Below are 113,029 nucleotides of genomic sequence, written 5' to 3'. Positions count from 1 at the left end.
GGGCCGGTCTCCGCACCGTCGATCCGTACGGGCTGCTGCTGGCCGGCTCGGCCTGGTATCTGCTGGCCGGGCACCGCGGCCGGCCGCGCGCCTACAGGGTGTCCCGGATGACCAGGGCGGTGATCATCAACGCCCCGGCCCAGCGCCCGGATGATCTTGATCTGCGCAGGCTCTGGGCCGACCTGCGGGCCCGGTACGCCGGGATCGAAGGGATCCCGGTCCGGCTCCGGGTCCGCTCCACGTTCCGCGAGCTGCTGCTGCGCAACCTGTCCGCCCAGCTCACCCGACCCGCCGTTTCGCTGCCGGCTGAGGACGACTGGTCGGGTCTCGAACTCTCGATTCAGAGCCTGCGCGGGGCCGCCGGTGTGATCGCCGGGTTCGGGGCCATGATCGAGATCGCCGACCCGCCGGAGCTGCGCCGGCTGCTGGCCGAGCTCGGCCGGGAACTGATCGCCCTCGACACCTCGCCCTGAGTCCGTACGAACGTACTGTACGATCGTATGTCATGAGCACCGAGTCCGACCTCAGGGCGACGACCGGGCGGCCGAGTTGGCGGCTGACCCTCGGCCGCGCCCTCGGCGCCATGATCATCTTCAGCGTCGCGCTCGGCGTCGCCAGCGGGATCGGCCTCGGGGTCGCGCGGACGATGGGCTGGCCGTGGCCGGCCGGCTCGCTGCTCCAGGCGGCGCTCTGCACCGTGATCACGCTGGCCGGCATCGGCTGGCTGGCCCGGCGGACGAACTCCGCCACCGCCTGGTTCGGGTTCCGCGGGAGCAAGATCATCCGCGACCTCGGGATCGGCTTCGGGGTGATCGCCGCGGCCGCAGTGGTGGTGATCGGGCCGGCGGCCGTGCTCGGCGGGATCCGCTTCCAGGGCGTCGATCCGGCCCCGTTGCTGACCTGGCTCGGCGTCACCGTGCTCGTGGCGACCGGGCTCGAGGCCTTCCCCGAGGAACTGGCGTTCCGCGGGCTGGCGTACAGCTCGTTGCGGGGCCGGCTCCGCCCGTTCCTCGCCGCGACCGTCGCGACGGTGATCTTCGTGCTGGCGCCCGGCCTGTCGACGACGGTCAGCGCGCTGATCACCCGGGCGCTCGGCGCCGGCGAGCCACCCTGGTACGCGATCGCGCCGCCCGGCCAGGACCCGGTCAGCTACCTGATGCTGCTGGTGCTCTGGAGCTGCTGCCTGATCCAGGCCCGGCAGGTGACCGGCAGCATCTGGGTCGGCGTCGGCGCGCACCTGCTGCTGTTGATCATCAACCGGACGCTGCTCGGCTCGGCCACCGGCTCCGGCGTGCAGCTGGCCGGACCGGACCTGATCCTGGTCATCCCCGGGTACGTGATCCTGGCGACGGTCGGCTTCGCCCTGGTGCGCGGGCGCTGGTCATGATCGACACCCGGCAGCGCGGCGCGCACATCCTGGACGCCGCGGTCCGGCTGATCGCCGCCGACGGCCTGGCCGGACTGTCGATCCGCACCGTGGCCGCCGAGGCCGGCGTGTCGCTGGCCCAGGTGCAGTACTACTTCGGCACCAAGGACGCCCTGATCGAGGCCGCGTTCGACCATGCCGGCGCCGAGTTCCTGAGCCGCCTGGAACCGGTGCTCGCGGGCCCGTCGTCGCCGCACCGGCTGCGTGAGTTGATCATGCTCTGGCTGCCGCTGGACCAGGACCGGGAGCGCCGGGTCAAGGTGTGGCTCGCCTTCGCCGGCGCGGCCGCCTCCCGTCCGGCCCTGGCCGAGTCCTCCCGGCGGACCGATCGTGAGCTGCTCCGCTGGTTCGAGGACGAACTGGCCGGCCTCGGCGTCACCGACCCCGCGGTCCAGTCGGCCCATCTGCTCGCCCTGATCGACGGCCTCGCCCTCCGCTGCCTCGTCCTGACCCCGCGGGCCCGGTCGGCGCTGATCAAGCAGGTCCTCGATTCCCATCTCGAAGGCCTCGGAGCCGGCTGAACCGACGGCCCCGGTCTGGGATGATCGGGACACCATGACCGGCCGTGATCTCCGACGCCTGCCCAAGGCCAATCTGCACCTGCACCTGACCGGCTCGATGCGGCCGGCGACCGCCGACGAGCTGGCCGCCCGGCACGGGCTGCCGCCGTTGCCGCCGGTCGATCCGGCCGGTCCGGTGCCGCACGGCTGGGAGGTCTTCCAAGATCGTTACGACGCTGCCCGCGGCGCGGTGCGGACCGCCGCCGACATCCACCGGATCGTCACCGAGGCGATCGACGACGATCTGGCCGACGGCGCGGGCTGGGTCGAGCTGCAGGTCGACCCGACCTCGTACGCGGCGCACCTGGGCAGCCTGGAGGCCGTGATCGAGGCCGTGCTGTCGGCCACCCGTGACCGCCCGGCCGGCGTGATCGTCGCGGCCAGCTGGGGCGCCGCACCTGATCATGCGGAACGCCTGGCGGAGCTGGCCGTGCGCTACCGGACGCATGGCGTGGTCGGGTTCGGCCTGTCGAACGACGAGCGGCGCGGCCGTACCCAGGACTTCGTGCCGGCCTTCCGGGTGATCACCGAGGCCGGGCTGATCGCCGTACCGCACGCCGGCTTCTATCACGGCGCCTGGCACGTCCGGGAGGCGATCGAGCTGCTCGGGGCGGGCCGGGTCGGGCACGGGCTCACCTCCGTCGATGATCCCGAGGTGCTCGAACTGCTGGCCGCCGGCGGGATCGCGCTGGAGGTCTGCCCGACCTCGTACCCGCCGTTCGGAGTGGTCGCCGACCTGGCCTCGATCCCTCTTGATCAACTCGCCGCGGCCGGGGTGCCGGTGGCGCTGGCGACCGACGACCCGTTGATCTTCGGCGTCGGGCTGGCCGGCCAGTACGCCCTGGTCCGGGAGCACCTGGACCATGCCGACGCCGCGCTCGCCGCGCTGGCCGAACAGTCGGTCGCCGCCTCCGCCGCGCCGGCCGGACTGAAGGAGGAACTCCGGGCCGGGATCAGGAACTGGCTCGACTCGGCGCCCGGTTCGCGCTGACCGGAGCTGACGTGCCCGACCCGGGACGGATCCGGCCGGACAGCAGGGATCCGGCCAGCGCCGCCGCTGCGGCAACCCCGAAGATCATCCCGAACACGATGGCCGGCGGCTCCGGCGCCGTCGCGGCGATCGCGTACCCGACCGCGACGCCACCCGCGCTGATCATGGCCGAGCCGAGCAGGCCGTTGCCCGCGGCCACCCGGCCCTGCTCGGCGTCGGCGGCCAGCTCGAGCCGGTGCACCGACAGGCTGGACGAGGCGATCCCGATGCCGACGCCGGCGACCGCCCAGCCGGCCAGTCCGACCGGAGCCGGGATGACGCCGAGGGCGGTGGCGCCGGCCGCGACCAGGCCGAACCCGATGGCGGTGAAGCCCCAACGAACCCGGAGCACCGCCGTGCTACGCCGGCGCACGGCCGGGCTGCCCTGGAGCCAGGAGCCGAAGGCCCAGAACAGACCGGTGACGGTCAGGCTCAGGCCGGCCGCCGCCGGACTGAACCCGGCGCGCTTGATCAACATCAACGGCAGGTAGCTCGACCCGACCGCGAATGACGCCGAGAGCACCGCGCCCAGTCCGACCGTGGCACCCAGACCCCGGTGCAGCGCCAGAGTGCCGGACGGCAGCAGCGGCCGGGCGCACCAGATCCCGATCGCCACCAGCACGACGAGGGCCGCGGCGCCGATGATCATCGGCGTTCCACCGGTGTCCGCCAGCGGTGCCAGCGCGGCGGCGCCGCCCATGGTGCCGGCCACCGCGATCGCGTACGGCAGCGTGTTCGGCCCGGCAGGTCGCTCGGCCTGCTCGCGCGGTGCCCCGCCGGCCGAACGGATCGGCCCGAGCAGCGCCAGCACCACGGGCAGCACCAGCGCGCCGCCGATCAGGAAGACGGCCCGCCAGCCGACCCATTCGGCCACCCAGCCGGCCAGCTGCGGGCCGACCACCGACGGCAGGATCCAGGCCATCGCGATCAGGCTCATCATCCGCGGCCGCTGCGACTCCGGGATCATGATCACGATCAGCACGGTGATCCCGATGTCGAACAACCCCTCGGCGATCCCGGACAGCAGCCGTCCCGCCACGACCATGATCATCGACGGTGCCGCGGCGATCACCAGTTGCGCCACCGCGAACAGCCCGACGCCGGTCAGGATCGCCGGGCCCGGACCGCGCCGGTCGGACCAGGTGCCGGCCAGCACCACCGCGACGACATAGGCCAGGCCCGGTCCCGTGGTCGCGGCGCCGAACCAGGTCAGCCCGCCGAGCTCGTTCGCCAGCACCGGCAACACGGTGCTGGTGGCCCGGTTCTCCAGGGCACCCAGCGTCACCAGGGCCAGCATCGCCAGCACGGCCGTTGCCCGCGGCCCACGGAACAGGCTCGGCTCGCTCGTCGTACGTTTCACGCGACCGATCCTGCAACTTCACGTGAACTTGAGGTCAACCACCGGTCCGGCGTTCGTAGCGCCCCTTCGCCAACGCGTACGCCTTCGTCAGCAGGACCCGCACCGTGGCGGCGGTCCGCGGCCCGGGATTCACGACGGCGAGCCAGCCCAGCGACCCGTACACGGGATGGGCGATCACGACGTCGTCCCGGCCGGGATCATCGCTCCCCGGGTCCGATTCCCGCGGCAGGTGCCCGACCTGCTCGACGAAGGCGTCCCGGCCGGCCGCCAGGTTGACCCGGAAGGCGCCCGGCCGGTCCAGCCGGGACAGCTCGTCCTCGGGATAGTTCTTGGTCACGACGGTGGCGAACGGCTGGGTGGCCGTCGGCATCACGCCGTCCGGCGCGTAGTAACAGAACACGTCGCCCCAGGCGAGCTCCGGCGTTCCGTCGCCCGGTCCCGGCCGGACGACCAGCGTGCCGGGCAGCGCGGCGACCTGATCGACGATCTCCTGGATTTCCATGCTTCGAGCGTTTCATTAAAGTGCTTGTAGAGCCTTACGGCTCGGAATCGAGGCAGTACGAGTGCAAACCCTCAACTCGCCCGGTCTGCGGACCGGAGCGCTGGCCCGTCGCACCGGCTATTCGGCCCAGCAGATCCGCAACCTCGAACGGGACGGCGTGCTGCCACCGGCGGACCGTACCGACGCGGGTTATCGCGGTTATCGCGAGGTACACCTGAGGTCCGTGCTCGCCTACCGCGAGCTGGCCGCCGGGATCGGCCCGGTCGCGGCCAAGGACCTGCTCCGCGCCGTGCACACCCGGCCGGTCGGCGAGGTGCTGGCCCGGCTCGACGCCGCCCACGCCGGCCTGGACCGGGAACGGACGGAGGTTGGACGGGCCCGGGCTGCGGTGACGGCGATCAAGGAGGAGCCGATCGACGACGTGCGGCCGGGCGACGCGATGAGCGTCTCCGAGCTCGCGACGGCCCTCGGGCTGCGCGCCTCGACCCTGCGGCACTGGGACTCCGAGGGTCTGGTGGTGCCGGACCGGGTGCCGCCGGGCGGGACGCGCCGCTATGCGCCGAACCAGGTCCGGGACGCCCGGATCGTGCAGCAGTTGCGCCTGACCGGCTACCGGATCGAGACCCTCCGGGCCGTCCTGCCCGAGCTCACCGGCACCGGCAAGGCCGAGGTCACCGCCGCCCTGGCCGCCCGCGGCCTGAGCATCGAGAATCGCTCCCGGGCCCTGCTCGCCGCGGCCGCAACACTCAGCAGCCTGCTCACCGACCGGGACGACAGACAACGACTGTAACCATCTCTGTTACGGTTACCCCGAGGAGGTGGCGATGACCCTGAGCAGCCGTACCGCGGTGGCCATCCACACGCTGACCAAGCTGGCCCAGCACGGCCAAGATCAACTCATGACATCGGCGGAGATCGCGGACAGCCTGAACAGCAATCCGGTCGCGGTTCGCCGGGTGCTCGGCCAACTCCGCAACGCCGGTCTGGTCGAGTCCACCGAGGGGTACGGCGGCGGCTGGCGGCTGAGCCGGCCGGCCCGGAAGATCAGCCTGTACGACGCGTACGCCGCGGTCGAGGTCGGCCCGGTGCTCGCCGGCCACGTCCATCCCCCGAATCCCGGCTGCGTGATCGGCCGGCACATCGCCACCCTGCTGCACACCGAGTTCACCGCGGCCGAGTCCGCGATGCAACAGCGGCTGAGCCGGACCAGCATCGCCGACATCCACGGCAGCATCCTCGACCTGGAACGCGAAGCGGCGTCGCCGTAAACCCTGCCCACCCGAATCATCAGTTGATCATGCCCAAACTGTAACCGTCATTGTTACAGTCGAGAAAGGACTTCGCCTCATGTCGGTCAAGCAAGAACCGGCCGTGCGCACGCGGTCGACAGCGGGAGTGCTCGCGCTGGTCGGACCGGCCATGCTGCTGGTGGTGATCAGCAGCGACATGGTCACCCTGGTGCTGCCGATGATCGGCACCGCCTACGGCACGTCGAAGGCCGAGCTGGCCTGGATGGTGACCGGCTTCCTGTTGACGTTCTCGATCGGAATTCCCTTCTACGGAAGGGTTGCCGACCGGTTCAGCCTGCGCAACCTGTACGTCGGCACACTGCTGGTCTTCGCCGCCGGCAGCGTCGTCGCCGCCCTGGCGCCGGGATTCGTCGCGATCGTCGGCGGCCGGGTGATCATGGGCGCCGGGGCGGCCGCGATCCCGGTGCTGTCGGTGGTTGCCGTCATGCGACTGCTGCCGCCGGACCGCCGGGCGCTGGGCTTCGGCCTGCTCGGCGCCGTCGGCGGCACGGGGGCGGCGCTCGGCCCGGCCTTCGGTGGCGTGCTCGGCCAGCTGGTCGGCTGGCGAGGCCTGTTCTGGTGCACCGCCGTGCTGGCGCTGGTGCTGCTGCCCGGCCTCCTGCGCGGGCTGCCGACCACGCCGGGCGAGGACCGCCGGCCGGTCGACGTCGCCGGCGGCGTCCTGCTCGGCGCCAGCACCGGTGCCCTGCTGCTGGGCATCACCCAGGGGCAGACCAACGGGTTCGACTCGCCGACCAGTTGGCCGTTGATCATCGGCGCCCCGGTGCTGGCCGGGCTGTTCGTCTGGCGGGTCCGGACCGCCGCTCACCCGTTCGTGGCGCCGGCCCTGTTCGCGGATCGCGCCTTCACCGCGGCCACCCTGGTCATCCTGCTGGCGATGGCGGTCAACCTGTCCACTCTCGTCTTCGTACCGACCATGATCATCGAGGAGAACGGGCTGACCCCCGGCCTGGCCAGTTTGATCATGATCCCGGGCGGCATCGCCCTGGGCGTGCTCTCGCCGGTCGCCGGCCGGTTGATGGGCCGGTTCGGGCCGCGCCCGCTGGTGCTCGGCGGGCTGATCATGATCGGCGCGGCGATGCTGACTCTGACCTTCGGCGCCGGGTCGTCACCGATCCTGATCGCCGCCGCCGTGACCGGGCTCGGCGCCGGCTTCGCCTTCGTGATCACCAACGTCACCACGGTCGCGGCCGAGGCACAGCCACCCCAGCTGGCGGGCGCCGGACTCGGCATCTTCCAGGGCGCCCAGTTCCTCGGGGCCGGGGCGGGGCCGGCACTCGCCGGCGTCCTCCTCGACGCCCGGCACGGTGCCGGCCCCTTGCTCCCCTGGTACGACCTCGAAGCGCCGGCCTACTCCGACCTGTTCCTCGGACTGACCGCGATCACCCTGATCGCGCTCCTGGTCGCCGGCCGGATGCTCAGACCACGGCCTTGACGCAGACCAGGCGGATCGCCCGGCCGTCCTTGCTCTTCGTCCCCGGGTAGACCGCGGCCCGCTTCAGCCAGGCCTCGACGTCGGCCGGTTTCGCGGTCGGGCGCCGGGACAGGTACAGGGCGGCCGCCCCGGTCACGTGTGGCGCGGCCATCGAGGTGCCCGACATCGGGCCGATGCCGCCACTGTTGCCGGTCGACTTGATGTCGACCCCCGGTGCCCAGAGATCGACGCACGGGCCGTAGTTCGAGAACGACGCCTCCCGGTCGCCGGAACCGATCGCTGCGACGGTCACGATCCCGTTGTTGGTGCCGGCGCCGGCCCGGGCCGGCGACTGGTTGCACGCCGAGGTCTGCTTGTTGCCCGCGGACACGCCGTAGAACACCCCCGAGGCGACCGATCGCCGGATCGCATCCTCGAGAGACTTGCTCAGCGAACCGCCGAAGCTGAGGTTGGCCACGGCGGGCTTCTTCGCATTCGCGGTGATCCAGTTGATCGCCGCGATGATGTCCGAATACCAGCCGTGGGTCTCACAGTCGAGCACCTTCAGCGAGGTGATCGGAATTCCGGGCGCGACACCGACGACGCCGGCGCTGTTGTCCCGGGCGGCGATCGTGCCCGAGATATGGGTGCCGTGACCGTGGCAGTCGGTGTCGGCTTCCTCGGTGAAATTGAGCCGTTTCACGACATTGAGGTCGACGTGCGGCGCGACCCCGGAATCGATCACGTACGCATTCACCCCGGTCACCGTCCCGGACCCGTTGCCGGCCTTGGTGTAGCTGAGGTCGGCCTGCACCCGGTTGATCCCCCACGGGAAGAGCTGCCCGTTGCCGACGACCTCCTGGTCCGGCTCGACGTACTTCACCTGCGGGTCGGCCAACAGCTTCTTGACCAGCCGGTTCGGCATGGTCGCGCTGTAGCCGCGGAGACCCTTCTCGAACACGTGGCCGATCTTCAACCCGGTGAACGACTGCAACCGGTGCAGCGTCGACCCGAGCAGATCGGCCTCGTCGTCGAGCACGACGATGTAGCGCCCAAGTCGGTTGTCCTCCGGTTCCCTCGCCGCGGCCGGCGCCGCCGCCGCGTACGAGAGCAGAATGACCGCCGCTAAGGCAGCGAAACCTTTCAAGAACCTGCGCATGGAAAACTTGCCCCTCCCCCAAGACCCCCGCATCCGGCGGATACCGCCGGGTCTGTCTCGAATTCCGACCGTTCTTATCGGCCCGAACTCACCATTTCGCAGGCCATAACTCGGGAGCAATGAACTTCAAGAACTCCTGAGGGAGTCCCTGCGGAATACCTGGGCAGCACAGATTCTTTGGGTAAGGGAAAGTGTTTACATCTGCAGGCGCTTTCCGTGGAGTTCGTCAACTCCGCGGCTGGGACGCCCGTTTCGGGCCCGGAGCCGGGCTCAGAGCGGCGTCGCGGTGGCCGCGTTGGCCACCATGAAGCCGAAGTCGCCCGGCGCGACGACGGTCATCGGCTCGCGGGCCAGCACCAGGATGTTCGCCGGGTACGGGGCTCGCAGCTCCTCCAGCAACTCGAAGGTGTACGGGTCGTAGACCCGGCCGAGCAGCGTGCCCTCGGGAACCTCCTCGCCGAGCCGGTCCGCCCCGTACTCGCTGATCAGGAACCCGCCCTGGAGCGGTCCGATCCGGCTGATCTCGTGCACCACCCGCTGCGGCGCCAACGGCGGCTCGGGCTCGCCGGGAAGCATTCCGATCCGGCGCATCACGTTGCTGATCCCGGTGACCCCGCGGGACACGAAGTGGTCGATCCGCTGGCCGCCGCCGCCGAGCTCGGAGACCATCACCTTCATCCCGGCGGACTTCGCGACGTCGGTCGTGGTGCCCTGGTACGGGTTGTGGTCGTAGAGCAGCGGAGAGCCGTACGCGGTGGCGACCTCGGGACCGTCGGTGTCGAGGTAGACGTAGTCGACCGTGGCCTGATTCCCGCCGGAGTGCAGGTCGATCAGGTGGGTGCCGCCGCTGGTGCGCAGGAAGTCGGCCAGCACGGCACCGATCCGGTCGGTGATCGTGCCCTGTTGATCACCGGGCATGACCCGGTTCAGGTTGCCGCCGTCCAGCGGCGAGTTCCGGTTCAGCGCATGCAGAGCCAGCGGGTTGCAGACCGGAATCGCCAGCACCTCGCCCTCGAAGTCCAAGCCTGACAGGGTTTCCACGGCCCGGCGGACGATCTCGACGCCGATCGGCTCGTCGCCGTGGACGCCGCCGAGCAAGATCAACCGGGGCCCGTCGGCACTGCCGGTGAGCCGGTGCACGACCAGCTCCAGTTCTCGCCCGTCGGTCAGCCGGGACACCGGAAGTCGGTCCAGGGTGCGGGTGGCGGTCATCGGGATTCTCCTTCGGTCGTGATCATGAACGGGTCGGGTCGGTCGCGAACGCCTCGTCGGCCGCCGCGAGCAGCGCGTCCACCTCGGCCTCGGTGTGCGCAGCGCCGAGCGCGCCGTGCAGCAGCGCCTTCGGCGGCAGCAGCAGGTGGTGCCGCTCGGCGGTGCGGACCAGGTGCAGGTAGCGCTCGGTGTGGGTGGCCATCGCCTGCCGGTAGTCACGGGGTGCCGCCGGCAGGAAGTACGGCTGGAAGTGGCCGCCCAGGCCGGCGACGAGCACCGGGATCCGGTGCCGCCGGGCCAGGTCGACGAAGCCGTCCCGGAGCCGGTTCGTCAGCCGGTGCAGGTGCCGCTGCGGCTCGCCGGTGGCGAGGATCGGCAGGGCCGCGGCCGCGGCGGCCACCGCGCTGCCGTGCCCGTTGAAGGTGCCGACCCACTGCACCGGCCCGCCGGCCAGCGTGTCGGTCACCGCCATCAGGTCGGCGCGGCCCTCCACGGCCGCGATCGGGTAGCCGTTGCCGAGGGCCTTGCCGTAGGTGGTCAGGTCCGGCGTGACGCCGTAATGGGCCCGCGCCCCGCCGGGCTCGAGCCGGAACCCGGTCAGCAGCTCGTCGAAGATCAACACGATGCCGAGCTCGGCGGTGAGCTCCCGGAGCCCTTGCAGATAAGCCGGTTCGGCCGGGATGAACCCGATGTCGATCAGGACCGGTTCGAGCACCACGGCGGCCAGATCGGCCGCATGCTCACGCAGGATCGCCGCGGTCGCCGGCAGATCGTTGAACGGGAACACCACGGTGTCGGCCGCGGCCCGGGACAGGCCGGCCGAGCCGGGCGGCGAGGCCGGACGTTCCGGCGGCCCGATCGTGTCCGGGGTGCCCCAGGTGGAGACCCAGAGGCTGTCGGCCCAACCGTGGTAGGCGCCCTCGGCCTTGGCCACCCGCTCCCGGCCGGTCACCTGCCGAGCGATCGTCAACGCGTGCATCAGGGCCTCGGTGCCGGTGACGGCGAACCGGGCCAGGCCGAAGTCCGGGATCATCGTCCGCAGGGTCTCGACCGCCTCGACCGCGGTCGCCGTCTCGGTGCCGCAGGTCAGCCCGTCGGTGACGCTGCGGACCACCGCCTCGGTGACCGCCGGGTGGGCGTGACCGAGCATCACCGCCGCGTTGCCCATCCCGAAGTCGGTCCACCGGGTGCCCTCGACATCCCACAGCCAAGGCCCTTCGGCCCGTTGCGCATAACAGGGGTACGGATCCCGGGCGCGAGTGCTCGAATGGGTCCCGCCGGGCACCAGGGCACGGGCCCGGGCGTGCAGGTCGGCGGGACTGATCGACGTCACGCTCATACTGATCTCCTTGATCTTCGTCGGCGTTTCGGTCAGTGGGCCTCGACGATCGAGGAGAGCTCGGCGGCCCGGGCCTTCAGCTCGTCGACGCCGGCATCGGCCAGCTCACGGCTGTAGCGGGCGGCCGGGCCTGCGATCGAGATGCCGCCGGCGGGCCGACCGCCCGGCCCGAGGATCGCGGCGGCCCGGCAGCGCAGGCCGGGACTGTAGGTCTCCTCGTCGACGGCATAGCCGGCCCGGCGCACCTCGGCGAGTTCGCCGGTCAGCTCGTCCAGCACCGTCGCCGGCACGTCGCCCTCGGCCGCCTCGACCATCCGGCGTTGATGATCATCGGTGCAGGCCGCCAGGATCGCCTTGCCCATCGCCGAGGTGTGCGGCTGGATCAGGTCGCCGACTCGGGCCACCGCGCGCAGCGACGCGTCCGGCTCGCAGCGCGACACCAGAACGATCTTGTCCGAGACGATCAGCCCGATGCTGACGCTCTCCCCGGTGAGCTTGGACAGGTCCCTGGTCACCCGATCCAGCTGCTCCGACTCGTGAAGTTGATCAAGCGTGCGCATCGCCAGCCGGAACATCCGCGGGCCCGGGCCGTACCCTCCGGTGCCGCGGATCGACAGCATCCCCTGGGCGACCAGGAAGTTGACCAGCCGCGAGGTGGTGGACAGCGGCAGGCCGAGCCGTTCGGTCAGTTCGCTGGCCGGCCGGCTCGACTCCGACACCTCCAGTGCCGCCTCCAGCACGGCGAAGACCCGGGCCTGATAGCTCACCTTGTCCGACGTCGCCTTGTCCGTCACAGGGACACCCCCAGTTCGCGTGCGATCAGCCCGACCGGAGGCGAGCCGTGGGCCAGCAACTCCCGATGGAACCGCGGCAGGGTGAAGTCGCTCCCCCACTGTTCGCGGAGCCGGTCCCGGAGGCGGCGCAGCAGCACCTTGCCCCAGGTGTAGCGGATGTAGCTCGGCTCCCAGAGCCCGCGGACCGCCTCGGACCTGGCCATCGGCCCGTCGACGAAGCCGTCCCGGACCAGCAGGGCCACCGCGTCCTCGAGCGTCAGCGCGCCGGTGTGCAGGCCGACCGCGCAGCGGACCCGGGCGATCCGGAGCAGCGCGTCCATCGCCATCCCGGCCTGGTAGCGCGGGTCCGCCGCGGCGAAGCCCTCCTCCCAGCACATCTCCTCGGCGTAGTGCGCCCAGCCCTCGAAGAAGAGCTCGGACCAGAGCGTGCGCTGCACCGCGGTCGGCGCAGCCGCCATCGCCCGAGCGTGGCTGCAGTGGCCGGGGGTCACCTCGTGGACGGCCACCACCGGCACCACCGACCGGTTGAACCGGCGCAGCCAGGCATCGGCGTCGGCCGCGCTCCAGCCGGGATCCGGTGGAGTGACGTGGAAGTACGAGTGCCCGCAGTCCTCCCACGGCGCCCGCCAGCTGACCCGGGCCACGCCCCACCGCCGGGAGGCCGGCGCAGGCGCCACCTCGCAGTCGGGGTCGACCACGTCGATCAGGCCGCGCTCGGTGACGAACGTGGTGGCCGCGTCCACACCGGTCTGCATTTCAGCCAGCACCGCACCGAAGTCGCCATGATCATCTTTCAGCCGCCGTACGGCCTCGTCGGCCGAGCCGGATCCGGAGCCGAGCTTGATCAACGCGTCGTCCAGCACCGCCCGCATCCGGTCCTGCTCGGCGTCCGCCATCGCCAGCAGCTCGTCCAGGTCGGCGGTGATCAGATCCTCGCAGCCGAGCAGGGAGCGCAGCACGTCGCCGCCGAGCAGGTGATGATCTTCCGCCGGCCGGCCGGCGATCCCGGCCAGATGCCCGGCGAATCGCTCGGCCGCTGCCGTCGCGGCCGTCCGGGCGGCCTCCCCGGCTCCGACCGGGATGCTGCCGGCCACGCCCCGTACCGCCGGCAGGAACATCGCGGCGACCGCCGGATGGACCAGGTCCAGCGACGCGACGGCATGATCGACGACATCCGGCCAGAGGGCGAGGTGGCGATCCCGGGCCGCAGCCCGGTCCGGCTCCGGCGCGTACGGCCGGTCGTACTGGGACAGGTCCAGCGCCTCCAGGTGCACCCACGGATCGCGGCGGTGCTGCTCGACGACCCCGAACCGGACCCGCATCGCGTTCTCGGTCGCGGCCACCTGGGCCTCGTCGAACGGGTCCGGGAACCGGTCGCCGCCGAGCCGGTCCCGCCGGTCCCGGACGCCGGCCGGGGACAGGTCGATCACCGTGCCGTCGTACTCCTCGTGCAGGCCGGAATACTCGCGCAGGAAGGCGGCGTCCAGGTCGCAGAGCGCCCGCAGCCGCCGGTTCAGTCGTGGCTCGGTCATCATCGTCCTCCCGGCAGTCCCAGCGCCTGGCCGGCCGGGGCCGTGCCCCGTCCCCGGCGGACCACGAACGGCACCGCGACCAGGGCGACGACGACGGAGGTCAGGCCCATGATCGTCGACAGGGCGGCGGGCGTCGGATCCTGATAGTTGTTGAGGTAGTTGAACATCCACACCGGCAGCGTCTTGGTGTCGGCGTTGAGCAGGAACAGCGACAGGTCGAGCTCGTTGAAACTGACCAGGAAGGCGAACAGCGCGCCGACCGCGACCGACGGCCGGATCTGCGGCAGCGTCGTGGACAGGAACGCCCGGACCCGGTGCGCACCAAGATCAACAGCGGCGTCCTCGACCGTCCGGTCGGCACGCAACAGGCCGGCCGACACGATCACCACGACGAACGGGATGCAGGCGACCAGATGGGTCAGCACCAGGGCCACCCGGCCCGGTTCCAGGCCGAGCCGGTAGACCAGCATGAAGACGGCGAAGCCGAACGCGACCTTCGGCACCACCGTCGGCGAGAGGATCGCGGCGTTGATCAACGGGCCGGCCGGCAGCCGATGCCGGGTCAGGCCGACCGCGGCCATGATCCCGATCACCACCGCGAGGACGGTCACGGCGGCCGCGACGATCAGGCTGGAGGCGGTGGCGGCGAGCACGCCGTCCTGTTCCGCCAGATTCGTGTACCAGCGCAACGAGAAGCCGGGCGGCGGCCACTGGCCGTACGAGACGGAGGAGAACGAGCTGACGATCACGATGAACGCCGTGATCAACTGGAACACGTAGACCAGGCCGAGCCAGCCGCCGAGAAGGCGCACGCCGGCCGGCTTCGGTGGTGTCGCGGTGACACCGCCGGAGTCGGACCTGGGCAGCCGGCGCTGGATCAGCCCGAAGACGCCGACCGACAGCAGCGCGACGATCAGCAACACCAGGGACGCCACCGAGGCCACCGGGAAGTTCGAAACGTTGACCAGGCTGTAGACCGTGGTCGACAGCACCTGGACCCGGCCGCCGCCGAGCAGGGCCGGTGCCGCGAACGCCGAGATCGAGATCGCGAAGACCAGCTGGCAGCCGGCCAGCAGGCCCGGGGCGCTGAGCGGCAGCGTCACCCGGGAGAACGTACGCCAGCGTGACGCGCCAAGATCATCGGCGACCTCGGTCAGCGCACCGTCGATCTGGCCGAGCGTGTTGAAGATCGGGAACACCATGATCGGCAGCAGGGTGTGCACCAGGGCGATGACGACCGCGATCCGGCTGTAGAGCAGGTCGAACGGCCCGAGGCCGAGTACGCCGAGCGCGGAGTTGATCATCCCGGCCCGGCCGAGCAGCAGCTGCCAGGCGTACACCGAGGCGATGCCGGAGAACATCAGCGAGGAGAACACGATGAACAGGCCGAGGTTGCGGCCGACCGTTCGCCTGATCGAGAACAGGGCGTACGCGGTCAGGTAGCCGACGACGGCCAGCACGAGGGTGACGGTGGTGGCCACGGCCAGCGTCTCCCCGACCACCCGCCAGGTCGCCGGGTCGGTCAGGAAGTTCCGCCAGCTGTGCAGACTGCCGACGATGTTGTCGCCGTTCGGGACGAACTCGTGGAAGGAGAACTCGCCGATGGTTTCCATCGAGGCAAGGAACACGACCACCAGCAAGATCAGACTCGGCAGCGTCAGGGACAGCCCGCGGCCGCGCAGCCGGTCAGATTTTCGCGACGACATCCGACTCCCAGCGCTTCGTCCACGCGGCCGTGTTCTTGCCGAGCACGCCCCAGTCGACCAGCTGGAACTTCTGGTCCATGCCCTTGGCGATCGCCGGATGGGCCTTGAGCTTGTCGGTCAGCTCGACCTCGCTGTTCGCCGGCATCTCCAGGGAAAGATCGGCCCAGCGCTGGTTCCACTTGGGCGACAGCATCTCGTTGATCATGTCGTACATGACTTCGATCTGATCTTCGCTGGAGCCCGCGTTGATGTTGACCCCGACCGGGACCAGCACGGTGCCCTCCTCCGGCGACGCGAACTCGAGCGGTGCGCCGCCGGCCTTCCAGACCTGGCTGGTCCCGTGATAGTGCGAGGTGAGCACGGCCTCGCCGGTGGACAGCACGTTGAGGTACTGCGGGTTGGCGCTGACGATCGTCCGGATGTTCTTGGCCCGCGACGCCCAGATCTCGAAGCCGGGGTCGAAGTCGGTCCAGCCGCCACCGCTGAGCACCGAGGCCATCCCGATCGCTTCCCACGGCATGGTGAAGAAGCAGAGCTTGCCTGTCATGTCCTCGGCCCAGAGCCGGCTCCAGCTGGTCGGCGCCGGCGTCAGCCCCTCGGTGTTGTAGAGCAGGCCGAGCTGGTCCGCGCCGAGCGGCATGCCGACCCAGTCCGGATCGGTCAGATCCTCGGAAACCTTGCCGGCGTTGGGAATCTGGTCCGGGTCCAGCTTCATGTACATGCCGGTGGCCTTGCCGGCCGCGGTCGAGCCGGCGTTGCTGAAGGCCAGGTTGCAGAGTGGCTTGGTCTTGTCGGCCGCCCACTGGGCCGTCTGCTTGGTGAACAGCAGCGTGTCGTCGAGCTTGATGTCCACCGTCGGGTGGCTGTCCATGTAGTCCTTGGCGAACTCCTTGGGCATCACGCCCAGGTCCGCGCCGGCGAACGGCGTCACCGTGATGGTCAGCTTCTTGCCGGTGCCGCCGGCGTCCGGCTTCTTGCCCGACGCGCACGCGCCCAGCGTCGACGCCGCGGCCAGTCCGGCCGCGCCGGCCAGCAGGCCGCGGCGGGTGACGGTTGAGTTGATCATGGAGCTTTCCTCTCGAACGGGACTGTCCGCAGGAGCTATTTCGGCAGCGTCACCACTGCGTCGTCCGGCCAGCTGACGAACACCGGGCGGTCGGGAACAAGATCACCGGCCGCGTGCGCCGGTACGTCGACCAGCAGCTCGCGGCCGTGATCGGTGGTGGCCACGACCCGTACGGTTGCGCCCTGGAAGGTCAGCTGGCTGACCCGGGCCGCGACGCCGGGACCATCGCCGGGCCGGGTCGCGGAGATGATCAACCGCTCCGGCCGGATCGACACCAGCTGGTCGGCATGGCCGCCGCGCAGCGCGTCGGCCCGGAACGCCCGGTCCGGCGCGGTGTCGCCGATCAGGTTGGTGTCGCCGAGGAAGCTGGCGCAGAAGGTGGTCGCGGGCTTGGCGTAGAGCTGTTCCGGCGGTCCGACCTGGTCCACCCGGCCGTTGTGCATGACGGCCATCCGGTCCGACATCGTCATCGCCTCGATCTGATCATGGGTGACGAAGATGAACGTGGTGCCGGAGTTGCGCTGGATCCGCTTCAGCGCCAGCTGCATCTGCACCCGGAGCTTCAGGTCGAGGGCGCCGAGCGGCTCGTCGAGCAACAGCACCGCCGGATCGTTGGCCAGTGCTCGGGCGATCGCGACCCGCTGCTGCTGACCGCCGGAGATCTCCGACGGCAGCCGGGCCTCGAAGCCGCGCAGCTCCACCAGCTCGAGCATCTCGGCGACCTTCGCGTCCACCTCGCGCCGGGACTTGCGCTGCAGCCTCGGTCCGAACGCGATGTTCTCGGCGACCGACAGGTGCGGGAACAGGGCCAGCTTCTGGAAGATCAGGTTGGTCGGCCGCCGGTTCGGCGGCAGCCGGGTCACGTCGGTGCCGTCGATCAGCACCCGTCCCTCGGTCGGCACCTCAAGCCCGGCGAGGATCCGCAGGCTCGTCGTCTTGCCACAGCCGGACGGCCCGAGCAGCGAGAAGAACTCGCCCTTGGCCACCTCCAGGCTGACCCGATCGACGGCCTGGACGCCGCCCGGATAGCTCTTCGACACCTGGTCCAGCGCGGCGGCCGGCTCGACCTCCGTAGCCATCGCGGTCCCCCTCCGATCGCAACTCCCACTCAGTGAGAGTTAACTCTCATTGGTTGGCAACGCTACGGGTGCCTCGGGGCATGGGTCAAGGGCCGCCGGAGACGATCGTGTTCCGGGTCCGTTACGGGCGGGCGGCCGTCAGGAGCGGCGTTCGGCCATGATCAACTGGCCGAGCGACACCAGATTCCGCTCCAGTTCGTCCCGCCAGCGATCCCCCGTGGCGCTGGGATCCGGGGCGGCGACGGGCACGGATTCGACGGCGAGGGTGTCCGGGTCGGCGGCCCAGAACGCCTGGTTGGCCACGGAGACGCAGTAGCCGAGCAGGTGCGTGCTGATCAAACGTTCGACCCGGTAGAGCTCGGCCTCGGCGACGCCGGCGTCCTCGAGGATGCCGTACATCACGCGGACCACCCGGACGGCCTCCGGCGCCACGTACGGACGCGTCAGCAGCAGCGGCATCACCGTCGGATAGCGGCGACCGAGGGCGAGGAGTTCGAGGGCGATCTTGCGGAGCCGGCCCGGCCAGGGATCGGTCGCGTCGGGCAGGTCGAGTTCGCCGAGGAGGGCGCCGACCATGCCGTCGAGCAGGGCCTCCTTGCTCGGCAGGTGCCGGTACAGGGCCATCGTGGTGAAGCCGACCTCCGCGGCGACGGCGCGCATCGAAACGGCGCTCAGCCCGTCCCGCCCGGCGACCGTGAGGCCGGCCCGGACGATCTCGAAAAAACGGCTACCCACCCGAGAAGTGTACTTAGTACACTCCCGGGCATGGACCGGCGGGATCGACGGGGACCCCTGCGCCGGGTGCTGCCCTGGGTCAGGCCGTACCGGCGCGACGTGGTGATCATGATCGTCACCGACGTGCTGGCTCTCGGCGCGCAGATGTCACAGCCGTTGCTGATCGCCGCGATGATCGACGGGCCGATCCTGCACCGCGACCCGGCGGGCCTGTGGTGGTACGGGGCCGCGATGCTCGGGCTGGGCCTGATCCAGACCCTGATGTACGTCCTCCGCCGCCGGGCCATGCTGGCCTCGGTGCGGCTGGAACATGATCTTCGCGTGGCCTGCTACGGCCAAGCGCTGCGCTGGGATCCGGGGCAGCAGGCCCGGTCCGGGTCGGGGCACGTGGTGGCCCGGACGACCGGGGACCTGCGCACGGTCGGCTCGTATTTCAGCTTCGTGCTGCCGTACCTGATCTCGACGATGTTCACCCTGGTGTTCGTCACCGCCATGCTGCTGACGCTGAACCCGGCGATGGGGGCGCTGGTGCTGGTCGCCATGATCCCGATGGTGGCGCTGAGCCGGACCTTCGCCCACCGCTACGAGGCCCTCGCCGTCGACGCGGGCAGCCGGACCGACCAGCTGACGACCGCGGCGTCCGAGTCGGTCCGCGGGATCCGGGCGATCAAGCTGTACGGGCGGCGGCAGCTGATGCTGGACCGGTTCCTGGCCGGCGCGCACGGGTTGCGGGACGCCGAACTGAGGCTGATGCGGCTGTTCGCCGGGTTCGACTCGGTGCTGGTCGCGTACCCGATCCTGGTGCTGGCGGGCGTCGTGGCCGGCGGCATCGCCGCCGTCACGGCCGGGGCGCTCAGCGTCGGCGGCTTCGTCGCGTTCACGGCGTTCTACTTCCGGCTGACCAGGCCGGTGATGGTGGCCGGCGGGCTGCTCGCCCAGACCCAGCTGGCCTCGGCGGCGACCCGGCGGGTGCTGGAGCTCCTGGACACCGAGCCCGGGCTGCGCGAGCCGCGGGATCCGCAGCCGCTGCCCGCCGGAAGCCTCGGGGTACGTTTCGACGGCGTCGTCCTGGACGACGGACAGGACTCGCCGATCGACCTGGAGATCGGTCCGGGCGAGACGGTCGCACTGGTCGGCGCCACCGGTTCGGGCAAGTCCCGGCTCGCGGCGCTGGTGCCACGGCTGGCCGACCCCGCGTCCGGTCGGGTGTCGGTCGGCGGGATCGACGTGACCCGGCTCCGGCTCGCCGAGCTGCGTGGCCGGATCGGGGTGGCCTTCGAGGACGCGGTGCTCTTCTCGGGCTCCGTACGGGAGAACCTCACGGCCGGCCGGGCCGCCGTCGGCGACGCCGAACTGCACCGGATCCTGGAATTGACCCGGGCCGACTTCGTGCACCGGTTGCCGAACGGGCTGGACAGCGCGGTCGAGGAGCAGGGGTTGTCCCTGTCCGGCGGTCAGCGGCAACGGCTGGCGCTCGCCCGCGCGCTGGTCGGCCGGCCGTCGGTCCTGGTGCTGGACGATCCGATCTCCGCCCTCGACGTCCGGACCGAGGCGGCGATCGAGCAGGAACTGCGCGCGGTGCTGGACCCGTTGACCGTGATCATCGTGGCCCGCCGGCTGTCGACTGCCAGGCTGGCCGACCGGATCGCGCTGCTCGACGGCGCCCGGATCGTCGACGTCGGGAGCCATGCCGAGCTGGTCGAGCGGAGCGCGGCGTACCGGACCCTGATGCTGGGCGAGCCCGGTCCGGAGGCTGCCCGCGATGACTGAACCCGCCTTCGATTCCGTACGGCAGCGCCGCGGCTCCGCACCGGCGGTCGCCCTGCTCGGCGAACTGCTCCGCCCCCACCGCGCGGCGCTGTCGGTGTTGCTGGTGCTGGCGGTGCTGCAGACCGCCGTGTCCGTCACCGGCCCCTGGCTGGTCGGTGTCGCCATCGACGTGGGTCTCAGCGAGGGACTGGCCGGCCGGATCGCCCCGGTGGCCGGAGTGGTCGCCGCCCTGGCCGGGTCCGCGGTGCTGTCCGGCCTGCTGAACCGGCTCTGGATCAATCGGGCGGGCGTGCTCGGCCAGGACGTGCTGCTCACGCTGCGGACCCGGGTCTTCGACCGGCTGCAGCGGCACTCGGTCGGTTTTCATGATCGACTCGGTGTCGGCCAGGTGACGGCCCGGATCACCTCGGACATCGCGACGGTCGACGCGCTCTTCGGGACCGCGCTGACCGGCCTGCTGCAGGCCGTGCTGACCGTCGTCGTGATCATGGTCGTGATGATCGTGCTGGACCCGATGCTGGCCCTGGTCACGGTGCTGGCGCTGGTTCCGCTTGCCTTCCTGACGGCCTGGTACTCGCTCCGGTCGGCTGCCGCCTATCGCGACCAGCAGGCCGCCAACGCGGCGCTGACCGGACACCTGGTGGAGACCCTGGACGGGATCCACGCGGTGCAGGCCTACACCCGCGAGCCGCACGAGGCGGCGAGCTACACCGCGTTGTCCGAACAGAGCCGCACCGTCGGTGAGCGACGGGTCCGGCTGGGCACGGTCTACTTCCCGGCGATGGAGTTGATCTTCGGCCTGACCACCGCCGTGCTGCTGGTCGCCGGCGGCTTCCGGGTGGCCGACGGAAGCCTGCAGATCGGGGTGCTCGCCGCCTTCATCCTGTACGTCGCGCAGCTCTTCGGCCCGGTGCTCAGCCTGACCGGCTTCGTCGACGCACTGCAGTCCGCGGTCGCCGGGCTGGAACGGGTCGCGGCGGTGATCAACGCCCCCGACGACGTACCGGAGCCGGCGCAGCCGACGCCGCTGCCGCAGCCGGTCCGCGGCCGGGTCGGCCTGCGGGCGGTTCGGTTCGCCTATCCCGGGTCCGGGCGCGAGGTGCCGGTCCTGAACGACCTCGAGCTCGACCTGCCGGCCGGCAGCACCACCGCGATGCTCGGCGCCACCGGTGCCGGCAAGTCGACGATCGCCAAGCTGATCGCGCGGCTGCACGATCCGGACGCCGGAGCGGTCACCCTGGACGGAGTTGATCTTCGACGGGTAGCCGACCCGGACCTGCGCCGGGCCGTGAACCTGATCACCCAGGAGACCCAGCTGTTCGCCGGGACGATCGCCGACAACCTCCGGTTCGGCCGCCCCGACGCCGACCACGACGACCTCGTCGCCGCAGCCAGGTCAGTCGGCGCCGACGGATTCATCGAACGCCTGCCCGACGGCTACGCGACCGAGGTGCACGCGCGCGGCACCGGACTCTCCGCCGGCCAGCGCCAACTGCTGGCCTTCACCCGGGCCCTGCTCGCCGACCCGGCCGTGTTGATCTTGGACGAGGCGACCTCGGCGCTCGACGCCCCCACCGAGCGGGCGATCCAGACCGGCCTGCGCAACCTGCTCCACGGCCGGACCGCGATCGTCATCGCCCACCGGCTCGCGACGGTCGAGATCGCCGACCGGGTGGTGGTGATCGCCGACCAGCGGGTCACCGCTGACGGCAGCCCGGCCGAACTGCTGCGGCGCGGCGTACCGGAACTGGTGGCCCTGCACCGCGACGCCGGGGAGTGATCATTGGACAGCAGGCACGGCGATCATGATCACGGCCCGAGCAGGCCCAGCGGAATGGCCGCAATGCCATCGGCCCGACGATAGGCGCGCTCGCCAGCGTAGAGAACGAGGCCGTCGATCATGTCACTTCCGATCCGGTCCCGGAGCCAGCGCAAATGCTTGACATCATCGTCGGTGACGCGATCGGCGAGCTTGACCTCGATCGCAAGGATCCGACCATCGGGGCGCTGAACGATCAGATCCGCCTCGTGGTCGCCGTTGCGGGTTCGTAGGTGTGCGACGCGCGCATCGGAAGCATCAGCGTAAGTGTGGACACATAGTGCCGCGAGGTGTTCGAAGAGCGCGCCGAGGATGGTCCCCTCAGACAGTTGGGTGCGACCCTGCTCGGCACGGAGCAGTGCCGGTCCGTCGAGCCCGAGTAGCCGGGCCGCGAGTGCTGGGTCCGCGAGTTGGTGCTTGGGTGTCTGAGCAAGGCGATCAAGATGATTGCGGCCCGGTATCCAGGGAGGAATCGGATCGAGCAGCCAGAGAGACGACAAGGCGTCCCGGTAGGCGAGGGTCGTTTCCTTGGCCGGCTTGTTCGGCAGTCCGGGAGTGGCTGCGTCCAGAATCTTCGTGTAAGTCGTCGTCGTCGAAGTCGCCGCCGCATATGCCCCTAGCCAGGACCGCAGCACCTCCGGCTTGCGGACGGGATAACCCTGTTCAGGAAACTCACGATGCACGACGTTCTCGAGGTACGCATCCAGTTCGGCACGCCGCGCACGTGGCGCGAGAGGTCGAATCGCAGGGAATCCCGAGGCGACGATCTCCTCGACGTAGTCCGTCAGGCGAAGCCGCGTGGTTCCGCCTACGTCGGGTTTACCCTCAAGCAGTTCTGCCAGGCCGACTGTCGGGCTCTCCAACTCCCGTTCTGCCAGGCTCAGCGGGCGCATGCGCATCGGCACGATCCGCCCAGCACCCGAATGGATCACGGCGCCCCGGGGCGCTGAACTGCCCGCGATGATGAAATGACCGGCGGCTGACCCCTCGTCGACGGCCCGCCGTACGTGATCCCAGACCTCTGGCAGTCGCTGCCACTCGTCGACGAGTACCGGCCCGGCCATGCTGGTCAGAACTGAGGGATCGGCGGCGACGATCTGGCGCTGACTTTCCAGGCTCAGGTCGATCACGGACACAGCCCTCTGTGATGCGGTCGCGGTCTTGCCGACGCCCTTGGGTCCGTGGATTGACAGCGCGCGGAGCTGCGGCTGAAGTTCATCCAGGGTCCGGTCGATGATCCGTCGTCGATATCTGGGCACGCCCACTAGTCTACCGATAGCAGACTTTTAGTCTTCCATTAGCAGCACGCAGAGTCTTCCGGTCACAGGTCGAGGCGCAGTCGACCGACTCGCTCATCCCGTCAGGGAAGCTGGTGCAGGGCCAGCGGCATCACGGTCGTCGCGCCCACGTCGGCGAGCAGCGCCCCGGCCACGGTCACGGTCCAGCGGGTCCGGATCGTGTCGTCGACGAGCAGCACCGGGCCGTCGAAGGCGACGCCGGGGAGCAGCGTGGTCCGGGCCAGCAGGTCGGTGGCCCGGGCCGAGGACGAGGCGTCCTCGACCGGTCGCGGACCGGACACCGCGAGTGCCTCGACGTACGGCAGCCGGCCGACCTCGGCCAGGTGCCGGGCCACCGATTCGATCATGGTCGGGAACCGGCGGGACGGCATCGGCACCACGGCGGTCGGCCGCTCCCAGTCCCGCGACCAGCGCTTCAGGACCGCGACGACCGCCTCCAGGATCTCCCCGTCCACCGGTTCGTCCCGGATCCAGAGCCGGCGCAGGGCGTCGGTCCAGGCGGGGTCGTCGGCGAAGGCCACGGCGCGGCCCGGCGCCAGGAAGTTGATCTTGCCCTTCCGGTCGCCGAGTCGGGCCGCCCACTGCTTCCGCGGCTCCACGACCGTGTCCTGGCCACGGAAGAACCGGCGCGCAGCGGTGATCAACTCCTGGTCGGGAGCCGCACCGGGCGGCGGCAGCTCGCCGGTGCAGACCGAGCACCGCCCGCACGCCTGCGGATCCGGGTCGTCGAGGGCCTGTTGCAGGAAGCGCATCAGGCAGCCCTCGCCGTGGGCGTAGGACCGCATCAGCCCGGCCTCGGCGGACCTGACCTGGCGCAACGCGTCCCACTTCTCCTGGTCGTAGTACCAGCGCCTCCCGGTCGCGACCCAGTCGCTGCGGTCCCGTTCGACGATGCCGTCGACGGCCAGGATCTTCAGCGTCGACTCGAGCCGGCCGCGGCGGATCCCGGTCGCGGCCTCGATCGCGCCGAGCCCGGCCGGTGCCTCGGCCAGCACGTCGAGGATCTGTTCCACCTGGGCCTCGACCGGGATCCCGGCGGTCGCGAAGTAGTCCCAGATCCGTTCGTCCGACTCGGCCGGCACCAGCACCGCGACCGCGTCGTCGAGCGCCCGGCCGGCCCGGCCGACCTGCTGGTAGTAGGCGACCGGCGAGGCCGGCGAGCCGAGGTGGATGCAGAAGGCGAGGTCCGGCTTGTCGTAGCCCATGCCGAGCGCCGAGGTCGCGACCAGCGCCTTGACCTGGTTGGCCCGAAGCCGGTCCTCCAGCTGTTCCCGGTTCTCGGTCTGCCCCGTGTAGGACTCGACGTCGAGGCCCTGGCTCTGCAGGAAGCCGGCCACCCGGCCGGCCTCGGCCACCGTCAGCACGTACACGATCCCGGAGCCGGGCAGCGAGCGCAGCGCCTCGGCCACCCAGGCGTAGCGTTCCAGCGGCGACAGTTCCGGCACCACGGACAGCCGCAGCGACGCCCTGGCCAGCGAGCCGCGAAGCGTGACGGTGTCCTCGCCCAGCTGGCCGGCCACGTCGGCGGTGACCCGCTCGTTCGCCGTCGCCGTGGTGGCCAGCACCGGCGTGCCGGGCGCCAGCTCCAGCAGGGTCCGGGTCAACCGCTGGTAGTCCGGCCGGAAGTCGAAGCCCCAGTCCGAGACACAGTGCGCCTCGTCGATCACCAGCAGCCCGCAGCGCGCCAGCAGCTCCGGCAGCCGGGCCGCGAAGCGCGGATTGACCAGGCGTTCCGGGGAGATCAGCAGCACGTCGAGCTCGTCGGCCGCGAGCGCTTCGAAGATCGGATCCCAGGCGTCGAAGTTGGTCGAGTTGATCGTCGCGGCCCGCAGCCCGGCCCGTTCGGCGGCGGCGATCTGGTCCCGCATCAACGCCAGCAGCGGTGACACCACGAGGGTCGGGCCGGCCGGCTGCTCGCGGTGCCGGAGCGCGGCGGTCGCGCCCCAGTAGACGACGGACTTGCCCCACCCGGTCGCCTGGACCACCAGCACCCGCCGTCGGTGATCGACCAGTTCCTCGACCGCCCGGAGCTGGTCCTCCCGCGGCACGGCGTCCGGCCCGGCCACGGCCCGGATGGTCGTCGCCAACTGCTCGGCGGTACGGCTGCTGATCCTCACGCTTTCCGACATGCCCGCCATCATGCCCCTCCCCACCGACGCCCTCCCCCCAATCCGCCGACCCGGCACAACAGCAGCCGTTCTGGCGGCGTGTCGCTGCAGAGGTGCCGACTCGATCCGGACGGGAGGAGGCCACGGATGGCCGGGAATAACGGTGTTATCGAAATCGTGCCAAGTTCGCACCGAACCCTTGCACCGCCCGCGGCATCCTCATTACGATTCACAATATCGCAGTTATCTTCGATATTTGGAATATAGGTGATCTCATGCGGCGACGGCGCAGGTCCTGGTCGATCCTTCTGATCTTGGTGGCCCTGATCGCCGCCCTCGCTCCACCGACAGCAGCCGCGGCACCCGACGAACGGCCGGGCCGGCTTCCCGACGGCGCGTTCCTCACCGCCAAGAACGGCGGCAACACGGTGGCGGCCACGATCCGCGAGGACGAGGCGCGGGCCGACGGCTACCGGCACATCGACACCCCGGCCATGATCGACCGGCTCAAGCAGCTGAACGTCACGATGTTCACCTACGACATCTGGGAGAGCCCGACGGACTGGGACGACCTGGTCGAGGAGTTCGTGCCAGCCGCCGAGGCCGCGGGGATCGACGTGATGATCTACCTGGTGCCCCCGTCGGAGTGCTTCCTCAACGACAGACCGCATGTCGCCGGTCGGTGCTCGCGCCCGTTCGAGCTGGACTTCGTCCGGTGGGCCGAGGAGATCGCGAAGCTGTCGCTGAAGCACCAGAACGTGAAGTCCTGGGCGATCGACGACTTCCTCAGCGGCCCGGTCAACCAGGCGCTGTTCACCAACGAGTACCTGACCAAGATCGAAAACGCCCAGCGGGCGATCAACCCCGACCTGAAGTGGTACGTCACGCTGTATCCGGGCGAGATCACCGATCACTCGATGGAACGGATCGCCGGCACGGTCGACGGCGTCATCTACGTCTACTTCGTGTACGGGTCGACGATCGACCCGAGCCAGGTCGAGACCGGTCTTGATCACGTTCTCGCGATCACCGGCAAGGCCGGCAAGGAACTGGTGCTGCTCGGCTACTTCGGCCGGTTCCTCGATGGCCTGGTCCATCCGGACGAGCGCTATGTCGCCGAGGTGCTGACCCGAGCGAAGCCGTACCTGCTGGACGGGCGGATCCGGGGCATCATGGCGTACGGCGCCCCGCTGGACGCCCTGACCCAGCAGCCCGGCACCGACTACCGGGCGCATTCCGGGATGGGCAGCCTCAGCTTCTCGATCAGCAACAACGTGCCGACCTCGCCCGGTCACTTCGCCGCCGCCTCCCAACGGGTCGCGGTCGACCCGAAGGCGAAGCAGAAGACGGTCAGCTTCAAGCACACCGACTACCAGGAGGGCGGCGACGCCGGCTACCAGCTGAAGCAGTTGCTGGTCGACGGGAAGGTCGTCTGGAGCCAGGACTTCACCAGCGACACCGAGGAGGTCTGGCACGACGAGACGGTCGACGTGACCGAGCTGCTCGCGGGCAAGTCGTCGGCCGAGATCTCCTTCCGGCTCTTTCACCAGCAGGGCGTCACGTTCTCGCCGAACGACACCCGGTTCGACGTCGTGACCGCCCAGGGGATCAAGATCACCAACGGCGGCTTCGAACGGCCGGGCGGCTGGCGGATGAGCCGCAACGCCACCCAGCTGCACCCCTACGTCGACCTCTATTCGCCGGCCCGGCCGGCGAAGATCTTCAACGCCATCAGCAAGGGGTACGCGGAGGTCCGCGGCACCAGTCATACGCCGCTGACCGAGCCGACCTTCGACGGGCTCGAGATCAGCCCGGCGAACCGGGCGATGACCGGGAACGGCCGGCTGAGCTTCAGCATCCCGCGCGAGGTGGACGTCGCACCGGACACCTGTGCCGCGGCCGCGCAGACGATGCAGGTCGATCCGGACTCGCCGCGCTACGAGATCGACTTCTGGCACACGGACCCGATCGGCGGCCTGCACGGCCGCTACTTCAAGCAGCTGCTGATCGACGGGGTGAACATCTGGAACCGCGACGTGGGCGACGGCTGGCCCTGGTTCTACCTGCAGGGTTCCGATCACCAGGGCCCGATCGACATCACCGAGTTCGTGCGGGGCAAGGGCTCGGTCAAGATCGAGTTCCGGCTGTGTTCCGGTTCCGGCGCCGTGTCCGGGCTGGACGTCCTGGACTACAAGATCGACAACGTCCGGACCATCGGCCTCGGCCTGCGGAACGGCGGCTTCGAGGACGACAGCGGCTGGACCCTGACCGGCTCGGGCCCGATCTCCGTCGCGTACGCCAACTGACCGGAAGGAGATCTCGATCATGACCAGACCACTGCGGACCGCCATCGCCGCCATGATCATCGCCGTGCTCGCCGGAGCGCCCGCCGTACCGGCCGCAGCGGATGATCATGGAACCGATCGGGCCAGGGCCGGGACGTTCACCAACCCGATCCGGGACGGCGCCGACCCCTGGCTCGCCTACCACCAGGGGCGGTACTTCCTGGCCAGCACCACCGCGTCCAGCGTCGTGACCGTCTCGGCCTCGCCGTCGCTGGCCACGCTCGGCGCGGCCACGCCGACGGTGGTCTACGACGCCGCCACCGCGCCCACCGAGTACCGGGACAACATCTGGGCACCGGAGCTGCACCGGTTCGGCGGCCGCTGGTACCTCTACTACACGGCACAGATCGGCGGCGACATCTCGACCCACCGCAACTTCGTCGCGGAGAGCCGGGGCGACAGCCCGCTCGGCCCGTACACCTTCAAGGGACAGCTCCAGGGCCCGGACATCTTCAGCATCGACGGCACCGTGCTCGAGGTTCATGATCAGCTCTATTACGTGTACGCGGGCATCCCGGCTCCGGGCGCGCAGAAGCTCTACATTGCGCCGATGAGCAATCCGTGGACGCTGGCCGCCGAGCCACGGATCCTCTCCGAGCCGACGTACGAGTGGGAGAAGATCGGCGACGGCGAGACCCAGGAGGGCCCGTACCCGATCTACCGGAACGGGAAGATCTTCCTCACCTACTCGGCCGCCCAGTGCGGCACTCCGGACTACGCCGTCGGGCTGCTCAGCTACACCGGCGGCGATCCGGCCGACCGCGCCTCCTGGACGAAGACGCCGGAACCGATCTTCAGCAAGAGCCCGGAGAACGGCGTCTACGGCCCCGGCCACCACAGCTTCTTCACCTCCCCGGACGGCAGCGAGGACTGGATCGTCTACCACGCAAGGGATTACCCGAACAGCACCGATTGCGGTGAACCTCGCACGATCCGGGCCCAGAAGATCAACTGGACCGCCGACGGCCGGCCCGATCTCGGCGTCCCGGTGCCGCTCGGCGTTCCGGTGCCGCTGCCGGCCGGCGATCCGGGGGCCCGGAAGTGATCGCCCGGATCTGGTCCGGTTGGGCCCCGGCCGCGTCCGCGGACGACTACCAGCGGCACTACACCTCGGCGGTACGGGAGCACCTGGCGGAGGTTCCCGGCTTCCGCGGCGCCCGGCTGCTGCGGCGGCAGGTCGGGGACGAGGTGCAGTTCACGTCGATCACGTACTTCGATGATCTTGACGCGGTCCGCGGCTTCGCCGGCGCGGGCTACCAGCAGGCGGTCGTCGAGCCGGCGGCGCGCAGGGCCCTCAGCCGGTGGGACGAGACGGTGAGCCACCACGAGGTCGCGGCGACGATCGAGCTGCCGGACGCTTGATCAGCGTGCGGGCAGGCTGACGTTCACGCACAATCCCCCGCCCGGCCTCGGCGTCAGGTCGAGCCGGCCGCCGTGGGCGGAGGTGATCGCGGCGACCACGGCCAGGCCCAGACCGTGCCCGGCGACCGGCGCTCCGTCCTGGCCGCGGCGGCGCTGCCCGGGCCCGCGGCGGAACGGTTCCAGCAGGCCGGGCAGGTCGGCCGGGTCGATCACCGGGCCGGTGTTCTCCACCCGGACCACCGCATGATCATCGTCGGAGCCGACGGTGATCATGATCGTGCCGCCCGCCACGTTGTAGCGCAGGGCGTTCTCGACCAGGTTGCGGATCAGCTGTTCGAGCAGCAGCGGATCGCCGTACGACGGGGCCGGGCGCAGCTCGGTGTTGATCTTGATCCCGGACCGGTCGGCGTCCTGCAGCGAGGCCAGCGCGGTCCGGGCCGTGTCGGCCAGGTCTACCGGCTCGGCCTGCTCGATCCGGTTCTCGCTCTCGGCGAGGACCAGCAGCCCGTCGATCAGCCGCGCGTTGGTCTCGATCTGGTCCAGCAGCCGGTTGCCGAGGGCGACCGTCGCCGGTGCCGCGCCGGGCCTCGTGATCTCGACCTCGATGGTCGCCCGCTGCACCGCCAGCGGGGTGCGCAGCTGGTGCGAGGCGTTGGCGACGAAGTGCCGCTGGCCGTCGAAGGCGCGGTCGAGCGAGTCGAGCATCGCGTCGAACGCCGTCGCGAGCCGCCGTACCTCGTCGTTCGGCGCCGTCCCGGCCCCGGTCAGCCCGATCCGCTCGTGCAGGTTGCGTTCCGGTCCGGTGGAGCGGGCGATCCGTTCCGCCGTCGCCGTCATCAGGTCGAGCGGACGCAGCCCCCGCCCGGCGATGATCCAGCCGCCCGCGCCGGCCGCGACCGCGACCGCCAGCACCACGACGGCGCCCTGGGAGAGCAGCGCGGCCAGGGCGGCGTCCCGCAGCGCGGCGCGATCCTGCTCGAGCTGGGTGATCAGGACGTCCAGCTGGACCGTCGAGCCGTCCGGCAGGACGATCGTGGAATCGCCGCTGGCGGCGGCCCGTTCCCGCAGGGCGGCGATCCGGGCCTCGGTAGCGTCGCTGCCGAGCTCCTGGTCCAGCCGCTGGCCGACGACGACGTAGATGCCGACCAGGATCAAGGCACCGGCGGCCAGGATCAGGCCGCCGTACAAGAGGGTCAATCGGCCGCGCAGGCCGAGTCGTGGTCGCTTGGTGATCATGGAATCCGGTAGCCCACACCGGGTACGGTCTCGACCACGGCCGGCTCGCCCAGCTTGCGGCGCAGCTTCATCACGGTGACCCGGACCGTGTTGGTGAACGGGTCGATGTGCTCGTCCCACACCTTGTCCAGCAGGGATTCCGCGGACACCACCGTGCCGCCAGCGCGAAGCAGTTCGCCGAGCACCGCGAACTCCTTGTTGGTCAGGCTGAGCGCGACTCCGTCCCGGAAGGCCTCCCGGCGGCCCGCGTCCCAGCGGATCCCGGACCGTTCGATGGTCGGGGCCACCGGCGCCGACGTCCGGCGGCACAGGGCATGCACCCGGGCGGACAGTTCGAGGAACGCGAACGGCTTGATCAGATAGTCGTCGGCGCCGATCGCCAGGCCCTCGATCCGGGACCGTACCGCCGACGCCGCGGTGACCATCAGCACCCGGGTGATCACGCCCGCGTCGACGATCCGACGGCACACCTCGTCGCCGGAGATGCCCGGCAGATCCCGGTCCAGCACGACGACGTCGTAGGAGTAGACCCCGATCCGTTCCAGGGCTCCCTCGCCGTCGTAGGAGATGTCGACCGCGAACGACTCCCGCCGCAGCCACTCCGCCATCGTGTCCGCCAGGACCGGCTCGTCCTCGACCACGAGGATGCGCATCCGCTTCACCCCTCTCCGTCCGGAGGCCGATTCTGCTGCACCCCAGGTAACCAGGGGATAACCAGCACCGGCTGTGAGTCCGCCCTGCGCCGGCTGTGAGCCCGCGGCCCGGATAACCACCGGATAACCGCGGCGTCCTCGCTTACGGCCCGGTTATCCGGATCCGGCTCGACTTGATCACGAGCGGTGATCGTCACCGCGATCAGGAGGACTCACGATGAAGATCATCACCAGCGGCGCGCGGGCCACCTCCGGCGCACTGCTCGCCCTCACCCTCGGTGTCGCGGCGCTGGTCGGCGGCTGTACGGCCGGCACCGGAGACGCAGGTGGGATCCCCAGCGCCGGGCCCGTCTCCAGCGCCCCCGGACCCTCGAGTCCCGGCGCCCCGGAGAGCAGCGCACCGGGATCGAAGGAGCCCGGTTCCGGTACGTCAGCGCCGCCGACCCCGGATGCCTACGCCTACGCGGCCTGCATGCGCGAACACGGCATCGACATGGCCGACCCCGACCCGAAGACGGGACTGCCGACGGTCGGCGACTCGGTCGATCCGGAGAGCGCCGCGTTCAAGGAGGCCCACGAGGCGTGCGGCGACCTGCTGCCGGGCGGGATCCGCGGCCAGGGCGACGACACCGAACTCGACGCCTACCTCGAGTTCGCCCAGTGCATGCGGAAGAACGGCATGCCGGACTTCCCGGACCCGCAGCCGGGCAGCGGCGAAGGGATGTTCCCCGGCATCGACCGCAACGATCCCGCGTTCGGCAAGGCGTCCGAGGCCTGCCAGCACCTCCTGGCCGGGAGCGACCAATGAAACGGGTGACCCGCCGGGTGATCATCGCGGGCGCGGTGCTCGCGGCCGGCGCCGTCGTCACGGCGGCGGCGCTCGGCTTCGGCGGCGCGGCACCGCAGGTGGAGGCGTCCAGCACCGGCCTGCCGCCGGCCACGGCCAAGATCACGAAGGGCACGCTGACCCAGACCCAGTCGGTCGCCGGCACGCTGTCGTACGGACCCGTGACGGGCCTGAGCGGCAAGGCCGACGGCACGGTCACCTGGCTCCCCGAGCCCGGTGCGGTGATCAAGGCCGGCGACCCGCTCTACAAGATCGACAACGACTCGGTGCAGCTGTTCACCGGCAAGCTGCCGCCGTACCGGGCCCTGAGCGAGGGGGACTCGGGTCCGGACGTGAAGCAGCTGGAGAAGAACCTCAAAGCCCTTGGCTACCAGGGCATCGAGGTCGATTCCTACTTCGGCTCGACGACCACCGAGGCCGTCTACGCCTGGCAGGATGATCATGGCCTGCCGGAGAACGGTGAGGTCGATCCGGGCCAGTACGCCGTCACGGCCGGCCCGGTCCGGGTCACCGAGGTCAAGACCGCGGTCGGCGCCGCGCTCGGCCCGGGTGCCGAGGTGCTCGGCTATACCGGGACGAAGCGGCTGGTCGAGATCGACCTGCCGGTGGACAAGCAGCAGTTCGTCGAGGTCGGCAACCCGGCCACCGTCGTGCTGCCGGACGGCTCGAAGGTGAAGGGTACGGTCAGCGAGATCGGCGCCGTGGCCAGCACCGACGACGAGGGCGACACGACGATCCCGGTCACGGTGACGATCAAGGACCAGAAGGCGCTCGGCACCCTGGAGGCCGCGCCGGTCACGGTCCAGTTGATCACCGGCAAGGCGACGGGCGTGCTGATCGTTCCGGTCACCGCCCTGGTCGCCCTGTCCGGCGGCGGCTACGGCGTCCAGATCGTCAACGGCGGCCAGGTCGGCCATGTGGCGGTGCAGACCGGCATGTTCGCCGGCGGCATGGTGGAGATCAGTGGCTCCGGCATCAGCGCCGGGACGGTCGTGGGGGTGGCGTCATGATCACGCCGCCGTCGCCCGTCGTGGTCCGACTGGACCAGGTGTCGAAGACGTACGAGGGCGGGGTGGTCGCCCTGGACCGGGTGTCCCTGGAGATCCGGCCCGGCGAGCTGATCGGCATCGTCGGCCCCTCCGGCTCGGGCAAGTCGACCATGCTCAACATCCTCGGCACGCTGGACCGGCCCAGCTCGGGCGAGGTCGACCTGGCCGGCTACCGGGTCCGCCGGCTCTCCGACCGGCAGCTGTCGGTGCTGCGGGCCCTGACGATCGGCTTCATCTTCCAGCAGTTCCATCTGGCCGCCGGGGTGCCGGCGCTCGACAACGTCGCCGACGGGATGCTGTACGCCGGCGTACCGCGGCGGATCCGGCTGGACCGGGCCGAGCGGGCCCTGCACCGGGTCGGCCTGGGCCATCGGATCGATCACCGGCCGCACGAACTGTCCGGCGGGGAACGGCAGCGGGTCGCCATCGCGCGGGCCGTGATCGGCGATCCGCCGCTGCTGCTCGCCGACGAGCCGACCGGGAACCTGGACACCGCGGCCGGCACCGGCGTGATGACCCTGCTGCGGGAGCTCCACGAGGGCGGCACCACGGTCGTGATCATCACCCACGACCGGGACATCGCGGCCTCGCTGCCGCGCCGGGTCGAGATGCGCGACGGCCACCTGATCACCGACACCGCCGACACGGCCGGCACCGAAGGAGCACGATCATGATCACCGGGAGCCAACCAACGCCACGGCTTTCCCCGGCTGGGTTGGGATTCGGCGACCTGGTCCGGGTCGGCGGAGCCGGCCTGCGGGCCCGGCCGACCCGGATCCTGCTCTCCGCGCTCGGCATCGCGATCGGCATCGCCGCGATGATCTCGGTGATCGGGATCTCCAGTTCCAGCCGGGAGGACTTCAACCGCCAGATCGCCGAGCTGGGCACCAATCTGCTCACGGTGAGCCCGGGCCAGAACCTGTTCGGCGAGCAGTCGCACCTGCCGGTCGAGTCGACGATCATGATCGACAACATCGGACCGGTCGAGTCGGTCAGCGCGACCGGCGTGATCAGCGGGGCGAAGGTCTATCGCAACGATCATGTGCCCGAGGCCCAGTCCGGCGGCATCAGCGTCGTCGCCGCCAAGCCCGGCCTGCTCGACACCCTGGGCGGCGAGCTGGCCGCGGGGACGTTCCTCGACGACGCCACCGAGGGCTACCCGGTGGTCGTACTCGGCGCGACCGCGGCCGAGCGGCTCGGGGTCGGCTCGGTCGGTCCCGACCAGCAGGTGTTCCTCGGCGGCCAGTGGTTCACCGTGATCGGGATCCTGGCCCCGGTCACCCTGTCCCCCGAGTTCGACACGGCCGCGATCGTCGGCTGGACCGGTGCGATTGACCTGCTCGGCTTCGACGGCTACCCGACCACGATCTACACCCGGGCCGCGCAGCCGTACGTCGAGGAGGTCCAGGCCGTGCTCGGCACCACGGCCAACCCGGCCGCGCCGAACGAGGTCGACGTGTCCCGGCCCTCCGATGCCCTGGCCGCCCAGCAGGCCGCCGACACGACCCTGAACAGCCTGCTCCTCGGCCTCGGCGGGGTCGCCCTGCTGGTCGGCGGCATCGGGGTGGCGAACACCATGGTGATCTCCGTGCTGGAGCGGCGCGGGGAGATCGGGCTGCGGCGGGCGCTCGGGGCGACCCGGGGCAGCATCCGGGCCCAGTTCCTCGTCGAGGCGCTGCTGCTCTCCGCGATCGGTGGCGCGGCCGGGCTGCTGCTCGGCATCGGGGTGACCGCGACGTACGCCAACCTGCAGAGCTGGCCGACCGTGGTCCCGCCGTGGGCGACGGCCCTCGGCCTCGGGGCGACCCTGGTGATCGGCTGCCTGGCCGGGCTCTACCCCGCCGTCCGGGCCTCCCGGCTGTCGCCCACCGAAGCGCTCACCGCGCCATGATCACGAACGTGACTGCGGGCCGGGGCCGGAGCCGGCCCGTTGCCGAACCACCTCGTGGATCAGCCCGACCGCGCGGTCGACCCCGTTCTCGGCACGGATGATCCGGCCCAGCTCGTCGGCTCGGGCCGCCAGGCTCGCGTCACCAACGGCCTGCCGCAGCGCCCCGGCCAGGCTTTCGGCGGTGAGCCGCCGCTGCGGCACCGGAGCCGGAGCGACTCCGCTGATCGTCATCCGCTGTCCCCAGTACGGCTGGTCGGCAATGAACGGGCAGATCACCTGCGGCCGGCCCGCGGCGAGCGCGGCCGCGGTCGTACCACCGCCACCGTGGTGCACGTTGGCGGCGGTCCGGGCGAACAGCCAGTCATGCGGGGCCTGGTCGATGATCATGATCCGGTCCCCGGCCGGGCTGGTGTCGATGCCGCCCCAGCCGGTGATCACCACGGCCCGCACGCCGGCGAGCCGTACCGCCTCGACGATGGTCCGGCCGACCCGGCCCGGATCGGTGCCGGACATGCTGCCGAAGCCGATCGACACGGTCGGTTCGCCGGTGTCGAGGAAGGCCCGGAGGGGCTCCGGCGGTGTCCAGCCGCTCGACGCCGGCAGGTACCAGTAGCCGGTGGTGTGGGTCCAGGAGGGGAAGGCGAGCGGACCCGGGAGTACCTGCTCACTGAAGGCCTGCAGCATCGTCACCGGCGCTCCGGTCGGCGTCCGCAACGGATCGCCCTGGTTCGGCCGCCGCGGCAGGCCGAGGGTCTCGGACCGCCACTGCTTCGCCACCCCGGCCAGGCCCATCAGGGCCGGGTTCGGCAGCCGGTAGCTCGCCCGGTTCAGCGCGCGCGGGACCGGGAACGGGAGCAGCGGGTTCGGGAACGAGCTGGTCGGCACCCAGCCGGGCTGCAGTCCGACCCCGACGGCCGGCCGGCCGAGCTTCTCGGCCAGGTGCTGCATCGGCAGGTTGACCGGGTGGACGACGACGTCGGCGTCGGCCGCCGGCACCGCCGCGAACTCGTCCAGCATCCGGCGCAGCATCGGGCCGGTCCGCCGGATCAGCTGCAGCGCCATCCGTTTGCCCCGCAGGCCACGGAAGTTGGTCTCCATCGCCGCCCGTACCTCGGGATCGTCCATGATCTCGTTCATCCCGTCGTACACGGGCACGAAGGAGAAGTCGTACGGAGCGGCCAGGGAGGCGGAGCCCTCGGGAGCCGCCAGCACCGCGACACGGCCTTCCGGCTGTTCGCCGAGCAGGGCTACCAGCAGACAACGGTCGCCCAGATCGCCGCCGAGGCGGACGTGGCCAAGAAGACGTTCTTCAACCACTTCCCGACCAAGGAGGACGTCCTGTTCGCCGACGCCGGGCGGTTCGTGGAGGCGGCGCACGAGGTGATCGCCGCGCGCGAGCCGGGCGAGCCGATCGGCGACGTGCTGCTGAAGGTGTACGACCACGTGCTGGCCCAGCCGCCGACCGACGAACTGCGGGTGCCGGACACGGCCGTGCTCGACATCGCAGCCCTGGCCCGGAACGTGCCGGCCGTTCAGGCCAAGGCACTCCAGGTCATGTCGGAACTACAGCAGCAGGTGGCGACCGCGTTCGCCGAAGCCTTTCCCGACGAGCTGGATCCGGTCACGGCCGGAGCCGCAGTCGGCGCGCTGATCGGCGCCGGGCAGGGAGCCAGCATGGCCAGTCTGCGACTCGGCCACTCCCTGCCGGAGCACCTCGCCGGCACCCGGCGCGCGCTCGACCTCGTCCGGGACGGACTGCGAACGCTCTGATCCGAGGATCAGCCGCCGGCGACCGCGGGGATGATCGAGATCTTGGCGTCGTCCTCGACCTTGGCGTCCAGGCCGCCGACGAACCGGACGTCCTCGTCACCGACGTACACGTTGACGAAGCGGCGCAGCTCACCGGCCTCATCGACGATGCGCTCCTTGATCCCGGGGTGGGCCGACTCGAGCGAGTCGAGCACCTCGGCCAGGGTCGCGCCGTCGGCGGTGACCTCCTTGGCCCCGCCGGTGTAGGTCCGGAGGATGGTCGGGATGCGTACCGATGCCGTCATGGACGCTCATCCTTCCAGAAAGCCTCGAACGCCTCATAACGAGGCGGGATGGTGGTCTTCGGGCCGACCTTGTCGGCGACGGCGTCGAGCGTCTTCAGCCCGTCGCCGGAGTTGATCACGACCGTCTCGGCCGCCGGGTCCAGGACACCGTCGGCGATCAGCTTCGCGGTCACGCCGACGGTCACGCCGCCCGCGGTCTCGGCGAAGATCCCCTCGGTCCTGGCCAGCCGCTGGATGTTCGCGACCACGGTCTCGTCGTCGACGTCGGTGATCACGCCACCGGTGCGGCGCACCGTGTCCAGCACGTACGGACCGTCGGCCGGGTTACCGATCGCCAGCGACTTCGCGATCGTGTCCGGCTTCACCGGGCGGACCACGTCATGGCCGGCGCGGTAGGCCTGCGCGATCGGCGAGCAGCCGGTGGCCTGCGCACCGAAGATCTTGTACGGCTTCTCGTCGACCAGCCCGAGCTTGATCAACTCCTGCAGGCCCTTGTCGATCTTGGTCAGCTGCGACCCGGACGCGACCGGGATGACGATCTGGTCCGGGATCCGCCAGCCGAGCTGCTCGGCGATCTCGTACGCCAGCGTCTTCGATCCCTCGGCGTAGTAGGGCCGCACGTTGACGTTCACGAACGCCCAGCCCTCTTCCTCGCCGGCGATCTCGCTGGCCAGCTTGTTCACGTCGTCGTAGGTGCCCTCGATCGCGATCAAGGTCGTGTCGTAGACGGCGGAGGCCAGGATCTTCTGCCGCTCCAGGTTCTCCGGCACCAGCACGACGGACCGGATGCCGGCCCGGGCGGCGGCCGCGGCGACCGCGTTGGCCAGGTTGCCGGTGGACGGGCAGGCCAGCACCTTCAGGCCCAGCTCGCGTGCCGCGGAGAGTGCGACGGCGACTACCCGGTCCTTGAACGAGTGGGTCGGGTTGCCCGAGTCGTCCTTCACCCAGAGCTGCCGCAGACCAAGATCATCGGCGAGGTTGCGCGCATCGACCAGCCGGGTGAACCCGGGGTCGGTGGACCGGAAGGTGGCGATGTCGGCGGGCACCGGCAGCAGCGGCGCGTACCGCCAGATGCTCTTCGGGCCGGCCTCGAGCTGGGCCCGGGTCACGGCCGGGAACTCGTACCCGACCTCGAGCGGGCCGAAGCATTCCACGCAGGCATAGAAGGGGCCCAGCGGCCCGGTGGCGCCGCAGGCCCGGCAGATCAGATGGGTGGCGTTGCCGAAGGCTCCGGGTCGACAGCCGGCGGGAGCTTCGGCGGAAATAGCCGTGGTCACGCGATCACGTCCTTCATCATCTTTCTCGGTCGACTGTCGCCGAGTCGGAAGTGGCACCGTGTCCGTCGGTCGGCCGGTTGCCGGGGAGTCATCGGGCCGAATCCCTCATCCCCATCTAGATGGCTGATTCAGCGTAAGGTCCGGATCGGGCGTTTCCCGAATCCTTTCTCGGATTGCAAGATCAATGCCCATATGCTGGACTCCTCGAGGGAGCGGAGGCCCGGATGGAGCTGCGATTTCACCTGCGCAGGGTCGGCAACGCGATCAACCTGGCCACGCCGTTCGGGCTGCTGGTGGCGCGGATCGGCGGCGCGCGATGGTCCGGCGGGCCGCGCGGGCTGCTCCAGGCCGAGGGCTACCGGCTCGGCTTTCCGTACGCGGAGGCCTTCACGATCGGCAACGTCGTGATCGCGAGGGAGAGCTGGGACGAGCAGCTACGCCGCAATCCGCGACTGCTGGAGCACGAGGAGGCGCACACCTGGCAGTGGTTCTACTGCCTCGGGCTGCCGTTCCTGCTGGCGTACTCGGCCTGTCTGGCCTGGTCGATGCTGCGCACCGGGGATCGCGCGCTCGGCAACTTCTTCGAGCGGCAGGCGGGTCTGGAGAGCGGCGGGTACATCACGCCGCCGGCGACCGACTGACCTTCAGGGAGCGGTCAGGCGTCGATGTTGAGGTCGATGCCGAGCCGGCGGGCCGAGCGCTCGCGCTGGCGGTTGGCCCGGAGCCGGCGCAGCCGCTTCACCAACAGCGGGTCGTGGGCCAGGGCCTCCGGGCGGTCGATCAGGGCGTTCAGCACCTGGTAGTAGCGGGTCGCGGACAGGCCGAAGCGCTCCCGGATCGCCTGCTCCTTGGCGCCGGCAAATTTCCACCACTGGCGCTCGAAGGCCAGGATGTCGGAATCGCGTTCGCTCAACGTCTCCGTGGGGTCGACGGGGTGTTGCTGGGGATTCGTCGCGGCGACCATGTTCCTCATAGTAGGGGAGGAATCACAGCCATGTCATTCACCGCGCCGAGGCCTCCGCGAGCCCCGGAATCCCGGGGAAACCGGGCCGGGACGTCCACGACGGCCGTGGCCGAGCGTAGCAAGCGGTTCCCACGACGGCCTCACCCGAGCACCACGGACGGCTCGGATGCGGTTTGATGGTGGCCATGAAGGATCGCATCGGGTGGGGGATTCTCGGGGCCGGCCACATCGCCGGAGTGTTTGCGTCCGATCTTGCGCTGCTCCCGGACGAGGCTGAACTGGTGGCCGTCGGCTCCCGGTCCAAGGCCAAGGCCGAAGAGTTCGCCCACCAACACGGTTTCGCCCGCTCCTACGGCTCGTACGCCGAACTGGCCGCCGACCCGGACGTCGACGTGGTCTACATCGCCTCGGTCCACAGCGACCACTTCGAGTCGGCCCGGATCTGCCTCGAGGCCGGCAAGTCGCTGCTGATCGAGAAGCCGATCACCGTCTCCGAGCCGCGCGCCAAGGTGCTCATCGCCTGGGCCCGCCAGCGTGGGCTGTTCCTGATGGAGGCCCTGTGGACCCGGACCAACCCGCTGATCCGGCAGGCCGTCGACCTGGTCGCCGCCGGTGAGATCGGCCAGATCAAGCACATCTCGGCCTCGTTCGGGTTCGCCTTCGACGGTCCGGAGACGCACCGGCTGCTGGATCCCGAGCAGGCCGGCGGCGGCGTGCTCGACCTCGGCGTCTATCCGGTCCACCTGACCGAGTTGTTCCTCGGCGAGCCGGACCGCGTGGTCGGGTACGGCAACGTCACCGCCGCCGACGTCGACACCCACGCCTCGGCCCTGCTCGGCTACTTCCCGCGGGACGGCCGGCCGGCCGCGACGGCGTCGGTGACCTGCAGCCTGGAGGCGAACCTGCCGACCCGGCTGGAGATCTTCGGCACCAACGGCCAGCTGACCATCGACGAGTTCATCCGGCCGCCGGAGCTCGCGCTCCGCCGCGGCACCGACCGGGACGCCAAGCCGGAGATCCTGATCGGCCAGTGGCCCGGCGGCGGCTACACCTTCCAGGCGCAGGAGGTCATGCGTTGTCTGCGGGCCGGCGAGCAGTTCTCGCCGATGGTGCCCTGGGAGTCGACCCTGGCCAGCATGCGCACCCTTGACCGTTGGATCGCGGGCGTCGAGGTCGCCCAGCCCTGATGACGACAGAGCAGCCCTTCATGATCAAGAGACTGACCGGAACCATCCAGCCGTACCCGTGGGGATCGACCACCCAGATCCCCGAGTTCCTGGGGACGACGCCGACCGGGGAGCCGCAGGCCGAGCTCTGGCTGGGGGCGCACCCGCAGGGTCCGAGCCGGATCGGCGACCCCGAGTCGGGCGACCAGGAGATCCTGGCCGACCATCTCGCGGCGGCGCCGGCGGAACGGATCGGGGCCGGCTCGGTGGAACGGTTCGGGCCGCGGCTGCCGTACCTGATGAAGGTGCTGGCGGCCGCCCGGCCGCTGTCCCTGCAGGCGCACCCGTCCCGGGAGCAGGCCGAGATCGGCTTCGCCCGCGAGGAGGCGACCGGGATCGGCCGGGACGCCGCGGACCGCACCTACCGGGACGACTGGCCGAAGCCGGAGGCGTTCTGCGCGCTCGGTCCAGTGCAGGCCCTGTGCGGCTTCCGGGACCCGCAGCAGACGTACGCGCTCTTCGAACGGCTCGGCGTGCCGACGGCGCTGGAACTGGTGGCGCCGCTCGCCGACGGCGGGCCGGACGCACTGGCCGAGGTGTTCCGGCGGGTGCTCACCTTGCCGGTGGAGTCACGCGGCGTGATCGACGAGCTGGTCGCCGCCGCGACCGACGGCCGGGAACGTGATCTCGACGAGTTCGGCACCACCGCGGTCGAGCTGGCCACGCACTACCCGGGCGATCCGGGCGTGATCGCCGCGCTGCTGATGAACCGGGTCCACTACGGCCCGTACGACGCGATCTTCCTGCCGGCCGGCAACCTGCACGCGTACCTGAGCGGCACCGGGGTGGAGATCATGGCCAACTCCGACAACGTGCTGCGCGGCGGGCTGACCTCGAAGTACCTCGACGTCGACGAGCTGATCACGGTGCTCGACTTCACGCCGCGGCCGGTCGAGCTGGTGCCGATCGACGAGGAGGCGCCGGGACTGTTCCGCTATCGGACGCCGGCGCCGGAGTTCGGGCTCTGGCGGCTGGAGCCGGCCGACGCCACGATTCCGTTGCCTGCCAACGATTCCGGGCGGGTGGTGCTGGCCGTCCGCGGCACCGTGGTGATCACCGGCGGCGAACAGGAGCTCAGCCTGACCCGCGGCGAGGCCGCCTTCGTGCCCGCCGACGCCGGCGAACCGAAGCTGACCGGGTCCGGAATCGCCTTCGTCGGCGGACCGGGCCTCTAGTGGCGGCGCGCCACTAGGCTCGTAGCAGCGCATTCGACGGAGAGGCAGGCCCGTGACCGAACCGATCCCTGTGATCAGGAAGCTCGAGCGCGCCCTGGCCGACGACGATTTCGCCTGGTCGTTGATCTTGGTCGGCGAGGACCAGACCGACAAGCTCGCGACGCTGACCGGCGAGCTGCGCGGCGGCTACTCCGAGACCGGCGACGGCAAGCAGATCAGCTCCGGCTTCTCGTACTGGGGCATCGGGCCGACCATCGCCTGGGCGCACGCCTGCAGCGACCCGTTCTATCTCGTGATGAAGGCCGGTACGGAGTCGTTCCTGCGGCACTGGCGCAAGCTCCGGCGGCACATCGACGGCGACGGCTTCCACTTCGTCAGCCTCGGCGTCGGCACCGGGCAGAAGGACCGGACCATCCTGGAGGACCTGCACCGGGTCCGGTCCGACATCTACTACCTGCCGGTCGACATGAGCTCCGAGATGCTCCGGCTGGGCACCCTGGAGCCGCTGCGCGGGATCAGGTTCCCGATGGCGCAGGTGCTGCCGATCCAGCTCGACTTCTCGATCGCCGACAACCTGGACGAACTGCGCGAGATGCTGGACCGGCTGGTCGATGACGAGCCGGTGCTCTACTCACTGACCGGGAACACGCTGGCCAACTTCGCGAACGACGAGGAGGCCCTGGCCACGATCACCCGGGCGCTGCGGCCGCAGGACCGGCTACTGCTCGAGGTCGCGACGACGAACCGGATCGACGAGGCGGCGGCCACCGAGGCCGCCGACGAGTATCACGAGACCCGGGCCTTCGCGGAGTTCGTCACCAGCGCGCTGCGCTACAACACGAACCTGCAGGTCGACCACGAGCGGGTGAAGTTCCGCGGCTTCATCGAGGACGACGACGCGCTGCTGGTCAAGGTGCTGTACGAGAACGACACCGACGCCGAGATCCGGATGGAGCTGCCCGACCACACCGAGCTGGCGCTGCCGGTCGGCGACACGATCCGGCTCTACACGACCCGGAAGTTCTCCGCCGGGCGGCTGGACCGGCTGCTCTCCGCGTGCGAGCTGACCCTGGTCGAGAGCGCGCACTCCCAGTTCCGGCACACCCGGCGGCCGACCCCGTTCGGCCTGGACCTGCTGCTGCTCGCGCCGAAGGGGGCCCAGGACGTCCGGCGTACCGTCGCCGACGAGATGTGGGACCGCCCGTGATCGACGCCTCACTGCGCCGGACCGTCGTCACCGTGCTGACGTACGGGCTGCTCGGGGTGGCGTTCGTGCTCGGCGTGATCTGGTTCCTGGTGCCCGAGAACAACCGGTGGGAGCCGGCGGTCAACACGCTGACCCTGGTCGCCGGGCTGACCGGCATCTTCGTCGACCGGCTGTCCCGGGAGGCCGAGCGGCGCCGTGAGGTGCTCGCCGCGGTCACCGACGAACTGGCCGTCAACGAACGGCTGCTGGGCGACGAGCGGTTTTCCGGCGCGGGCCGGCGGCGCCAGATCTACCCCCGCTTGGTGGTCTCGGCGGTCGACGTGGCGCTGGTGTCGGGGGTCCTGGCGCGGCCGCGGGACAGCGAGCTGGTGACCCTGCTGCACCGCTGGCGGGACACCGTGCACGAGTTGAACCGGCGGCTCGACCTGACCGAGTTCCGCACCTTCTCGGAGTCGATCTCCGACGAGGAACTGGCCAGCTACCAGCGGGCCCTGCAGCGCGAGAACAGCTTCCTCGCCGCCACCCGGGAGCGGCTGAACCAGCTCACCGAACGACTGCCGGCCAGGGGCTGACCCCACCCCGAAGACTCCGGTCACCCTCAGCGCATCCGCGGGCCGGAATCCCTACCGTCGAAGGGATTCCAGATCTCCTCGCGAAGGGAACCCCCGGATGCCGATCCCTGAGACCGCTGCCGAGCCGCGACCCGCCGGCACCACGCCGAGCGGCCGGTTCGCCCAGTTCGGCCTGCTCACCCTGGCGCTCAGCTGGCTCCCCTGGGCCGCCCTCGGGGTGGCCGGGGTCGACGTCGGTACGGGCGCCGGGCAGCTGGTCTTCGGACTGGCCGCCAGCGGCCCGTCGCTGGCGGCGTTGATCATGTGGCTGCGGTTCCGGCGGGAACGGCGGCGACCCACCACGATCACCTGGTACGGGATCGTCGCCGGCCTGGTCCTCGGCGCCGTCGCCCCGGTGGTCGCGGCCCTGGTCCTGGCCGGAGGCGACCCGACCGTGCTCGGGTGGCACGCGGTGACCGTGACGGCGAGCGTCGGCGGCCCGCTCGCCGTGCTCGCGTACACGATGGTCGCCGGGCCGCTGGCCGAGGAGTTCGGCTGGCGCGGCTGGCTGCAGCCACGACTCCGGCGGCGCTGCTCCCGGACCCTGACCGCGGTCGTCCTGGGCACCGCCTGGGCGGTCTGGCATCTGCCGTTGTTCCTGCTCCCCGGGACCGGCCAGCACCAGACCGGCCTGGTGTCCCTCGGCGCCGCGGCGTTCTTCGTCTCGATGATCCCGTTCAGCTACGTGATCATCTACGCCACCGAACGCCTCCGCGGCGGAGTCTGGGCCGCGGTCGCGGCGCACGCCGGCTTCAACGCCGCCGGCGCCCTGTTCCCGGCCGCCGGCGACCTCGCGGCCATGATCGAACTCGGCGTGATGATCATCCTCGCCGCCGTCGCCCATGCCCTGGGTCAGGCCTCGAACAAGTCCTCATGATCATCGGGCGGCGCGTCCCGGTGGCCGAGCACCTCGAGCACCTGTTCGCCGTACTTGGCCAGCTTGTTCTCCCCCACGCCGCTGATGGTGCCGAGGTCGGCCAGTGAGCCCGGGGCCCGGGTGGCGATCTCGCGCAGCGTCGCGTCGTGGAAGATCACGTACGCCGGCAGGCCCTGCTCCTTGGCGACCCCGGCCCGCCAGGCCCGGAGCTGCTCGAAGACCGGCGCCGCGGCGGCGTCCAGCTCGACCGCGGGCGCCTTCCCGGAGGAGGAGCGGGTCCGGGTCCGGGCCTGCTTCGGCGGGTCGCGGCGCAGCGAGACCTTCCGCTCCCGGTAGAGCACGTCGGCGCTGGCCTCGGTGAGCAGGAAGGTCTGGTAGGTGCCCTCCACGGCCAGCAGGCCCTGGGCCAGCAGCTGCCGGATCACGGTCCGCCAATCCGCCTCGGGCAGCTCGCTGCCGACGCCGAAGACGGAGAGTTGATCATGGGTGAACTGCTCCACCTTGGGGGTCCGGCGGCCGAGCAGGATGTCGACGATCTGGCCGGCCCCGAACCGCTGCCGCCGTTCCTTGTCCAGCCGGTAGACCGTGGACAGCACCTTCTGCGCCGCGACGGTGCCGTCCCAGGTCTCCGGCGGGGTCAGGCAGGTGTCGCAGTTGCCGCAGGGTTCGCCGCTCTGACCGAAGTACGCCAGCAGCTGGGTACGCCGGCACTCGACCGTCTCGCACAGCGCGAGCATCGCGTCCAGGTGCTGCGACAGCCGGCGCCGATGAGCAAGATCACCGTCGGAGTCGTTGATCATCTTCCGCTGCTGGACCACGTCGGCCAGCCCGTACGCGAGCCAGGCGGTGGACGGCAGCCCGTCGCGGCCGGCCCGGCCGGTCTCCTGGTAATAGCCCTCGACCGACTTCGGCAGGTCGAGGTGCGCCACGAACCGTACGTCCGGCTTGTCGATGCCCATCCCGAACGCGATCGTCGCGACCATGATCACGCCGTCCTCGCGGAGGAACCGGGCCTGGTTCTCGCTGCGGGTCCGGGCGTCCAGCCCCGCGTGGTACGGCAGCGCGGTGTAGCCCTGCCCGACCAGGAACTCGGCGGTCTTCTCCACCGAGGCCCGGGACAGGCAGTAGACGATCCCGGCGTCGCCCGCGTGCTCGGTCTTGAGCAGGTCGAGCAGCTGCCGGCGCGGCTCGTTCTTGGGCACGATGCGGTACTGGATGTTGGGCCGGTCGAAGCTGGCCACGAAGTGCCGCGCATCGGTGAGGTCGAGCCGGGCCGCGATCTCGGTCCGAGTGGCGTCGGTGGCGGTCGCGGTCAGGGCGATCCGGGGAATGTCCGGCCAGCGCACGTGCAGCTCGGACAGGGCCAGGTAGTCGGGCCGGAAGTCGTGCCCCCACTGCGCGACGCAGTGCGCCTCGTCGATCGCGAACAGGGCGATGGTGCCGCGGTCCAGCAGCCGCAGCGTCGACTCGACCCGGAGCCGTTCCGGGGCCAGGTAGAGCAGGTCCAGTTCTCCGGCCACGAAGGCCGCCTCGGTGTCCCGGCGCTCCTCCGGGCCCTGGGTCGAGTTGAGGAACCCGGCTCGGACGCCGAGCGCGCGCAGGGCGTCGACCTGGTCCTGCATCAGCGCGATCAGCGGCGAGACGACCACGCCGACGCCGGGCCGGGCCAGCGCCGGGATCTGGTAGCAGAGCGACTTGCCGCCGCCGGTCGGCATCAGCACCAGCGCGTCGCCGCCGCCGGTGACGTGCTCGATGATCTCGGCCTGGTCGCCGCGGAACGCGTCGTACCCGAAGACGCGGTTCAGGACCTCGATCGGCTGCGTGGCGACAGGAAGCATCACCCGATCGTAGGCTCTCCCGCCCGCGGCCGGGCACCCGACGGGGCGAGTCGGACGACACCGTCCGGCGACGGACAACACTCATCGCCTCGTCGTCTGGCCGTCATGTCGAGTTCCCGTGGCCGTGACCGGGGCCGGTCACGGTGGCCTGGTGACGATGATCGCGCGCGGGGCGCTGGTGTTGATCATGACCATCGGCCTTTCCCTGATGGGAATCGGGCCCTCTACCGGCGAACCGAGATCGGGCCGGTTCGACCTGCAGGCCCATCGGGGCGGGCTCGGTCTGACCGTGGAGAGCACGATCACCGGCTTCTCCCGGGCGCTGGAGCTCGGCGTGAGCACGCTCGAGCTGGACGTCCAGATCACCGAGGACGGGCACGCCGTGGTCACCCACGACCGCAAGGTGTCCGGGACGAAGTGCCGCGACACGGGCCCGTACACGCCGGGTGATCCGGAGTTCCCGTACGTCGGGAAGTGGGTCAAGGACCTCACCCTGGCGCAGGTACGGCAGCTCGACTGCGGCAGCCAGCGGCTGGCCGACCACCCGGGCCAGACCCTCGATCCGGGCGCCCGGATGCCGGAGCTGCGGGACGTCTTCGCGCTGGTCCAGCGCTACCGGGCGCACCAGGTCCAGCTCAACATCGAGACCAAGGTCGAGGCCGGAGCGCCGGAAGAGACGGCGCCGCGGGAACAGTTCGTCCAGGTCGTCGCCGCAGAGGTACGCAAGGCCCGGATCGCCCGCCAGGTGACGATCCAGAGCTTCGACTGGGGCGCCCTGATGCGGATGCGCGAGGTCGCGCCCTCGCTGCCGATCGTCGCGCTGACCAACCGCGACTTCCTGCAGACCGGTCAGGCCGGCGCGTCGCCCTGGCTCGGCGGAATCGACATCGACGACTTCGACGGCGACCTGATCAAGGCCGTGACCTCGTTCGGCGCCGACGCCGTCTCCCCGGTGCACGGCTTCCCGCAGAACGGCAAGATCAGCGATCCCGGCTACCAGCCGTACGTCGACCGGGCCATGGTCCGCTCCGCCCACCGGGCCGGGATCAAGATCGTTCCGTGGACCGTCGACGACCCGGCCACGATGGCCTCCCTGATCGAACTCGGCGTGGACGGCATCATCACCGACTACCCGGATCGCCTGCGCACCGTACTCGATGATCATGGAATCCGGCTGCCCCGGAGCTACCGCGCACCGCAGGTCGAGCCGCTGCCGCAGGCCCACGCGCACAACGACTACGAGCACCTGAACCCGCTGACGGACGCGCTGGATCGCGGCTTCAGCAGCGTCGAGGCGGACGTCTGGCTGATCGACGGCGAGCTCCGGGTCGCCCATGATCAGGATCAGACCGAGCCCGGCCGCACCCTGGAGAAGCTGTATCTCGACCCGCTGGCCGAGCGGGCCGAACAGGGCCGCGGCAGCATCTACCCGGCCGAACCCGGTGCCCCGATGCAGCTCTTGATCGACATCAAGAGCGACGGTCCGACGACGTACGCGGCCATCGACCGGGCCCTGCGGAAGTACGACGACGTGTTCAGCCGGTTCACCGAGCGCGGGATCGAGGAGCGCGCGGTGACCGCGGTGATCAGCGGCAACCGGCCGCTCGAGGTGATGCAGCAGCAGCCGGACCGCTTCGCCGGCTACGACGGCCGATTGTCCGATCTCGGCTCCGGCTACGGCCCGGAACTGATGCCGCTGGTCAGCGACAACTGGACCAACCACTTCGACTGGGACGGCACCGGCACCTTCCCGGCCGCCGAACGGGCGAAGCTGAACAAGATCATCTCCGACGCCCACGTGGCCGGCTACCGGGTCCGGTTCTGGGCCACCCCAGACCAGCCGGGCGCCGCCCGCGAGGCGCTCTGGCGGGAACTGGTCGCCGCCGGCGTCGACCACGTGAACACCGACGACCTGCACGGCCTGGAGCTGTTCCTCCGCGCGCGTTGAGTCGCCCGGCAGCCGTTCGGTACCCTTTCAGCGCCGTCCCCGGGTCACATCCACCGGGGCGCCGGCCGCGTTAGCTCAGTGGTAGAGCGTCGATCTTGTAAATCGAAAGTCGAGAGTTCGATTCTCTCACGCGGCTCCCAGCCCGAGCCCGTCGAAGTAGGCGACCGTCTCGGCCGGCGTCTCGCCCGGCTCCACTTTCCCGCCGGGCGCCGACCACCGGAGCCCCTGCGGAGAGGAGTTCTCGACCACCACCAACGAGTCGCCGCAACGAACCAAGCCGGAGACCACCAACTGTGCACTTGCCGCCGCCATCGCATCGCCTCTCGTGTCGCAAATCTGACGATAGCTTCAGAAAGCCCGGACTCCTCGGGCCGGTTCCGCAAACTATCGTCAGATCTGCGACAGCGCTCGCCTCGGACGTATGCGGCGCTGCTCGCGCTTTCCTGCCGGGCCGACCCGGCGGCCGGTAGGCTCCCGCGCGTGACCTCGATGGCGGAGATTCAGGCACGACGTGAGCCGGTCCGGCAGCCGAGCCCAGGTGACTGATCCGGACTCCGGTGAGGAGCCGGACGGCATCGTCGGTCCGGGCGGTGAACTCTCCCCGCATCCGCGTCGACCGGGTCATCACTGGCCGACCCTGCCGCCGAAACCGCCGGCCGGACCACCGGCTCAGACGAGTCCGCCGACCCCGGACCCGGTCCGCGCCGGAAGCAAGCCGCTGCACACCCGCAACCGGGACTGGGGTCCGCCGCCCGATCTCCCGGAGACCGAGCAGCAGGAGGGCGGGCTTGTCGGGTTTCTCAAGGGCAGCCTGTGGAAAGTCGCGGGCCTGCTCGTCGCGATTCCGCTCTTCGCGATCCTCGGCGTCCAGCAATGCCAGTCGCAGTTGAGCGGGGTGGCCGAGATCGCCGAGCTTCCTGGCGTGACGGCGGTGGACAGCGACCAGCAGCGCATCGTCCTGAGTACGACCATCACCCGGGACCAGGCTCGGCAGGTCGTCGACCGGGCGTACGGGCTGCAGCCCGGCTGGGAGCTCGTCCAGGACGACGTCTCGATGATGATCATGAAACGGAAGTCCACCTACACCGCGCCGGCCGACCTCTATCCCCCGCTCGACGTCCTGCTCGCGCTGGGGCAGGCCGACCTGACCCGGTTCGCCGACATCCAGGTCAGTCTGCAGTCGATCCCGGGCATCTTCGTGATGGCCGAGGTCCGTACGGGCCAGCAGCCGGTTCCGGCCGCTCGCGAACTGCTCGACGCGATGGCGGACGTGACCAGTGACCGGACCAGGCCGCTGCAGGTCCACGGCGACTTCGGCTACCTCATCTTCGACCGGTTGCCGGCGCCGCCGGCCGCTCTGGACGCACTCGCCGAGCTACCGGAGTTCGCCGGGGCGTCCTTCGGGGACGAGAACGCGGTAGCGCTGCGCACCACCCCCGATGACGCGGCCCGAGACTGCCGCAAGGCCGCCACGATCTTCGCGGCCCGCAAGCTCGACGTCCGGCTCACGTACGTCACGGAGCCCGGCCCGAACCCGGCCGAACATCCCTGTTGATCTTGCCGATCAGCGGATGGTGAAGCCGCCGTCCACGACCAGGTCGGCGCCGTTGATCATGTCGGCGGCACCGCTGGCCAGGAACGCGGCGACCGCGGCGATCTCCTCCGGCTTGGCGAACCGGCCGACCGGGATCTCGGCCTGGTGCGCCTCCCCCTTCGGGTTGTCCCAGGCGTCGATGCCGAGCGGGGTCAGCACCACGGTGGGCGAGATCGTGTTCGCCGTCACGCCGCGGCCTGCCCACTCCAAGGCCAGCACCTTGGTCAGTCCCACCACCCCGAACTTCGAGGCGCAGTAGGCGGCGTGTTCGGCGATCGCCACCGAGGCGGCCTGCGAGGCCAGGTTGATGATCCTGCCCCGGCCGCGGTCGAGCATCCGGCGGCCCACCTCCCGGCACATCCGGTAGGTGCCGGTCAGGTTCACCGCCAGGGTGGCGTCCCAGCCGGTGTCGTCGAGCAGTTCGGCCGGCGCCAGCCGGGCGATCCCGGCCGAGTTGACCAGGATGTCCGGCACCCCGGCCCGCTCGACCGTCGCCGCGACGGCCGTCGCCACCGAGGCGCTGGACGCGACATCGCACTGCAGCGCGAGGGCCTCGGGCTGATCATCGGCCCGGGTCGCGTTGAGGGCCGTCGCGACCTCGGCCGCGGCCACAAGATCACGATCCAGCAGCACCACCTGCGCGCCCGAGGCGGCGAACCGTTCGGCGATCGCCCGGCCGATCCCGGAGCCGCCGCCGGTGATCACGGCGACCCGCCCGGTCAGCCGGACCTGCAGTTCGTCGACGTCGACCTCGATGTCGGTGATCAACCCGCCGGTCACTGGCCCGCTTCCTTCTGCCCCGGAATCCCCTCGTAGGCGATGTTTCCGGTCTTCAGGTTCTTCTCGGTCAGCTCGGGCAGCCCGGCCAGGAACTCCTGCCGCTTGGTCACCACGTGCTCCGTCGCCACGTCGACGTTCTCGGTGGTGATCTTGGCCATGATGTACGTCGGCTTGGCGTCCACCTGATCACCGCGCGCGATCGCGGCCGCGACGGCCAGGCCGGCGGAAAGCTCGACGGTGCCGTTCTGCAGCATGGTGCCGATGAACTCGCCGGACTTCACGGCCCGCAGCCCGTCCTCGATACCGTCGATGCCGACCACCGGGGTGTCCGTCATGTCGGCCTCCTTCAGCGCCTGCAGCGCGCCGAGCCCCATGTCGTCGTTCTGCGAGACGACGCCGTCGATCTTGTCGCCGTGGGCGGAGATCCAGTTCTTCATCTTGTTCACCGCCTCGTCCCGCTTCCAGTTGGCGGTGTCCTCCGCGATCACCTTGATGTCCGGGTACTTCTTCAGCACGTTCTCGATCCCGGTCTGCCGGTTGATCTGACCGGACTGACCGAGCGGGCCCTGCAGGACGACGATGTTGCCCTTGCCGCCGAGCTTGTCCGCCATCATCTGCATCTCGCCCTCGCCGGCCAGCACGTCGTCGGGCTGGACGTCGCCGGAGATCTCCGGGTTGTTCAGCGACGCGTTCACTGCGATCACCGGGATGCCGGCCGCCTTCGCCGCGTTGACCTGCGGTTCCAGGGAGTCCGCCTGCACCGGGACGACGACGATCGCGTCCACCTTGGCACTGATCAACTGGTCCATCTGGTTGGCCTGGGTGCTGACGTCGAGGTTGGCCGCGTTCCAGGCCAGCTCGATGTTGTTGGCCTTCGCGTACGCCTCCATCCCCTCCTTGCCGGCGGTGATGAACGAGCTCATGTCGTAGACCGTGACGCCGATCCGGAGCGGCTTGGCACCCCCTTCCCCTTCGCCTTGTTGATCACGGTTCGGGTCGCCGAGACCGCAGGCCGAGACGAGCACCAGCGCACACGCGGTGATCACGGCCAGGACGAGCTTGCGCATGAGAAAACTCCTTTGTCGGTACGAAAGCGCCCTTCGAGGGCTCAGGGGACGAGGGGCTACTGGCGCCGTCGGGCGGTCCAGACGTCGACCGCAACCGCGAAGACGATCAGCACTCCCTTGATCACGTCCTGCCAGTACGAGGGCACCAGCAGGATGTCGAGCCCGTTGTTGAGCGTCTGGATCAGCAGCAGGCCGAGGGCGGTGCCCCAGATCGACCCACGGCCGCCCATCAGGCTGGCCCCGCCGATCACCACGGCGGCGATGGCGTCGAGCTCGTAGCCCTGGCCGAGGTTCGGCGGTCCGGAGATCACCCGGGAGGCCAGCATCACGCCGGACAGTCCGGCCAGCGCGCCGGAGATCGCGTACACGCTGAACAAGACCCGCCGGGTGTTCACGCCGGCGATCTCGGCCGCGACCCGGTTGCCGCCGACCGCGTACACCCGCATGCCGTAAGCGGTCCGCCGCATCACGATCGCCAAGATCACGATGCCGGCGATCATCACCAGCACTGGCACCTGCAGGCCGAGGATCGTCGTGTTGGCGATCGCGCCGAACTCCGGCGGCAGCCCGTTGATCGGCGCCCCGCCACCGATCGCGTACGCGGCGCCGGATCCTGCGGTGAGCATGCCGAGTGTGGTGATGAACGGTGGCACGTTGACCACCGAGACGAAGAACCCGTTGATCGCTCCGGCCAGCAGCCCGACCGCGACCGCGGTCAGCACGGTCAGCCAGACCTGCCCCGGATTGGCCTTGGCCACCGCGGCTCCGGTCATCGCGGCGACCGCGATCACGCTGCCCACCGAGAGGTCGATGCCGCCGGTCAGGATCACCAGGGTCTGGCCGAGCGCGATCAACGCGAACGGCGCGGCCGCGATCAAGATCGTGACCACGTTGTCCACGCTGGAGAAGCGCAGGCTGCGATAGCTGAAGAAGCAGATCACCAGCACGACCACGATCAACATCGCGTTCCGCAGCGCCAGCTGCAGCCACCACTGCCGGGAGAACCGGCGGGCCTCGCCGCCCAGCAGGGTATCCGGCACTTCCGTCCCGGCGACCTCGGGCTCGGTCGCGAGCGCGGTCTTGGCAGGCTGGTTCATCGCACGTCCTCGGTGACTCGTTCGATCGGCTGATGGTCGAGATCGGCCGCCATCGCGAAGATCCGCGCCTGGGCGTCCGGGGCGGAGAGCTCGGCCCGGCTCAGTTCACCGGCGACGGCGCCGCGACGCAGCACCAGCGCTCGGTGGGAAAGGCCGAGGATCTCCGGCATGTCGGAAGAGGCCATGATCACGGCGACCCCGGAGGCGGCCAGGTCGGCCACGATCCGGTAGATCTCGGACCGCGCGCCGACGTCGACGCCGCGGGTCGGCTCGTCGAGCAGCAGTACGTTGATCTTGCCGGTGAGCCAGCGGGCCAGCACCACCTTCTGCTGGTTGCCACCGGACAGCGTGCCGACCTCCTGGCCCAGCCCGCGGGACCGGAGCCGGACCGACCGCATGGCCTCACCGACGGCGCTGACCCGGTCCCGGCCGCGCAGCCAGCCGGCGATCGAGAACTGACCCAGCCGGGGCAGACTGCCGTTGTCCAGCACGGACATGCCGAGGATCGCGCCGCCCGCCTTGCGGTCCTCCGGCACCAGCGCCAGCCCGTGCCGGATCGCCTCGGCCGGGGCGCCGCGGCGCAGCTCGCTCCCGTTGATCATGATCCGGCCGGCCAGCGTCCGCCGGGTGCCGAAGATCGCCTCCAGCAGTTCGGTACGGCCCGCGCCGACCAGACCGGCCAGCCCGAGGATCTCCCCCTTGCGTACCGTCAGGTCGACCGGCGCCGAGGCACCCGCGACCCGCAGCCCGGAGAGCTCCAGCACCCCCGGTACGGACTCGGCCGGCGACTCGGGCAGCTCCGGGAACAGGGTGCCCAGCTCGCGGCCGATCATGGCGGTGACGATGTCCGCGTCGGACACCTCGTCGATCGCCTCGTCCAAGATCAGGCTGCCGTCCCGGAGCACCACCACCCGGTCGGCCAGCGCACGGATCTCGGCCATCTTGTGGGTGGTGTAGACCATCGCCACACCTTGATCACGAAGCCGGCGGACCACCCGGTAGAGCTGTTCCACCTCGCGTTCGGAGATCGCCGAGGTCGGCTCGTCGAGCAGCAGCACCTTGGCGCCGGTCCTGGTGGCCTTGACGATCTCGACGATCTGCTGCAGCCCGACCGGCAGGCTGCGCATCCGCGCCGTCACCCGCAGTTCGACACCGAACTCGTCCAGCGCCCGCTGTGCTTCCTTGATCATCGCCCGCCGGTCCAGCAGCCCGAACCGGCGCAGCTCGCGGCCGACGAACAGGTTCTCGTAGACGGTCAGCTCGGGAATCGAGGCCAGCTCCTGCGGGACGATGGCGACGCCGGCCCGGTGCGCATCCGCGACGCTGCCGCCGTGCAGCTCCCGGCCGTCGATGATCACCCGGCCCCGATCGGCGCGGTACTGCCCGGACGCGATCTTCATCAGCGTCGACTTGCCGGCCCCGTTCTCGCCGGCCAGCGCGGTCACCGTGCCGGCCTCGAGCTCGAGGCTGATCCCGGCCAGCACCGGAACGCCGCCGAAGCCCTTGGTCACGTCCTGACACCGAAGCACCGTCGACGCCGAAGAACCAGCGGTCACGTCGTCCTCCTCCGCACGTTGTCACCGTCGATCGTGCTCGGATGAGCCTCCCAGGAGCGAGAACACGCTCACCTGAGATTTCGGACGATAGTTCACACTCGAGCACTCGTCAAGGCTTAAGCTGCTCACATGAGCAAGACGGAGGGCCAGCCGGTCAAGCGGACCGCTTCGCTGGACGAGCAGCTGTTGATGGCCGACATCGCCCGTCGGCATTTCTGGAACGGGCGCACCCGGGTCGAGATCGCCGACGAGCTGGGCCTGTCCCGGTTCAAGGTGGGCCGGCTGCTGGAGACCGCGATCAGCAGCGGGCTGGTCCGGATCGAGATCAATCTGCCGGAGGCGGTCGACTCGGACCTGTCGCTGCGCCTGAAGGAGCGGTACGGCCTGGACCGGGCCCTGGTCACGGCGCCCCGCGACGAGAGCCCCGAGGGGATCCGGGATGCGCTCGGACGAGCAGCCGCGGCGTTGCTCGCCGACCTGGTCACCGAGGACGACGTCCTCGGCGTGACCTCCGGGCGCTCGATCGACGCCGCGGCCCGGCACCTGACCAGGCTGGCCGGCTGCGAGATCATCCAGCTCACCGGGATGCCCGGAAACCTCAACGACAACCCGGTCGAAGTGCTGCGCCGGGTCACCGAGCTGTCCGGCGGCCAGGCCCACTCGATCTACGCTCCGCTGACGGTGGCGACCGCGGACTCGGCGGAGGCGCTTCGCTCCGATCCCCGGCTGGCCTCGGCGTTCGGCCGGTTCGCGGCGGTGACGATCGCGGTGACCGCGGTCGGCTGCTGGCGGCCGGCGGACTCCCGGTTCCACGACGGCATCGGCGAGGCGGACCGTACCGAACTGCTCCGGCGCGGGGTGATCGCCGATGTCGGCGGGGCGCTGCTCGACGTCGACGGCACGGCGATCCACGACTTCGACGACCGTACCCTCGGCATCGGACTGGAGGGTCTGATGGCGATCGACCAGGTGATCGTCGTCGCGGGCGGCGAGTGGAAGACGCCGGCGATCCGCGCCGCGCTGCGTTCCGGGCTGGCCGAGACGCTGATCACCGACAGCACGGTGGCCCGGCGGCTGCTCGCCGAGCCCTCTTGATCAACTCCGGTCTCCGGTGCGAGAGTGGCCGCCGTGTCTGAACCCTCCGTAGCCGGTTCCACGGCGGAACGGGAGCCGATGGGCCGGGTCGCGGTGGCCAGTTTCATCGGCACCACGATCGAGTTCTTCGACTTCTACGCGTACGGCCTCGCCGCAGCGCTGGTGCTCAACAAGGCGTTCTTCCCGTCGCTCGACCCGGTCACCGGAACCCTCGCGGCGTTCTCCACCTACGCCGTCGCGTTCGTGTCCCGGCCGCTCGGCGCCGCCCTGTTCGGTCACTTCGGCGACCGGATCGGCCGGAAGACGATCCTCATCGTGTCGCTGCTGCTGATGGGCGGCAGCACGTTCCTGGTCGGCCTGCTGCCCGGCTATGCCACCTGGGGCGTACTGGCCCCGGTCCTGCTGGTCCTGCTCCGGTTCGTCCAGGGGATCGGGCTCGGCGGCGAGTGGGGCGGCGCGGCGCTGCTGGCCACCGAGCACGCGCCGCCGGACAAGCGCGGCTTCTACGCGATGTTCCCGCAGCTCGGTCCGGCGGTCGGCTTCATCCTGGCCAACCTCAGCTTCCTCGGCGCCCGGCTGTCGATGAGCCAGCAGGACTTCGAGGCCTGGGGCTGGCGGATCCCGTTCATCGCCTCGGCGGTGCTGATCCTGATCGGCCTCTACATCCGGGTCCGGATCGCCGAGACGCCGGTCTTCCGCCGGGCTCTGGCCGAGGAGCAGGTGACCCGGATTCCGCTGCTCCAGTTGATCACCGCACAGCCGGGTGCGCTGCTGCTCGGCGCCGGCGTGATGATGATCCAGTACACGTTGTTCTACACGTCGACGACGTACCTGTTGAACTACGGGACCCAGGTGCTCAAGCTCGGCGAGATCACCATGCTGGTGGTCGTGCTGCTGGCCGTGGTCGTGCTCGGCCTGGCCACGGTCTTCTCCTCGATCCTCTCGGACCGGGTCGGCCGGCGCCGGGTGCTGGTGATCGCGGCCGCGATTGCGATCGGCTGGGCGTTGTTGATCTTCCCGCTGGTCGACTCGCGCAACCTGTTCCTGATCTGGCTGGCGCTGGCCGGCTGCCTGTGCCTGATGGGGCTCTCGTTCGGCCCGATGGGTGCCTTCCTGCCGGAGCTGTTCCCGACCCGCTACCGCTACAGCGGCGCCGCGCTGTCGTACAGCCTGGGCGGGGTGCTCGGCGGCGCGCTGCCCCCGATCATCGCCGTCCAATTGCAGGCTTCGGTGGGTTCCTGGGCCATCGGCGGGTACATCGCGGTGGTCGCCGCGATCTCGCTCGGCTGTGTCCTCGCACTGCCCGAAACCAGGCAGGTCGACCTCGACGCCAAGGGTCCTGGAACAAATCTCCGGTAACGGCTTGCGTGCCAGAATTCGCGGGTAGTCTTGACCTTCGGATGCGGGGTCGACCGCATGACCCGCAGCGTGCCGGTCCCCCGCATCCCTTAAATTTCAAGGCGTTTCGACAGGAACGCGCGTTCGGCTGTGTTGTCGCTGTGATCGATCGCCCGGCGGTACGCGAGCGCCGCCTCCTCGGTCCGCCCGGCCCGTCGCAGCAGGTCCGCCCGGGCCGCCGCGTACTGCTTGGTCCAGTCCCGGTTTCCGGTCTCCGGCAGCCCCGCCAACTCGGCCAGGCCGGCCTCCGGACCCCGGTGCATCGCGACCGCGATCGCCCGGTTCAGCCGGACCGTCGGCGACGGGACCAGGGTGAGCAGCTGGTCGTACAGTCCGACGATGCGGGCCCAGTCGGTGTCCGCCGCCCGGGCCGCGGTGACGTGGCAGCCGACGATCATCGCCTGCAGCTGGTACGGGCCGAGGCGCTCCCGCCGGACGGCCCGGCGCAGCCGGTCCAGCCCGGCGCCGATCATGGCCTGATCCCACAGCGACCGGTCCTGGTCCGCCAGCCCGATCAACTCCCCGGCCGGGCCGACCCGGCCGTGCTGCCGGGCGCCCTGCAGCAGGAGCAGCGCGAGCAGGCCGCCGGCCTCCGGGTCGTCGGGCATCAGCAGCGCCACCAGGTCGGCCAGCCGGATCGCCTCGGTCATCAGGTCCGGCCGGGCCAGGTCATCGCCGGCCGTCGCCGTGTAGCCCTCGTTGAACAGCAGGTAGATCACGCCGAGCACCGCCGCCGTCCGTTCCGGCAGCCGGTGATCGGGCGGCACCCGGTACGGGATCCCGGCCTGGATGATCTTGGCCTTGACCCGGACCAGGCGCTTCGCCATGGTCGGTTCCGGAACGCCGAAGGCCCGGGCGATCTCGGCCGTGGTCAGCCCGGCCAGGGTCCGCAGCGCGAGCGCCACCTGGGCCTCGAACGCCAGCGCCGGATGGCAGCAGGTGAAGATCAACCGGAGCCGGTCGTCGGTCAGCGGCGAGGCCGTCGGGTCCGGGTCGTACGCCTCACCGCGGTCACCCTCGGTCATGATCAACTCCTGCAGCTTGGTCCGGCCGACCTGGTCCCGGCGGAGCCGGTCCAGGGCCCGGCGCCGGGCCACGGTGGTCAGCCAGGCGCCCGGCCGATCCGGGATCCCGTCCCGGTCCCAGGTGCGCAGCGCCAGCGCGAACGCCTCCTGCGCACAGTCCTCGGCGAGGTCCCAGCCACCGGTCTGCCGGATCAGGGACGCCACGATGCGGCCCCACTCGTCCGTGAAGGCCGCGGCCACGGCGGCCGCGACCGCGGGGCTCGGCTCCTGCGTCACGGTCCGATGACCGGCCTGATCTCCACCTGACCGAAGTCGCTGGCCGGGTGCCCGGCGGCGATCTCGATCGCGGCGTCGAGATCATCGACGTCGATCAGCGCGAACCCGCCGATCTGGTCCTTGCCCTCGAGGAAGGGCCCGTCGGTGAGCAGCACCTGATCATCGCGGACCCGGACCGTCGTCGCCAGCGGGCTCGGTCGCAGGCCCTCATGAGCCACCAGCACGCCGCGCTGCACCAGGTCGTCCATCCAGTCCTGGAACTGACGGCCCTTCTCCGGGGTCGCTATCCGGTCGACCCGGCTCTCGTCGGCACTGATCAACAGCAGGTAACGCATCGCACCCTCCTGGGTTTCTCCGGTCACCCTAACGACGGACGGCCGGTCGCCCGGATGGACAGCGGACGAGAATGATCCGGTGCCGGTCCAGCAGCCCGGTCGCCGTTCGTCGCCTTCGTGAAGGCCCAGTGATCAGGAGGAACCATGGAATCCACGACGTCCGCCGACGGCACGATCATCGCGTTCGACCGGGACGGCTCGGGCGACCCGATCGTCTTCGTCGCCGGCGCGTTCAACGACCGGACCAGATGCGCCCCGGTCGCCGAGCAACTGCGGGACCGGCACTCGGTGATCTGCTACGACCGGCGCGGCCGCGGTGACAGCACCGACGAGGGCACGGTGGCCGGCATCCCGGCCGAGGGACCGGACCGGGAACTGGCCGACCTGGCCGCGGTGATCGAGGCGGTCGGCGGATCGGCCGCCGTCTTCGGCTTCTCGTCCGGCGGCGTGCTGGCGCTGCGGGCCGCGGCGGCCGGCCTGCCGATCACCCGGATCGCGCTGTACGAGCCGCCGATCGGGAAGCCCCAGGCGTCCGACCTGCCGTACCGGCTGGCGGAGTTGATCATCGCCGGCCGGCGCGGGGATGCGGTCGTCACCTTCCAGACCGAGGGGATCGGGCTGCCTGCCGCCATGGTCGCGGAGCTCAGAGATTCGCCCGGCTGGCCATACCTGGAAGCGATCGCGACCTCGGTCGTGTACGACGCCGCGCTGACCGGGCTCGGCCTGCCGGACGCACTGCCGGAGCTGCCCATGATCGTGATCAACGGCGCCGAGACCTGGCCCGTCCTGCGCGAACTGGCCGCCGGCCTGGCCGCGACGGTGCCCGGACTGCGGCACCTCGAGATCCCCGGCGGCGAGAACCACACCATGCCGCCCGCCGCGACCGCCGAGGCCGTCCGGGCCTTCCTGGCCGGAACTTCCTCATGATCACGGAGCGTCGCGACGGCCGGTTCGGTCAGCGGCGGTCGGGCGTGAGCCGGTAGACGTTGAGGCCGTCGGTCTCGGTGACCAGCCAGTCGCCGGTGACCGCGCGGACCGTGCCCTCGACCGGATCCAGCCGGCGGGCGCCGGTGCGGTCGATGGCCGTCGTGCTGGTGGCCGACTCGAACCACAGGTAGCGGCCGGTGGCGGCCCGCAGGTTGCCGAACTGGTCCAGGTCGGCCGACTCGCCGACCTTCGGGGCGCGGATCGGCAGGCCGCTGCTCAGCACCGTGCCGCTCTCCTGACCCGGCCAGGCGAAGTAGGCGCCGTCCGAGTCCCGGCCGAGCGAGCCGAGGGCCTGGAAGCCGTCGGTCAGTTCGTACTCGCGTTCCTCGACGAGATCGACCAGCACGGTGTGCGGGCTGGTCGTGTCACCCTCGCCCGGCCGGACCGCGATCGCGGCAAGGTCCTCCGCGGATTCGTACAGATCGACCTCCGGCCGCCGCCAGCTGCCCCGATGCTCCGAGGTCAACACGACCTCGCCGCTCTCCAGATCGACCACCACCGGAGTCCAGTCCTCCAGGTCCGGTCCGTCCACCCGTTGGGCCAGGACGTGGTCGCCGCTCACCCAGCTCGCGGCGTAGCCGGAGAGGGTCCAGAGCCGGTCGCCCGAGTCGGAGTCGAAGGCCGTGATCGCCCGCTGTTCCTCGTCGGAGGTCCGCAGCTCGACGATCACCGCGTCCTCGGTCACGTCGGCCACCGCGATCGGTCCCTCGTCGCCGCTGATCGACCGGGACCACTGCAGGTCACCGTCCTCGGTGGAGAAGCCGGCGACGCCGTACTCGTTCGCGCCGATGCAGTCCACGGCGTCGCAGCGGTAGTCGGCCGCGATCAGGTCGGCCGGCCCCTCGCCGAACGAGCCGGCCACATGATCGATGGTCCGCGGCTCGTCCGCGTCGCCGAGGTTCAGCTGCCTGGGCAGCCGCCACTGCTGGGTGCCGTCGGCTCCCATCAGGTACGCGATCTTGTCCGGTCCGGCGAACACCACACCCGAATCCGTGACGGCGATCGGCTTGTCGTCCGCCGCCGCGAATCCGTCCGCCACCAGTTCGGCGTCCAGCTTCGGAGCCGCGGGCGGCTTCTTGGTCGGCTTCGGCGTGGCGCTCGGGGTCGGGCTCGCGCTGGGCGCTGAGCGTTCCGTGGCGCTCGGATCGGGGGTCGGCGTGGACTGCGGCGTAGCCGTGCAGCCGGTCACCATCACGGCCACACCGAGCACGAGCAGTCTGGCGTACGTCCTCAACGGTCAGCTCTCCGTCCGCAGGCAGATCGATCGGTCCGGCCACGATTCTGCCGGACGGGAGGGCACCGCTGGGACGGGCACAGCCGTTCGGGTCCGGATTCGTCGGGGCGGCGTAGTGTGAGTCGATGAGCAAACGGTCCGAAGCGAAAGCCCGAGCCCGGCAGCAGGACCAACAGGTTGAGGCGCGTGCGCAGGCGCACCGCACCGCGACGGCGAATGCCCTCGGCCGTCCCGAATCCGAGGTCCGTGCCCGGCTCAAGTTCGAGTACACCAACGCGGGACTCGAGCTCGACGACACGTTCGAGGCGGCGATCAAGGAACTCGTCGCCGGACGCCCTGCCTGATCATCCCCCTGGATCGACCCCCGGGCCCGCAAGGATGGCGCCGATACCCTCACTCAACAACGGAGGTTCGGATGCCAGATCACCTGACGCGTCGATCCCTACTCATCGGTGGCGCCGCCGCCGGAATCGGCCTGACCATCGGCGTCGCCGAGGCAGAGGCCGCTTCCCGCGGCGTCGCCTACCGCTATCAACAACAGCCGAACGGCTGGTACTGCTCGGCCGCGTCCGCCCGGATCGCCCTCAGCACGACCTTGCTCCGCCGCGGCGACGCCATCCCGAGCCAGAACAGCCTGGCCAAGTCCCTCAACCTGCACCCCTACGACGGCCCGAGCCGCGAGAACATGGGGCTCAAGGAACCGGACCTGATCGCCAAGGTGCTGAACCGCCGGCTCGGCTACACCGGCCTCTCCTATCGCTACCGGTTCCGCATCGCCCCGAGCGGCACCCTCTACCGGGACCTGCAGGCGAAGGTCCGCAGCAGCATCAATGCGGGCCATCCCGTCGTGATCAACATGAACCAGGTCGACAGCAATCGCTATGCGGGGCACTACATCGCGATCGTCGGCTACTCGGACCGGCAGTACAAGATCGCCGATCCCGCGAACTCCAACCGCGCCGGCGTCTGGCGGGACAAGCAGAAGATCGTCGACTGGAACAAGCTCAACCGCTTCACCTACTTCGGGTACGCGGGCTAGTAGCTGCCGGTGATCACCGTGCCGACGGGGTCAGCCGGCATGAACGAGCGTGGCGCCGGCCTTGGCCAACGTTCGTGACATCGGGGCGTTCCTCGGCTTGTCGGTGATCACCCCGGCGACCGCGTCGAGCGGGAAGACGGTGTAGCGGGAAGCGGTACCGATCTTCTCGGCGCTGCCGAGGACATAGGTCGCTGCGGCGCGTGCGGCCAGCGCACGCTTCATGGCGGCCTCCTCGGCATCGCCGGTGGTCAGGCCGGCGGCGGGGTGGATGCCGGTGACGCCGAGGAAGAAGAGGTCGGCGCTGATTTGGCCGGCCGCCTCGACGGCGACGGCACCGCAGGCGACCGCGGAGTGCTTGAAGACCCGGCCGCCGATCAGGAAGACCTCGGCCTCGTGGTCGAGCAGGGCCGCGGCGATGGTCGGGCTGTGCGTGATGATCGTTCCCCGGAAGCTCTTCGAGAGTTCATGGGCCATCGCGAGGGTCGTAGTTCCGCCGTCGAGGATGACGGTGGAACCGGGCTCGATCAGCGCGACCGCCGCTGCGGCCACACGCTGTTTGCTCTCCGGCGCGACGGCGGCGCGGGCGGCATAGTCAGCGACGGCCGGCGAGGCGGGCAGCGCGCCGCCGTAGACGCGCACGGCCAGGCCCTGGGCGTCGAGTTCGCGCAGATCGCGGCGGATGCTGTCCTCGGACAGGCCCAGTTCGGCCGCGATCTCCTTCGCGACGATGCGGCCGTCGCGGCGCAGACCAGGACGTCGCCATCGCCGAAGGCCGCGGCATCCCGGTGTACTACTCACTCGACGAGATCCCCGGTGCACCCGTGCCGGCCCAGTGACGAGCCGCCTCCGTGATCAAGGTCGCGACCCGCCCCGTCAGTCGACGGAGATCGCCTCCCGCGCCGTCACGCCGTTGACGGTGATCACCAGCTCGGCCAGGCCGGGCCGGAGAGCGGTCAGCCGGCCGGTTCCCGGATCGTAGGCGACGATCGCCTCCGGGTCCGGCCGGCGCTGTTTGGGATCACCGATCCACACCCCGGCCCCGCCCCAGGTCGCGCTGACCGGCCAGGCCACCGGGACCCGGCGGTCGCCGTCCTGAACGATGGAGGCGCCGGCGGCGGCGGTCTCGCCGACCGCGAGGGTGGCGGGCACGGTGAGGTCGATGTCGTCCACCCGGGCCCGGGTCTCCACCCGCAGCCAGTCCAGTCGATCATGACTGCCGGTGGCCGGGCCCTTCGCCGGGTCGATGCCGAGCAGCGACCAGCCGGTGAAGCCGCCCCGGTCCGGCGCCCCGGACGGGCCCTTGCCGGAGTTGCCGTTGATCAGCCGGGACACGCCGCCGGACGCCTCGGCGTAGAAGGTCCCGACGTGGCCGTTGATCAAGGCCACCGATTTCCCTTGCTCAGCACGGAAGCGGGCCAGCAGCCGGTCCAGTGCGGCGGCCTCGTGCCGGTCGCCGAGCTGGCTCGCCTGGTCCGGGTGCGGGTCGTCGATCGGGTGGTGGTGGAAGATCAGCACGCCGGTGATCTCGGGATCCTGCGCGGCGTCGGCGAGCTGGGCCTCGAGCATCCGCAACTGCTCGGTGCTGCCGCCCGGGTGCAGCGTGCCGGTGCTCGAGTTCAGTGTGATGATCTTGGTCGGACCAAGCTCGCGATGGGTCGATGACGCCCCGAAGATCGACTCGAAGTTGCCGATCGGGCCACCCATGATCTCGTGGTTCCCCGGTACGTAGACGTACGGCAACTTGGTGCCGATCTCCTCGTCCAGGATCCGCTTCGCCAGCTCGAAGTCGATCATGGCCGCCTCGTCGACGAAGTCGCCGTTGATCACCAACAGGTCCGGCTTCGCGGCGACGATCTCGCGCAGGGTGCGCCGGGCGGCGGCAACCAGGTCGCTGTCCGGGTTGCGGCCGACGAACTGGCTGTCGCTCATCACGGCGATCCGCTGCGGGCGGCCGGCCACCGTGCCCTGGCTGATGATCACCGGATCGCGCAGCACGGCCGGCTCCGGCAGGTCGACCTCCGGCGGCACCTGGGCGGCCAGGCCGGCGATCTCCAGCCGGTCGGTGTACGAGGCGTCGGATCGGATCTCCATGAACCGCAGCGCGGTCACGGTCAGCGGGAACGCGGTGCCGGCCGGCACCGGGAACCGCACCTGCCGCCAGCCGGTCCAGTCGATGTTGGGGCCGTCCAGGTTGGTCGAGGTCCCGTCGCCCCGGGTGACCTGGATCCGTGGCCACTCCCCCTTGCCGGTGCCGTTGATCCACAGGGTCAGGGCCTGCGGCTGACCGCCGACCGCGATCGGCTGCACCGGCACCGCGTACATGCCGCGGGTCGCGGTCGACTGGGTGAAGTCGAAGTCGAGTCCGAGCGCCGGGCCGCCCTCCGGTCCGGTGGCGGCGGACAGGGTGCCGGTGGCCCGGGCGGTCTGCACCTTCCACGCGGACGGGTCGGCGAAGTCGGCCAGCTCCGTCTCGGTGAAGCCGATGGTGACCGGCACCGTGACCTGGTGCCCCTGCACGGTGAACGTGATCTTGCCCGCGCCGGTCTCGATGGTCGGCGTGATCATGAACCCACCGGACGGGCCGGGCGTGACCCGGACCCCGTCGCCGGCGACGACCTTCACGTCGCGCGGCTCGACCGGCACCCGGTGCCCGTCGGCGTCGACGGCGGTCAGGGTGATCGTCGCGGTCGATTCCGCGTCCGGCAGCGCGACGATCGGGTCCGACGGTTCCAGGCGGGTCATCGGGCCGTGCACCCGGAGCGCGACCTCGGCACTGCCGGTACGGGTCCGGAACCGGACCGTGCCGCTGCCCGCGGCCCGGCCCACAACCACCGCGTCGGAGGTGGCGCGCGGATCGGCCAGCGTGATCACTTCGGTGGGCCGGGCCTGGAAGGTCCCCTGGACCGAGGCGGCGGCGAGGTTGCCGTCCAGCCCGGTCCCGGACACGGTCCGGCTCAGCCCGGGCAGCAGGTCGTACGCCTCGGGCCGGCCCAGTCCGTGCGCGGGCTCGATCGCCGGCCGCAGCGCGACGTCGGTGATCGGCTCAGCGGGTGCGGTGGACCGGAACACCAGCGCGTTCGCGTCGGCGCGTTCCCGTCCGTCGGACGGCCTGTTGATCACGGTACGGTCCTCCGTCCCGGCCGGTCGGGCCACCAGGGTCGACGACCCGCCGCCGTCGAGATTGACGGCGTTCCAGGCCCCGAGTTCGATCATGAACCGGGTCAGCTCGGCGATCGTCATCCCGTGCGCGTCGCCCTGCCGGCCGTCGATGCTGACCACGATCAGCCGACTGCCGTCCTTGCTCACCCCGACCGCGGTCCGGGCCGCCGCGACCTGGTCCTGGTCGGTCGGCTCGCCGTCGGTGAGCAGTCGTTGATCACCGCCGACCGCGAGGTCGACGTCCGCGCTGGCCTGCACCGTGAGCTCGGCGGCGTCGCCGACCTCGGCTCCGGCCAGCCGCTCGGCCGCCGTGCCGCGGGCGACCAGGGCCGAGCCGCCCTCGGGCAGGTCGAGGGGCCCGCCGAGCAGGGCCCGGTCGGTCGAGTTGCCGGTCACCTGGCCGGCCACGATCGTCACGATCCGTACCGGCTCGTCGGCGTCGAGCAGCCGGCCGACCGGGAAGTCGCCCCAGACCTGGTTGAACAGGCCGATCGAGTTCTTCGCGAAGCTGGGTGAGTTGACCGACCGGAGCTGCTCGGTGGTGCCGTCGATCCGTACCGTCGCGGCCGACATCAGCTCCCGTACCGCAGCCTTGCCGTTCTTCAGCGTGAACGCCTGCCGCGGGTCGGCGCCGGCGGTCCGCAGCCCGTCGGTGGGCGAGATGTTGGTGCCGACCGGGGCGTCAGACCGGTTCAGGTCGAAGTAGTCGCCGTTCACGGCGGCGACCGTGCGGCCCTTCGCACCGGCGTCGCTCTGCTCGGCGAACTCGCTGACCGGCGCGGGCGAGCCGGCCACGTCGCCGCCGTCCTCGACGTCCAGCTCGAGGGTCGGCACCGACAGGTCGGCGCTGAGCACCGAGCCGGTCACCCAGCCGCCCGGCTGCAGGCGCTGGAACGAGGTCAGGTTGAGGCCGGGCGCGACCCGGACCGACCGGTCCCGCAACAAAGCGGAGTCACCTCCGGATAGGTCGGGCGCGGCGGGCGACTCGGCGGCCGCGAGGCCACTCGTCGCCAGTCCTCCCACGGCCGTCAGGCACAGTCCGGTCAACACGGCCGCAACAGCGGCCAGGCGGCGACGCGTCATGATCCCCCTCAGCGAGTACGTCCGCGCTCAGACTGGCATCACTTTGCCAGTCTTTGCCGGGCTGCGCTGAACTGCGGGTTAATTCTTGACCCGCTTTGGGGGTCAGAGCCCGTCGGCGATCGCCGCGGTGACGTGCACCCAGGCCTCCCGGGTCTCCGGATGCAGCTTCTCGATCTCGATCGTCCCGCCGTCCACCAGGGCCGGGTCGTGCGGTACGTCGAGCACGGCGCGGGTCAGCCGACCGAAATGATCATGGAGCCGGCGGGACAGTCCCTCCTCCGGTTCCCGGGCCGGCGCCGAGAGGACGGTGACCGCCGATTCCACCTTGTGCTCCAGGCCGCGGGCCCGCAGGCCGTCGATCAGCCAGGCCGCGGAACTCGCCGTGTCCTCCCGCACGCTGCTGCTGATCACCAGCAGGTCGGCGGCCTCGACCGCCGCGATCCAGTTGGAGGCGCGCATGTTGTTGCCGGTGTCGATGATCAACAAGCGGTAGAACCGGGACAGCGTCTGGTGCAGCTGGTCGAAGGCCTCGCCGTCCAGGGTGGCCGAGCGGGCCGCGTCCTCGTCGGAGGCGAGGACGTCGAACTGGGCCGTGCCCTGGGTCCGGACATAGTTGTCCAGGTCGCCGACCCGGGCCCGGTCCACCGCCTGGAACCGTTCGATGTCGGCCAGCAGGTCGACCGCGGTGTTGGTGTGCCGGGCCGGGATGGACCGCCAGCCGAGGGTGCCGCGGGTCTCGTTGTTGTCCCAGGCCAGCGTGTAGCCGCCGCGATAGAGCCCGAACGTCGCCCCGATCAGATAGCAGGTGGTCGTCTTGGAGGCGCCGCCCTTCGGGTTCACGACGGCGACCGTCTTCGGTCCGGACAGCGAGCGCTGGATCGCGGACACGTCCATCCGGTGCTGCATCTCGGCCGACGACGGCCGGAACTTGACCGCGCCGAACGTCACCTTCCGCAGCGCGCCGCGGACGCCCCACTCCGCCGGTCCCGGCTTCGGCTTCGGCCGGGTCTCCAGCAGATCCTCCAGGGTCGGCTTGCGGAACGGCTCCTCGCCGGGCGGCTGAACCTCGAGCACGTCCGACGGCGGCGGCTCGTGGCGCCGCTGGTCGTCGTCCAGGTCGGCGTCCGACGCTCCCGGCGGCACGTTGGCCTGCGCGGCGGCCGGCGGCTGCTGCTGCTGGGCAGGCTGCTGCTGGGCGGGAGGCTGCTGCGGAGCGGGCGGCGCGGCCGGCTGGACGTAGGCCGGCGGCTGCTGCTCCGGCGCCGACGGCGGCCAGTTCGGCGCCTGGGCGGGCGCCTGCTGCTGCGGTACGGGAGCCGACGGACCCGGCCGGTCGGACCCGCTGGGCTGCGGCGCGGGCCGGGCCGGCGGCGACGGCTCCGCGGCCGGCTGTTCGGACCGCGAGGCCGGCGCCGGATAGTCGCTGGGGTGGGTCGGGCTCAGGTTGACCAGCGCGCCGACCGAGCGGCGCTCCGGGGTCCACTCGTGGTGCCGGGCCGGTTCCGAGGCGGCCGGCTCGTCGTCGTCCGACTCGTCGATCGCGGCCGACCACGGCGTCGAATCACTGTCGCTCGGTGCCGTCCGTTCTGGCGCGGGCGGCGGGGCCGGGGCCGGTTGCGGCGGCTGCTGCTGGTACGCCGGCGGCTGCTGGTACTGGTCCGGCCGGTACGGATCCTGGCCGAACGGATCGGGCCGGAACGGCTCCTGCTGGAACGGCGGCTGGTCCGGGAACTGCTGCGCCGGCGGCGGCACCGGCGGCTGCTGGACCGGAGGCTGCTGGACCGGGGGCTGCGGCGTCGCGTACGGATCCGCCTCCCGGACCGACCGGTCCTCGAACACCTGGCCGTTCGCGTGCACGATCAGCCACCAGCGGCCGGCCGGCTCGGACGTCGTCAGCCGGACCGGATGCCCGGCGATGACCGCCCGTTGCCGGGCCCGCTCGAGGATCTGCTGGCGTACCGAGTCCTCGTCGGCGGCCCGGATCTCCTGGGTGACACCGTCCACCGTCACCGCCGCCGTGCCGTCAGCACGGACGACGGCATGCAACACCGGTTCGGTGGATGGGGTCGGATCCTGGTTCCGCTCGCTCATCGTCGGTCCCTCCTCGCTCCCGCGGGCTTGGATATGGGCTCAATTGTGCTGGTTCCGACGGACAATGCACGCGACAGGGTGCTGGTTTCGTCAATGGCCCACCCCTTGATACCGATTCAGCGCGATCCGCCACAGTCCCGCCGCCGCCAGAACAGTCAGCGCGGCGACCACTGGCGTGGCCAGCCCGAGCCAGCGTTCCGGGCCGCCCCGGCCGAGCACCAGCAGTGCCGGGAAGTAGCTGACGAACGCGTACGGGATCACCATCACGACGATCCGCAGCGGTCCCGGATAGATGGTCAGCGGGAACTTCGCGAAGTCCCGCATCCGCGACACCATCGTCGGGAACGCGCTCTGCGCCGCCGGCTCCCAGAACACCGGCAGGTTGGTGATCAGGTTCACCGCGGCACAGATCACGGTGCCGGACAGTCCGGCCATGATCAGCACCGGCACGGTCCACCAGTGCCACACCAGGCCGGACCCGACCAGCCCGGTGATCAGCATCGCGACCCCCAGTCCGGCGTCGCCGAGCCCGTGGATCGACGCGGTCGAGGACAGCTGTTGCAGGGCCGGCCGGAGCGGCCGGACCAGCACCCGGTCGAAGCTGCCGGAGTTGACGTCGATCCGGAGCCGCCAGGCGCCCTCGGCGAACATCTCGGTGAGGCCGAGGGAGGTCAAGATCATTCCGTGCAGGACGGCGACGTTCCAGACCGACCAGCCGCCGAGCGACGGCACCACGCCGAAGAACGTGATCAGGAAGATCAGCCCGACCGCCTGTTGCAGCAGCGCGCCGAGGATCGCGATCCAGAAGTCGCCGCGGTACTCCATCGCCGTCCGCAGCTGGAGCAGGATCAGCCGGAAGTACAGCCGTACCGATCGGGTCATGATCAGCCGCCCTGGATGTCGACCACGGTGAACGCCTTCCGCCAGGCCAGGTTCGCGAACACCCAGAGCAGCACCAGCCAGAGCACCTGCAGCCCGAGCAGCAGCACGATCTCGGAACCCTCGGCCTTGCCCAGATAGAGGGTGACCGGGGTCGACACGATGCCGCGCATCGGCAGCACCTCGGCCACCACCCGGAGCCAGCCGGGCATCAGGGCCAGCGGGACGATGGTGCCGGAGAGGATCTGGATCACCGCGTCCTGGGACCACATCACGCCCAGCCCGGACAGCGTCCAGAAGGTGATCAAGGAGACCAGGAAGATGATCAAGGCCTTGGTGACGAACCCGATCAGCACCGAGACCGCGAACAGGACCGCGGCCAGCGGGGACACCGGGGGCTGGAACCGGAGCAGCACCAGCCCGATGAAGAGCGTCAGGACCAGGCTCAGGATCCCTTCCACGACGGCGAATCCGGCCGCCCGGGCGAGCTGGGTGCCGCAGTAGTTGAGCGGCCGAACCATCTCCCGGAGCACCTCGCCGGTTCGGATCGTTCCCATCATCTGACTGCCGACCCGCCAGCCGACCAGCGCGTTGATGCCGAACGCCAGCACGATGTAGGTCCGCATCTCGTCCCAGCTGTAGCCCTGGATCGCCGGCCGGCCGGAGTAGGCGGCCCGCCAGAGGAAGTAGAGGACGAAGACCCAGATGAAGGTGAGCAGGATGTTGATCACCGTGGTCCTGCGGTACGCGATCGCCTGCTGCAGCGACATCTGGGCCAGCGAGCGGTACTTGTTGATCGGCTTGGTGCGCCCCGTCCAGGTGCTCATCAGGAGGCCCGCGGCGGCTCGTCGGCGTCGAAGGTCAGTTCGCCCTCGTACAGGCGTCGGATGATTGTCTCGGCGCTGGTCTCCTCGATGGCGAGGTCGTTCACCGGCACCGCGCCGGTCAGCTCCCGGATCACCTCGCCCGGGGTGGCCCGCCGGCCGTCGAAGGTCACCTCGTAGGTGCCCGGGTCCGGGGAGGACACCGCGGCGCCGACCCGGTCCAGGGCGGCGCCGATCCGGACCTCGGCGTCCGGCACCTCCTCGCTCAGCGTGACCGCGATCTTCTTCTCCCAACCGAATCGCGCCGTGATCTCGTTGTACGGGCCGTCGTAGACGATCCGGCCCTTGTCGATCATGATCATCCGGCGGCAGAGCTCCTCGATGTCGCCGAGGTCGTGCGAGGTGAGCAGCACGGTCAGCCCGTGCCGGTCCTGCATCAACCGGATGAACTCGCGCAGCCGCGCCTTCACCGCGACGTCCAGCCCGATCGTCGGCTCGTCCAGGAACAGCACCTCCGGCCGGTGCACCAGCGCGGCGCCGAGGTCGCAGCGCATCCGCTGCCCGAGCGACAACTGCCGGGCCGGAACGGTGAGCAGCGGGCCGAGGTCGAGCACATCGACCAGGTCCGCCATCGTGGCCCGGAAGTCGGCCTCCGGCACCTGGTAGATGTCGCCGAGCAGCCGCAACGACTCGGCCACCGGGATGTCCCACCACAGCTGGGTGCGCTGTCCGAAGACGACGCTGATGTTGCGGGCGTTGCGCTGCCGGTCGGCGTGCGGCCGCAGCCCGCAGACCGACACGGTGCCCGACGACGGCACCAGGATCCCGGTGAGCAGCTTGATCGTGGTCGACTTGCCGGCACCGTTCGGCCCGACGTAGGCGACCGACTCGCCCGGCTCGACCCGCAGCGAGATCCGGTCCACCGCGGTCACCGTCTCGTACCGCGGCCGGAACAGGTGCCGCGCGGCTCCGGCCAGGCCCGGCGGCTTCACCGCCCGGCGGAACACCCGGGTCAGCTCCTCGGTGCGAACGATCTCGGTACCCGGCATGACCCTGGACCTTAGGCCGCGGTACCCGGATTAGCCAGGAGAATTCCACGGCGGCGATCCGCGTTCTCCTATAGTCGGCGACGTGGCGATCGAGATCCGGCAGGGCGACCTCACCGAGGTGCTGGCGGACGCACTGGTCAACGCCGCGAACTCCTCCCTGTTCGGCGGGGCCGGGGTCGACGGTGCGATCCATCGCGCCGGCGGGCCCGAGATTCTGCAAGCCTGCAAGGAGATCCGGGCCACTCGGTATCCGCACGGGCTGCCCGTCGGCGAGGCCGTGGCGACGACGGCGGGCCGGCTGCCGGCCCGCTGGGTGATCCACACCGTCGGCCCGGTGCACTCGCTGCGGGAGGACCGGACGTCGCTGCTCGCGGCCTGCTACACGTCGTCGCTGGCGGTGGCGGACGAGCTCGGCGCCACCTCGATCGCGTTCCCGGCCATCTCGACCGGGCTCTACTCCTGGCCGAAGGAGGCCGCGGCCCGGACCGCCCTACGTGCCGTCCGGTCGGCCGCGACCTCGGTCGAGAAGATCATCTTCGTGCTGTACGGCGAGGACAGCTATCAGGCGTTTCGTACCGCTGCAGAAGAGGAGTCACCATGAAGACGATCTTGAACGTGATCTGGTTCGTGCTGTCGGGCGTGTGGCTGTTCCTCGGGTACATGATCGCCGGAGTGATCTGCTGCATCCTGATCGTCACCATCCCGTGGGGCATCGCCTCGTTCCGGCTGGCCAACTACGCCGCCTGGCCGTTCGGCCGCGAGGTGATCAACAAGCCGAAGAGCGGCTGCCTGACCATGATCGGCAACGTGATCTGGCTGGTCGTCGCCGGCTGGTGGATGGCCCTGCTGCACGTGATCACCGGCGTGCTGCTGTGCATCACGATCGTCGGGATCCCGCTCGGCGTCGCCAACTTCAAGATGATCGGCATCTGCCTCGTACCCCTGGGCAAGGAAATCGTCGCAAAGGAGTGAGATGGCTGCGGACCTGGTGATCACGAACGTACGGATCTTCGACGGCACCCGGGTCGTCGGTGCGGACTCGGTGCTGATCACCGACGGACGGATCGACCGCCTCGGTCACGCGCTCGCCGCGCCGGCCGGGACGCCCGTCGCGGACGGAGCGGGCGGCACTCTGCTGCCCGGCCTGATCGACGCCCACACCCACGTCACGGCCGCCTCCGATCTCGCCACCGCCCTGATCTTCGGCGTGACCACGGAGCTCGACCTGTTCTGCACGCCGGAGCTGCTCGCCGACCTCCGCAACGCCGTCCGGGACCGGGACGATCACGCCGACCTCCGGTCCGCCGGGGTCGGCGCGACGGCTCCCGGCGGGCATCCGAGCCAGCTCGTCCAGTGGGGCATCTACCCGGAGTTCCCGACCCTGGCCGGCCTTGATCAGGTGGAGTCCTTCGTCGCCGACCGGGTGGCCGAGGGCTCCGACTATCTCAAGATCATCCTGGAGGACGGCAGTACCTTCGGGATCGCGTCGCCGCACCTGTCGCCGGAGGTCGTCCGGGCCCTGGTCGAGGCCGCCCACGCCGCCGGGCTGCGTACCGTCGCGCATGTGTCCACCCGGGCCGACGCCGACCTGGCGATCGAGGCCGGCGTCGACGGCCTGGCCCACCTCTTCGTCGACCAGCCGCCGGCCGCCGACTTCGCCGACCGGGCCGCCGCCGCCGGAATCTTCGTCACGCCCACCCTGTCCGTGTACGAGGTCTACACCGGCGTCCGCCGCGAGCTCGGCTACCTCGACCACCCGAGCCTCGCCCCCTACCTCGACGACCGTGCCCGGTCCTCGATCATCCCGGACCCGGAACACGACTACACGATGACGCCGCCCGCCGGCGTCAGCCACCGGCACGCCTTCGCCGCCACCGCCGCCCTGCACCAGGCGGGCGTACCGATCCTGGCCGGCACCGACGCCGCCACCGGCCGCTCCGTCCACGGCTTCACCCTGCACGGCGAACTGGCCGCCCTGGTCGACGCGGGCCTGTCCCCCGCCGCCGCGCTGACCGCGGCCACGGCTGCTCCGGCCGATGCGTACGAACTCACGGACCGGGGCCGAATCGAGCCGGGCCGCCGCGCCGACCTGCTCCTCGTCGAGGGCGACCCGACCCTCGACATCACGGCGACGCGGGAGATCAGTGCCGTCTGGAAGGGCGGCGTCCCGCTCGACCGCGTGCCTCACACCGCCCGGCCATGATCGCCCGCCGACGCGGCGCGCTCAGCGGTGGTGTCGGGGTTGGATGCCGAGGCTGATGAGGGCGCTGGCCAGGAGGCAGGCGGCGGCGATGGTGAGGCTGGTCTGCATTCCGGTGACGAACTGGTCGGGTTTGGTGATCATGGAGCCGAAGACGGCGATGGCGACCGCGCCGCCGACCTGGCGGAAGGTGTTGAAGACCGCGCTCGCGGTGCCGGAACGTTCAGCGGGTACGCCTTCGAGCACGACGCTGGTCACGGATGGCATGGCCAGTGAGCCGCCGGCGCCGATCGGGATCAGACAGAGCGTCGTGATCACGGGCTGAGCGAGAGGCGCGGTGATCACGAGCGCGAGCAGCCCGACCGTCATGGACAGCAGGCCGGCCACGACCGGAACGCGGGCACCGAAGCGGTTGGTCACGGGACCGCTGGCCAGGTTGCCGGCGATCGCGAACAACGCGGACGGCAGGAACGCCAGCCCGGCCTGGGCGGGCGGCAGGCCGAGGTGTTGCTGGAGATAGAGGCTGACGACGAAGACATTGCCGAAGTTGCCGGCCATGAACGCGAACCCGACCGGCAGCGCGATCCGCAGACCGCGGGGGCGAACAGGTCCAAGGGCATCATCGGGTGCCGGCCCCGGGCCTGGACGATCAGAAACCCGGTTGCTGCGGCGACAGCCACGGCCAGGCTGGCCAGGACGGGCGGGGTAGTGAAGCCACGGTGTCCGCCGTCGATGAGTCCGTAGATCAGGGCCGAGAGCGTGATCAGGGCGAGCAGTTGGCCGGCGTAGTCGAACCGTGCGGGCCGGGTCGGGGACCGGGCCACGACCAGCAGCAGGGCGAGCATGGCCGCGCAGACGGGCAGGTTGATGGTGAAGACCCAGCGCCAGTCGATCATGGTGAGGGCTCCGCCGAGGGGCTGGCCGAGCAGCCCGGCCACTGCGCCGCCAACAGCCCAGACACCGAGGGCACGGGCGCGGCGGGACGGGTCGGGGAACGCTTCTCGGATCAGCGACATCGACGCAGGTAACATGATCGCCGCGGCCGCGCCCTGCACGGCCCGGCTGGCGATCAACCAGCCGGCGGTCGGCGCGGCGCCGCAGCCGGCGGAGGCCAGAGCGAAGAGCGCGACGCCGAGAGCGAAGGCCCGTTTGGCGCCGATCCGGTCGGCGAGATTGCCGGCGAACAGCAGCAGCGCGGCGAACGGAAGGGTGTAGCCGTCGATGATCCATTGCTGCACGGTGGTGCCGCCGCCCAGCTCGACACGGATCTGGGCCAAGGCGACGTTGACGATCGAGATATCCAGGGTGATCAGAAAGAACCCCATCGACGCGACAGCGATCACGACTCGCGCCCTGGGCGCATTCGGCGCGCCGATCCCCGGGCCGGAGGCCGTCGCACTGGTCACGGTCGGATTCAACCGTGTCCGAGCCGGATCCGGGAGATCCTGCGGTGAGGTGTACCACCAGAGCACCCCTGGCCGGCCTGACCAGACGGCCGAGCCGCCCAGCCAGCCGGGTTCCGAGTCGGCCGTTTGTGATCAGCCCGTGGCGACGCTCAGATCAGCGGACCGATCTGGGTCAGCCGCTCGGTCGAGACACACGAGGTCAGGCAGCGCTCCTTCCGGTCGCCGAGCAGGTCCGCGGTCCAGGAAGTGAAGCCGCCGTCGCCGAGACCGTTTCCGTCGCAGCCGATGCCTAATGCCGTGCCGGAGTAGTAGGTCGCGCTTGAGGTCCGTTCGGTGTCCTCGATGAGATCGAATCCGAGCGCTGGTCGGACCGTGTCGTCGATCCGTTCCCGTACCGCCGACGTGGTGAAGGTCGTGAATGCCAGCTCGGCCTTTGGCCCCAACACGTCGCGCCAGTACCGCAGGTGATCGATCAGCATCGCGGCCTCGGTTCGGCCGGAACCCGCATCCCGCGCACTCGAAACGAGTACGAACAGCTGGAAATGGGCAACCAGGCCCGGACCGTCGAAGCGCTGCGCCCGCACCACCCGCTGGCAAGCGGCCAGATCCACCCGGTCCTGACCGGCGCGCCGGCGTACGGCGGCCTCGATCGCTAGCTCGTTGGTCGGGTCGCTGGCGACCTCGGTGCCTCGGGTTGTGCTGACCACCTGGTCCTGGTTGATGGGCGCGACGGCGGACGACGTGCCGAGAGGGGTGACCGGTGAGAGCTCCACCCCGGCGAATGTCGACGGCAGCCGTTCCCACAGCCGCTGCTGGGTCCGCACGAGTTGCCGCGGATCCGCGGTCGACGGACGCACAAACCGGTCCTGCTGCCACCGCTGCAGGAGCCGCGCCGCCGTGACCTCGGCCGCGCGGGCACGGCTCACGTCCAGCAGCACGGAGCGCAGTTCGGACTGGCTCAGATCGTGAAGAAGGGCCGCTCGACTTCCGTCCGGCAGCTTCTTCCAGAGCCGTTCGCTGACATCTCCCATGGCTCAACTCTGGCCGGTCAGGCGGCCGATCGCCGCACAATTTGGACGTCGCGGTAGACGTCGCGGTTCAGCCCGGGCGTCCATCAACCAGAAACGGCCCCGCCGTGACGCACAAATCCGATGCGGCAATGAGCGGAGCTGCGACAGGATGGGCGTCCGTGAGTGCTGACGTTGATCTTCTGCTCCTCGCGGGCCGTTCCGGCGTTGGAAAATCGGCAGTCGCGGAAGAGATCTCAGCTCAACTGAAGCATGCCAGGCTTGGGCACGCGCTGATGGACGGCGACTGGCTCGATCGGCTGTTCCCACAGGCTCCGCCGGATCTGTTCGACCAGAACTTCAGGGCCCTGTGGGGCAACTATCGGAACTTCGGGTGTCGTCGCCTCATCTACTCGAATTGGGCGAGCATTCGGAACGCCGACCGCCTCGTTGGCCTGATGGCCGGCCCGGGTGAGGTTCGACGCGTCGGCGTGCTCTTGACCTGCGACGACGACACGGCGAGGGTCCGACTAACCGCCCGTGAACACGCGAGTGGCTTGGCCTGGCATCTCGCGAATCTGGCGGCACTGAACGACGACCCCGACCTGAGCCGGTCCACACCAGATTGGGCCCATCGCTTGAACACCGAACGTCGGACTGTGGCTGAGGTTGCCACCGAGATCGTTGGTCTCCTCAACTGGGCGTGAAGCTCCGAACTCGCTGCGCGCGGCCGGTGTCGACGAGGCACGAACCGAGGTCGGATGGGGAGCCGGCAGCCCGCCGGAGTTCCAGCCGACGGGTCGGGTCATGGGTTCGGGCAGGCGGCGTTCCAGATCGCGTGCGCGAAGGTGCCGTGACCAAGATCAAAGGTGCCGGAGTAGTTGGTGATCTGGAGGTCGCCGTGGGGTGATTTGAAGATCATCGTGTCCGGCTCGGGTTGTCGCCGCTGCCACCCTCCAAAGGTGACCGCCCGATGCTCCCGTTTGGAGAATGGGGTGAGCTTGTCGATGTCGGTCTGACCCGGTGGGCCGCCGGTTTGGTAGGGCTGGGTGTGATCAAACTCGATGCGCCCGGTCGCGGTCGACCAGGGGAACCTCGATCCGGGCCGGGCGTAGCGCAGATATCGCTTGTGCCGGTCGGGGATCTGGTAGTCGTCGACGGCGGCCGGGGTGTCGTTGAGGTTGATCACCGGCACGACCTTCACCCGATCATGACCGAGCCAGTCCTTGATCACGCCTTTGAGGGTGGGGCCGATGCCGGGGACCCGGCAGATCCCGGTCTCGCCTTCGAGGGTTTCGGCGGCGATGTGGACGACGAGGGTTGAGGTGGGGACCAAGCGCGCCGGATCCAGCTTTGCCGCGATCCGTTCCACGGCAGCCTTGAACACCGCAGCCCTGAAGTCGTCCGCGTCGGAATCGATGATCCTGACCGGTGCGTCCCGCAACGACGGGTGAACCTCGGATTCCTCGATCGGCTCGTCCTCCGCTCCAATGATCGGCTGAATCGCCGCGGTGAACTCATCGTCGAACAGGTCGGGCTGGCGATGCTCGGCCAGCACCCGGGTCGCCTCGAATTCGTTGGCCAGTAAGGCCAGTCCGGCGGCGCGCCGTTCATCCGCCGACCGGTCATCGGCGGGGAGAGCATCGGCGAGTTCCTGCACTCTGCCGTAGAGCCGGATCGCGTCGGCTGGTTCGAGCCGGGCGAACATCGCCTTCAGCCCTTCGTCAGTTGTCTGGCCCAGCCACACCCCGAGCTGTTTCTTCCGCTCCGCCGCCTCCCGCTCCATCCGGGGACCGTCGACTCGAGCGATGGCTGCTTCGGTCTGGTGCTGCAGCTTCTGCTGCCCGACATGTCCGGCAACACCGGCGAGGGATTCGTCGACCTGCCTGGCTTGATCAAGAGTGAGGTGGTGGGTTTGGCGGGCGATGCCGCGGGCCTGCCAGCCCTCGACCTCACACAGCATCACCTTCTCCCAAATCAGCGGCAGTCGGTGCCGCAGATCGAGGACCTCACCGACGAACCGAGAGCACGCGTAGTCACTCTTCTTGATCTTGACCGCCAACTCCTCCAAAGCAAGATCATTCACCTCCGGCGTCCCCTCACCACCCGGCCGCACCCCGCACGGCCCGCCCGGCAGTTTCAACTCGTCGGGATGAATCGAATCGGCAGAGTTCGCATCCGCCCACGCGGCGGTCCAGGCCAGCAGCTCGTTCTCGGCTACCCGCTTGGCCCGCACCGCCTCGGCGGCGGCTTTGAGGATGTCGTCGGTTCCGTATCCGACTACCCTCGAGGCCAATGATTCGAACATAGATACGATTCTAACAAGGAGTGCTGACATCCGCTACAAACAAGGGGAATCGTCGGGATCGGCTTCGGCATCCCGTCCGACTTGGCCTCCCGCGTCGCCGCCGAGTTGATCAATACATGATCACTCGGACTCAGAGCTGCGCGAGCCACGGTCCAGGCCCCAGGTCGGAACGTCGGTGTCCTCAACAGCCTCGTGCTTTCGCGGTTGCCGGAACTGGCTGATCGGGAGGCCGATTCCGACCGCGAGGAAGACGAGGCCGATCCCGCCGACGATCGTTGGCAGCATCCAGAGCTCGACGAACCCGTCGATGGTTGCGTCGTGAGGATCGTGCGGCCGGTAGCGAACCGGGACGGAGTCGCCGGTGCCGTAGCGCGCCGGGTCCGAGCCGACTTCGGAGGTGAACCGGATTCTCTCACCCGATGCCGCGGTGATCTCGACAACCGGATGGTATTGGGTCGAGCAGGTAGTTCGCCGGTCCTGGGTCCGGTAGCAGCCTTCCTCGGCGGTGTTGGCGATCACGGTCCCGGTGGTAGCCGTGGTCGAGCTGACGTACTCGATCGAGAACATCCCGATCACCGCCTCGTGCAACCGCCCCGGCCAAACGCGAATTCACTTCACCGCGAAGACTCCACCCAGCGCTCGGCCTGGCAGCCGGAAAGACCAGAGCCCCGCCCGGCTTGGACCAAAACCCCCGACTGTGCGCTACACAAGGAAAGCTGGGACTGGTGGGGTCTGTGCGCGGACGTGGATGGGCCTGGCGGGAGCCCGCATCGCAGTACTGCGGCAGCGGCACCCAGACCATCGCGGGCGGATGGTTGTCCGCGCACAGACCCCACCAGTCCCAGCGAGATGCCCCCTCACCCTCCCGAAGACAAGCCTCAGTCGTCACGCTTCGCTTCGCGCGCCCGCTTACGCCTCTTCCCCTCATGCATAGCCTGCACCCGCGCCACCGGAATCTCATGCCCCTCAGCGATCAGCTCAGCAGGCAAGGCCTGCTCAGCGGGCATCAGCTCGACCCACGGATCGCCGGTGATCTTGAGCGCCGATTTCACGGTGAAGTCCGAGGGGGTCACGTCGTCAAGATCATCCCAAGGGACCGGGAAGGACACGGGGGTGCCGGGGCGGACCCGGGGGCTGTAGGCGGCGACGATGGTGGCGCCGCCGGCTCGGGTGGAGTCCAGGAAGACCTTGCCGCCGCGATCTTCCTTGATGTAGGCGGTCGTGGCCAGGTCCGGATCGAGCTTCTCGGCCCGGCCGGCGACGGCCCGGGTGGCCGCAGCGACGTCCTCGATCGAGGCCGAGCCGTCCAGCGGCACCATGATGTGGACGCCCTTCGAGCCGCTGGTCTTGACGGCGGAGGCCAGGCCGAGGTCGTCCAGCGCCTGTCGGACCACGTGGGCGGTCTTGATCACGACGTCGAAGCCGGCGCCCTCGGGCGGGTCGAGGTCCATGATCAGGTACGTCTGCCGCTCCGGCTCCGCCATCGTGATCAAGGTCGGGTGGTACTCGACCGCCCGCTGGTTGCCGAACCAGATCAGGGTGCGCCGATCGTTGCAGAGCGCGTACGAGACGTCCCGGTGCGACGACTCCGCCCAGACGGTCACGGTCTCGACCCACTCCGGCGTGTACTTCGGCACGTTCTTCTGCATGAACGGCTGCTGGCCAGGCCGAACCCGGATCACCGACAGCGGCCGGTCCCGGAGGCCGGGCAGGATGCGGTCCCGGCCGGCGTCGAGGTAGTCGATCAGGTCCCGCTTGGTCGCGTCGGCGCCGGTGAACAGCTGCTGGTCGAGATTGGTCAGCCCGACCCCGTCGCGCTCCTCCTCCGCCGCCATGATCACCCCTACTTCTTCGCCTGTGGAAGCTTCTTGGTGCCGCGCCGGGCCGCCGGGGCGGACGGCGGCGGCACCACCGGGCCGAGATCGCCGTCCGGCGCCGTGTCAAGATCAACGATCACCGGGGCATGATCACTCGGACCGGTACCCTTCCGTGCCTTCCGGTCGATCCAGGCCGCCTTCACCCGAGCCGCGACCGGGTCCGACGCGAGCACCAGGTCGATCCGCATGCCGAGGTCCTGGTGGAACATCCCGGCCCGGTAGTCCCAGTAGCTGAACACCCGCTCGGTCGGCCAGCGGTCCCGCACCACGTCGTGCAGCCCGATCGACTGCAGGTCGGCCAGCGCGGCCCGTTCCGGATCGGTGACGTGGGTCTGCCCGACGTACGCGTCCGGGTCGAACACGTCGGCGTCGGTCGGGGCGATGTTCATGTCACCGCAGACGATCCGCGCCTCCGGCCCGCTCTCGACCTGCCGGCGCAGCGCGGCCAGCCAGTCCAGCTTGTAGCGGTAGTGGTCGGAGTCCGGCTCCCGCCCGTTCGGTACGTAGACGCCGTGGATCCGTACCCCGTCGCAGGTGGCGGCGATCGCCCGGGCCTCCTGGTGCGGGAAACCCGGCCCGTCCGGGATGCCGAGGACCACGTCGTCCAGACCGACCCGGGACAGGATCGCGACCCCGTTCCACTGGGTCTCGCCGTTCACCGCGACCTGGTAGCCGCGATCGGCCAGCTCGGTGTCGAGCAGGGCCCGGAAGGCGTCGTCGGCGAGCTTGGTCTCCTGCAGACAGACCACGTCCGGCCGGCGCTCGTCCAGCCACGGCAGGAGCCGCGGCATCCGCTGCTTGACCGAGTTCACATTCCAGGTGACGATCCGCACTCCCCCACCGTAGCCGGTATCGTCTCCGTGCAAACGTCCTGAAGACATCGCTGTCCGGGGAGACCGCCATGCCCTCCGCTCGCCCGCACCGAGCACGTTCCATGATCGTCTGCTGGCTGATCGCGCTGGCCCTGATCGCCGGCTGGTTCGGCTCCCGGGCGCCGGCCGCCGGGGCCGAGACTCCCGGCTCCGAGGACGACCTGGCCAAGGTCTATTACGGACTGCTGCTCCGCAATACCCCGTTCCTGCAGACGCTCTGGGACGAGCAGGCCGGCGCGTACTCCGGCGTCGAGGGACTGGTCGGCAACGCGGTGCTGCTCGAGTTCGGCGACTACGACGCGGCGGCGGCCGGGATCGACGAGGCCACCCTGCGCGCCCGTACGGTCTCCTCGATCAGTTACTGGACGGCCCGGAACCGGTTCGTCGACCCGGCCGGCAGCTGGGGCGCCAAGATCTACTGGGACGCCACCGCCGAGGCCTACCTGGTCGACGCGGCCCGGCTGCTCTGGGCCGACCTTGATCAACAGACCCGGACCGGCATCGACGTGATCACCCGCGGCGAGGCGAACTACCTGGCCGACGCCGGTGCGAACCCCACCGACCCGGCCCGGGAGGGCGGCAGCACCAACGGCCTGACCGGCGGCTACGTCTCCGACACCAAGCTGGAGGAGATGGGCGCCCGGACGATGAACCTGTCCGCCGCCGACGCCTACCTGCCCGACGACCCGAGCGCGCCGAAGTGGCGCGAGTGGCTGACCCGGTGGACCCTGAACATGTCCGGGCTGCCGGTCAGCGACCGGTTCAACCCGACCAAGATCGACAACCGGCCGATCGCCGACTGGAACTCGGCCCAGAACGTCTTCGACAGTTACACCTCGGAGAACCACGGCAGCTGGAACGGCATGTACCAGCAGTCGATCGGCTCCTACCCCGGCCGCAACGTGCCGCACTTCCTGATCGCCGGCCGGCCGGTCCCGGACAGCCAGTTGATCATGCCCAACGCCGACGAGCTGTGGGCGACCCTGCACCGGCTGGGCACCCGGCAGGGGGTTCCGGCCGAGTTCATGATCGGCGACCGGGCCCACCTGTACGGGCGCAGCCTGCTGCCGGTCACCGCGCGGGCCATGATCAACGGCGACCCGATGGCGGCCCGCGCCGAACGCATGATCGCCGACGCGCTGGTCCCCTATGCCGCCGTCGAACCGGCCGGCCGGCTGATCAAGACCACCGGCCTGCAGTACGAGACCGAGGCCCGGGCCGAGGTCGGCTACGCGTACCTGCTGCACTACTGGCGGGACCGGCTGGCCGGCGACGTCGAGCCGGTCAGCCAGGCCGAGTACGACCGGCGGGCCGCGGGAGTGACCGACTTCGGAACCAGGCCCGGCTACCTGGCGCACCGCACCGGGTCCGCGCTGGCCCTGCCCACGCTGCGGCCGGGGTTCGTGAAGTTCGGCTACCTGCCCGGCCACGACGACTATTTGATCAACCTGATCGGTCCGTCGCCGTCGCTGCTGCCCTCCGTCGCGGCGGTGGACCAGGCCAACGCGCGGACGTACACCAAGATCACGGACGGGATCGACGCGACCGCCACGGTGATCCGCCGCGGCGACGGCTATGCCGGGTTCACATCCCTGCCGGACGGCTCGATCGCCTACGCCAGCACGGGAACCGGCGACGACGAGGGCTATCTGCGGCTGTTCAACCAGCGGATGCCCGGGATGCCCGGTCTGGACGGGGACCGCACGTTCACCGGCCGCGACGGCGCCGTGACGCTGCCGCCGTCGACGGTCGGCCGCGGCGGCACCGAGACGCTCGACTTCCCGGCGACCGAGGCCCGCTACCTGCGGATGGTCGGCGTCGCCGCGCAGTCCCAGTGGGGCTATTCGATCTACGAGTTCGGCGCGTACGGACCCGGCGGCACGGACAACCTGGCCCAGGGCAAGCCGGCGACCGCCTCGACCAGCTACAACGCCGATCGCAGCCCGGAGAAGGCGGTCGACGGCGACCCGAAGACTCGCTGGGGCAACAGCGAACAGGAACGGCCGACGATGAAGGGTTGGTGGTCGGTCGACCTCGGCGCGCCGACACCGGTGGACCGGGTCAAGATCAACTGGCAGGAGGACGCCTGGCCGTTCAACTACCGGATCGAGGCCTCCACCGACGGCACGACCTGGAGCACGGTGGCCGAGGTGCCGGAGTTCACCGAGGTCGCGGGCGACTGGGTGAACCTGGACGGCAGGGCCGGCTTCGTGGTCCGCGGCTCGGACAGCCCGATCGCCGTGGCCGGGAATGATCTTGCGCTGTCCCACGGCCCGGCCGCGCAGGCGTCGCAGTTGATCATCCGCGGGTACGGCCCGCAGAGCCCGGCCGAGACCGCCAAGCGGGCCGCCGAACCGCAACCGTCCGGCGGCCCGGCCGCGCTCCGCGCCGCGTTGAACGGTGACCGGCTGTCCCTGTTCAACCTGTCCGGCGCACCGGTCGGGGCCACGCTCCGGGTTCCGCAGTCCGGTGCCACCCGGCTGGCGTACCGGGGAAGGCAGACGATCACCGGCTCCGGCCTCGACTACGCGGTCGAGCTCGCGGCGGCTTCGGCGGCGGTGGAGCCGGCCCGGTTCCGGGTGCGTTCCGACCGGGCCGAGGGGCTGGTGATCACGGTCGCCGACTCGCGCCGCGTCGAGGTCCGCAACCCCGGCGACCGTACCGCCCGGGTCGAGCTCGCGGCCACGGCGACCGGCGAGACGCGCACCGTCGACGTACCGGCCGGGAAGACGCGCATGATCGACTTCACCGAAGGACCGCGGACCCCCGTCACCGACCTGGCCAGGGGCAGGCTCACCTACCCGGGATCTCCGCTGCCGGCCGGGATGTCCGACCCGGACCGGGCCGTCGACGGCGACCCGGGGACGGCCTGGACGCCCGGCGCCGCCCAGCGCCGGATCGTGATCAACCTCGGCGATGATCATGAACTCGGCGACGTCACGTCCCATTGGTCCCGGGGCCAGGTCCCGGCGACCGAGCGCCAAGTCTCCGCCGACGGCGTCACCTGGCGCCCGTTCGCGCCCGGCGAGACCGCGCGCTACGTGTCGCTGTTGATCAAGGAGTGGCCACCGGGTGCTGCCTCGCTGACCGAGCTCGAGGTCCGGCGCCGAGAGTAGGAGCCCAGCGAGCGACGGCCACCAACAGGACCGCCACCAGGGTCAGCAGCGCCGCGATCCAGAGCGTCGACGACAGCGAGAAGCGGTCGATGGCGGCGCCGCCGACCAGGGCACCAATCCCGATGGAGAGGTTCCAGACGCCGACCCACCAGGACGTCGCGGCCTCGACGGCGGTGGGCGCGGCCTTGATCATCCAGGTCTGCATGCTGACCGAGAGGCCACCGAAGAACAGGCCCCAGAGCAGGAGCAGCAGCAGCCCGGAGATCGGCTGCAGGCCGACGGCCGGAAGCAGCCCCAGCGCGATCGTGATCACGGCCAGGATGCCGATCACGACTCCGGTAACGCTGCGCCGCAGCAGCGCGCCGGCGGCGAAGTTCCCGCCCAGTCCGAGGAGACCGTAGATCAACAGGACGGGGCCGACGGCGGATGCGGGCAGCCCGATGAGGTCGCGCACGACCGGGCCCACAAAGGTGAACGCCGCGAAGTGGCCCGCGACGCCGAACAAGGTCGCGATCAGTCCCACCAGCACGACCCGGTTCCCGAGTTGGCCGAACAGCAGCCGGGGACGGACCGGCGTCGCAGCGGAGAGCGGCGGCAGCGCCGCGATCAGGCAGACCACGGAGACCAGGGCGGCCACCGCCAGCGCGGCGAAGGCCAGCCGCCAGCCCAGCCGGGTGCCCAGGATCGTGCCCAGCGGTACGCCGAGCACGTTGGCCGCGGCGACCCCGGCGAAGATGATCGCGGTCGCCTTGGGCACGTTCGCCGCCGACACCAGGCGAACGGCGAGGCCGCCGCCGATCGCCCAGAACCCGCCGATCCCGATCCCCACGAACACCCGCGACAACAGCAGGACCTCGAACGTCGGAGCCAGCCAGGACACGACGTTCGCGGCCGCCATCAGGACCATCAGCGCGACCAGCAGCACCCGGCGGTCCAGTCGGCCGGCCAGCACCGGCACCACCAGCGCCGCAACACCGGCGATCACGCTCGGCACCGTCACGCTGAGCCCGGCCGCTCCCTCGGTGACGTTCAACGCGGGACTGATCTGGATCAGCAGCCCGATCGGCAACTGCTCCGCCACCACCACGACGAACACGCCGATCATCGCCATCCAGACCGCGCCCCAGTGTTCCCGTTCCACGCTCGACTCCTCCGTTCATGCATTTGGGAACGTTCGCTCCCAAATCTCCACGCTAGCATTGGGAGCGCCCGCTCCACAACGGGAGGCGGGCAGAAGGAGAAGAGGGACGCCATGGCCAGGCCACGTGGATTCGACGAGGAGACGGCGGTCGACCGGGCCACCGAGGTGTTCTGGCGCCGGGGCTATCACGCCACCAGCACCCGCGATCTGGGCGAAGTGCTGGAACTCAACCCGAGCAGCCTCTACCGCACGTTCGGCGACAAGCACCGGCTCTTCCTGCGCGCCCTCGACCACTACCGGGAGACCGAGAGCACCGACGGGTGCCGGCGATTCCACGATGCGACCCCGACCCTGGCCGGACTCGTCCAGACGGTGACCGCCGTCGCGATCGGAGGCGACGACGGCGCAGCCGAACCGGTCGGTTGTTTCGTCGTGAACACGGCCGCGGAGCTGGGGGCCACGGACCCGGAGGTCTCCCGGCGCACCGAGGGTTCCTTCGAGCTCACCCGCACCGGCCTCGCCGAGCTGCTGACCCGGATGCGCGACGGCGGAGAACTCCCGTCCGGTACGGATCCGGACGCGCTCACCGACCTGCTCTTCACCCTCATCCTCGGCTGGCGGCTCCGGTCCCGGGCGGGGCACAGCACGGCGGACCTCCGGGCTTCCGTCGAGCGCGCGATCAACCTCCTCGGCCGAGGCTGACCGGACCCGTCAACCCCGGTCGGTCAGCGCTGTCCGGCCAGCCTGGCCACCGTCTCGGCCAGCGCGTGGTTGCCGTCGCCGTCCCGGCCGTCCCGGAGCAGTGGCTGGTAGAGCTGGGAGATCAGGCCGGTCGCGAGCATCGGCACCCTCAGCTCGCCGGCGGCCTCGAGGACCAGCCGCAGGTCCTTCTGCTGCAGGTCGACCCGGAAGCCCGGCCGCCAGTCGTCGTCGATCACCTGCGGGGCGCGTTTGGACAGCATCCAGGACCCGCCGGCACCGCCCTCGACGGCGGCGATCACCTTGGCCAGGTCGAGGCCGCTGGCCCGGGCGAACATCAGCGCCTCGGCCACGCCGAGCATGTTGGAGACGACCAGGATCTGGTTGGCCAGCTTGGTCACCTGACCGTGCCCGACCGGTCCGACGTGGGTGATCGTGCTGCCGACCTGCCGCAGGTACGGCAGCGCGCGCTCGACGTCGCCGTCCGCGCCGCCGACCATGATCGACAACGTGCCCTGCTCGGCCCCCTCGCTGCCGCCGGTGAGCGGCGCGTCGATGAAGGCGACGCCGACCTCGGCAAGCCGATCGGCCCACTGCCGGGTCGCGGTCGGGCTGACCGTACTGGTGTCGATCACCAGCCCGCCCGGCGCGAGTCCGTCGGCCACACCGTCGGCGCCGAAGATCACTTCCTCCACGTCGGCGGTGTCGCTGACACAGATGATCACCACGTCGCTGTTCTCGGCAACGGCGCGCGGCGTCCGCTCCGCGACGGCGCCCAGCTCGACCAGCGGCGCCGCGCGTTCGGCGGTCCGGTTGTAGACGGTCAGGGCGGTACCGCCCCGGACCAGGTTCGCGGCCATCCCGCCGCCCATGATGCCGAGACCGACGAACCCGACTCTGTCAGCCATGACTGCCTGCCTTTCCTTGCCCGTCCGACGATTCCGGGTCGATCACGATCACCTCGAAGAGCTCCAGGTCGGCCAGCTCGACCATCAGGGTGTCCGGCTCCGACGCCGTCGCCAGGGTGCGGCCGGTGATCAAGGAGGTCGCGGTCGCGCCGGCCGGAGCGGACAGCCGGAGCCTGCCGCCGGTCACCGGCAGCGGCGCGCCGAACCCGCGGCGGCGGGCGCCGCCGAGGTTGATCAGGTGCACCACCGTGCGGCTTCCGTTGCCGCCGATGATCACCTCGACCTGTTCGGGCAGCTCGCTGTCGGCGACCGGCTGCGGCCCCGCCACCCCGCGCACGATCTCGATCATCAGGTCCCGCACGTTGCCGGTGCCGAACTCCCGGTAGGTCCGCCCGATGGTCCAGGCGATCCGGACGCCGTCGCCGGCCGGGTTCGCGACCACCGCGGCGAATCGGCTCGGCCGGTGGCCGTATGCCTTCTCCGGTGGGGCGAACGACGCCTGTGGCAGCACCCGCCAGCCGACGGCGGCTCCGTCGGGCGGTTCCAGGTCCAGCAGGTCGCCGAAGATCGGCACCAGCCGTTCCCCGTCGCTCGCGTAGCTGGACCGGGTCTCGGTGAACCCGGTGTGCCGTCCGCGCACCCGGAGCCCCGACATCCGTCGGAGTTGATCTTGATCCTCGGCGATCCCACCGGAACCGGTGATCACCACCGCACCGGCGAAGGCGTCGAGCACGGTGATCACGCCGTCCGGCAGTACGCCCAGGTCGGGCAGCACCAGGACCCGGAAACGATCAAGGACACCGAGCGAGTCGGCTTCGGTCAGCCGCTCGATCGGCAGCACGTCGAACGGGACGTGCCCCTCCTGCAGCGCGGCGTACCAACCGCGGAACTCGTCCCGCGCCGACTCCGGCTGGGTCAGCGGATCGGGCCGGACCAGGGCCACCGTCGCGGCCGGACGCAGCCCCTCGTAGACCGCCCGGTGGTCCCGGTGGAAGCGGGTCAGCCGGCCGGCCGCGGCCAGGCCCGGGTAGTCGATCACGCCCACCGGTCCCATCTGGTACGTCGACGGGTTGGCACCCCGGGCGATCGCCTGGGCGAAGAACTGGCCCACATGGTGCGGGTCCTCCGCGGCCATCCGGTACGGCATGTCGACGAACACCGTGGAGTTGACCAGCACCGGCTTGTCCGGCCGGACTGTCTTGGCGGCACTGACCGCCTCCGCGGTCGCCGAGGGCCACAGCTCGCGGCCGATCTTGTTGTTCGCCTCGTGGAAGACGATGTCGGAGCGGGAGCCGAGGATCAGCGGCGCATCCGGCCGGCGGGCCGCGAGATGATCACGGATCCGGCCGGTCAGGTCGTCCAGAACCCTGCGGCAGAAGGCCCGCCAGCGGCCGAAGTCCGGCGAGTCCGGCCCTTCCGGCAGCTTCGCGCCGCCCTCGTCGGCGGCGAACCGGCGGCCGCAGGCGTCGCAATGGCAGACGCCGTGCCGGACCCCGTGATAGTCCACCTCGCTGAAGCCGAACCAGTTGAAGAAGAACCCGTCCACCGGGTACCGGTCCAGGATCTCGTCCAGGATGTCGAAGGTCCGCTGCTGGTAGTACTCGCCGCACGGGCAGACGCTGACCAGGCCCTCGACCCGCTGCCGCTCGCCGGCCAGGGACCTGAAGCACCAGTCCGGATGATCATCGGCGACCGGTTGCGCGATCTTGGAGAAGTCCATCCGGGACATCAGCCGCATCCCGCGATCATGCGCCGCCGCGACCGCGTCGCCGATCAGGTCACCGCTGGAACGCTCACCCAGGTAGGGATTCCGGGTGTGGAACGGCAGGTCGGTCGGGTAGTTGGCGAGGATACCGCCGGTGTTGATCAACCAGGTGTCGGCGCCGTGATCGGCGATCGCGTCGAGGTTCGCGGCGACGTCGAGCCCGGCGTCGATCTCGCGCAGGTTGGTCTGCAGCATCTCGAACGGACGTTCCCACCAACGAGTCCCCGCGGATCCACCGGTCATCGCGATCACCCGATTCTCGTGTACGGCCTCGTACCGCAGCGTCGTCTGCCCCGACAGTATCAGCACTCTTGTCAGACCAGAATGCTTGACATGCAAAATCGAGAAGAGGCAGACTTCCGGGTATCGGAATGAGCGCAGCGCATGACGGAACTCCTCGCCAAAGCGCCTCCGGAACGGGAGCCAATGATGACGTCGCCCAAGCCACCCGAGCCCATCGTCGCCCTGCAGATCGGCGCCGCCTCGTTCGCCGACGAGGGGGTGAAGCCCGTGCTCGACGTCCTGCAGGAACGCGGCGCGGTGAACGCGCTGTTCCTCGCGACGCCGACCTGGACCCGCGGCACCGGCGGCCGGCAGGTGCCCGGCCATCCGCTTCCTGATCATGGTCCGCAGGAGTACGACCACGACTGGATCGGCGGCAACTACGCCACGATCCATCCGGAGTTCTACCGGAACACGATTCTGGGCACCTCCGGCCGGGCACCGGACTACGACGGCGATCTGTTCGACGACGTGTTGCCGGAGGCGCGGTCACGCGGCATGGCGAGCTATGCCTGGATGGAGGAGAGCTCGTACGCCCAGGCGTTGCGGGACTACCCGAACTTCCCGCAGTGCCTGGAGGTGGACGTCTGGGGCCGGCCGACCGAGCGGCCGTGCTTCAACAACCCGGACTACCGGAACTGGCATCTGAGCATCGTCGAGGACTACGTCAAGAGCTACCCGATCGACGGTCTCGCCTGGTGCTCGGAACGTCCCGGGCCGCTGAACCTGCTGCTGCAGCGGCCCACGTCGACCGAGCTGGTCAGCTGCTTCTGCCGGCACTGTCGTGATCTTGGTCGGGAGCGCGGCATCGACCCCGATAGGGCCCAGGCCGGTTACCGGGCGCTGCTGGAGTGGAACCACAAGATCAACTCCGACGAGCGGCCGGCCGACGGCGCCTTCGTCACGTTCTGGCGCACCCTGCTGACGTACCCGGAAATTCTGGCCTGGCAGACGTTGTGGACGCAGAGCCAGCGCCAGCTCTACCGCGACATCTACGGCGTCGCCAAGGCCTGCCGGTCCGAGGTCCAGGTCGGCTGGCACGTCTATCACGACATCTCGTTCAACCCGTTCTACCGGGCCGACCAGGACTACGCCGAGCTGAGCGAGCTGTCCGACTTCCTCAAGGTGGTCGAATACAACAACTGCGCCGGGCCGCGCTTCCACAGCTGGATCGCGAATATCTGCACCACCCTGTTCGCCGACGCCGAGCCGGAGCAGGTCTATCCGCTGATGCTGCGCCTGCTCGGCCTGGACGAAGGCGACTACGACAAGCTGCCGAGCACCGGGTTCACCGCCGAGTACGTCCGCCGCGAGACCGCCCGGGCCGTCGCCGGCGTCCGGCACGGCTGCAAGGTGCTGCCCGGGATCGACATCGACATCCCGGTCGGCGACGGCACCGAGGAGCTCACCCGGTGCACCCGGGAGAGCGTCCGGGACGCCGTGCTCGCGGCCTTCGCCGGTGGCGCCGACGGGGTCGTGCTGAGCCGCAAGTACTCCGAGATGCGGCTGGAAAACCTCTCCGGCGCCGGCGACGCCGTGCGCCAACTGACCTGAACCAGTAAGGACCTCCCATGAACGCAACGACGCGGATCAGTCGCCGGACCCTCCTCGGCGCGGGCGGTGTCGCGGCCGCCGCCCTGGCCGGCTGCAGCAGTCCCGGCGGCGGCGGTGGCGGGTCGAAGTCGATGACCTTCCTCAACGACTCCGACATCAAGGACGACCCGTTCGGCAAGGCGGTCGAAGCCTTCCAGCAGAGCAGCGGCATCTCGGTCGAGGTACAGCCGGTGCCGTCCGACTACGACACCAAGTTCCGGACCGTGCTGTCCGGCGGCAAGCCGCCCGACCTGATCAAGATCAACGACGACTACGTCCGCGGGATGTCCGGCACCGGCGCCCTGCTCGACCTGAAGCCGCTGATCGAGCGGGACAAGCTGGACACGTCGCACTTCCCCGAGGAGCTGTACAACTTCCCGGTGCAGGCCGACGGCCGGCACACCGCCTGGGTGATCGCCCACTCGCCCCGGTTGTTCTACTACAACGTCGACCTGTTCAAGGAGGCCGGCGTCGACCTGCCGCCGACCGAGTGGAGCGCCGACGGCTGGACCTGGGACGACTTCCTGGCCACCGCGAAGGCGCTCACCGTTCCCGGCCAGCGGTTCGGTGCGCTGGTCTATCTGGACACGGGGTACGAGCAGACCTGGGCGATCAACAACGGCAGCCCGACCGGCATCTTCGCCGCCGACGGCAAGAGCTTCACGCTGCCCGAGCCGGCCGCGGCCGAGGCGCTGCAGTGGGCGACCGACCTCACCTGCAACGAGAAGGTGCAGCCGGCCTGGGGCGACCTGCAGAGTACGAACGCGGACCTGCAGCTGTTCACCCAGGGCAAGCTGGCGATGTTCTACAGCCAGTTCAGTACGCTGCCGTACCTGCTGCAGAACGTGAAGGACTTCACCTTCGACGTCGCGCCGCCGCCGGCCGGGCCGAAGGACCAGCGCACCGAGTCCAGCGTGGTCACGTACGCGATCCCGGCCAAGGCGGCGAACCCGGATGCCGCCTGGGAACTGCTCAAGTTCCTGACCAGCGAGGAGGGCGGCACCTTCTTCGTCGAGGGCAACATGTGGCTCTCGATGGACGACCGGCCGCTGGCCAAGCTCGCCGAACCGCCGGCCCACGTGAACCTCTTCGTCGAGGCCGTCGAGCACTCGACGCTGCCGAACCAGACCCAGAACACCCTGGGCGCCCGGCAGATCTACCGGCCGCTGCTGGACGAGGTCTACAACTGCAACGCCAAGGCGGCCGACGTGCTCGCCGGCGCCAAGGCCCGGGTCGACGAATCCCTGGCCCAGCAGGGCTAGCCGGGAGTCGGCCGCCATGGCAACCCTGAACGGAGCCCGGGTGCAGCCACCCGGAACTCCGGTGTCCGCTCCCGCCCCGCGCCGGCGTCGCGGGAGCCGCTGGCTCCGCTACGAGGGGCTGCTCTACATCGCCCCGGTGATCTTGGGCATCGTCGCGTTCCAGCTGATCCCGATCATGGTCTCGATGTATCTGTCGCTGGCCGACTGGAACGCCCTCAGCGCGCCGCGCTTCGTCGGGTTGCAGAACTTCCAGGAGCTGTTCACCAACGACCCGCTGTATCTCGAGACGCTACGCAACACGCTGCTGTTCACGTTCGGCGCGATCCCGGCGACGACAGTGCTGGCGTTCCTGCTCGCCCTTCTCTGCAACCGGAAGGTGCCCGGCGTCCCGCTGTTCCGGGCGGCCTACTTCGCCCCGTTCATCACCAACGTCGTCGCCATCGGCTACATCTGGTACTGGATCTTCAAGCCCGACGGCGGCGCCCTGAACGGCCTGCTCGGCACGGTCGGGATCCAGGGTCCGGCCTGGCTCGCGGACTCCCGGCTGGCCCTGCTGTCGGTGATCATCGTCTCGGTCTGGCAGGGCACCGGCTACCCGATGGTGATCTTCCTGGCCGGCCTGCAGGGCATCCCGGCCGACCTGTACGAGTCGGCCAGCATCGACGGGGCGAGCAAGCGGCAGCAGCTGTTCAAGATCACCATCCCGCTGATGACGCCGAGCGTCTTCTTCGTCCTGATCACCCAGTTCATCACGTCGTTCCAGGTGTTCGGCGTCATCTACATCATGACATCCGGCGGTCCGGGCCACAGCACCAGCGTCTACATCTACTACCTCTATCAGGTCGCCTTCTCGTTCGGCCGGTTCGGCTATGCGGCGGCGATGGCGTGGGTGCTGTTCGTGATCCTCGGCGTGATCACGTACCTGCAATGGAAGCTGCAGAAGAGGTGGGTGTTCTACGGATGAGGAGAATCAGTCAACGCACGCTCAACATCCTGCTCTACCTCTTCATGATCATCTGCGCGCTCGCCTTCGCGCTGCCGCTGCTCTGGATGATCGGCGCCTCGCTGAAGGAGGAGGGCCAGGTGCTGAGCACGCCGCCGACCCTGTTCCCGGCCGAGCCGCAGTGGGACAACTACGCGACTGTGCTGGAGGTGATCCCGCAGTTCTTCTGGAACAGCGTGCAGCTGGCGGTGATCAACGTCGTCGGGGTGCTGGCGGTGTCCGCCCTGGCCGGCTTCGCGTTCGGCCGGCTCCGGTTCCCCGGCCGGGATCTGTTGTTCATCGGCCTGTTGGCGACGGCGATGATCCCCGGGATCGCGTACCTGATCCCGCAGTACATCATCTTCCAGGAGATCGGCTGGGTGGACACCCAGCTGCCGTTGTGGGCGCCGCGGGTGTTCACGCCGGTCTTCGCGACGTTCCTGATGCGGCAGTACTTCCTCAGCCTGCCCCAGGAGCTGGAGGATGCGGCCCGGGTCGACGGCGCCGGCTCCTTCACCGTGTTCTGGCGGATCCTGCTGCCGGAGACCAAGCCGGCGCTGGGCGCGATCGCGATCTTCACCTTCCTGGACTCCTGGAACGACCTGTTCGGCCCGTTGATCTACATCAACTCGCGCGAACTGCAGACGCTGCCGGTGGCGCTGGCCCAGTTCCAGAACGAGTACTTCAGCCAGATCACGCTGCTGATGGCGGGCGCCACGATCGCCGTCCTGCCGGTGATCATCGTCTACCTGATCGCGCAGCGTCAGTTCATCCAGGGCATCACCCTGACCGGTATCAACCGGTGATCGGCTCAACCCGGCAGCGAGGCCTCGCGCTCGGCGATGTCGGAGAGCAGCGTCTCCCGGCAGCCGTGCAGGTCGTTCCGCAGCGCCTGCTCGGCGGCGTCGGGGTCACCGGCCCGGATCGCGTCCAGGATCGCGGCGTGGGTCGCGGTGAGCTCGACCAGGTCGAGCCCGACGTGGCTGCGCACCTGCGCGATGCACAGCTGCGACTCGCCCATCACCGTCTCGTGCATCCGCTGCAGCCGGGCGCTTCCGGACGCCGCGACCAGGGCGCGGTGCAGCGAGATGTCGGCATCGGTGTGCTCGGCGGGCTGTCCCAGCTGGGCCGCCATCCCCATCAGGGCCAGCGCCCGCTCCGCGTCCGGCGGCACGGTCGACTGCTCCGCGAGGGTCCGGACGGCGCGCGCCTCGATCGGCTCCCGGGCGAAGTAGAGGTCGCTGATGTCGTCGGCGGACATCTGCGGGACGACCGCGGTTTGCCGTCGCCCGCGCCGCAGCAGCCCCTCGTTGGTGAGCCGGTCCAGGCCGGCCTTCGCCGTCGGCCGGGCCACCTCGTAGTAGTTGGCCACCCAGATCTCGGACAGCTTCTGACCCGGCTCGATCTGCCCGGAGATGATCTGTCGCCGCAGCGCTTCGCACAGCGAATCGGTGAGCGAGGTGTTCTCCAACGAAACGGCCACAACCACCCTCCTTGTCAGTCAAGAACACATGTCATGCTACTCCCTGCCCGTCTTGATCATGATCGGAAGGACGCCCGATGACGACCGTACCGATGACCGAGCCCTGGTATCGGCGGACCCACCGCTGGGGCCAGACCAACCTGACCGAGATCGATCCGGAGCGGTACGACGACGCCTGGTGGCGCCGGCACTGGCGGGAGACGGCGGTCCAGGGAGTGATCATCAACGCCGGCGGGATCGTCGCCTACTACCCCTCCCGGTTCCCGCTGCACCATCGCGCCAGGACCCTGGGCGACCGGGATCTGTACGGCGAGATCGTCGCCTCGGCCCGGGACGAGGGCCTGACCGTGGTCGCCCGGATGGACTCCAACCGGGTGGCCGAGGACTTCTTCGCCGCGCACCCGGACTGGGTCTGCCGGGACGTCGCCGGCGAGCCGATCCGGGCCGCCGACAAGTACGTGACCTGCATCAACTCGCCGTACTACCGGGAATACCTGCCCGAGGTGCTGACCGAGATCATCGAGCGCAGCCGGCCGGACGGGTTCGCCGACAACAGCTGGGCCGGCCTCCCGCGCAGCTCGATCTGCCACTGCGATCACTGCGCCGCAGGGTTCCGTCGGGACGCCGGTACGGACCTCCCGCGTGATCATGACTGGTCCGCGCCGGCCTACCGGGCCTGGATCGACTGGAACTATCGGCTCCGGACCGCCCTGTGGGAGCTGAACAACCGGGTCGCCGCGGCGGCCGGTGGGCCGGACTGCCGCTGGTTCGGCATGCTCAGCGGGGACGTGCTGAACAGCAGCCAGCGGTTCGTCGACCTGCGGCAGATCCTGTCCCGGTCGGAGTTGATCATGCTCGATCACCAGCACCGCAATGCCGTCGACGGGTTCGAGCAGAACACCGAGGCCGGGAAACGGCTGCACGAGCTGTTGGGCTGGGACAAGCTGATCCCGGAGAGCACCCCGCAGTATCAGCTCGGCCGGCCGGCGTTCCGGGTCGCCGCGATGCCGCAGGCCGAGGTGCGGTGCTGGGCGACGGCCGGGTTCGCCGGTGGCATCCAGCCGTGGTGGCACCACATCGGCGCCTGCCACGACGACCGCCGGCAGTACCGGACCGCGGCGCCGCTGTTCGGCTGGCACCGCGACAACCTGGACGTCCTGATCGACCGCACCCCGGTCGCCGACCTCGGGATCGTCTGGTCCCAGCGCAATCATGATCTTGCCGGGCAGGACCGGGCGGCGGAGCGGACCCTCGATCCGTACCGCGGCGTGACCCGGGCCCTGAACGGCGCCGGCCTCACCTCGCTGCCCATCCCGGCCGAGGACCTGGACCGGGCGGCCGGGCGGTTCGCGGCGCTGGTGCTGCCCAACCTGGTCGTGCTGTCCGATGATCAACTCGCCGCGATCACACGGTACGTGGAGCAGGGCGGCTCGGTGATCGCGACCGGCGACACCGGTCGGCTGGACGAGAACGGCCGGGAGCGCGCCGACAGCGGCCTGGCGGAGCTGTTCGGAATCCGTACCGGGACAGGGATCCAGGGCGATCTCGGGTCGGCCGACCCGAGCATCGAGACGCACGCCCGGCACACCTACCTCCGATTGACCCCGGAGCTGCGCGGATCGGTGGAGGGCCCGGTCGACCCGGCGGCGCCGGTGCCGGCCGGCCAGCGGCACCCGGTGCTGGCCGGGCTGGACGAGACCGACCTGATCCCGTTCGGCGGGCTGCTCCGGGAGCACCGCGTCGATCAAGGAACGCAGGTGCTGGCCACCTTCGTCCCGGACTTCCCGATCTTCCCTCCGGAGACCTCCTGGATGCGCACCCCGAGCACCGACCTGCCCGGGATCGTCGTTCGGGAGACCCCGGCCGGCGGCCGGCTGGTCTGGCTGCTCGCCGATCTTGACCGCTGCTACGCCCGGGACCAGCAGCCCGACCACGCCTTGATCATCGGCAACGCCGCCCGCTGGGCGGTGGCCGAGCCGACCTTGATCATCGACGGCGACGGCCGGGTCAACGCCAACCTGTACCGGCAGCAGGACCGGCTGGTGCTGCACCTGACCAACCGGACCGTGACCGCCACCGTGCCCGGCCGGCAGGACCGTCTGGTGCCGGCCGGCCCGGTCACCGTCCGGCTGCGTACGCCGGGCCGGCCTTCGGCGACCGCGACGCTCCGGGTCCGCGGCGGCGAGGTCCCGGTCGCCGCCGACGGCGACCTGCTCACGTTCACCGTCCCGGAGGTCCTCGACCACGAGGTGGTCACGCTCCCCCTCTAACCAATCCGCCGACCGGGCACAAAAGCAGGCGATTTGGCGGCGTGTCGCTGCGCTGGTGACCAGTCGGCGGGCCCCAGGGGCAGGACGGCACGGAGGTCTCGCATGCCACCCCGCTAGGTTGGATGCCCTATGACATCGACGAAAGCGGAGCGAAGGAAGCAGCTGGCCGACTTCGAGAAGCGGGCCACCCGGATCGCCGTCGGACTCGTCATCGCGGGCCCGGTCCTGGGGATCGCCGCGATCTTCGTGGGTGCCGCCGAGATCCTGTTCCCGTACGAGTACACGGTGCCCATCGCGCTGACCGCCATGCTGGCTCCGATCGGCCTGGCCCTGCTGATCGGCGCGGTCGGCGGCCTCTACCTGATCGGAGGCTGGAAGGTCGCGCCGTTCGGCGTGGTGTTCGTCGCCGGTTTCGCCGCCCTGGTGCTCGGCATCGCCACCGCCGACTCGTTCTGGCGGCAGGTCGGAGTCGGACTGCTCGCGTTCTCCGGGTTGGTGATCTTCCTCGCCGGTACGGCCTCGGCCAAGACACTGCCGAACCCGTGGCCGGTCGCCGGGGTGGCCGCGGCCGGCGGCGTGGTCGCGATCATCGGGCTGCTCACCGGGCTCTGGCCGCTGCACCTGTTCGGCGCCATGGCGGCGGCCTGTCCGCTCGGCATGCTGATCGGCGTCTGGTGGTCCCGCCGTTCATGATCAGCCGCTGACCGCCCGATCGGGAGCCAGCGCCACCGCGTCGATCTCGACCAGCCAGTCCGGCTGCGCCAGGCCGGCGACCTGCAGCAGCGTGTCGGCCGGGTAGGGCTCGCTGAAGTACTCGCCGCGGAGCTTGATCACGGTATCCAAATTCGCCATGTCGGTGACCATGATCGTCACCTTCACGACGTCGGCGAGCACCGCGCCGGCCCGGGCGAGTACGGCGGCGAGATTCTCGAAGGCCCGTCGCGCCTGGGTCTCGAAGTCCGGGCCGACGGTGCGTCCCTGCTCGTCGATGCCGGCCTGACCGGAGAGATGGATCAGCCCGGCGGCCTCGATGGCCTGAGAGATCCGGTACGGCTCGTACCAGTCGGGCTCGGTCTTGATGCGTCGCATGATCGTCATGACTCGACTGTCGGCGACAGCGCCTCTCCGCACAAGTACGGTCTTTCATGTGTCATACGTACACTTTGTATAGGAATGGCCAGCGCAAGAGCTTCCGGAGGAGGGCCCATGCCACCCCGCATCACGACCACCGCGCCAGACGAGTGCATGGTCGAGGCCGCCACCGAGGTCCTGGGCGGCAAGTGGAAGCTGGTGATCCTGCGCCATCTCCAGGACGGCACCCGCCGGTTCGGCGAGCTGCACCGGGCGATCCCGGGAGTCACCGCCCGGATGCTGACCCGGCAGCTGCGCGAGCTGGAGGCCGACGGGCTGATCGAACGCAAGGTCTACGCCGAGGTGCCGCCGAAGGTCGAGTACTCGGTCACCCCGATCGGCGCCAGCCTCAAGGAGATCACCGACCGGCTGGACGCCTGGGGACACTGGTACCGCGCCCAGGTCGGCGACCGACAGCCCGCAGCGGGTACGGCGACGGAAGCCTGATCAGCCGGCGACGCGGAACTCGGACGGCCGCCAGACCTCGGCCAGATCGTCCAGCCGCAGGTCGAGGGCACGGCTGAGCGCGACCACGGTGCCGAAGGCGGGCGAGGGCAACCGCCCGCTCTCGATCTTGCGCAGCGTTTCGGGCGAGATGCCGGCCGCGGCCGCGATCTCGGTCAGGCTGGCCGAACCGCGGGCCTCGCGCAGCATCGCCCCGAGCCGGCGACCGGCCTCGAGCTGCTCGGGTGTCAACGGGTTGCGGACCATGGCACTACCGTACCCCGAATGGATCGGTATGATAATACCGGTATTGTTATACCGAGCCATTCGAGGAGTGATCATGATCCATCTGAAGTCGGCCCGCGAGATCGAACGGATGCGGGTCGCCGGCCAGTTCGTCGCCGAGGTACTGGAACGCCTGCGCGCCGAGGTCGCCGTCGGCGTGAATCTGCTCGACCTCGAGCACCGGGCCCGGCAGTTGATCAAGGACCGCGGGGCGGTGTCCTGCTACTGGGACTATGCGCCCTCGTTCGGCAGCGGCCCGTTCCGCAACGTGATCTGCCTGTCGGTCAACGACGCCGTGCTGCACGGCAAGCCGCACGATCACCAGCTGGCGGACGGCGACCTGCTCACCCTCGACCTGGCCGTGACCGTGGACGGCTGGGCCGGCGATGCCGCGGTCAGCGTGATCGCCGGCACGCCCGCCCCGGCGGACCAGCAGTTGATCAAGGCCACCGAGGAGGCGCTGGCGGCCGGGATCGCCGCAGCCCAGGTGGACAACCGGCTCGGCGACGTGTCGGCCGCGATCACCGAGGTCGGCCACGGGTACGGCTACCCGGTCAACGACCAGTTCGGCGGCCACGGCATCGGCCGGCGGATGCACGAGGACCCGCACGTCTCGAACGTCGGCCGGGCCGGCCGCGGCCTGCGGCTCCGGCCCGGCCTGACCTTCTCGATCGAGCCGTGGTTCGCCCGGACCACCGCCGAGATCAGTTACGACCCGGACGGCTGGACGATCCGGTCCGCCGACGGCTCCCGGACCGCCCACAGCGAGCACACGATCGCGGTCACCGAGGACGGACCGATGATCTTGACCCAGCGGTGATGATCAACAGTTCGGCGCGGACCAGGACCGGGTCGACTTGTTGCCGAGGTGGACATGATCATTGTGCCCCGGGTAGCCCGGGCCGAGCAGCTCCTCGAAGCCGGCCGTCTTGCCCGCGTTCCACATGGTGCACTGCGGCGGGTTGCTCAGGCCGAGGTCGGCCGCCTGCCCGTACATGTGCAGGCTGGTCGACGACCCGCCGGACGCCTCGTTGCAGGAGACACTGCGGAAGCCGGAGGTGACGTTGAGCGGCCGGTCGCCGAGCTTGTGCCGCATCGCCTCCAACTGCCACATGATCCGCCGGATGTTCTCCTTCGCGGTCGCCTCGGAGACCTTGCCACCGAGGTAGTTGTTGGCGCCGCAGTTGTTGTCGAACTCCGAGTAGTCGAAGTGGATCGGCGTGCAGTCGTCGTCCTGCAGCCCGTAGATCTTGGAGTACGTCGCCGAGTCCGCGATCCCGGTCGCCGGGAGACCGTACCCGGTCTGGAAACGTTTGACGGCGGCGGCCGTGGCCGGGCCGAAGTCGCCGTCCAGGGCGAGGTTCTCGCCCGAGCTGACCCAGCCCGCAACGCGGATCTGGAGCTGGGTCACGTCGGCGCCGGTGGCGCCCTGTTGCAAGGTCCGGCCCCAGGTGTAGCAGCCGTCGGCGGCCGCCTTCTCGGGGGCGAGGACGTGAGCCGTCACCGAGCCGACAACAGCCAGCGCCAGGACGGAGACAACGGTGAGGAATCGTCGAAACATCGCAGTCCTCCATCGCGTTGATGGTAAGGATCGCAGTTTGTCAGGATTCAACACAGAGCGTCAATGGCCAGGTGAGAAGATCACCTGTCGTTCGCCCACGCGTCGTCGGAACCGGCGACTACCGGGCTCGTTCGAACGCCGCGATGGCACGGTCAAGATCATCCCGGCTGTGCGCGGCGGACAGCTGGGTCCGGATCCGCGCCTTGCCCTTGGGCACCACCGGATAGGAGAACGCCCGTACGTAGATCCCGTCGGCGAGCAGCCGGTCGGCCATCCGGGCCGCCTCGACGGCGTCGCCGATCATGACCGGGACGATCGGGTGGTCGGACTCGGGGATCTCGAAGCCGCGCTCGGTCATCGCGGACCGGAAGTAGGCGGTGTTGTCGCGCAGCCGAGTCAGCAGGTCGCCGGACGACTCGAGCAGGTCCAGGGTGGCGATGGCCGCGGCGGCGATGGACGGCGCCAGCGAGTTGGAGAACAGGTACGGCCGGGACCGCTGCCGCAGCATCTCGACGATCTCGGCCCGGGCGGCCGTGTAGCCGCCAGACGCACCGCCGAGCGCCTTGCCGAGCGTCCCGGTGACGATGTCGATCTTGTCCCGGACCCCGAACAGTTCCGGCGTGCCGGCCCCGGTCTCGCCGATGAAGCCGACCGCGTGCGAGTCGTCGACCATGATCAACGCGTCGTACCTGTCGGCCAGTTCGGCGATCTTGTCCAGCGGCGCCACGTACCCGTCCATGGAGAACACGCCGTCGGTGGCGATCATGCGGTAGCGGGCGTCCTTGGCGGCCATCAGCTGCGCCTCGAGGTCGGCCATGTCCCGGTTCTTGTAACGGAACCGGCGCGCCTTGCAGAGCCGTACCCCGTCGATGATCGAGGCGTGGTTCAGCTCGTCGGAAATGATCGCGTCGTCCGGGCCCAGCAGCGTCTCGAACAGGCCGGCATTGGCATCGAAGCAGGAGCTGTAGAGGATCGTGTCCTCGGTGCCGAGGAACCGGCTCAACCGGCCCTCGAGCTCCTTGTGGATCTCCGCCGTGCCGCAGATGAACCGGACCGACGCCATCCCGAATCCCCAACGGTCCAAGGCTTCCTGGGCCGCCTTGATCATCGCGGGATGATCGGCGAGGCCCAGATAGTTGTTGGCGCAGAGGTTGAGCACTTCCCGTTCGTCGACGCCGATGGCCGCGGCCTGCGGCGTGGTCAGCACCGACTCCGCCTTGTAGAGACCTTCCTCGCGCAGCTGCGCCAGGTCGGCGGCCAGTTGATCCTTGATCGCTCCGTACATCCTCATCCTCTCGCGCCCTGAGCTCATGCCCTACGTCCCCTGTGCCTGTCGAAGGGTCACTCCCAGGTCATGATCACTTTGCCGCTGTGGCCGTCGGCCGTCGTCGCGAACGCCTTCTCGAATTCCGGGTACGGGAAGCGATGCGTGATCACGCCCGAGATGTCCAGACCGCTCTGGATCAGCACCGACATCGCGTACCAGGTCTCGAACATCTCCCGGCCGTAGATGCCCTTGATCGTCAGCATGTTCAGCACGACGGTCGCCATGTCGATGCTGATCTCCTGACTGGGCAGGCCGAGCATCGCGATCCGGCCACCGTGGGTCATCTGGGTGATCAGATCCCGGAGCGCGGCCGGGCTGCCCGACATCTCCAGCCCGACGTCGAAGCCCTCCTTCATGTCCAGCGATCGCTGAGCGTCACGGACCGACTCCCGGTCGACGTTCACGCCGAGGCTGACCCCGAGCGAGCGGGCCAGGTCGAGCCGGTCGTCGCTGCGATCGGTGATCACGACGTGCCGGGCCCCCGCCTTGCGGCAGACCATCGCCGCCATGATCCCGATCGGCCCGGCGCCGGTCACCAGCACGTCCTCGCCGAGCATCGGGAAGGTGAGCGCGGTGTGCACCGCGTTGCCGAACGGGTCGAAGATCGCGGCTACCCCGGGATCGATCGGGTCCCGGTGCACCCAGGCGTTGCCGGACGGCAGCACCACGTACTCGGCGAACGCGCCGTCGACCTGGACCCCGATGCCGCGGGTGTTGATGCAGAGATGCCGCCGGCCGGCCCGGCAGTTGCGGCAGCGGCCGCAGACCAGATGCCCTTCGCCGCTGACGAAGTCCCCGACCGCGACGTCGGTGACCCCGGAGCCGACCTCGACCACCCGGCCGGCGAACTCGTGCCCGACGATCAACGGAGCGGTGACCCGGCTCTGCGCCCAGGGATCCCAGGCGGCGATATGCAGGTCCGTGCCGCAGATCCCGGTCGCCGCGACCTTGATCAACACGTCGCCCGGCCCGCAGTCCGGTTCCGGCACGTCGACCAGCTGCAACCCCGGCCCGGCAGCCGTCTTCACCAGCGCTTTCACCCGGTCAGCCTAACCTGCGGCTTGACCTTGACGTTGCGTCAAGGTTTGACCCTTGAGGACATGACGACGACTCCGACCATGACCGCCGTGGCCCCGCGCCGGACGGTGGCCCTCTATCTGACCTCGGGCGCGCTGTCGATCTTCGGCAACGGGCTCGCCGCGATCGTGCTGCCGGTGATCGTACTGATCACGACCGGACAGGTCGGCGCCGCAGCCGTGGTGGCCGCCGTGACCGCGCTCCCGCAACTGCTCGCCGCGATCGGCGGCGGCGTGATCGTCGACCGGTTCGGCCGGAAGCGGCTCGGGGTGATCGCCGATCTCGGCTCGGCCGCGTCGATCGCCGCGCTGCCGATCATCGATGCCACGGTCGGGCTGTCGCTGGGTTGGTTCATCGCGGCGGCGCTGCTCGGCGCGGTCTTCGACGTGCCCGGCATGACCGCGCGGGAGGCGTTGCTGCCGGCCGTCGCCCGGGCCGGCGGGGTTGCCGTACCGCGGCTGAGCGGGATCAACGAAGGCCTGTCCGGACTGGGTTTGCTGATCGGTCCGGCGCTCGGCGGACTGCTGCTCGCCGTCACTGCGCCGACCACGGCGCTCTGGGTCACCGCGATCACTTCCGGCCTGGCCGCCCTGGCCACCGGACTGCTGCCGCGCGGCATCGACCGGCTGCCGGAGGCCGACCGGAAGCCGACCGGGTTCGGGCCGCGCGCGGCCTTGGCCGACCTGCGGGAAGGCCTGCGGATCCTCCGCGGCGAGCCGGTCGTGCTGTGGCTGTGCAGCCTGACCGTCGGCGCGATCCTGGTGATCGGTCCGTTGGTCGGCCTGCTGCTGCCGGCCTGGTTCACCACCGCCGGACAGCCGGGTCTGATGGGTCCGGTGCTCAGCGCGATCGCGGTCGGCGGCCTGGTCGGGGCCGGTGGCTACAGTCTGTTCGGGACCAAGATCAGCAACCGGCTGGTCACGGCGAGCGGCCTGGTCGTGATGGCCGTCGGGCTGGTCGCGATGATGATCTTCCCGCCGTACCCCGTACTGCTGACGGCGGCGGTCCTGGCCGGCGCCGGCTCCGGCTTCTTCACACCGGTGTTCACCACCGTGATGACGGCCCGGATCCCCGAGCAGGCGTACGGTCGGGTGCTCGGTCTGCAGAACTCCGGCACCCTCGCCGCAGCGCCGGTGGGGATGGCCGTCGCCGGATTCATCGCCCAGCAGTGGGGTGTCGCGGCGGCCGGCTGGACGCTGGCCGTGCTGTGGTTGATCATCACCGCGGCGAGCCTGCTCTCGCCCTGGTTGCGCAGACTGGACCGCAGGACGGAGACCGAGGAGGACGGGTGAAGATCGGTGAACTGGCCGAGTTGGCCGGTACGACTCCGCGGGCGGTCCGGCACTACCACGCCGAGGGGCTGCTGCCGGAGCCGCGACGACAGCCGAACGGCTACCGCAGTTACGGGGTCCGGGAGCTGATCACGCTCGTCAAGATCAAGAAGCTGCGCGACGCCGGGCTGTCGCTGGCCGAGATCCGGGACGTGATCACCGCACCACCCGGATCGGAGGCCTGGCGCTCGGCGATGATCATCGCGGAGCGGCGGGTGGCCGACGAGGAACGCCGGTTGCGCCGGCTCCGCCGGGAGCTGCGCCGCCAGCTCGCGACCGAGCTCGACCCGACCCTGCCGGCACCGCTGGCGAAGGTCTTCCAGGAGCTCCGCGAGGCCGGCCTGCCGCCGGCCGCGCTGGCCTTCGAACAGGAGTTGCTGCTGCTGTCGATCACGTACGAGCCGGCGGCCGCGGAACCGCTCGCGGCCTACTACCGCAGCATGACCGAACGCCCCGGCTGGGCCGAGGAGTTCGCCCGGTCGCACGCCGAGTTCCTCGCCCTCGCCGAGGTGGATCCGGACGACCCCAGTGTCGACGCGTTCGCCCACCGGATCGCCGAGGAGGCCCTGGACCACGGGTCCGACCTGCTGCTCGGCGCGGACGGCGAGCCGGTCGACCTGGACGACCCTCAGCTGGCCGACTTCTTCGACCAGTTCACACCCGCCCAGCGCCGCGCCCTGATCCTCGGCGTCAGCCGGATCGCCGAGCAGGCCGGTCGCGGCGTGTCGGTGCCCGCCGAGAGCGGTGCGGCAGGCCAGACTGCAGACGACCGGTGATCCCTGCCGGGTATGAGCCGGCAGGGGGTCCGGTGTCGTTGCGGGCTGGGTCTGTCGGATCGTCGACAGGCTCAGGGCACCGCCTTCACCTGGCGCCGGGCAACAGCCCGAGATGATCAAGCGCCCGGTAGCCGGCTCCCGCATCCGTCAGCGATCCGACCCGGAGTTGATCATGGAACGCGGGCAGGTCCCGGAGCACCACCGTGATCTGTTCCTCCCCGTCGAGCTGCTGATCGGCCACCCGCCGGCACCGGGTGGCGACCGCCGTCCAGCAGTGCCGGGCCACGTTGCCGGCCAGCCAGGAGCTGCCGATCACCTCGACCTCGCCGGCATAGCCCGTCTCCTCCAGCAACTCCCGTGCCGCCGCGACCGCCGGATCCTCGCCCGGCTCGACGCCGCCACCGGGTAGCTCGTCGAGCACGACCCCCGGCCCCGGCCGGAACTGCCGGGCCAGCACCACCTGCGAGTCCTCGGTCAGGGCCAGCACGGCCACCGAGTCCGGCCCGTCCAGGATGTCCCACTCACACTCCGTACCGTCCGCGAGGCGATAGCGGTCCGCCCGGATCCGGACGAACCCGGCCGACCCGGGCCGGCTGCACAGCTTGGTCCACGGCTCCACGCAAGGCATCGTGCCAGCGCCGGGGCCGTGGTTGAGTGGAACGGTGCAGGCTTCCCGATCCGCGGTCGTCCGGGACTCCCTCGACGCGATCGAGCGGCTGAACCCGGACCTCGAGGCGTTCGTGCACGTGGCCGATCCGGCACCGACCTCCGGCAGCGGCCCGCTCGCTTCCGTACCGGTCGGCGTCAAGGACCTCTTCCGCGTCGACGGGCTGCCGACCCGAGCCGGCTCCCGGCTGCCGCCGCAGCTGTTCGCGGGGCCGGAATCCATGATCATCACCAGGCTCCGCGAGGCCGGTGCGCCGATCGTCGGCAAGACCGCGATGGACGAGGTCGCCTACTGCGAGCCGCCGGCGACGAAGAATCCTCGCGATCCACGGCGAACTCCCGGCGGTTCGAGCGGCGGCTCGGCCGCTGCCGTCGCGGCCGGGATGTGCCCGCTCGCGGTCGGCTCCCAGACCCTGCAGTCGATCATCGTGCCGGCCGCCTACTGCGGGGTCGTCGGTTACAAGCCGACCTTCGGCCGACTCCCCTTCGACGGCGTGCCGTTGGCCCCGTCGTTCGACACGGTCGGACTGATCGCCAGCACTGTCGGCGACGTCCGGTCGGCCGCCCGGCACCTGCTGCCGGGCTGGCGGGACCTGGAATCGGCGCCGACCCCCACGCTGGGCCGGCCTGGCCGGTGGGGACTCCGGCGCCTGCACCAGGACGGCTGGGACGCGTTCGATCGCCACGCCGGATCGCTGCGTGGGGCGGGCTTCGAGTTCGCCGACGGGACGCTGCCCTGGAACACCGACCTTGATCATTGGGCGTCGGTGATCTTCGACCTGGTGCACGGCGAGCTGGCCGAGAGCCACGCCGACTGGTTCCCCCGGCACGCCGAGCTGTACCGTCCGCGGACTCGGCAGGCCGTCGAACGAGGGCTCTCCGTACCGGCGGGACGGTTGGCCGAGTGCCGCGCGTTGCGGGAGGAGGCGGCCGCACTCGCGGTCCGGGCCACCGACTCGGCCGGAGTCGGCGGCTGGATCGGCCCCGCCACCGGAACGGTCGCCCCGCTCGGGTACGAGAGCACCGGCGACAGCTGGCTGACCTGCTTCTGGTCCTACCTCGGCTGGCCCGCGATCACCGTCCCGGTGTTCGACGGCCCGGAAGGGCTGCCGTACGGGCTGCAATGCGTCGCTCCGCCGGGCCGGGACGAGGAACTGCTCACCTGGGCCGAGCAGCTCGAGGACGCCCTGAGGCGGACCTGATCATGACGAGCGACGCGACCAATCCCGTGGACGGAGCTGCGCTGGTCCGGGTCCCGGCCGGCTCCTTCGCGATGGGTTCCGATCGGGCGGAGGTGGCGCGGCTCTGGCAGCGCTACGCGTGGGATCCGCGCTGGCTCGAGGCGCAGGTCGGTGGTGCCGACTGGATCGGCGAGCTGCATCCGCACCGGGTCCGCCTCGACGGGTTCCGGCTGTATCGCGAGCCGGTGACGATCGCGCAGTACCACCGTTTCATGATCAGCACCGGGCATCCGGCGCCGGTCGATCCGGCGGTGCATGACGAGCGGAACAGCGCCTGGCTGGACGGTGCGCCCCGGCCCGGTTCCGACGACCTGCCGGTGAGCTCGGTCAGCTGGCTGGATGCCGTCGCCTACTGCTCCTGGGCCGGGGCCCGGCTGCCGACCGAAGCCGAGTGGGAGTACGCCGCCCGAGGACCCGAGGGACGGACGTTTCCCTGGGGTGAGGACTGGGACCCGGCGGCCTGCCGGGCGGCCGAGGCGATCGCCGGTCGCCCCTTCCGCGACAACGATCACTGGCGGCGCTGGCTGATCGGTGATGCTTCCACGAGTGGTTGGCGCGGCGATCACCACGCCCAGCTCGACGGACCGACCCCGGTGAATCAGTACCCGGGTGACCGCAGCTGGTGCGGCGCGCTCGGCCAGGCCGGGCAGGTCCGGGAGTGGTGCGCGGACTGGTACGACCCGGACTACTACCTCGCCAGCCCCGAGGACAACCCGACCGGGCCTGCCGGCCCGACCGGTCCGGACTCGAGCCGGGTCCTGCGCGGCGGCAGCTGGCTCTCGCCCGCCTACACCAGCCGCGGGGCGCAGCGGCTGTTCTATCCGCAGGACTCCCGTGACACCAACGACCACGGCTTCCGCTGCGTGATGGCCTGACCGCCGGCCCGCTCAGAGCTCGTCGCCGAGGGCGCGCATCGCGGCCAGGCCCTCGCGCCAGCGCGCCGGCCAGCCGTCCGCGATCCAGCCGGCGTGCGGTTGGTGGCCGCGTTCGCCGAGCCAGACGACCTCGTCGATGGCGAGTTCATGGCGACGCACCGCCGCGTCCGCGATGTCGAACGGCTCGGTCCAGCCGTAGCCGTCCAGAAACGTCTCGGCGCGGGCGCGGCGATCCGGCGGGTCCGTGAAGCCTCGCCGGTTCAGCTCGGCCGGGTCGCCGGTGAAGGGGGTCAGCCAGATCAGCCCGTACGCGATGTCGTCCAGGGGCTCGCCCGGCCGGGCCGCGTCCCAGTCGAACAGGCCGATCGCGCGGCCGTCCCGCCAGACCAGGTTGGCGGGCTGCGGGTCGCCGTGACAGATCACCGGGCCGCCCTGGTGCGGCACCGACCAGACGGCGTCGGCCGGCGGCTGCCAGTCCCGGGTCGCATCGTGGACGGCGCGGAGCAGTTCACCGGCGGAACGCACGCCGCCGAGGTCGACCTGATGCGGCCACGCGTCCTGGCCCGCATCACCCTCCAGCAGCCGGACGAACTCCTGCCGGTCGTCGTACCCCAGCGGTTCGGGGACCGGCAGGCCGCGTCCGTACAGGTGGGCGAGCAGGGCCTGGACGGTCGGCGTCCACTCCTTCACCGGCCGCCGCACCACTCCGTCAACGATCTCGATCCTCCGCACCCCGCCACCCTAGGGAGTCGACAACGTGGAACCTCCAGCCGTGTCTGGTGGCCCGAATCGTCCACACTGATCGCGCGAGAGCACACTGGGGCTGTGACCGTCAGTGTTTTCGACCTGTTCAGCATCGGGATCGGGCCGTCCAGTTCGCATACCGTCGGGCCGATGCGGGCCGCCAAGCGGTTCGCGGTCGCGCTGGCCGAGTCGGACCGGCTGACCGAGGTCACCCGGATTCGGGCCGAGTTGTTCGGTTCGCTGGGCGCGACCGGGCACGGCCACGGCAGCTACAACGCGGTGCTGCTCGGGCTGGAGGGCGAGGACCCGGAGACCGTCGACACGACGTCCGGGCCGCGGCGCGCCGCCGAGGCGGTGACCGAGCGCAACCTGCTGCTGGCGGGCAAGCACCGGATCCCGTTCAACGGCGACACCGACCTGGTGCTGCACCGCCGGAAGACGCTGCCGTTCCACCCGAACGGGATGACCTTCACCGCCTGGTCCGGTGACGACGTGGTGGACAGCCGCACCTACTACTCGATCGGCGGCGGGTTCGTGCTCGACGACGACGGCAGCGGCTCCCCCGCCGTCGTGCCTGATCCGACCCCGGTCCCGTACCCCTTCCGGACCGGCACCGAACTGCTCGACCTTTGCACCGAGCACAACCTGCCGATCTCCCGGATCGCCCTGGCCAACGAGGTCGCCCGGCGGCCCGAGCACGAGGTCCGGGCCGGGCTGCTGCGAATCTGGTCGGTGATGGCCGAGTGCGTACGGAACGGCTGCGCGACGACCGGCGTACTGCCCGGCGGACTCCGGGTCCGGCGCCGGGCCGCGGAGCTCAACGAGAAGCTGATCGCCGAATCCGACACCGCTGCGTCCGACGAGGCACCTTCGGTGCGCGATCCGCTGGCGGCGATGGACTGGGTGACTCTCTGGGCCCTCGCCGTCAACGAGGAGAACGCGTCCGGCGGCCGGGTGGTCACGGCGCCGACGAACGGCGCGGCCGGCATCATCCCGGCGGTGCTGCACTACGCGGTCCGGTTCGTGCCCGGCATCGACGACGCCGCGATCGTGGATTACCTGCTGGTGGCCGGTGCTCTCGGCTCCATCTACCAGCAGACGGCCTCGATCTCGGGCGCCGAGGTGGGCTGTCAGGGCGAGGTGGGTACGGCCTGCTCGATGGCCGCCGGCGCCCTCGCCGAACTGCTCGGCGGCAGCCCGGAACAGGTCGAGAACGCCGCCGAGATCGGCATGGAACACCACCTCGGGCTGACCTGCGACCCGGTCGGCGGCCTGGTCCAGATCCCTTGTATCGAACGGAATGCGGTCGCCTCGGTGAAGGCGATCACGGCCGCCCGGCTGGCCCTGCGCGGCGACGGCCGGCACACGGTCAGCCTGGACAAGGTGATCAAGACGATGATGCAGACCGGCGCCGACATGAAGATCAAGTACAAGGAGACGGCGCGCGGCGGCCTGGCCGTCAACATCGTTGAGTGCTGATCGTCACAGTCCAGCCAGGTAAGCGTTCTCTGGCCGCCTCTCGGGGCACCAGGTAGAGTGCGGCTCAGCGCAGGGTCGCGCAACGACCATGCGCCGCTGTTTCCACTACGGATCGTCGGGCACGTACCTGCCCGTGGAAAGGAATGTGGCATGGCCACCGTTACGTTCAATCAAGCTTCCCGGGTCTACCCCGGTTCGGAGCACCCCGCCGTTGATCGCCTGGAGCTCGAGATCGGCGATGGCGAATTCATGGTCCTGGTCGGGCCGTCCGGTTGCGGCAAGTCCACCTCGCTGCGGATGCTCGCCGGCCTCGAAGAGGTCAACGAGGGCAGCATCCACATCGGTGAGCGGGACGTCACCGACCTGCCGCCGAAGGACCGGGACATCGCGATGGTGTTCCAGAACTACGCGCTCTACCCGCACATGTCCGTCGCCGACAACATGGGCTTCGCCCTGAAGATGGCCAACGTGCCGAAGGCGGAGCGGCAGCAGCGGGTGCTCGAGGCCGCGAAGCTGCTCGGCCTGGAGGAGTTCCTCAACCGGAAGCCGAAGGCGCTCTCCGGTGGTCAGCGGCAGCGGGTCGCGATGGGTCGCGCCATCGTCCGGCAGCCGCAGGTCTTCCTGATGGACGAGCCGCTGTCCAACCTGGACGCGAAGCTCCGGGTGTCCACCCGGACCCAGATCGCGGCCCTGCAGACCCGGCTCGGTGTCACCACCGTGTACGTCACGCACGACCAGGTCGAGGCCATGACGATGGGCGACCGGGTCGCCGTGATGAAGGACGGCGTGCTGCAGCAGGTGGACACGCCGCTGTCGCTCTACGACAAGCCGAAGAACCTGTTCGTGGCCGGCTTCATCGGCTCGCCGGCGATGAACCTGATCGACGGCACGGTGTCCGAGGGCGGTGTCCGGGTCGGCGACTACGTCGTGCCGGTGCCGCGCGACGTGCTGACCAAGGCCGGCGACGAGAAGACGCTGACCATCGGCATCCGTCCGGAGAACTTCGACATCGGCGAGACCGGTATCGGGGCTGACGTGGCTGTCGTCGAGGAGCTGGGCGCTGACGCGTACCTCTACGGGACCCTCGCGGGCCTGACCGAGGACGAGAAGCTCACCGCGCAGCAGATCGTCGGCCGGATCTCGTCCCGGCGCCCGCCGGAACGGGGCGTCACCGTTCGCCTCGCGGTCGACCCGAATCACGTCCACGTGTTCTCCCAGGCGACCGGCGATCGCCTGACCGACTGAGACAGTCACACCAGGCGCCCCCGGACGGTTCTCCGTCCGGGGGCGTTTGCTGTCGCCAAAGCTCTTCAACTCGACCGCTGGAGCCCCATATGGCCTCCAGCGTTCGAGTTCAAGCGTTCTGACGACACCTCCATCGCCTGCCGGACCTTCGCCACGACCCACGCGGGTTCGTACACGAGGTGGTCCCAGGTGAAATGGAGCACGGTCCACCCGTCGGCGGTCAGGTTGCTCCACTTGCGCCGATCCCGGTGGAACTGCTCGCGATGCTCGGCCCGATGGAACGCGTAGCCGTCCACCTCGATGATCAGCCGTCGATAGCGGAACACGACATCGACCGGATACCGTTCGCCGGCGCACTCGACGATCACGTTTCCGGACCAGCCGCGGATGTCGGCCCGACGCAGCATTCTGTGCAGCAGGCGCTCCGCCTCCGACCAGGGCGCATGCCTCGATTCGCGCAACGCCGCGCGGCGTAGCCCGTTACCGGCACGGTTCGCGGTGAGGGCCAGGGCCTGCCGGAGGTCGTCCAGGGTGGCCGTGTTCGTGCGGAGCACCTCGTCGATCGCGTTCCCGCCGGCCCACGGCACCAGATCCAGCGCGGTCAGGGCCGGTCGCGTGATCCAGCAGCCTCGGTGTCGCACGATCAGTTCGTCGGGAAGCCGCTCCTGGCAGAGCCGGTAGCCGGCCCGGGCCGGTCGACGGACCGGCAGCGACAAGGTGATCAACGGCACCGCGATCTCGGGCCAGAAGCTCAGCCAGGCCGCGGCCGGACCGGTGATCACGGCGTCGGGAAGCCAGAGGCTCGCCGCGCGGATCCTGACCTCGACGCGGTCCGCATCGCCGGCATGACAGTAGATCCCCGGCAGAGGCCTGGCGAGCTCCCCGCGCTCGGCCAGCCGCTGTGCGGCTCGGGCCTGGCGCGGATGGTCACGGATCCTGATCACGCCGCCGCCGTCGCGCAGCAGGAACTCGAGTTCGGGAGTCACATCCAGGAGCATCCGGCGCCTGGCCGCCCGCCGGGTCGGTTGTCCACAGGGCCCGGTGTTGTCCGTTGTCGAGGAGTGTCGTCCGCCGCTCAGGGTGACAGGATGGTGCCGTGCCCCGCTTCATCGCCGCCCGGCCGGACTCGCGGCTGATCACCCTGCCCTGGGACGTTCCGCTGGAGGAATGGCCGACCGACACCCTGGTCGCGCTGCCGCGCGGCATCTCCCGGCACGTGGTCCGGTTCGTCCGGGTCGGCAGCGAGATCTACGCGGTCAAGGAAGTGCTGGAGCACCTGGCGATCCACGAATACCGGCTGCTGCACGACCTGACCAGGCTGGACACCCCGTCGGTGGATCCGGTCGGCGTGGTCACCGGCCGGGTGGACGGCGACGGGGATCCGCTGGACTCGGCGTTGATCACCAAGCATCTGCAGTTCTCGCTGCCGTACCGCTCCCTCTTCACCCGTGGGGTACGTCAGGACACGGTCAACCGGCTGGTCGACGCGATGGTCGTGCTGCTGGCCCGGCTGCACCTGATTGGCTTCCTCTGGGGCGACGTGTCGCTGTCCAACACGCTGTTCCGGCGCGACGCGGGCTCGTTCGCCGCGTACCTGGTGGACGCCGAGACCGGCGAACTGCACCAGGAGCTGAGCGACGGGCAGCGGGAGCACGACCTGTCGATCGCCCGGACCAACCTCTTCGGAGAGTTCAGCGACCTGGAGGCCGGCGGCCTGCTCGACGAGGCGCTGAAGCCGCTGGTGCTGGTGGAGGCGATCGAGAACCGGTACCGCGATCTGTGGTCGGAGCTGACCGGGGTCGAGGAGTTCGACGGCAGCGAGATGCACCGGATCGAGAGCCGGGTCCGCCGGCTGAACGCGCTCGGCTTCGACGTCGCCGAGCTGGACATCACCACCGACTTCGCGGGCTCGACGATCCGGATCCAGCCGAAGGTCGTCGACGCCGGGCACCACTCGCGGCGGCTGCTCCGGCTGACCGGGCTGGACACCGAGGAGAACCAGGCCCGGCGGCTGCTCAATGATCTTGACTACTTCCGGGCCCGGACCGATCAGCAGAACGCCGACGAGTCGATCGTCGCGCACCAGTGGCTGACCGAGGAGTTCGAGCCCGTCGTCGAGGCGGTGCCGCACGAGTTGCGCGGCAAGCTGGAGCCGGCCGAGCTCTACCACGAGGTGCTGGAACACCGTTGGTTCCTGTCCGAGCAGGCCGGGCACGAGGTGCCGATGATCGACGCCATCCATTCGTACGTCGGCACGGTGCTGCGCGGTCTGCCGGACGAGGCGATCGTCTCCGCGACCGGCGACGACGGGCCGGCGCTGGCGAATCCGTACGATCCGTCGCAGGGGTTCGCCGACGACGACCAGACCAAGCCGTACGACCCGTGGGAGGACGGCAACGAGGCCCCCGAGTCCGGGCCGGAGGCGACGGTCGGTTTCCTCGACATCGCCGCGCTCCGTCGCCGCGAGGAGGGCCGGAAGGCGCCCGGGCGGGCCGCCGACTGACGGTTTAGGGTTGCGCCATGCCAGCAACTCTGTCCGACGAGGTACGAACCTTCCTCAAGCAGGCGAATCCGGCGGTCATGGCGACCACCACCAAGGACGGCCGGCCGATCACCGCGGCGACCTGGTACCTGCTCGAGGACGACGACCGGGTCTTGATCAACTTCGACTTCGAGCGGGTCCGGCTCAAGCACGTCCGCCGGGATCCGCGCTGCGCCCTGGACGTCCTGCCGCTGGGCGCCTGGTACTCCCACGTCGGGCTCCAGCTCGACGTCGTCGAGATCGCCGAGGACACCGGGCTGGCCGACATCGACACGCTGTCCAGGCACTACACCGGCGGCCCGTACGACAACCGGGAGCGGGCCCGGTTCAGCGCCCGGGCCGAGATCCGCAGCTGGACGGGCTGGGGCGAGTTCGCCGGCTGAGCCAGCCGGCTCCGGTCAGCAGAACGCTGACCTGCCCCGGAGCCTGACCGACGTCACTGAGGTGACGCTGACGCGAGTGCCGGAGGATCAGGCGGTCACCAGGGCCGTGATGTCGGAGCGCTCGGACTGCACCGCCCGGCCGGTGATCAACTCGCCGTCCGCGACGTAGCCCTCCTCGCGGCCGTCCAGGTAGTTGATCAAGCGGCCGCGCCAGTCGGCGACCTCGGCGGCCCGGGCCGGGTCGTCGATCAGGTTGTGCAGCTCCTGTGGGTCCTGTTCGAGATCGAAGAACTGTTCGATCCCCCTCGCGGAAGCCCAGAGATACTTGCGCTTCCCGTCGGTGACCCACTGCAGCGACTGCCCGAAATGGGTGTGCTCGCCGTGGATCTCGCCGCGCCAGACCT

General features: G+C 70.3%; 104 protein-coding genes, 1 tRNA gene, 2 pseudogenes and 1 riboswitch (1 of these 108 cut by a window edge). Of the genes and pseudogenes, 53 read left to right on the top strand and 54 right to left on the bottom strand.

The features are described 5' to 3' along the window. The 4 genes in view from ACFQU4_RS07745 to add are tightly spaced (at most 34 nt apart) and all read left to right on the top strand, a layout consistent with a single transcriptional unit that may run on beyond the window. Positions 1 to 473, top strand: the 3' end of a protein-coding gene (locus ACFQU4_RS07745) for a helix-turn-helix transcriptional regulator (RefSeq protein ID WP_377489122.1). Its footprint begins 493 nt before the window's first position; only the last 473 of its 966 coding nucleotides appear in the window; its start codon lies beyond the left edge, outside the window; it ends in the stop codon at positions 471 to 473. Positions 474 to 505: 32 nt separating this feature from the next. Then, a complete protein-coding gene (locus ACFQU4_RS07740) occupies positions 506 to 1,387 on the top strand; it encodes a type II CAAX prenyl endopeptidase Rce1 family protein (protein WP_377489119.1) in 882 nt (293 codons plus the stop codon). After that, on the top strand, positions 1,384 to 1,947 hold the full coding sequence (locus tag ACFQU4_RS07735) for a TetR/AcrR family transcriptional regulator (RefSeq protein ID WP_377489115.1): 564 nt from the start codon (positions 1,384 to 1,386) through the stop codon (positions 1,945 to 1,947). Before ACFQU4_RS07740 ends, ACFQU4_RS07735 begins: the two co-directional genes overlap by 4 nt. Positions 1,948 to 1,981: 34 nt before the next feature. Further along, positions 1,982 to 2,977 (top strand): adenosine deaminase, encoded by a 996-nt coding sequence (gene add, locus ACFQU4_RS07730; RefSeq protein ID WP_377489112.1) that lies wholly within the window; start codon positions 1,982 to 1,984, stop codon positions 2,975 to 2,977. Here add and ACFQU4_RS07725 read toward each other — a convergent pair. Both ACFQU4_RS07725 and ACFQU4_RS07720 read right to left on the bottom strand, forming a co-directional pair. Further along, complete coding sequence (locus ACFQU4_RS07725; protein ID WP_377489109.1) at positions 2,940 to 4,376, bottom strand: MFS transporter; 1,437 nt, start codon at positions 4,374 to 4,376, stop codon at positions 2,940 to 2,942. The two genes, add and ACFQU4_RS07725, sit on opposite strands and share 38 nt — an antisense overlap. 34 nt (positions 4,377 to 4,410) lie before the next feature. Further along, entirely contained in the window at positions 4,411 to 4,878 is a 468-nt protein-coding gene (locus ACFQU4_RS07720; RefSeq protein ID WP_377489106.1) for a DUF6194 family protein, read from the bottom strand. 61 nt (positions 4,879 to 4,939) lie between these two features. Here ACFQU4_RS07720 and ACFQU4_RS07715 point away from each other — a divergent pair, with 61 nt between their 5' ends. The 3 genes from ACFQU4_RS07715 to ACFQU4_RS07705 all read left to right on the top strand — a co-directional run bounded on the left by ACFQU4_RS07715 (position 4,940) and on the right by ACFQU4_RS07705 (position 7,623). Continuing rightward, positions 4,940 to 5,668, top strand: a complete 729-nt coding sequence (locus tag ACFQU4_RS07715; protein WP_377489103.1) for a MerR family transcriptional regulator — start codon at positions 4,940 to 4,942, stop codon at positions 5,666 to 5,668. 34 nt (positions 5,669 to 5,702) lie between these two features. Then, positions 5,703 to 6,146 (top strand): Rrf2 family transcriptional regulator, encoded by a 444-nt coding sequence (locus ACFQU4_RS07710; protein WP_377489100.1) that lies wholly within the window; start codon positions 5,703 to 5,705, stop codon positions 6,144 to 6,146. Between the two features lie 79 nt (positions 6,147 to 6,225). Next, a complete protein-coding gene (locus ACFQU4_RS07705) occupies positions 6,226 to 7,623 on the top strand; it encodes an MFS transporter (RefSeq protein ID WP_377489097.1) in 1,398 nt (465 codons plus the stop codon). On the opposite strand, the gene ACFQU4_RS07700 is transcribed toward ACFQU4_RS07705, so the two are convergent. The 9 genes from ACFQU4_RS07700 to ACFQU4_RS07660 all read right to left on the bottom strand — a co-directional run bounded on the left by ACFQU4_RS07700 (position 7,607) and on the right by ACFQU4_RS07660 (position 18,224). Beyond that, a complete protein-coding gene (locus tag ACFQU4_RS07700) occupies positions 7,607 to 8,761 on the bottom strand; it encodes a S8 family peptidase (RefSeq protein WP_377489094.1) in 1,155 nt (384 codons plus the stop codon). The genes ACFQU4_RS07705 and ACFQU4_RS07700 overlap by 17 nt on opposite strands. Positions 8,762 to 9,031: 270 nt before the next feature. Next, complete coding sequence (locus ACFQU4_RS07695; RefSeq protein ID WP_377489091.1) at positions 9,032 to 9,973, bottom strand: succinylglutamate desuccinylase/aspartoacylase family protein; 942 nt, start codon at positions 9,971 to 9,973, stop codon at positions 9,032 to 9,034. Positions 9,974 to 9,995: 22 nt separating this feature from the next. Then, positions 9,996 to 11,312: an aspartate aminotransferase family protein gene (locus tag ACFQU4_RS07690; protein ID WP_377489088.1), complete on the bottom strand. Its 1,317-nt coding sequence runs from the start codon at positions 11,310 to 11,312 to the stop codon at positions 9,996 to 9,998. A 32-nt stretch (positions 11,313 to 11,344) separates the two neighbouring features. Beyond that, complete coding sequence (locus tag ACFQU4_RS07685; protein ID WP_377489085.1) at positions 11,345 to 12,106, bottom strand: IclR family transcriptional regulator; 762 nt, start codon at positions 12,104 to 12,106, stop codon at positions 11,345 to 11,347. Next, complete coding sequence (locus ACFQU4_RS07680) at positions 12,103 to 13,638, bottom strand: DUF885 family protein (RefSeq protein WP_377489082.1); 1,536 nt, start codon at positions 13,636 to 13,638, stop codon at positions 12,103 to 12,105. Before ACFQU4_RS07680 ends, ACFQU4_RS07685 begins: the two co-directional genes overlap by 4 nt. Next, a complete protein-coding gene (locus ACFQU4_RS07675) occupies positions 13,638 to 15,344 on the bottom strand; it encodes an ABC transporter permease subunit (RefSeq protein WP_377489079.1) in 1,707 nt (568 codons plus the stop codon). Before ACFQU4_RS07675 ends, ACFQU4_RS07680 begins: the two co-directional genes overlap by 1 nt. Then, positions 15,325 to 16,410, bottom strand: a complete 1,086-nt coding sequence (locus ACFQU4_RS07670) for a PotD/PotF family extracellular solute-binding protein (protein ID WP_377489076.1) — start codon at positions 16,408 to 16,410, stop codon at positions 15,325 to 15,327. The genes ACFQU4_RS07675 and ACFQU4_RS07670 overlap by 20 nt, the downstream gene beginning before the upstream one ends. A 35-nt stretch (positions 16,411 to 16,445) precedes the next feature. Continuing rightward, positions 16,446 to 17,489, bottom strand: coding sequence for an ABC transporter ATP-binding protein (locus ACFQU4_RS07665; protein ID WP_377489073.1), 1,044 nt, complete (start codon positions 17,487 to 17,489; stop codon positions 16,446 to 16,448). Positions 17,490 to 17,627: 138 nt separating this feature from the next. Then, the gene (locus ACFQU4_RS07660) at positions 17,628 to 18,224 is read right to left on the bottom strand and encodes a TetR/AcrR family transcriptional regulator (RefSeq protein WP_377489070.1); all 597 of its coding nucleotides are present in this window, start codon (positions 18,222 to 18,224) and stop codon (positions 17,628 to 17,630) included. A gap of 30 nt (positions 18,225 to 18,254) precedes the next feature. Here ACFQU4_RS07660 and ACFQU4_RS07655 point away from each other — a divergent pair, with 30 nt between their 5' ends. Then, positions 18,255 to 19,994, top strand: a complete 1,740-nt coding sequence (locus ACFQU4_RS07655) for an ABC transporter ATP-binding protein (RefSeq protein ID WP_377489067.1) — start codon at positions 18,255 to 18,257, stop codon at positions 19,992 to 19,994. Continuing rightward, positions 19,987 to 21,774 (top strand): ABC transporter ATP-binding protein, encoded by a 1,788-nt coding sequence (locus ACFQU4_RS07650; RefSeq protein WP_377489063.1) that lies wholly within the window; start codon positions 19,987 to 19,989, stop codon positions 21,772 to 21,774. The genes ACFQU4_RS07655 and ACFQU4_RS07650 overlap by 8 nt, the downstream gene beginning before the upstream one ends. A 29-nt stretch (positions 21,775 to 21,803) precedes the next feature. On the opposite strand, the gene ACFQU4_RS07645 is transcribed toward ACFQU4_RS07650, so the two are convergent. Then, complete coding sequence (locus tag ACFQU4_RS07645) at positions 21,804 to 23,072, bottom strand: ATP-binding protein (protein WP_377489059.1); 1,269 nt, start codon at positions 23,070 to 23,072, stop codon at positions 21,804 to 21,806. 101 nt (positions 23,073 to 23,173) lie between these two features. After that, positions 23,174 to 25,240 (bottom strand): RecQ family ATP-dependent DNA helicase, encoded by a 2,067-nt coding sequence (locus ACFQU4_RS07640; protein WP_377489056.1) that lies wholly within the window; start codon positions 25,238 to 25,240, stop codon positions 23,174 to 23,176. A gap of 254 nt (positions 25,241 to 25,494) precedes the next feature. Here ACFQU4_RS07640 and ACFQU4_RS07635 point away from each other — a divergent pair, with 254 nt between their 5' ends. Genes ACFQU4_RS07635 through ACFQU4_RS07625 form a run of 3 tightly spaced genes read left to right on the top strand, consistent with a single transcriptional unit; the run spans position 25,495 to position 28,926 of the window. Continuing rightward, complete coding sequence (locus ACFQU4_RS07635) at positions 25,495 to 27,525, top strand: hypothetical protein (protein WP_377489053.1); 2,031 nt, start codon at positions 25,495 to 25,497, stop codon at positions 27,523 to 27,525. 19 nt (positions 27,526 to 27,544) lie between these two features. Further along, positions 27,545 to 28,609 carry a family 43 glycosylhydrolase gene (locus ACFQU4_RS07630; protein WP_377489050.1) on the top strand — a complete coding sequence of 355 codons (1,065 nt, stop codon included), beginning with the start codon at positions 27,545 to 27,547 and terminating at the stop codon, positions 28,607 to 28,609. Then, on the top strand, positions 28,606 to 28,926 hold the full coding sequence (locus ACFQU4_RS07625) for an antibiotic biosynthesis monooxygenase family protein (protein WP_377489047.1): 321 nt from the start codon (positions 28,606 to 28,608) through the stop codon (positions 28,924 to 28,926). The genes ACFQU4_RS07630 and ACFQU4_RS07625 overlap by 4 nt, the downstream gene beginning before the upstream one ends. Here ACFQU4_RS07625 and ACFQU4_RS07620 read toward each other — a convergent pair whose 3' ends face one another. Further along, the gene (locus tag ACFQU4_RS07620) at positions 28,927 to 30,162 is read right to left on the bottom strand and encodes a sensor histidine kinase (RefSeq protein ID WP_377489044.1); all 1,236 of its coding nucleotides are present in this window, start codon (positions 30,160 to 30,162) and stop codon (positions 28,927 to 28,929) included. It abuts the gene before it with no gap. Next, positions 30,159 to 30,815 carry a response regulator transcription factor gene (locus tag ACFQU4_RS07615; protein WP_377489041.1) on the bottom strand — a complete coding sequence of 219 codons (657 nt, stop codon included), beginning with the start codon at positions 30,813 to 30,815 and terminating at the stop codon, positions 30,159 to 30,161. Before ACFQU4_RS07615 ends, ACFQU4_RS07620 begins: the two co-directional genes overlap by 4 nt. 217 nt (positions 30,816 to 31,032) lie before the next feature. Here ACFQU4_RS07615 and ACFQU4_RS07610 point away from each other — a divergent pair, with 217 nt between their 5' ends. The 4 genes from ACFQU4_RS07610 to ACFQU4_RS07595 are packed head-to-tail and all read left to right on the top strand — an operon-like array spanning position 31,033 to position 34,602. Further along, positions 31,033 to 31,623, top strand: coding sequence for a hypothetical protein (locus ACFQU4_RS07610; RefSeq protein WP_377489038.1), 591 nt, complete (start codon positions 31,033 to 31,035; stop codon positions 31,621 to 31,623). Next, the gene (locus ACFQU4_RS07605; protein WP_377489035.1) at positions 31,620 to 32,672 is read left to right on the top strand and encodes an efflux RND transporter periplasmic adaptor subunit; all 1,053 of its coding nucleotides are present in this window, start codon (positions 31,620 to 31,622) and stop codon (positions 32,670 to 32,672) included. The genes ACFQU4_RS07610 and ACFQU4_RS07605 overlap by 4 nt, the downstream gene beginning before the upstream one ends. Beyond that, positions 32,669 to 33,385, top strand: a complete 717-nt coding sequence (locus tag ACFQU4_RS07600) for an ABC transporter ATP-binding protein (protein WP_377489032.1) — start codon at positions 32,669 to 32,671, stop codon at positions 33,383 to 33,385. Before ACFQU4_RS07605 ends, ACFQU4_RS07600 begins: the two co-directional genes overlap by 4 nt. Continuing rightward, on the top strand, positions 33,382 to 34,602 hold the full coding sequence (locus tag ACFQU4_RS07595; protein WP_377489029.1) for an ABC transporter permease: 1,221 nt from the start codon (positions 33,382 to 33,384) through the stop codon (positions 34,600 to 34,602). Before ACFQU4_RS07600 ends, ACFQU4_RS07595 begins: the two co-directional genes overlap by 4 nt. On the opposite strand, the gene ACFQU4_RS07590 is transcribed toward ACFQU4_RS07595, so the two are convergent. Continuing rightward, positions 34,603 to 35,919 carry a glycosyltransferase gene (locus tag ACFQU4_RS07590; protein ID WP_377489026.1) on the bottom strand — a complete coding sequence of 439 codons (1,317 nt, stop codon included), beginning with the start codon at positions 35,917 to 35,919 and terminating at the stop codon, positions 34,603 to 34,605. It lies immediately after the preceding gene. Between ACFQU4_RS07590 and ACFQU4_RS07585 the strand changes: the two genes are divergently transcribed. After that, the gene (locus ACFQU4_RS07585; RefSeq protein ID WP_377490516.1) at positions 35,833 to 36,372 is read left to right on the top strand and encodes a TetR/AcrR family transcriptional regulator; all 540 of its coding nucleotides are present in this window, start codon (positions 35,833 to 35,835) and stop codon (positions 36,370 to 36,372) included. The two genes, ACFQU4_RS07590 and ACFQU4_RS07585, sit on opposite strands and share 87 nt — an antisense overlap. An 8-nt stretch (positions 36,373 to 36,380) precedes the next feature. On the opposite strand, the gene ACFQU4_RS07580 is transcribed toward ACFQU4_RS07585, so the two are convergent. Both ACFQU4_RS07580 and thrC read right to left on the bottom strand, forming a co-directional pair. After that, on the bottom strand, positions 36,381 to 36,656 hold the full coding sequence (locus ACFQU4_RS07580; RefSeq protein ID WP_377489023.1) for a ubiquitin-like small modifier protein 1: 276 nt from the start codon (positions 36,654 to 36,656) through the stop codon (positions 36,381 to 36,383). Then, positions 36,653 to 37,933, bottom strand: coding sequence for a threonine synthase (gene thrC / locus ACFQU4_RS07575; RefSeq protein WP_377489020.1), 1,281 nt, complete (start codon positions 37,931 to 37,933; stop codon positions 36,653 to 36,655). Before thrC ends, ACFQU4_RS07580 begins: the two co-directional genes overlap by 4 nt. A 13-nt stretch (positions 37,934 to 37,946) precedes the next feature. Beyond that, positions 37,947 to 38,059, bottom strand: a riboswitch (SAM riboswitch). Between the two features lie 98 nt (positions 38,060 to 38,157). Here thrC and ACFQU4_RS07570 point away from each other — a divergent pair. Continuing rightward, positions 38,158 to 38,574: a hypothetical protein gene (locus ACFQU4_RS07570; protein WP_377489017.1), complete on the top strand. Its 417-nt coding sequence runs from the start codon at positions 38,158 to 38,160 to the stop codon at positions 38,572 to 38,574. Positions 38,575 to 38,588: 14 nt separating this feature from the next. Here ACFQU4_RS07570 and ACFQU4_RS07565 read toward each other — a convergent pair whose 3' ends face one another. Then, a complete protein-coding gene (locus ACFQU4_RS07565; protein WP_377489014.1) occupies positions 38,589 to 38,897 on the bottom strand; it encodes a DUF3263 domain-containing protein in 309 nt (102 codons plus the stop codon). 185 nt (positions 38,898 to 39,082) lie between these two features. Between ACFQU4_RS07565 and ACFQU4_RS07560 the strand changes: the two genes are divergently transcribed. From ACFQU4_RS07560 to ACFQU4_RS07540, 5 genes are all read left to right on the top strand, one after another. Then, entirely contained in the window at positions 39,083 to 40,084 is a 1,002-nt protein-coding gene (locus ACFQU4_RS07560) for a Gfo/Idh/MocA family protein (RefSeq protein ID WP_377489011.1), read from the top strand. Between the two features lie 20 nt (positions 40,085 to 40,104). Continuing rightward, positions 40,105 to 41,298 carry a mannose-6-phosphate isomerase, class I gene (gene manA, locus ACFQU4_RS07555; RefSeq protein ID WP_377489008.1) on the top strand — a complete coding sequence of 398 codons (1,194 nt, stop codon included), beginning with the start codon at positions 40,105 to 40,107 and terminating at the stop codon, positions 41,296 to 41,298. Positions 41,299 to 41,350: 52 nt separating this feature from the next. Beyond that, the gene (locus ACFQU4_RS07550; protein WP_377489005.1) at positions 41,351 to 42,505 is read left to right on the top strand and encodes an L-histidine N(alpha)-methyltransferase; all 1,155 of its coding nucleotides are present in this window, start codon (positions 41,351 to 41,353) and stop codon (positions 42,503 to 42,505) included. Next, positions 42,502 to 43,077 (top strand): hypothetical protein, encoded by a 576-nt coding sequence (locus ACFQU4_RS07545; RefSeq protein WP_377489002.1) that lies wholly within the window; start codon positions 42,502 to 42,504, stop codon positions 43,075 to 43,077. The genes ACFQU4_RS07550 and ACFQU4_RS07545 overlap by 4 nt, the downstream gene beginning before the upstream one ends. A gap of 97 nt (positions 43,078 to 43,174) precedes the next feature. Further along, positions 43,175 to 43,993, top strand: a complete 819-nt coding sequence (locus ACFQU4_RS07540) for a CPBP family intramembrane glutamic endopeptidase (protein ID WP_377488999.1) — start codon at positions 43,175 to 43,177, stop codon at positions 43,991 to 43,993. Here ACFQU4_RS07540 and recQ read toward each other — a convergent pair. Continuing rightward, positions 43,969 to 45,831 (bottom strand): DNA helicase RecQ, encoded by a 1,863-nt coding sequence (gene recQ, locus ACFQU4_RS07535; protein ID WP_377488996.1) that lies wholly within the window; start codon positions 45,829 to 45,831, stop codon positions 43,969 to 43,971. The two genes, ACFQU4_RS07540 and recQ, sit on opposite strands and share 25 nt — an antisense overlap. Before the next feature lie 157 nt (positions 45,832 to 45,988). On the opposite strand from recQ, the gene ACFQU4_RS07530 reads away from it, so the two are divergent. Both ACFQU4_RS07530 and ACFQU4_RS07525 read left to right on the top strand, forming a co-directional pair. Next, positions 45,989 to 47,779: a glycerophosphodiester phosphodiesterase family protein gene (locus ACFQU4_RS07530; protein WP_377490513.1), complete on the top strand. Its 1,791-nt coding sequence runs from the start codon at positions 45,989 to 45,991 to the stop codon at positions 47,777 to 47,779. 64 nt (positions 47,780 to 47,843) lie between these two features. Continuing rightward, positions 47,844 to 47,915, top strand: a tRNA-Thr gene (locus ACFQU4_RS07525). Here ACFQU4_RS07525 and ACFQU4_RS07520 read toward each other — a convergent pair. After that, positions 47,906 to 48,091 (bottom strand): NUDIX hydrolase, encoded by a 186-nt coding sequence (locus tag ACFQU4_RS07520; RefSeq protein ID WP_377488993.1) that lies wholly within the window; start codon positions 48,089 to 48,091, stop codon positions 47,906 to 47,908. The genes ACFQU4_RS07525 and ACFQU4_RS07520 overlap by 10 nt on opposite strands. Positions 48,092 to 48,317: 226 nt before the next feature. On the opposite strand from ACFQU4_RS07520, the gene ACFQU4_RS07515 reads away from it, so the two are divergent. Then, the gene (locus tag ACFQU4_RS07515; protein ID WP_377488990.1) at positions 48,318 to 49,334 is read left to right on the top strand and encodes a hypothetical protein; all 1,017 of its coding nucleotides are present in this window, start codon (positions 48,318 to 48,320) and stop codon (positions 49,332 to 49,334) included. 9 nt (positions 49,335 to 49,343) lie between these two features. Here the strand turns inward: ACFQU4_RS07515 and ACFQU4_RS07510 are convergent, their stop codons facing one another. The 4 genes from ACFQU4_RS07510 to ACFQU4_RS07495 are packed head-to-tail and all read right to left on the bottom strand — an operon-like array spanning position 49,344 to position 53,873. Beyond that, the gene (locus ACFQU4_RS07510) at positions 49,344 to 50,153 is read right to left on the bottom strand and encodes a GolD/DthD family dehydrogenase (RefSeq protein ID WP_377488987.1); all 810 of its coding nucleotides are present in this window, start codon (positions 50,151 to 50,153) and stop codon (positions 49,344 to 49,346) included. After that, entirely contained in the window at positions 50,150 to 51,220 is a 1,071-nt protein-coding gene (locus ACFQU4_RS07505; RefSeq protein WP_377488984.1) for a substrate-binding domain-containing protein, read from the bottom strand. Before ACFQU4_RS07505 ends, ACFQU4_RS07510 begins: the two co-directional genes overlap by 4 nt. 56 nt (positions 51,221 to 51,276) lie before the next feature. Beyond that, positions 51,277 to 52,317, bottom strand: a complete 1,041-nt coding sequence (locus ACFQU4_RS07500) for an ABC transporter permease (protein WP_377488981.1) — start codon at positions 52,315 to 52,317, stop codon at positions 51,277 to 51,279. After that, positions 52,314 to 53,873, bottom strand: coding sequence for a sugar ABC transporter ATP-binding protein (locus ACFQU4_RS07495; protein ID WP_377488978.1), 1,560 nt, complete (start codon positions 53,871 to 53,873; stop codon positions 52,314 to 52,316). Before ACFQU4_RS07495 ends, ACFQU4_RS07500 begins: the two co-directional genes overlap by 4 nt. 129 nt (positions 53,874 to 54,002) lie before the next feature. On the opposite strand from ACFQU4_RS07495, the gene ACFQU4_RS07490 reads away from it, so the two are divergent. Together ACFQU4_RS07490 and ACFQU4_RS07485 are read left to right on the top strand one after the other, a co-directional pair. Further along, positions 54,003 to 54,968, top strand: coding sequence for a sugar-binding transcriptional regulator (locus ACFQU4_RS07490; protein WP_377488975.1), 966 nt, complete (start codon positions 54,003 to 54,005; stop codon positions 54,966 to 54,968). 33 nt (positions 54,969 to 55,001) lie between these two features. Beyond that, positions 55,002 to 56,327 (top strand): MFS transporter, encoded by a 1,326-nt coding sequence (locus ACFQU4_RS07485; protein ID WP_377488972.1) that lies wholly within the window; start codon positions 55,002 to 55,004, stop codon positions 56,325 to 56,327. Positions 56,328 to 56,416: 89 nt separating this feature from the next. On the opposite strand, the gene ACFQU4_RS07480 is transcribed toward ACFQU4_RS07485, so the two are convergent. Further along, complete coding sequence (locus ACFQU4_RS07480; RefSeq protein ID WP_377488969.1) at positions 56,417 to 57,667, bottom strand: RNA polymerase sigma factor; 1,251 nt, start codon at positions 57,665 to 57,667, stop codon at positions 56,417 to 56,419. Further along, the gene (locus ACFQU4_RS07475) at positions 57,664 to 58,002 is read right to left on the bottom strand and encodes a YciI family protein (protein ID WP_377488966.1); all 339 of its coding nucleotides are present in this window, start codon (positions 58,000 to 58,002) and stop codon (positions 57,664 to 57,666) included. Before ACFQU4_RS07475 ends, ACFQU4_RS07480 begins: the two co-directional genes overlap by 4 nt. Before the next feature lie 144 nt (positions 58,003 to 58,146). Here ACFQU4_RS07475 and ACFQU4_RS07470 point away from each other — a divergent pair, with 144 nt between their 5' ends. Beyond that, on the top strand, positions 58,147 to 58,929 hold the full coding sequence (locus ACFQU4_RS07470) for an alpha/beta fold hydrolase (RefSeq protein ID WP_377488963.1): 783 nt from the start codon (positions 58,147 to 58,149) through the stop codon (positions 58,927 to 58,929). Between the two features lie 28 nt (positions 58,930 to 58,957). Here the strand turns inward: ACFQU4_RS07470 and ACFQU4_RS07465 are convergent, their stop codons facing one another. Continuing rightward, positions 58,958 to 60,223, bottom strand: coding sequence for a PQQ-binding-like beta-propeller repeat protein (locus ACFQU4_RS07465; RefSeq protein ID WP_377488960.1), 1,266 nt, complete (start codon positions 60,221 to 60,223; stop codon positions 58,958 to 58,960). 125 nt (positions 60,224 to 60,348) lie between these two features. On the opposite strand from ACFQU4_RS07465, the gene ACFQU4_RS07460 reads away from it, so the two are divergent. After that, positions 60,349 to 60,567: a hypothetical protein gene (locus ACFQU4_RS07460; RefSeq protein ID WP_377488957.1), complete on the top strand. Its 219-nt coding sequence runs from the start codon at positions 60,349 to 60,351 to the stop codon at positions 60,565 to 60,567. Between the two features lie 71 nt (positions 60,568 to 60,638). Continuing rightward, positions 60,639 to 61,262 carry a C39 family peptidase gene (locus ACFQU4_RS07455; RefSeq protein ID WP_377488954.1) on the top strand — a complete coding sequence of 208 codons (624 nt, stop codon included), beginning with the start codon at positions 60,639 to 60,641 and terminating at the stop codon, positions 61,260 to 61,262. A gap of 30 nt (positions 61,263 to 61,292) precedes the next feature. On the opposite strand, the gene ACFQU4_RS07450 is transcribed toward ACFQU4_RS07455, so the two are convergent. From ACFQU4_RS07450 to ACFQU4_RS07425, 6 genes are all read right to left on the bottom strand, one after another. After that, positions 61,293 to 62,081 carry a DeoR/GlpR family DNA-binding transcription regulator gene (locus ACFQU4_RS07450; RefSeq protein ID WP_377488951.1) on the bottom strand — a complete coding sequence of 263 codons (789 nt, stop codon included), beginning with the start codon at positions 62,079 to 62,081 and terminating at the stop codon, positions 61,293 to 61,295. A gap of 54 nt (positions 62,082 to 62,135) precedes the next feature. Continuing rightward, positions 62,136 to 65,504: a phosphodiester glycosidase family protein gene (locus tag ACFQU4_RS07445; protein ID WP_377488948.1), complete on the bottom strand. Its 3,369-nt coding sequence runs from the start codon at positions 65,502 to 65,504 to the stop codon at positions 62,136 to 62,138. A gap of 102 nt (positions 65,505 to 65,606) precedes the next feature. Further along, positions 65,607 to 67,595 (bottom strand): MinD/ParA family protein, encoded by a 1,989-nt coding sequence (locus tag ACFQU4_RS07440; RefSeq protein WP_377488945.1) that lies wholly within the window; start codon positions 67,593 to 67,595, stop codon positions 65,607 to 65,609. Between the two features lie 90 nt (positions 67,596 to 67,685). Further along, positions 67,686 to 68,477 (bottom strand): ABC transporter permease, encoded by a 792-nt coding sequence (locus tag ACFQU4_RS07435; RefSeq protein ID WP_377488942.1) that lies wholly within the window; start codon positions 68,475 to 68,477, stop codon positions 67,686 to 67,688. Positions 68,478 to 68,479: 2 nt separating this feature from the next. Beyond that, positions 68,480 to 69,301 carry an ABC transporter permease gene (locus tag ACFQU4_RS07430; RefSeq protein WP_377488939.1) on the bottom strand — a complete coding sequence of 274 codons (822 nt, stop codon included), beginning with the start codon at positions 69,299 to 69,301 and terminating at the stop codon, positions 68,480 to 68,482. Continuing rightward, positions 69,301 to 70,347 carry an ATP-binding cassette domain-containing protein gene (locus ACFQU4_RS07425; RefSeq protein ID WP_377488936.1) on the bottom strand — a complete coding sequence of 349 codons (1,047 nt, stop codon included), beginning with the start codon at positions 70,345 to 70,347 and terminating at the stop codon, positions 69,301 to 69,303. Before ACFQU4_RS07425 ends, ACFQU4_RS07430 begins: the two co-directional genes overlap by 1 nt. A gap of 82 nt (positions 70,348 to 70,429) precedes the next feature. On the opposite strand from ACFQU4_RS07425, the gene ACFQU4_RS07420 reads away from it, so the two are divergent. The 3 genes from ACFQU4_RS07420 to ACFQU4_RS07410 are packed head-to-tail and all read left to right on the top strand — an operon-like array spanning position 70,430 to position 72,550. Further along, the gene (locus ACFQU4_RS07420; RefSeq protein WP_377488933.1) at positions 70,430 to 70,948 is read left to right on the top strand and encodes an O-acetyl-ADP-ribose deacetylase; all 519 of its coding nucleotides are present in this window, start codon (positions 70,430 to 70,432) and stop codon (positions 70,946 to 70,948) included. Continuing rightward, positions 70,945 to 71,319 (top strand): YccF domain-containing protein, encoded by a 375-nt coding sequence (locus ACFQU4_RS07415; protein WP_377488930.1) that lies wholly within the window; start codon positions 70,945 to 70,947, stop codon positions 71,317 to 71,319. The genes ACFQU4_RS07420 and ACFQU4_RS07415 overlap by 4 nt, the downstream gene beginning before the upstream one ends. 1 nt (position 71,320) lies before the next feature. Then, the gene (locus ACFQU4_RS07410; protein WP_377488927.1) at positions 71,321 to 72,550 is read left to right on the top strand and encodes an amidohydrolase family protein; all 1,230 of its coding nucleotides are present in this window, start codon (positions 71,321 to 71,323) and stop codon (positions 72,548 to 72,550) included. Between the two features lie 21 nt (positions 72,551 to 72,571). Here ACFQU4_RS07410 and ACFQU4_RS07405 read toward each other — a convergent pair whose 3' ends face one another. From ACFQU4_RS07405 to ACFQU4_RS07395, 3 genes and pseudogenes are all read right to left on the bottom strand, one after another. Beyond that, the gene (locus ACFQU4_RS07405; protein WP_377488924.1) at positions 72,572 to 73,105 is read right to left on the bottom strand and encodes an MFS transporter; all 534 of its coding nucleotides are present in this window, start codon (positions 73,103 to 73,105) and stop codon (positions 72,572 to 72,574) included. 215 nt (positions 73,106 to 73,320) lie between these two features. Then, a pseudogene (locus ACFQU4_RS07400) lies at positions 73,321 to 73,872 on the bottom strand (MFS transporter); the annotation flags it as partial. A 230-nt stretch (positions 73,873 to 74,102) separates the two neighbouring features. Further along, positions 74,103 to 74,891, bottom strand: a complete 789-nt coding sequence (locus ACFQU4_RS07395; RefSeq protein WP_377488921.1) for a hypothetical protein — start codon at positions 74,889 to 74,891, stop codon at positions 74,103 to 74,105. Positions 74,892 to 75,142: 251 nt separating this feature from the next. Here ACFQU4_RS07395 and ACFQU4_RS07390 point away from each other — a divergent pair, with 251 nt between their 5' ends. Further along, positions 75,143 to 75,667 (top strand): hypothetical protein, encoded by a 525-nt coding sequence (locus ACFQU4_RS07390; protein ID WP_377488918.1) that lies wholly within the window; start codon positions 75,143 to 75,145, stop codon positions 75,665 to 75,667. Between the two features lie 98 nt (positions 75,668 to 75,765). Here ACFQU4_RS07390 and ACFQU4_RS07385 read toward each other — a convergent pair whose 3' ends face one another. From ACFQU4_RS07385 to ACFQU4_RS07370, 4 genes are all read right to left on the bottom strand, one after another. After that, positions 75,766 to 77,268, bottom strand: coding sequence for a DUF222 domain-containing protein (locus ACFQU4_RS07385; protein ID WP_377488915.1), 1,503 nt, complete (start codon positions 77,266 to 77,268; stop codon positions 75,766 to 75,768). Between the two features lie 120 nt (positions 77,269 to 77,388). Beyond that, positions 77,389 to 77,835 carry a DUF3592 domain-containing protein gene (locus ACFQU4_RS07380; RefSeq protein ID WP_377488912.1) on the bottom strand — a complete coding sequence of 149 codons (447 nt, stop codon included), beginning with the start codon at positions 77,833 to 77,835 and terminating at the stop codon, positions 77,389 to 77,391. A 311-nt stretch (positions 77,836 to 78,146) separates the two neighbouring features. Further along, positions 78,147 to 79,103 carry a non-homologous end-joining DNA ligase gene (gene ligD / locus ACFQU4_RS07375; RefSeq protein WP_377490510.1) on the bottom strand — a complete coding sequence of 319 codons (957 nt, stop codon included), beginning with the start codon at positions 79,101 to 79,103 and terminating at the stop codon, positions 78,147 to 78,149. 8 nt (positions 79,104 to 79,111) lie between these two features. Continuing rightward, the gene (locus ACFQU4_RS07370; RefSeq protein ID WP_377488909.1) at positions 79,112 to 79,978 is read right to left on the bottom strand and encodes an exodeoxyribonuclease III; all 867 of its coding nucleotides are present in this window, start codon (positions 79,976 to 79,978) and stop codon (positions 79,112 to 79,114) included. Positions 79,979 to 80,046: 68 nt separating this feature from the next. On the opposite strand from ACFQU4_RS07370, the gene ACFQU4_RS07365 reads away from it, so the two are divergent. After that, complete coding sequence (locus ACFQU4_RS07365; protein ID WP_377488906.1) at positions 80,047 to 83,133, top strand: discoidin domain-containing protein; 3,087 nt, start codon at positions 80,047 to 80,049, stop codon at positions 83,131 to 83,133. On the opposite strand, the gene ACFQU4_RS07360 is transcribed toward ACFQU4_RS07365, so the two are convergent. Continuing rightward, positions 83,072 to 84,274, bottom strand: a complete 1,203-nt coding sequence (locus ACFQU4_RS07360) for an MFS transporter (RefSeq protein WP_377488903.1) — start codon at positions 84,272 to 84,274, stop codon at positions 83,072 to 83,074. The two genes, ACFQU4_RS07365 and ACFQU4_RS07360, sit on opposite strands and share 62 nt — an antisense overlap. A 111-nt stretch (positions 84,275 to 84,385) precedes the next feature. Here ACFQU4_RS07360 and ACFQU4_RS07355 point away from each other — a divergent pair, with 111 nt between their 5' ends. Further along, positions 84,386 to 84,976 carry a TetR/AcrR family transcriptional regulator gene (locus ACFQU4_RS07355; protein WP_377488900.1) on the top strand — a complete coding sequence of 197 codons (591 nt, stop codon included), beginning with the start codon at positions 84,386 to 84,388 and terminating at the stop codon, positions 84,974 to 84,976. A gap of 23 nt (positions 84,977 to 84,999) precedes the next feature. Here ACFQU4_RS07355 and ACFQU4_RS07350 read toward each other — a convergent pair whose 3' ends face one another. Together ACFQU4_RS07350 and ACFQU4_RS07345 are read right to left on the bottom strand one after the other, a co-directional pair. Then, the gene (locus tag ACFQU4_RS07350) at positions 85,000 to 85,881 is read right to left on the bottom strand and encodes an NAD(P)-dependent oxidoreductase (RefSeq protein ID WP_377488896.1); all 882 of its coding nucleotides are present in this window, start codon (positions 85,879 to 85,881) and stop codon (positions 85,000 to 85,002) included. Beyond that, positions 85,874 to 87,955, bottom strand: a complete 2,082-nt coding sequence (locus tag ACFQU4_RS07345) for an alpha-amylase family protein (protein WP_377488893.1) — start codon at positions 87,953 to 87,955, stop codon at positions 85,874 to 85,876. The genes ACFQU4_RS07350 and ACFQU4_RS07345 overlap by 8 nt, the downstream gene beginning before the upstream one ends. 120 nt (positions 87,956 to 88,075) lie before the next feature. Between ACFQU4_RS07345 and ACFQU4_RS07340 the strand changes: the two genes are divergently transcribed. The 4 genes from ACFQU4_RS07340 to ACFQU4_RS07325 are packed head-to-tail and all read left to right on the top strand — an operon-like array spanning position 88,076 to position 92,571. Further along, on the top strand, positions 88,076 to 89,482 hold the full coding sequence (locus ACFQU4_RS07340) for a hypothetical protein (protein ID WP_377488890.1): 1,407 nt from the start codon (positions 88,076 to 88,078) through the stop codon (positions 89,480 to 89,482). 17 nt (positions 89,483 to 89,499) lie between these two features. After that, a complete protein-coding gene (locus ACFQU4_RS07335) occupies positions 89,500 to 90,783 on the top strand; it encodes an extracellular solute-binding protein (protein ID WP_377488887.1) in 1,284 nt (427 codons plus the stop codon). 16 nt (positions 90,784 to 90,799) lie between these two features. Further along, positions 90,800 to 91,747, top strand: coding sequence for a carbohydrate ABC transporter permease (locus tag ACFQU4_RS07330; protein ID WP_377488884.1), 948 nt, complete (start codon positions 90,800 to 90,802; stop codon positions 91,745 to 91,747). Then, positions 91,744 to 92,571, top strand: coding sequence for a carbohydrate ABC transporter permease (locus tag ACFQU4_RS07325; RefSeq protein ID WP_377488881.1), 828 nt, complete (start codon positions 91,744 to 91,746; stop codon positions 92,569 to 92,571). The genes ACFQU4_RS07330 and ACFQU4_RS07325 overlap by 4 nt, the downstream gene beginning before the upstream one ends. Before the next feature lie 5 nt (positions 92,572 to 92,576). On the opposite strand, the gene ACFQU4_RS07320 is transcribed toward ACFQU4_RS07325, so the two are convergent. Then, positions 92,577 to 93,248 (bottom strand): GntR family transcriptional regulator, encoded by a 672-nt coding sequence (locus tag ACFQU4_RS07320; protein ID WP_377488878.1) that lies wholly within the window; start codon positions 93,246 to 93,248, stop codon positions 92,577 to 92,579. Between the two features lie 77 nt (positions 93,249 to 93,325). On the opposite strand from ACFQU4_RS07320, the gene ACFQU4_RS07315 reads away from it, so the two are divergent. Together ACFQU4_RS07315 and ACFQU4_RS07310 are read left to right on the top strand one after the other, a co-directional pair. Next, the gene (locus ACFQU4_RS07315) at positions 93,326 to 95,518 is read left to right on the top strand and encodes a beta-galactosidase trimerization domain-containing protein (RefSeq protein WP_377488875.1); all 2,193 of its coding nucleotides are present in this window, start codon (positions 93,326 to 93,328) and stop codon (positions 95,516 to 95,518) included. Between the two features lie 129 nt (positions 95,519 to 95,647). Beyond that, entirely contained in the window at positions 95,648 to 96,211 is a 564-nt protein-coding gene (locus ACFQU4_RS07310; RefSeq protein ID WP_377488872.1) for a hypothetical protein, read from the top strand. On the opposite strand, the gene ACFQU4_RS07305 is transcribed toward ACFQU4_RS07310, so the two are convergent. Beyond that, entirely contained in the window at positions 96,212 to 96,616 is a 405-nt protein-coding gene (locus ACFQU4_RS07305; RefSeq protein ID WP_377488869.1) for a RidA family protein, read from the bottom strand. Positions 96,617 to 96,724: 108 nt separating this feature from the next. Between ACFQU4_RS07305 and ACFQU4_RS07300 the strand changes: the two genes are divergently transcribed. Further along, complete coding sequence (locus ACFQU4_RS07300; RefSeq protein WP_377488866.1) at positions 96,725 to 97,096, top strand: winged helix-turn-helix transcriptional regulator; 372 nt, start codon at positions 96,725 to 96,727, stop codon at positions 97,094 to 97,096. Here ACFQU4_RS07300 and ACFQU4_RS07295 read toward each other — a convergent pair whose 3' ends face one another. Next, a complete protein-coding gene (locus ACFQU4_RS07295; protein ID WP_377488863.1) occupies positions 97,097 to 97,360 on the bottom strand; it encodes a helix-turn-helix transcriptional regulator in 264 nt (87 codons plus the stop codon). It lies immediately after the preceding gene. 73 nt (positions 97,361 to 97,433) lie between these two features. On the opposite strand from ACFQU4_RS07295, the gene map reads away from it, so the two are divergent. After that, positions 97,434 to 98,198: a type I methionyl aminopeptidase gene (gene map, locus ACFQU4_RS07290; RefSeq protein ID WP_377488860.1), complete on the top strand. Its 765-nt coding sequence runs from the start codon at positions 97,434 to 97,436 to the stop codon at positions 98,196 to 98,198. Between the two features lie 3 nt (positions 98,199 to 98,201). Here the strand turns inward: map and ACFQU4_RS07285 are convergent, their stop codons facing one another. The 3 genes from ACFQU4_RS07285 to tdh form a co-directional block, all read right to left on the bottom strand. Further along, the gene (locus tag ACFQU4_RS07285; protein WP_377488857.1) at positions 98,202 to 98,939 is read right to left on the bottom strand and encodes a D-Ala-D-Ala carboxypeptidase family metallohydrolase; all 738 of its coding nucleotides are present in this window, start codon (positions 98,937 to 98,939) and stop codon (positions 98,202 to 98,204) included. Between the two features lie 118 nt (positions 98,940 to 99,057). After that, complete coding sequence (locus tag ACFQU4_RS07280) at positions 99,058 to 100,212, bottom strand: glycine C-acetyltransferase (protein ID WP_377490507.1); 1,155 nt, start codon at positions 100,210 to 100,212, stop codon at positions 99,058 to 99,060. A gap of 68 nt (positions 100,213 to 100,280) precedes the next feature. Then, complete coding sequence (tdh, locus tag ACFQU4_RS07275) at positions 100,281 to 101,306, bottom strand: L-threonine 3-dehydrogenase (RefSeq protein ID WP_377488854.1); 1,026 nt, start codon at positions 101,304 to 101,306, stop codon at positions 100,281 to 100,283. A 60-nt stretch (positions 101,307 to 101,366) separates the two neighbouring features. Here tdh and ACFQU4_RS07270 point away from each other — a divergent pair, with 60 nt between their 5' ends. Both ACFQU4_RS07270 and ACFQU4_RS07265 read left to right on the top strand, forming a co-directional pair. Next, positions 101,367 to 102,635 (top strand): MFS transporter, encoded by a 1,269-nt coding sequence (locus ACFQU4_RS07270; protein ID WP_377488851.1) that lies wholly within the window; start codon positions 101,367 to 101,369, stop codon positions 102,633 to 102,635. Further along, positions 102,632 to 103,450: a MerR family transcriptional regulator gene (locus tag ACFQU4_RS07265; RefSeq protein ID WP_377488849.1), complete on the top strand. Its 819-nt coding sequence runs from the start codon at positions 102,632 to 102,634 to the stop codon at positions 103,448 to 103,450. Before ACFQU4_RS07270 ends, ACFQU4_RS07265 begins: the two co-directional genes overlap by 4 nt. An 85-nt stretch (positions 103,451 to 103,535) precedes the next feature. On the opposite strand, the gene ACFQU4_RS07260 is transcribed toward ACFQU4_RS07265, so the two are convergent. Further along, positions 103,536 to 104,069 carry an NUDIX hydrolase gene (locus ACFQU4_RS07260; protein WP_377488846.1) on the bottom strand — a complete coding sequence of 178 codons (534 nt, stop codon included), beginning with the start codon at positions 104,067 to 104,069 and terminating at the stop codon, positions 103,536 to 103,538. Between the two features lie 43 nt (positions 104,070 to 104,112). Between ACFQU4_RS07260 and ACFQU4_RS07255 the strand changes: the two genes are divergently transcribed. Together ACFQU4_RS07255 and ACFQU4_RS07250 are read left to right on the top strand one after the other, a co-directional pair. Then, complete coding sequence (locus ACFQU4_RS07255) at positions 104,113 to 105,318, top strand: amidase (RefSeq protein ID WP_377488843.1); 1,206 nt, start codon at positions 104,113 to 104,115, stop codon at positions 105,316 to 105,318. A 2-nt stretch (positions 105,319 to 105,320) separates the two neighbouring features. Beyond that, positions 105,321 to 106,232, top strand: coding sequence for a formylglycine-generating enzyme family protein (locus ACFQU4_RS07250; protein ID WP_377488840.1), 912 nt, complete (start codon positions 105,321 to 105,323; stop codon positions 106,230 to 106,232). Positions 106,233 to 106,244: 12 nt separating this feature from the next. On the opposite strand, the gene ACFQU4_RS07245 is transcribed toward ACFQU4_RS07250, so the two are convergent. After that, positions 106,245 to 106,964, bottom strand: coding sequence for a phosphotransferase (locus ACFQU4_RS07245; protein WP_377488837.1), 720 nt, complete (start codon positions 106,962 to 106,964; stop codon positions 106,245 to 106,247). 93 nt (positions 106,965 to 107,057) lie between these two features. Between ACFQU4_RS07245 and ACFQU4_RS07240 the strand changes: the two genes are divergently transcribed. Both ACFQU4_RS07240 and ACFQU4_RS07235 read left to right on the top strand, forming a co-directional pair. After that, on the top strand, positions 107,058 to 108,455 hold the full coding sequence (locus tag ACFQU4_RS07240; RefSeq protein WP_377488834.1) for an L-serine ammonia-lyase: 1,398 nt from the start codon (positions 107,058 to 107,060) through the stop codon (positions 108,453 to 108,455). A 150-nt stretch (positions 108,456 to 108,605) separates the two neighbouring features. Beyond that, positions 108,606 to 109,700, top strand: coding sequence for an ABC transporter ATP-binding protein (locus tag ACFQU4_RS07235; RefSeq protein WP_377488831.1), 1,095 nt, complete (start codon positions 108,606 to 108,608; stop codon positions 109,698 to 109,700). 65 nt (positions 109,701 to 109,765) lie between these two features. Here ACFQU4_RS07235 and ACFQU4_RS07230 read toward each other — a convergent pair whose 3' ends face one another. Further along, positions 109,766 to 110,686 carry a DUF559 domain-containing protein gene (locus tag ACFQU4_RS07230; protein ID WP_377488828.1) on the bottom strand — a complete coding sequence of 307 codons (921 nt, stop codon included), beginning with the start codon at positions 110,684 to 110,686 and terminating at the stop codon, positions 109,766 to 109,768. Positions 110,687 to 110,796: 110 nt separating this feature from the next. On the opposite strand from ACFQU4_RS07230, the gene ACFQU4_RS07225 reads away from it, so the two are divergent. Beyond that, positions 110,797 to 112,203, top strand: coding sequence for a DUF4032 domain-containing protein (locus ACFQU4_RS07225; protein ID WP_377488825.1), 1,407 nt, complete (start codon positions 110,797 to 110,799; stop codon positions 112,201 to 112,203). Between the two features lie 17 nt (positions 112,204 to 112,220). Beyond that, a complete protein-coding gene (locus ACFQU4_RS07220) occupies positions 112,221 to 112,625 on the top strand; it encodes a pyridoxamine 5'-phosphate oxidase family protein (RefSeq protein WP_377488822.1) in 405 nt (134 codons plus the stop codon). 87 nt (positions 112,626 to 112,712) lie between these two features. Here ACFQU4_RS07220 and ACFQU4_RS07215 read toward each other — a convergent pair. After that, positions 112,713 to 113,029: pseudogene (locus tag ACFQU4_RS07215) on the bottom strand (hypothetical protein); the annotation flags it as partial.

The sequence above is a fragment of the Microlunatus sp. GCM10028923 genome (genome assembly GCF_042666975.1).
GTDB lineage: Bacteria > Actinomycetota > Actinomycetes > Propionibacteriales > Propionibacteriaceae > Microlunatus.
This window is presented reverse-complemented; position numbering and strand designations above follow the sequence as displayed.

Coding starts and splice junctions, on each gene's coding strand:
- ACFQU4_RS07315 (WP_377488875.1), top strand. CDS start 93,326: ATGACGACCGTACCGATGACCGAGCCCTGGTATCGGCGGACCCACCGC.
- ACFQU4_RS07380 (WP_377488912.1), bottom strand. CDS start 77,835: ATGTTCTCGATCGAGTACGTCAGCTCGACCACGGCTACCACCGGGACC.
- ACFQU4_RS07430 (WP_377488939.1), bottom strand. CDS start 69,301: ATGAGCACCTGGACGGGGCGCACCAAGCCGATCAACAAGTACCGCTCG.
- ACFQU4_RS07295 (WP_377488863.1), bottom strand. CDS start 97,360: ATGGTCCGCAACCCGTTGACACCCGAGCAGCTCGAGGCCGGTCGCCGG.
- ACFQU4_RS07680 (WP_377489082.1), bottom strand. CDS start 13,638: ATGACCGAGCCACGACTGAACCGGCGGCTGCGGGCGCTCTGCGACCTG.
- ACFQU4_RS07620 (WP_377489044.1), bottom strand. CDS start 30,162: ATGATCACCAAGCGACCACGACTCGGCCTGCGCGGCCGATTGACCCTC.
- ACFQU4_RS07580 (WP_377489023.1), bottom strand. CDS start 36,656: ATGACGGCATCGGTACGCATCCCGACCATCCTCCGGACCTACACCGGC.
- ACFQU4_RS07445 (WP_377488948.1), bottom strand. CDS start 65,504: ATGACGCGTCGCCGCCTGGCCGCTGTTGCGGCCGTGTTGACCGGACTG.
- ACFQU4_RS07405 (WP_377488924.1), bottom strand. CDS start 73,105: ATGGCCGGCAACTTCGGCAATGTCTTCGTCGTCAGCCTCTATCTCCAG.
- ACFQU4_RS07665 (WP_377489073.1), bottom strand. CDS start 17,489: ATGGCTACGGAGGTCGAGCCGGCCGCCGCGCTGGACCAGGTGTCGAAG.
- ACFQU4_RS07520 (WP_377488993.1), bottom strand. CDS start 48,091: ATGGCGGCGGCAAGTGCACAGTTGGTGGTCTCCGGCTTGGTTCGTTGC.
- ACFQU4_RS07700 (WP_377489094.1), bottom strand. CDS start 8,761: ATGCGCAGGTTCTTGAAAGGTTTCGCTGCCTTAGCGGCGGTCATTCTG.
- ACFQU4_RS07235 (WP_377488831.1), top strand. CDS start 108,606: ATGGCCACCGTTACGTTCAATCAAGCTTCCCGGGTCTACCCCGGTTCG.
- recQ (WP_377488996.1), bottom strand. CDS start 45,831: ATGCTTCCTGTCGCCACGCAGCCGATCGAGGTCCTGAACCGCGTCTTC.
- ACFQU4_RS07410 (WP_377488927.1), top strand. CDS start 71,321: ATGGCTGCGGACCTGGTGATCACGAACGTACGGATCTTCGACGGCACC.
- ACFQU4_RS07470 (WP_377488963.1), top strand. CDS start 58,147: ATGGAATCCACGACGTCCGCCGACGGCACGATCATCGCGTTCGACCGG.
- ACFQU4_RS07540 (WP_377488999.1), top strand. CDS start 43,175: ATGCCGATCCCTGAGACCGCTGCCGAGCCGCGACCCGCCGGCACCACG.
- ACFQU4_RS07365 (WP_377488906.1), top strand. CDS start 80,047: ATGCCCTCCGCTCGCCCGCACCGAGCACGTTCCATGATCGTCTGCTGG.
- ACFQU4_RS07220 (WP_377488822.1), top strand. CDS start 112,221: ATGCCAGCAACTCTGTCCGACGAGGTACGAACCTTCCTCAAGCAGGCG.
- ACFQU4_RS07310 (WP_377488872.1), top strand. CDS start 95,648: ATGACATCGACGAAAGCGGAGCGAAGGAAGCAGCTGGCCGACTTCGAG.
- ligD (WP_377490510.1), bottom strand. CDS start 79,103: ATGGCGGCGGAGGAGGAGCGCGACGGGGTCGGGCTGACCAATCTCGAC.
- ACFQU4_RS07500 (WP_377488981.1), bottom strand. CDS start 52,317: ATGAACCAGCCTGCCAAGACCGCGCTCGCGACCGAGCCCGAGGTCGCC.
- ACFQU4_RS07305 (WP_377488869.1), bottom strand. CDS start 96,616: ATGACGATCATGCGACGCATCAAGACCGAGCCCGACTGGTACGAGCCG.
- ACFQU4_RS07335 (WP_377488887.1), top strand. CDS start 89,500: ATGAACGCAACGACGCGGATCAGTCGCCGGACCCTCCTCGGCGCGGGC.
- ACFQU4_RS07270 (WP_377488851.1), top strand. CDS start 101,367: ATGACGACGACTCCGACCATGACCGCCGTGGCCCCGCGCCGGACGGTG.
- ACFQU4_RS07710 (WP_377489100.1), top strand. CDS start 5,703: ATGACCCTGAGCAGCCGTACCGCGGTGGCCATCCACACGCTGACCAAG.
- ACFQU4_RS07615 (WP_377489041.1), bottom strand. CDS start 30,815: ATGCGCATCCTCGTGGTCGAGGACGAGCCGGTCCTGGCGGACACGATG.
- ACFQU4_RS07560 (WP_377489011.1), top strand. CDS start 39,083: ATGAAGGATCGCATCGGGTGGGGGATTCTCGGGGCCGGCCACATCGCC.
- ACFQU4_RS07640 (WP_377489056.1), bottom strand. CDS start 25,240: ATGTCGGAAAGCGTGAGGATCAGCAGCCGTACCGCCGAGCAGTTGGCG.
- ACFQU4_RS07635 (WP_377489053.1), top strand. CDS start 25,495: ATGCGGCGACGGCGCAGGTCCTGGTCGATCCTTCTGATCTTGGTGGCC.
- ACFQU4_RS07600 (WP_377489032.1), top strand. CDS start 32,669: ATGATCACGCCGCCGTCGCCCGTCGTGGTCCGACTGGACCAGGTGTCG.
- ACFQU4_RS07690 (WP_377489088.1), bottom strand. CDS start 11,312: ATGAGCGTGACGTCGATCAGTCCCGCCGACCTGCACGCCCGGGCCCGT.
- manA (WP_377489008.1), top strand. CDS start 40,105: ATGATCAAGAGACTGACCGGAACCATCCAGCCGTACCCGTGGGGATCG.
- ACFQU4_RS07325 (WP_377488881.1), top strand. CDS start 91,744: ATGAGGAGAATCAGTCAACGCACGCTCAACATCCTGCTCTACCTCTTC.
- ACFQU4_RS07570 (WP_377489017.1), top strand. CDS start 38,158: ATGGAGCTGCGATTTCACCTGCGCAGGGTCGGCAACGCGATCAACCTG.
- ACFQU4_RS07425 (WP_377488936.1), bottom strand. CDS start 70,347: ATGCCGGGTACCGAGATCGTTCGCACCGAGGAGCTGACCCGGGTGTTC.
- ACFQU4_RS07475 (WP_377488966.1), bottom strand. CDS start 58,002: ATGCGTTACCTGCTGTTGATCAGTGCCGACGAGAGCCGGGTCGACCGG.
- ACFQU4_RS07740 (WP_377489119.1), top strand. CDS start 506: ATGAGCACCGAGTCCGACCTCAGGGCGACGACCGGGCGGCCGAGTTGG.
- ACFQU4_RS07595 (WP_377489029.1), top strand. CDS start 33,382: ATGATCACCGGGAGCCAACCAACGCCACGGCTTTCCCCGGCTGGGTTG.
- ACFQU4_RS07670 (WP_377489076.1), bottom strand. CDS start 16,410: ATGATCAACTCAACCGTCACCCGCCGCGGCCTGCTGGCCGGCGCGGCC.
- ACFQU4_RS07350 (WP_377488896.1), bottom strand. CDS start 85,881: ATGGCTGACAGAGTCGGGTTCGTCGGTCTCGGCATCATGGGCGGCGGG.
- ACFQU4_RS07610 (WP_377489038.1), top strand. CDS start 31,033: ATGAAGATCATCACCAGCGGCGCGCGGGCCACCTCCGGCGCACTGCTC.
- ACFQU4_RS07355 (WP_377488900.1), top strand. CDS start 84,386: ATGGCCAGGCCACGTGGATTCGACGAGGAGACGGCGGTCGACCGGGCC.
- ACFQU4_RS07705 (WP_377489097.1), top strand. CDS start 6,226: ATGTCGGTCAAGCAAGAACCGGCCGTGCGCACGCGGTCGACAGCGGGA.
- map (WP_377488860.1), top strand. CDS start 97,434: ATGATCCATCTGAAGTCGGCCCGCGAGATCGAACGGATGCGGGTCGCC.
- ACFQU4_RS07415 (WP_377488930.1), top strand. CDS start 70,945: ATGAAGACGATCTTGAACGTGATCTGGTTCGTGCTGTCGGGCGTGTGG.
- ACFQU4_RS07490 (WP_377488975.1), top strand. CDS start 54,003: ATGAGCAAGACGGAGGGCCAGCCGGTCAAGCGGACCGCTTCGCTGGAC.
- ACFQU4_RS07650 (WP_377489063.1), top strand. CDS start 19,987: ATGACTGAACCCGCCTTCGATTCCGTACGGCAGCGCCGCGGCTCCGCA.
- ACFQU4_RS07460 (WP_377488957.1), top strand. CDS start 60,349: ATGAGCAAACGGTCCGAAGCGAAAGCCCGAGCCCGGCAGCAGGACCAA.
- ACFQU4_RS07565 (WP_377489014.1), bottom strand. CDS start 38,897: ATGGTCGCCGCGACGAATCCCCAGCAACACCCCGTCGACCCCACGGAG.
- add (WP_377489112.1), top strand. CDS start 1,982: ATGACCGGCCGTGATCTCCGACGCCTGCCCAAGGCCAATCTGCACCTG.
- ACFQU4_RS07675 (WP_377489079.1), bottom strand. CDS start 15,344: ATGTCGTCGCGAAAATCTGACCGGCTGCGCGGCCGCGGGCTGTCCCTG.
- ACFQU4_RS07440 (WP_377488945.1), bottom strand. CDS start 67,595: ATGAGCGAGCGGAACCAGGATCCGACCCCATCCACCGAACCGGTGTTG.
- ACFQU4_RS07530 (WP_377490513.1), top strand. CDS start 45,989: ATGATCGCGCGCGGGGCGCTGGTGTTGATCATGACCATCGGCCTTTCC.
- ACFQU4_RS07300 (WP_377488866.1), top strand. CDS start 96,725: ATGCCACCCCGCATCACGACCACCGCGCCAGACGAGTGCATGGTCGAG.
- ACFQU4_RS07695 (WP_377489091.1), bottom strand. CDS start 9,973: ATGACCGCCACCCGCACCCTGGACCGACTTCCGGTGTCCCGGCTGACC.
- ACFQU4_RS07385 (WP_377488915.1), bottom strand. CDS start 77,268: ATGTTCGAATCATTGGCCTCGAGGGTAGTCGGATACGGAACCGACGAC.
- ACFQU4_RS07720 (WP_377489106.1), bottom strand. CDS start 4,878: ATGGAAATCCAGGAGATCGTCGATCAGGTCGCCGCGCTGCCCGGCACG.
- ACFQU4_RS07605 (WP_377489035.1), top strand. CDS start 31,620: ATGAAACGGGTGACCCGCCGGGTGATCATCGCGGGCGCGGTGCTCGCG.
- ACFQU4_RS07455 (WP_377488954.1), top strand. CDS start 60,639: ATGCCAGATCACCTGACGCGTCGATCCCTACTCATCGGTGGCGCCGCC.
- ACFQU4_RS07630 (WP_377489050.1), top strand. CDS start 27,545: ATGACCAGACCACTGCGGACCGCCATCGCCGCCATGATCATCGCCGTG.
- ACFQU4_RS07285 (WP_377488857.1), bottom strand. CDS start 98,939: ATGTTTCGACGATTCCTCACCGTTGTCTCCGTCCTGGCGCTGGCTGTT.
- ACFQU4_RS07735 (WP_377489115.1), top strand. CDS start 1,384: ATGATCGACACCCGGCAGCGCGGCGCGCACATCCTGGACGCCGCGGTC.
- ACFQU4_RS07250 (WP_377488840.1), top strand. CDS start 105,321: ATGACGAGCGACGCGACCAATCCCGTGGACGGAGCTGCGCTGGTCCGG.
- ACFQU4_RS07330 (WP_377488884.1), top strand. CDS start 90,800: ATGGCAACCCTGAACGGAGCCCGGGTGCAGCCACCCGGAACTCCGGTG.
- ACFQU4_RS07340 (WP_377488890.1), top strand. CDS start 88,076: ATGACGTCGCCCAAGCCACCCGAGCCCATCGTCGCCCTGCAGATCGGC.
- ACFQU4_RS07435 (WP_377488942.1), bottom strand. CDS start 68,477: ATGACCCGATCGGTACGGCTGTACTTCCGGCTGATCCTGCTCCAGCTG.
- ACFQU4_RS07505 (WP_377488984.1), bottom strand. CDS start 51,220: ATGCGCAAGCTCGTCCTGGCCGTGATCACCGCGTGTGCGCTGGTGCTC.
- ACFQU4_RS07655 (WP_377489067.1), top strand. CDS start 18,255: ATGGACCGGCGGGATCGACGGGGACCCCTGCGCCGGGTGCTGCCCTGG.